104 protein-coding genes, 1 tRNA gene and 1 pseudogene (2 of these 106 cut by a window edge) are annotated in these 112,987 nt (G+C 71.2%); 61 read left to right on the top strand and 45 right to left on the bottom strand.

Going from position 1 to position 112,987, the window contains the following annotated elements; genetic code table 11:
• Window positions 1–213: the 3' end of a RecB family exonuclease gene (locus tag RCR19_RS29690; RefSeq protein WP_331267919.1), read on the top strand. 753 nt of this gene lie to the left of the window's left edge; 213 of the gene's 966 nt are visible here — the last part of the coding sequence; its start codon lies off the left edge, out of view; the stop codon is at window positions 211–213.
• Window positions 214–227: 14 nt separating this feature from the next.
• Complete coding sequence (locus RCR19_RS29685; protein ID WP_220294710.1) at window positions 228–899, top strand: response regulator transcription factor; 672 nt, start codon at window positions 228–230, stop codon at window positions 897–899.
• A gap of 224 nt (window positions 900–1,123) precedes the next feature.
• Here RCR19_RS29685 and RCR19_RS29680 read toward each other — a convergent pair whose 3' ends face one another.
• From RCR19_RS29680 to metH, 3 genes are all read right to left on the bottom strand, one after another.
• Window positions 1,124–2,728: an ABC transporter substrate-binding protein gene (locus RCR19_RS29680; RefSeq protein ID WP_331267918.1), complete on the bottom strand. Its 1,605-nt coding sequence runs from the start codon at window positions 2,726–2,728 to the stop codon at window positions 1,124–1,126.
• 421 nt (window positions 2,729–3,149) lie between these two features.
• Window positions 3,150–3,851 (bottom strand): HAD family phosphatase, encoded by a 702-nt coding sequence (locus tag RCR19_RS29675; RefSeq protein WP_059125697.1) that lies wholly within the window; start codon window positions 3,849–3,851, stop codon window positions 3,150–3,152.
• A 474-nt stretch (window positions 3,852–4,325) separates the two neighbouring features.
• Window positions 4,326–7,850: a methionine synthase gene (gene metH, locus RCR19_RS29670; RefSeq protein WP_331267917.1), complete on the bottom strand. Its 3,525-nt coding sequence runs from the start codon at window positions 7,848–7,850 to the stop codon at window positions 4,326–4,328.
• A 269-nt stretch (window positions 7,851–8,119) separates the two neighbouring features.
• Here metH and RCR19_RS29665 point away from each other — a divergent pair, with 269 nt between their 5' ends.
• The 8 genes from RCR19_RS29665 (at window position 8,120) to RCR19_RS29630 (ending at window position 17,480) form a co-directional block, all read left to right on the top strand.
• Window positions 8,120–8,884, top strand: a complete 765-nt coding sequence (locus tag RCR19_RS29665; protein WP_331267916.1) for an IclR family transcriptional regulator — start codon at window positions 8,120–8,122, stop codon at window positions 8,882–8,884.
• Window positions 8,885–9,280: 396 nt separating this feature from the next.
• Entirely contained in the window at window positions 9,281–10,069 is a 789-nt protein-coding gene (locus tag RCR19_RS29660) for an MIP/aquaporin family protein (RefSeq protein WP_331267915.1), read from the top strand.
• 88 nt (window positions 10,070–10,157) lie between these two features.
• A complete protein-coding gene (glpK, locus tag RCR19_RS29655; protein ID WP_331267914.1) occupies window positions 10,158–11,696 on the top strand; it encodes a glycerol kinase GlpK in 1,539 nt (512 codons plus the stop codon).
• A 6-nt stretch (window positions 11,697–11,702) separates the two neighbouring features.
• Window positions 11,703–13,310 (top strand): glycerol-3-phosphate dehydrogenase/oxidase, encoded by a 1,608-nt coding sequence (locus RCR19_RS29650; protein ID WP_331267913.1) that lies wholly within the window; start codon window positions 11,703–11,705, stop codon window positions 13,308–13,310.
• A gap of 142 nt (window positions 13,311–13,452) precedes the next feature.
• Window positions 13,453–14,214: a nucleoside phosphorylase gene (locus tag RCR19_RS29645; protein WP_331267912.1), complete on the top strand. Its 762-nt coding sequence runs from the start codon at window positions 13,453–13,455 to the stop codon at window positions 14,212–14,214.
• Entirely contained in the window at window positions 14,211–15,512 is a 1,302-nt protein-coding gene (locus RCR19_RS29640) for an amidohydrolase (RefSeq protein WP_331267911.1), read from the top strand. Before RCR19_RS29645 ends, RCR19_RS29640 begins: the two co-directional genes overlap by 4 nt.
• Window positions 15,513–15,652: 140 nt before the next feature.
• On the top strand, window positions 15,653–16,324 hold the full coding sequence (locus RCR19_RS29635) for a FadR/GntR family transcriptional regulator (RefSeq protein ID WP_331267910.1): 672 nt from the start codon (window positions 15,653–15,655) through the stop codon (window positions 16,322–16,324).
• A 184-nt stretch (window positions 16,325–16,508) separates the two neighbouring features.
• The gene (locus tag RCR19_RS29630) at window positions 16,509–17,480 is read left to right on the top strand and encodes a PAC2 family protein (RefSeq protein WP_059125706.1); all 972 of its coding nucleotides are present in this window, start codon (window positions 16,509–16,511) and stop codon (window positions 17,478–17,480) included.
• A 338-nt stretch (window positions 17,481–17,818) separates the two neighbouring features.
• Here RCR19_RS29630 and mshC read toward each other — a convergent pair whose 3' ends face one another.
• The 4 genes from mshC to RCR19_RS29610 all read right to left on the bottom strand — a co-directional run bounded on the left by mshC (window position 17,819) and on the right by RCR19_RS29610 (window position 21,349).
• Window positions 17,819–19,048: a cysteine--1-D-myo-inosityl 2-amino-2-deoxy-alpha-D-glucopyranoside ligase gene (mshC, locus tag RCR19_RS29625; RefSeq protein ID WP_331267909.1), complete on the bottom strand. Its 1,230-nt coding sequence runs from the start codon at window positions 19,046–19,048 to the stop codon at window positions 17,819–17,821.
• A gap of 119 nt (window positions 19,049–19,167) precedes the next feature.
• A complete protein-coding gene (locus tag RCR19_RS29620) occupies window positions 19,168–19,986 on the bottom strand; it encodes an SCO1664 family protein (RefSeq protein WP_331267908.1) in 819 nt (272 codons plus the stop codon).
• Window positions 19,950–20,540, bottom strand: coding sequence for a DUF3090 domain-containing protein (locus tag RCR19_RS29615; protein ID WP_331267907.1), 591 nt, complete (start codon window positions 20,538–20,540; stop codon window positions 19,950–19,952). The genes RCR19_RS29620 and RCR19_RS29615 overlap by 37 nt, the downstream gene beginning before the upstream one ends.
• 122 nt (window positions 20,541–20,662) lie before the next feature.
• Window positions 20,663–21,349, bottom strand: coding sequence for a histidine phosphatase family protein (locus RCR19_RS29610; RefSeq protein WP_331267906.1), 687 nt, complete (start codon window positions 21,347–21,349; stop codon window positions 20,663–20,665).
• Window positions 21,350–21,522: 173 nt separating this feature from the next.
• On the opposite strand from RCR19_RS29610, the gene corA reads away from it, so the two are divergent.
• Window positions 21,523–22,521 carry a magnesium/cobalt transporter CorA gene (gene corA / locus RCR19_RS29605; RefSeq protein WP_331267905.1) on the top strand — a complete coding sequence of 333 codons (999 nt, stop codon included), beginning with the start codon at window positions 21,523–21,525 and terminating at the stop codon, window positions 22,519–22,521.
• 38 nt (window positions 22,522–22,559) lie between these two features.
• Here the strand turns inward: corA and RCR19_RS29600 are convergent, their stop codons facing one another.
• Both RCR19_RS29600 and RCR19_RS29595 read right to left on the bottom strand, forming a co-directional pair.
• Entirely contained in the window at window positions 22,560–23,348 is a 789-nt protein-coding gene (locus RCR19_RS29600; protein WP_331267904.1) for a ferritin-like domain-containing protein, read from the bottom strand.
• A gap of 215 nt (window positions 23,349–23,563) precedes the next feature.
• The gene (locus RCR19_RS29595; protein ID WP_331267903.1) at window positions 23,564–24,619 is read right to left on the bottom strand and encodes an LLM class F420-dependent oxidoreductase; all 1,056 of its coding nucleotides are present in this window, start codon (window positions 24,617–24,619) and stop codon (window positions 23,564–23,566) included.
• 160 nt (window positions 24,620–24,779) lie between these two features.
• Here RCR19_RS29595 and RCR19_RS29590 point away from each other — a divergent pair, with 160 nt between their 5' ends.
• Entirely contained in the window at window positions 24,780–25,763 is a 984-nt protein-coding gene (locus RCR19_RS29590; RefSeq protein WP_331267902.1) for an aldo/keto reductase, read from the top strand.
• Window positions 25,760–27,961 carry a helix-hairpin-helix domain-containing protein gene (locus RCR19_RS29585; protein WP_331267901.1) on the top strand — a complete coding sequence of 734 codons (2,202 nt, stop codon included), beginning with the start codon at window positions 25,760–25,762 and terminating at the stop codon, window positions 27,959–27,961. Before RCR19_RS29590 ends, RCR19_RS29585 begins: the two co-directional genes overlap by 4 nt.
• Before the next feature lie 116 nt (window positions 27,962–28,077).
• On the opposite strand, the gene RCR19_RS29580 is transcribed toward RCR19_RS29585, so the two are convergent.
• Window positions 28,078–28,767 (bottom strand): hypothetical protein, encoded by a 690-nt coding sequence (locus RCR19_RS29580; RefSeq protein ID WP_331267900.1) that lies wholly within the window; start codon window positions 28,765–28,767, stop codon window positions 28,078–28,080.
• Between the two features lie 47 nt (window positions 28,768–28,814).
• Here RCR19_RS29580 and RCR19_RS29575 point away from each other — a divergent pair, with 47 nt between their 5' ends.
• Window positions 28,815–29,003, top strand: a complete 189-nt coding sequence (locus RCR19_RS29575) for a DUF5703 family protein (protein ID WP_005485166.1) — start codon at window positions 28,815–28,817, stop codon at window positions 29,001–29,003.
• A gap of 233 nt (window positions 29,004–29,236) precedes the next feature.
• Here RCR19_RS29575 and RCR19_RS29570 read toward each other — a convergent pair whose 3' ends face one another.
• From RCR19_RS29570 to RCR19_RS29560, 3 genes are all read right to left on the bottom strand, one after another.
• Complete coding sequence (locus tag RCR19_RS29570; RefSeq protein WP_331267899.1) at window positions 29,237–29,965, bottom strand: chaplin; 729 nt, start codon at window positions 29,963–29,965, stop codon at window positions 29,237–29,239.
• 169 nt (window positions 29,966–30,134) lie between these two features.
• Window positions 30,135–30,368 (bottom strand): chaplin ChpH, encoded by a 234-nt coding sequence (gene chpH, locus RCR19_RS29565; protein WP_059125718.1) that lies wholly within the window; start codon window positions 30,366–30,368, stop codon window positions 30,135–30,137.
• Window positions 30,369–30,555: 187 nt separating this feature from the next.
• Window positions 30,556–31,881, bottom strand: coding sequence for a M20/M25/M40 family metallo-hydrolase (locus tag RCR19_RS29560; protein ID WP_059125719.1), 1,326 nt, complete (start codon window positions 31,879–31,881; stop codon window positions 30,556–30,558).
• Between the two features lie 186 nt (window positions 31,882–32,067).
• On the opposite strand from RCR19_RS29560, the gene RCR19_RS29555 reads away from it, so the two are divergent.
• Together RCR19_RS29555 and polX are read left to right on the top strand one after the other, a co-directional pair.
• A tRNA-Leu gene (locus RCR19_RS29555) sits at window positions 32,068–32,152 on the top strand.
• 115 nt (window positions 32,153–32,267) lie between these two features.
• The gene (polX, locus tag RCR19_RS29550; RefSeq protein WP_331267898.1) at window positions 32,268–33,995 is read left to right on the top strand and encodes a DNA polymerase/3'-5' exonuclease PolX; all 1,728 of its coding nucleotides are present in this window, start codon (window positions 32,268–32,270) and stop codon (window positions 33,993–33,995) included.
• Between the two features lie 63 nt (window positions 33,996–34,058).
• On the opposite strand, the gene RCR19_RS29545 is transcribed toward polX, so the two are convergent.
• Genes RCR19_RS29545 through RCR19_RS29535 form a run of 3 tightly spaced genes read right to left on the bottom strand, consistent with a single transcriptional unit; the run spans window position 34,059 to window position 36,877 of the window.
• On the bottom strand, window positions 34,059–35,189 hold the full coding sequence (locus RCR19_RS29545) for a CapA family protein (RefSeq protein WP_331267897.1): 1,131 nt from the start codon (window positions 35,187–35,189) through the stop codon (window positions 34,059–34,061).
• 52 nt (window positions 35,190–35,241) lie between these two features.
• Window positions 35,242–36,552 carry a phosphoribosyltransferase family protein gene (locus tag RCR19_RS29540; RefSeq protein WP_331267896.1) on the bottom strand — a complete coding sequence of 437 codons (1,311 nt, stop codon included), beginning with the start codon at window positions 36,550–36,552 and terminating at the stop codon, window positions 35,242–35,244.
• Window positions 36,553–36,565: 13 nt separating this feature from the next.
• Window positions 36,566–36,877, bottom strand: a complete 312-nt coding sequence (locus tag RCR19_RS29535) for a dsRBD fold-containing protein (protein ID WP_331267895.1) — start codon at window positions 36,875–36,877, stop codon at window positions 36,566–36,568.
• 142 nt (window positions 36,878–37,019) lie between these two features.
• On the opposite strand from RCR19_RS29535, the gene RCR19_RS29530 reads away from it, so the two are divergent.
• Window positions 37,020–37,394: a YchJ family metal-binding protein gene (locus tag RCR19_RS29530; protein WP_331267894.1), complete on the top strand. Its 375-nt coding sequence runs from the start codon at window positions 37,020–37,022 to the stop codon at window positions 37,392–37,394.
• A gap of 51 nt (window positions 37,395–37,445) precedes the next feature.
• Here RCR19_RS29530 and RCR19_RS29525 read toward each other — a convergent pair whose 3' ends face one another.
• Complete coding sequence (locus RCR19_RS29525; protein WP_331267893.1) at window positions 37,446–38,147, bottom strand: FadR/GntR family transcriptional regulator; 702 nt, start codon at window positions 38,145–38,147, stop codon at window positions 37,446–37,448.
• A 127-nt stretch (window positions 38,148–38,274) separates the two neighbouring features.
• Here RCR19_RS29525 and RCR19_RS29520 point away from each other — a divergent pair, with 127 nt between their 5' ends.
• The 4 genes from RCR19_RS29520 to RCR19_RS29505 all read left to right on the top strand — a co-directional run bounded on the left by RCR19_RS29520 (window position 38,275) and on the right by RCR19_RS29505 (window position 42,129).
• Window positions 38,275–38,799, top strand: coding sequence for a gluconokinase (locus tag RCR19_RS29520; RefSeq protein WP_059125725.1), 525 nt, complete (start codon window positions 38,275–38,277; stop codon window positions 38,797–38,799).
• Between the two features lie 120 nt (window positions 38,800–38,919).
• On the top strand, window positions 38,920–40,317 hold the full coding sequence (locus RCR19_RS29515; protein WP_331267892.1) for a gluconate:H+ symporter: 1,398 nt from the start codon (window positions 38,920–38,922) through the stop codon (window positions 40,315–40,317).
• Between the two features lie 10 nt (window positions 40,318–40,327).
• The gene (locus RCR19_RS29510) at window positions 40,328–41,089 is read left to right on the top strand and encodes an SDR family oxidoreductase (RefSeq protein WP_331267891.1); all 762 of its coding nucleotides are present in this window, start codon (window positions 40,328–40,330) and stop codon (window positions 41,087–41,089) included.
• Window positions 41,090–41,103: 14 nt separating this feature from the next.
• Window positions 41,104–42,129: an L-idonate 5-dehydrogenase gene (locus tag RCR19_RS29505; RefSeq protein WP_331267890.1), complete on the top strand. Its 1,026-nt coding sequence runs from the start codon at window positions 41,104–41,106 to the stop codon at window positions 42,127–42,129.
• 18 nt (window positions 42,130–42,147) lie between these two features.
• Here RCR19_RS29505 and RCR19_RS29500 read toward each other — a convergent pair whose 3' ends face one another.
• From RCR19_RS29500 to RCR19_RS29480, 5 genes are all read right to left on the bottom strand, one after another.
• The gene (locus RCR19_RS29500; protein ID WP_331267889.1) at window positions 42,148–42,771 is read right to left on the bottom strand and encodes a cytochrome b/b6 domain-containing protein; all 624 of its coding nucleotides are present in this window, start codon (window positions 42,769–42,771) and stop codon (window positions 42,148–42,150) included.
• A complete protein-coding gene (locus RCR19_RS29495) occupies window positions 42,755–43,528 on the bottom strand; it encodes a molybdopterin-dependent oxidoreductase (RefSeq protein ID WP_331267888.1) in 774 nt (257 codons plus the stop codon). The genes RCR19_RS29500 and RCR19_RS29495 overlap by 17 nt, the downstream gene beginning before the upstream one ends.
• 115 nt (window positions 43,529–43,643) lie before the next feature.
• Window positions 43,644–45,194, bottom strand: coding sequence for an APC family permease (locus RCR19_RS29490; protein ID WP_331267887.1), 1,551 nt, complete (start codon window positions 45,192–45,194; stop codon window positions 43,644–43,646).
• A 60-nt stretch (window positions 45,195–45,254) separates the two neighbouring features.
• Window positions 45,255–46,208, bottom strand: a complete 954-nt coding sequence (locus RCR19_RS29485; RefSeq protein WP_331267886.1) for a hypothetical protein — start codon at window positions 46,206–46,208, stop codon at window positions 45,255–45,257.
• Window positions 46,209–46,408: 200 nt separating this feature from the next.
• On the bottom strand, window positions 46,409–48,064 hold the full coding sequence (locus RCR19_RS29480; protein WP_331267885.1) for an FAD-binding dehydrogenase: 1,656 nt from the start codon (window positions 48,062–48,064) through the stop codon (window positions 46,409–46,411).
• A 239-nt stretch (window positions 48,065–48,303) separates the two neighbouring features.
• On the opposite strand from RCR19_RS29480, the gene RCR19_RS29475 reads away from it, so the two are divergent.
• The 7 genes from RCR19_RS29475 to RCR19_RS29445 all read left to right on the top strand — a co-directional run bounded on the left by RCR19_RS29475 (window position 48,304) and on the right by RCR19_RS29445 (window position 53,392).
• A complete protein-coding gene (locus RCR19_RS29475; RefSeq protein WP_331267884.1) occupies window positions 48,304–49,197 on the top strand; it encodes a DMT family transporter in 894 nt (297 codons plus the stop codon).
• A 78-nt stretch (window positions 49,198–49,275) separates the two neighbouring features.
• Window positions 49,276–49,794: an NUDIX domain-containing protein gene (locus RCR19_RS29470; protein ID WP_331267883.1), complete on the top strand. Its 519-nt coding sequence runs from the start codon at window positions 49,276–49,278 to the stop codon at window positions 49,792–49,794.
• Between the two features lie 61 nt (window positions 49,795–49,855).
• Window positions 49,856–50,248, top strand: a complete 393-nt coding sequence (locus RCR19_RS29465; RefSeq protein ID WP_331267882.1) for a DUF202 domain-containing protein — start codon at window positions 49,856–49,858, stop codon at window positions 50,246–50,248.
• Window positions 50,245–50,568: a DUF202 domain-containing protein gene (locus RCR19_RS29460; protein WP_331267881.1), complete on the top strand. Its 324-nt coding sequence runs from the start codon at window positions 50,245–50,247 to the stop codon at window positions 50,566–50,568. Before RCR19_RS29465 ends, RCR19_RS29460 begins: the two co-directional genes overlap by 4 nt.
• 107 nt (window positions 50,569–50,675) lie before the next feature.
• Entirely contained in the window at window positions 50,676–50,975 is a 300-nt protein-coding gene (locus RCR19_RS29455) for a hypothetical protein (protein ID WP_331267880.1), read from the top strand.
• Between the two features lie 173 nt (window positions 50,976–51,148).
• Window positions 51,149–52,171, top strand: a complete 1,023-nt coding sequence (locus RCR19_RS29450; protein WP_331267879.1) for a phosphotransferase family protein — start codon at window positions 51,149–51,151, stop codon at window positions 52,169–52,171.
• 6 nt (window positions 52,172–52,177) lie between these two features.
• Complete coding sequence (locus RCR19_RS29445) at window positions 52,178–53,392, top strand: acyl-CoA dehydrogenase family protein (protein WP_331267878.1); 1,215 nt, start codon at window positions 52,178–52,180, stop codon at window positions 53,390–53,392.
• A 55-nt stretch (window positions 53,393–53,447) separates the two neighbouring features.
• On the opposite strand, the gene RCR19_RS29440 is transcribed toward RCR19_RS29445, so the two are convergent.
• From RCR19_RS29440 to RCR19_RS29430, 3 genes are read right to left on the bottom strand one after another with little or no spacing between them, the layout of a single operon-like run.
• Window positions 53,448–54,041, bottom strand: coding sequence for a TetR/AcrR family transcriptional regulator (locus RCR19_RS29440; protein WP_220294685.1), 594 nt, complete (start codon window positions 54,039–54,041; stop codon window positions 53,448–53,450).
• Window positions 54,042–54,079: 38 nt separating this feature from the next.
• Window positions 54,080–55,726, bottom strand: coding sequence for an AMP-binding protein (locus RCR19_RS29435; protein WP_331267877.1), 1,647 nt, complete (start codon window positions 55,724–55,726; stop codon window positions 54,080–54,082).
• The gene (locus tag RCR19_RS29430; RefSeq protein WP_331267876.1) at window positions 55,723–56,487 is read right to left on the bottom strand and encodes an SDR family oxidoreductase; all 765 of its coding nucleotides are present in this window, start codon (window positions 56,485–56,487) and stop codon (window positions 55,723–55,725) included. Before RCR19_RS29430 ends, RCR19_RS29435 begins: the two co-directional genes overlap by 4 nt.
• A 187-nt stretch (window positions 56,488–56,674) precedes the next feature.
• Here RCR19_RS29430 and RCR19_RS29425 point away from each other — a divergent pair, with 187 nt between their 5' ends.
• Both RCR19_RS29425 and RCR19_RS29420 read left to right on the top strand, forming a co-directional pair.
• The gene (locus tag RCR19_RS29425; protein WP_331267875.1) at window positions 56,675–57,919 is read left to right on the top strand and encodes a DUF1343 domain-containing protein; all 1,245 of its coding nucleotides are present in this window, start codon (window positions 56,675–56,677) and stop codon (window positions 57,917–57,919) included.
• An 81-nt stretch (window positions 57,920–58,000) separates the two neighbouring features.
• Window positions 58,001–59,365, top strand: a complete 1,365-nt coding sequence (locus RCR19_RS29420) for a serine-threonine protein kinase (protein WP_331267874.1) — start codon at window positions 58,001–58,003, stop codon at window positions 59,363–59,365.
• Between the two features lie 21 nt (window positions 59,366–59,386).
• Here the strand turns inward: RCR19_RS29420 and RCR19_RS29415 are convergent, their stop codons facing one another.
• Window positions 59,387–62,188 carry a penicillin acylase family protein gene (locus tag RCR19_RS29415; protein ID WP_331267873.1) on the bottom strand — a complete coding sequence of 934 codons (2,802 nt, stop codon included), beginning with the start codon at window positions 62,186–62,188 and terminating at the stop codon, window positions 59,387–59,389.
• A 262-nt stretch (window positions 62,189–62,450) separates the two neighbouring features.
• Here RCR19_RS29415 and RCR19_RS29410 point away from each other — a divergent pair, with 262 nt between their 5' ends.
• Both RCR19_RS29410 and RCR19_RS29405 read left to right on the top strand, forming a co-directional pair.
• Window positions 62,451–63,053, top strand: coding sequence for a hypothetical protein (locus RCR19_RS29410; protein ID WP_220294679.1), 603 nt, complete (start codon window positions 62,451–62,453; stop codon window positions 63,051–63,053).
• 76 nt (window positions 63,054–63,129) lie between these two features.
• Entirely contained in the window at window positions 63,130–63,858 is a 729-nt protein-coding gene (locus RCR19_RS29405; protein WP_331267872.1) for a 3-keto-5-aminohexanoate cleavage protein, read from the top strand.
• A 44-nt stretch (window positions 63,859–63,902) separates the two neighbouring features.
• Here the strand turns inward: RCR19_RS29405 and soxR are convergent, their stop codons facing one another.
• Window positions 63,903–64,409 carry a redox-sensitive transcriptional activator SoxR gene (gene soxR, locus RCR19_RS29400; protein WP_331267871.1) on the bottom strand — a complete coding sequence of 169 codons (507 nt, stop codon included), beginning with the start codon at window positions 64,407–64,409 and terminating at the stop codon, window positions 63,903–63,905.
• Between the two features lie 110 nt (window positions 64,410–64,519).
• Between soxR and RCR19_RS29395 the strand changes: the two genes are divergently transcribed.
• Window positions 64,520–64,981, top strand: a complete 462-nt coding sequence (locus RCR19_RS29395) for a MaoC family dehydratase (protein ID WP_331267870.1) — start codon at window positions 64,520–64,522, stop codon at window positions 64,979–64,981.
• Here the strand turns inward: RCR19_RS29395 and RCR19_RS29390 are convergent.
• From RCR19_RS29390 to RCR19_RS29380, 3 genes are all read right to left on the bottom strand, one after another.
• Window positions 64,972–65,619, bottom strand: a complete 648-nt coding sequence (locus RCR19_RS29390) for a TetR/AcrR family transcriptional regulator (protein ID WP_331267869.1) — start codon at window positions 65,617–65,619, stop codon at window positions 64,972–64,974. The two genes, RCR19_RS29395 and RCR19_RS29390, sit on opposite strands and share 10 nt — an antisense overlap.
• Before the next feature lie 89 nt (window positions 65,620–65,708).
• Complete coding sequence (locus RCR19_RS29385) at window positions 65,709–65,996, bottom strand: YiaA/YiaB family inner membrane protein (protein ID WP_331267868.1); 288 nt, start codon at window positions 65,994–65,996, stop codon at window positions 65,709–65,711.
• Between the two features lie 60 nt (window positions 65,997–66,056).
• Entirely contained in the window at window positions 66,057–67,208 is a 1,152-nt protein-coding gene (locus tag RCR19_RS29380; protein ID WP_331267867.1) for an acyl-CoA dehydrogenase family protein, read from the bottom strand.
• 87 nt (window positions 67,209–67,295) lie between these two features.
• Between RCR19_RS29380 and RCR19_RS29375 the strand changes: the two genes are divergently transcribed.
• From RCR19_RS29375 to RCR19_RS29365, 3 genes are all read left to right on the top strand, one after another.
• Window positions 67,296–67,946 carry a TetR/AcrR family transcriptional regulator gene (locus tag RCR19_RS29375; protein ID WP_181923015.1) on the top strand — a complete coding sequence of 217 codons (651 nt, stop codon included), beginning with the start codon at window positions 67,296–67,298 and terminating at the stop codon, window positions 67,944–67,946.
• 56 nt (window positions 67,947–68,002) lie between these two features.
• Window positions 68,003–68,719, top strand: coding sequence for a winged helix-turn-helix domain-containing protein (locus tag RCR19_RS29370; RefSeq protein ID WP_331267866.1), 717 nt, complete (start codon window positions 68,003–68,005; stop codon window positions 68,717–68,719).
• A gap of 66 nt (window positions 68,720–68,785) precedes the next feature.
• Window positions 68,786–69,718: a DMT family transporter gene (locus RCR19_RS29365; RefSeq protein ID WP_331269588.1), complete on the top strand. Its 933-nt coding sequence runs from the start codon at window positions 68,786–68,788 to the stop codon at window positions 69,716–69,718.
• Here RCR19_RS29365 and RCR19_RS29360 read toward each other — a convergent pair.
• The 3 genes from RCR19_RS29360 to RCR19_RS29350 form a co-directional block, all read right to left on the bottom strand.
• Complete coding sequence (locus RCR19_RS29360; protein ID WP_331267865.1) at window positions 69,715–70,797, bottom strand: Zn-dependent alcohol dehydrogenase; 1,083 nt, start codon at window positions 70,795–70,797, stop codon at window positions 69,715–69,717. The genes RCR19_RS29365 and RCR19_RS29360 overlap by 4 nt on opposite strands.
• 5 nt (window positions 70,798–70,802) lie before the next feature.
• Window positions 70,803–72,200, bottom strand: coding sequence for an aldehyde dehydrogenase family protein (locus RCR19_RS29355; RefSeq protein WP_331267864.1), 1,398 nt, complete (start codon window positions 72,198–72,200; stop codon window positions 70,803–70,805).
• Window positions 72,201–72,473: 273 nt separating this feature from the next.
• Window positions 72,474–74,714, bottom strand: coding sequence for a molybdopterin oxidoreductase family protein (locus RCR19_RS29350; protein WP_331267863.1), 2,241 nt, complete (start codon window positions 74,712–74,714; stop codon window positions 72,474–72,476).
• A 295-nt stretch (window positions 74,715–75,009) separates the two neighbouring features.
• Here RCR19_RS29350 and RCR19_RS29345 point away from each other — a divergent pair, with 295 nt between their 5' ends.
• Both RCR19_RS29345 and RCR19_RS29340 read left to right on the top strand, forming a co-directional pair.
• Window positions 75,010–76,590, top strand: a complete 1,581-nt coding sequence (locus RCR19_RS29345; RefSeq protein WP_331269501.1) for an IS1182 family transposase — start codon at window positions 75,010–75,012, stop codon at window positions 76,588–76,590.
• 314 nt (window positions 76,591–76,904) lie between these two features.
• Window positions 76,905–78,095, top strand: coding sequence for an IS110 family transposase (locus RCR19_RS29340; protein ID WP_331267862.1), 1,191 nt, complete (start codon window positions 76,905–76,907; stop codon window positions 78,093–78,095).
• A 5-nt stretch (window positions 78,096–78,100) separates the two neighbouring features.
• Here RCR19_RS29340 and RCR19_RS29335 read toward each other — a convergent pair whose 3' ends face one another.
• The 3 genes from RCR19_RS29335 to RCR19_RS29325 all read right to left on the bottom strand — a co-directional run bounded on the left by RCR19_RS29335 (window position 78,101) and on the right by RCR19_RS29325 (window position 80,291).
• Entirely contained in the window at window positions 78,101–78,997 is an 897-nt protein-coding gene (locus RCR19_RS29335) for an IS982 family transposase (protein WP_331267861.1), read from the bottom strand.
• Between the two features lie 64 nt (window positions 78,998–79,061).
• On the bottom strand, window positions 79,062–79,682 hold the full coding sequence (locus RCR19_RS29330; RefSeq protein ID WP_331267860.1) for a TetR/AcrR family transcriptional regulator: 621 nt from the start codon (window positions 79,680–79,682) through the stop codon (window positions 79,062–79,064).
• Between the two features lie 81 nt (window positions 79,683–79,763).
• Window positions 79,764–80,291: a hypothetical protein gene (locus RCR19_RS29325; RefSeq protein ID WP_331267859.1), complete on the bottom strand. Its 528-nt coding sequence runs from the start codon at window positions 80,289–80,291 to the stop codon at window positions 79,764–79,766.
• A 225-nt stretch (window positions 80,292–80,516) separates the two neighbouring features.
• On the opposite strand from RCR19_RS29325, the gene hmgA reads away from it, so the two are divergent.
• The 3 genes from hmgA to RCR19_RS29310 are packed head-to-tail and all read left to right on the top strand — an operon-like array spanning window position 80,517 to window position 83,797.
• Complete coding sequence (hmgA, locus tag RCR19_RS29320) at window positions 80,517–81,833, top strand: homogentisate 1,2-dioxygenase (protein ID WP_331267858.1); 1,317 nt, start codon at window positions 80,517–80,519, stop codon at window positions 81,831–81,833.
• Between the two features lie 26 nt (window positions 81,834–81,859).
• Window positions 81,860–82,609, top strand: a complete 750-nt coding sequence (locus RCR19_RS29315; protein WP_331267857.1) for a GntR family transcriptional regulator — start codon at window positions 81,860–81,862, stop codon at window positions 82,607–82,609.
• 12 nt (window positions 82,610–82,621) lie between these two features.
• On the top strand, window positions 82,622–83,797 hold the full coding sequence (locus RCR19_RS29310; protein ID WP_331267856.1) for a type ISP restriction/modification enzyme: 1,176 nt from the start codon (window positions 82,622–82,624) through the stop codon (window positions 83,795–83,797).
• A 74-nt stretch (window positions 83,798–83,871) separates the two neighbouring features.
• On the opposite strand, the gene RCR19_RS29305 is transcribed toward RCR19_RS29310, so the two are convergent.
• Window positions 83,872–84,585, bottom strand: coding sequence for a TetR/AcrR family transcriptional regulator (locus tag RCR19_RS29305; RefSeq protein WP_331267855.1), 714 nt, complete (start codon window positions 84,583–84,585; stop codon window positions 83,872–83,874).
• A gap of 64 nt (window positions 84,586–84,649) precedes the next feature.
• On the opposite strand from RCR19_RS29305, the gene RCR19_RS29300 reads away from it, so the two are divergent.
• The 3 genes and pseudogenes from RCR19_RS29300 to RCR19_RS29290 form a co-directional block, all read left to right on the top strand.
• Entirely contained in the window at window positions 84,650–85,618 is a 969-nt protein-coding gene (locus tag RCR19_RS29300) for an ATP-binding cassette domain-containing protein (RefSeq protein ID WP_331267854.1), read from the top strand.
• On the top strand, window positions 85,615–86,397 hold the full coding sequence (locus RCR19_RS29295) for an ABC transporter permease (RefSeq protein WP_331267853.1): 783 nt from the start codon (window positions 85,615–85,617) through the stop codon (window positions 86,395–86,397). Before RCR19_RS29300 ends, RCR19_RS29295 begins: the two co-directional genes overlap by 4 nt.
• Before the next feature lie 313 nt (window positions 86,398–86,710).
• Window positions 86,711–86,858: pseudogene (locus tag RCR19_RS29290) on the top strand (CoA transferase); the annotation flags it as partial.
• Window positions 86,859–86,912: 54 nt separating this feature from the next.
• On the opposite strand, the gene RCR19_RS29285 reads toward RCR19_RS29290, so the two are convergent.
• The 3 genes from RCR19_RS29285 to RCR19_RS29275 form a co-directional block, all read right to left on the bottom strand.
• Window positions 86,913–87,179, bottom strand: coding sequence for a hypothetical protein (locus RCR19_RS29285; RefSeq protein ID WP_329505418.1), 267 nt, complete (start codon window positions 87,177–87,179; stop codon window positions 86,913–86,915).
• Between the two features lie 115 nt (window positions 87,180–87,294).
• The gene (locus tag RCR19_RS29280) at window positions 87,295–88,116 is read right to left on the bottom strand and encodes an anti-sigma factor (RefSeq protein ID WP_331267852.1); all 822 of its coding nucleotides are present in this window, start codon (window positions 88,114–88,116) and stop codon (window positions 87,295–87,297) included.
• An 88-nt stretch (window positions 88,117–88,204) separates the two neighbouring features.
• The gene (locus RCR19_RS29275; RefSeq protein ID WP_331269587.1) at window positions 88,205–88,747 is read right to left on the bottom strand and encodes a sigma-70 family RNA polymerase sigma factor; all 543 of its coding nucleotides are present in this window, start codon (window positions 88,745–88,747) and stop codon (window positions 88,205–88,207) included.
• Between the two features lie 207 nt (window positions 88,748–88,954).
• Between RCR19_RS29275 and RCR19_RS29270 the strand changes: the two genes are divergently transcribed.
• The 4 genes from RCR19_RS29270 to RCR19_RS29255 all read left to right on the top strand — a co-directional run bounded on the left by RCR19_RS29270 (window position 88,955) and on the right by RCR19_RS29255 (window position 95,520).
• The gene (locus tag RCR19_RS29270; protein ID WP_331267851.1) at window positions 88,955–90,484 is read left to right on the top strand and encodes a DUF4331 domain-containing protein; all 1,530 of its coding nucleotides are present in this window, start codon (window positions 88,955–88,957) and stop codon (window positions 90,482–90,484) included.
• 144 nt (window positions 90,485–90,628) lie between these two features.
• Window positions 90,629–92,311 (top strand): tetratricopeptide repeat protein, encoded by a 1,683-nt coding sequence (locus RCR19_RS29265; RefSeq protein ID WP_331267850.1) that lies wholly within the window; start codon window positions 90,629–90,631, stop codon window positions 92,309–92,311.
• Window positions 92,308–93,855, top strand: coding sequence for a nickel transporter (locus tag RCR19_RS29260; RefSeq protein WP_331267849.1), 1,548 nt, complete (start codon window positions 92,308–92,310; stop codon window positions 93,853–93,855). The genes RCR19_RS29265 and RCR19_RS29260 overlap by 4 nt, the downstream gene beginning before the upstream one ends.
• A 63-nt stretch (window positions 93,856–93,918) precedes the next feature.
• Window positions 93,919–95,520, top strand: a complete 1,602-nt coding sequence (locus tag RCR19_RS29255; protein WP_331267848.1) for a protein kinase — start codon at window positions 93,919–93,921, stop codon at window positions 95,518–95,520.
• Between the two features lie 3 nt (window positions 95,521–95,523).
• On the opposite strand, the gene RCR19_RS29250 is transcribed toward RCR19_RS29255, so the two are convergent.
• Window positions 95,524–96,330 (bottom strand): SGNH/GDSL hydrolase family protein, encoded by an 807-nt coding sequence (locus RCR19_RS29250; protein ID WP_331267847.1) that lies wholly within the window; start codon window positions 96,328–96,330, stop codon window positions 95,524–95,526.
• 372 nt (window positions 96,331–96,702) lie between these two features.
• Here RCR19_RS29250 and RCR19_RS29245 point away from each other — a divergent pair, with 372 nt between their 5' ends.
• From RCR19_RS29245 to RCR19_RS29220, 6 genes are all read left to right on the top strand, one after another.
• Entirely contained in the window at window positions 96,703–97,125 is a 423-nt protein-coding gene (locus tag RCR19_RS29245; protein ID WP_331267846.1) for a hypothetical protein, read from the top strand.
• Between the two features lie 4 nt (window positions 97,126–97,129).
• The gene (locus RCR19_RS29240; protein ID WP_331267845.1) at window positions 97,130–98,224 is read left to right on the top strand and encodes a GNAT family N-acetyltransferase; all 1,095 of its coding nucleotides are present in this window, start codon (window positions 97,130–97,132) and stop codon (window positions 98,222–98,224) included.
• A 367-nt stretch (window positions 98,225–98,591) separates the two neighbouring features.
• Entirely contained in the window at window positions 98,592–99,410 is an 819-nt protein-coding gene (locus tag RCR19_RS29235; protein ID WP_331267844.1) for a glycosyltransferase family 2 protein, read from the top strand.
• The gene (locus tag RCR19_RS29230; RefSeq protein WP_331267843.1) at window positions 99,407–100,402 is read left to right on the top strand and encodes a glycosyltransferase family 2 protein; all 996 of its coding nucleotides are present in this window, start codon (window positions 99,407–99,409) and stop codon (window positions 100,400–100,402) included. Before RCR19_RS29235 ends, RCR19_RS29230 begins: the two co-directional genes overlap by 4 nt.
• The gene (locus RCR19_RS29225; RefSeq protein ID WP_331267842.1) at window positions 100,399–101,199 is read left to right on the top strand and encodes a polysaccharide deacetylase family protein; all 801 of its coding nucleotides are present in this window, start codon (window positions 100,399–100,401) and stop codon (window positions 101,197–101,199) included. Before RCR19_RS29230 ends, RCR19_RS29225 begins: the two co-directional genes overlap by 4 nt.
• Window positions 101,192–104,959 (top strand): lipopolysaccharide biosynthesis protein, encoded by a 3,768-nt coding sequence (locus RCR19_RS29220; RefSeq protein ID WP_331267841.1) that lies wholly within the window; start codon window positions 101,192–101,194, stop codon window positions 104,957–104,959. The genes RCR19_RS29225 and RCR19_RS29220 overlap by 8 nt, the downstream gene beginning before the upstream one ends.
• A gap of 29 nt (window positions 104,960–104,988) precedes the next feature.
• Here RCR19_RS29220 and RCR19_RS29215 read toward each other — a convergent pair whose 3' ends face one another.
• On the bottom strand, window positions 104,989–106,410 hold the full coding sequence (locus RCR19_RS29215) for a xylan 1,4-beta-xylosidase (RefSeq protein WP_331267840.1): 1,422 nt from the start codon (window positions 106,408–106,410) through the stop codon (window positions 104,989–104,991).
• Between the two features lie 167 nt (window positions 106,411–106,577).
• Between RCR19_RS29215 and RCR19_RS29210 the strand changes: the two genes are divergently transcribed.
• Both RCR19_RS29210 and RCR19_RS29205 read left to right on the top strand, forming a co-directional pair.
• The gene (locus tag RCR19_RS29210) at window positions 106,578–107,672 is read left to right on the top strand and encodes a DUF5925 domain-containing protein (RefSeq protein WP_331267839.1); all 1,095 of its coding nucleotides are present in this window, start codon (window positions 106,578–106,580) and stop codon (window positions 107,670–107,672) included.
• A 41-nt stretch (window positions 107,673–107,713) separates the two neighbouring features.
• Window positions 107,714–108,505 carry a DUF72 domain-containing protein gene (locus RCR19_RS29205; protein ID WP_331267838.1) on the top strand — a complete coding sequence of 264 codons (792 nt, stop codon included), beginning with the start codon at window positions 107,714–107,716 and terminating at the stop codon, window positions 108,503–108,505.
• A gap of 91 nt (window positions 108,506–108,596) precedes the next feature.
• Here the strand turns inward: RCR19_RS29205 and RCR19_RS29200 are convergent, their stop codons facing one another.
• Window positions 108,597–108,965, bottom strand: coding sequence for a GntR family transcriptional regulator (locus RCR19_RS29200; protein WP_331267837.1), 369 nt, complete (start codon window positions 108,963–108,965; stop codon window positions 108,597–108,599).
• Window positions 108,966–109,035: 70 nt separating this feature from the next.
• On the opposite strand from RCR19_RS29200, the gene RCR19_RS29195 reads away from it, so the two are divergent.
• Window positions 109,036–109,962 carry a GNAT family N-acetyltransferase gene (locus RCR19_RS29195; protein ID WP_331267836.1) on the top strand — a complete coding sequence of 309 codons (927 nt, stop codon included), beginning with the start codon at window positions 109,036–109,038 and terminating at the stop codon, window positions 109,960–109,962.
• Window positions 109,943–110,443: a DUF402 domain-containing protein gene (locus tag RCR19_RS29190; protein ID WP_331267835.1), complete on the top strand. Its 501-nt coding sequence runs from the start codon at window positions 109,943–109,945 to the stop codon at window positions 110,441–110,443. Before RCR19_RS29195 ends, RCR19_RS29190 begins: the two co-directional genes overlap by 20 nt.
• Window positions 110,444–110,453: 10 nt before the next feature.
• Here RCR19_RS29190 and RCR19_RS29185 read toward each other — a convergent pair whose 3' ends face one another.
• Window positions 110,454–111,095, bottom strand: a complete 642-nt coding sequence (locus RCR19_RS29185; RefSeq protein WP_331269586.1) for a class I SAM-dependent methyltransferase — start codon at window positions 111,093–111,095, stop codon at window positions 110,454–110,456.
• Window positions 111,096–111,255: 160 nt separating this feature from the next.
• On the opposite strand from RCR19_RS29185, the gene RCR19_RS29180 reads away from it, so the two are divergent.
• Complete coding sequence (locus RCR19_RS29180) at window positions 111,256–111,390, top strand: hypothetical protein (RefSeq protein ID WP_331267834.1); 135 nt, start codon at window positions 111,256–111,258, stop codon at window positions 111,388–111,390.
• Window positions 111,391–111,413: 23 nt separating this feature from the next.
• Here RCR19_RS29180 and RCR19_RS29175 read toward each other — a convergent pair whose 3' ends face one another.
• On the bottom strand, window positions 111,414–111,902 hold the full coding sequence (locus tag RCR19_RS29175; protein ID WP_331267833.1) for a GNAT family N-acetyltransferase: 489 nt from the start codon (window positions 111,900–111,902) through the stop codon (window positions 111,414–111,416).
• Window positions 111,903–112,101: 199 nt separating this feature from the next.
• Here RCR19_RS29175 and cseB point away from each other — a divergent pair, with 199 nt between their 5' ends.
• A complete protein-coding gene (cseB, locus tag RCR19_RS29170; RefSeq protein ID WP_331267832.1) occupies window positions 112,102–112,866 on the top strand; it encodes a two-component system response regulator CseB in 765 nt (254 codons plus the stop codon).
• 1 nt (window position 112,867) lies between these two features.
• A protein-coding gene (locus RCR19_RS29165) for a HAMP domain-containing sensor histidine kinase (RefSeq protein ID WP_331267831.1) crosses the window boundary here: on the top strand, window positions 112,868–112,987 show its 5' portion. It continues 1,134 nt past the right edge of the window; 120 of the gene's 1,254 nt are visible here — the first part of the coding sequence; its start codon is at window positions 112,868–112,870; the stop codon falls past the right edge of the window.

Here is a 112,987-nt window from a genome sequence, read left to right as displayed (position 1 = left end):
CGGCCGAGGCCCACCAAGTTGTGCGGCTGGTGCGACCACCAGGCCCTGTGCCCCGAGTTCGGTGGCACTCCCCCGCCCTATCCGCTGCCGGTGCGGGCAGCCGGCGAACGCCTGCCGGAGGCTGAGCGGGGCGACTCCGGGCAGACGCCCACGGCACCGGTCGGGGTGCCCGAATCGGGTGACGCCGAGCAGGGCAGAATGGGCCCGGACTAGCGAAGGAGACTCACGTGGCCATCCGCGTCCTACTGGTCGACGACCAGCCGCTGCTGCGCACTGGCTTCCGGATGATTCTGGAGGCCGAGCAGGACATCGCGGTCGTCGGCGAGGCCGGAGACGGCCTCCAGGCGCTCGACCAGGTGCGTGCCCTGCAGCCCGATGTGGTGCTGATGGACATCCGCATGCCTCGGATGGACGGGGTGGAGGCGACCCGGCAGATCACCGGCCCCGGGCGGGACGGCCCGGCGAAGGTGCTGGTACTGACCACCTTCGACCTCGACGAGTACGTGGTGGAGGCGCTGCGCGCCGGTGCCAGCGGCTTCCTCCTCAAGGACGCTCCCGCCCATGAGCTGGTGCAGGCGATCCGGGTGGTCGCGGCGGGCGAGGCGATGCTCGCGCCGAGCATCACACGCCGGCTGCTGGACAAGTACGCCGGTCATCTGCCGTCCGGGGACGAGCCCGTCCCGGACACCCTGCACACCCTCACCGAGCGCGAGGTGGAGGTGCTGAAGCTGGTGGCGCGCGGGTTGTCCAACGCCGAGATCGCCGCCGACCTGTTCGTCAGCGAGACGACGGTGAAGACGCACGTCGGCCATGTGCTCACCAAGCTGGGGCTGCGGGACCGGGTGCAGGCCGCGGTGTACGCGTACGAGAGCGGGTTGGTGCGTCCGGGCGCCCAGTAGGGCGACGGCTCACGGGTTTCCCGGCGGCGCGGAGGGCGCCCCCTTCCTTGTGATGGGGGCGCCCTCCCGTGTCGGTACCGCCGTCTCGGCCCCCGCGGGTCCCCGGAACCGAACACCGTCGGGGCCCGGTCCACGGGCCGGCCGGAGTTCCGGAGTTCCGAAAGCGTGCGGACGCAGCTGAAGGCCCCCCGGGGTGATCCCCGGGGGGCCTTCCAGGCATGAGGTCAGCCGCTCACGCCGCGGCCGAGCTCCCACAGCTGCAACGTGGAGGAGGAGTTCATCGCGTACTCGCTGCCCGTGATGTCGTCACGGGTGGCGACGTACTGCTTGCCCTGCCACAGCGGGAGGATCGGCACCTCCTCGGCGACGATGTCCTGGATGTCGGTGAGGCTCTTCGACGCGGTCAGGCGGTCGGCCTCGCGCCGGGACGCGGGGATCAGGCTGTTGCGGATCTCACTGTTGTTGTACGGCGAGCCGAGGGTGTTGTCCTTGTCGAGGAACGGCGCGAGGTAGTTGTCCGCGTCCGGGAAGTCGGGGAACCAGCCCATGCCGTAGACGTCGTACTGGCCCTTGATCTCGGCCGGGCGGAACTTGTCCCAGGTGGTGCCCTCGACGCTGATGTCGAACAGACCGCTCGCGTTGAGCTGCTGCTTGAGGACGTCGAACTCCTTGGCGGTGGCCGGACCGTAGTGGTCGGTCGTGTAGTGCAGCGTCAGCTTCACCGGGGTGCTGATGTTCGCCTTGTCCAGCGTCGCGCGGGCCTTGGCCACGCTCGGGTCGCCGTACTTGTTCAGGAAGGAGTTGGAGTGGCCGGTGATGGTGGCCGGGACGAGCGAGTACAGCGGCTGCGCCTCGGTGCCGTACACCTTGGACACCAGCGCGCCGCGGTCGATGACCTCGGCCATGGCCTGGCGGACGGCCACGCTCTTCACCGAGTCGGCACCGGTGTTGAAGCCCAGGTAGCGGATCTCCAGACCCGGCATCTCGACCAGGTTGACGTTGCCGTCCGTGTCGTCCTGCAGCTTGCGGATCTGGTCCGGCGCCATGGTGCGGGTCATGACGTCGATGGCGCCCTTGTCCAGGGCGGTACCCATGCCGTCGGCGTCCTTGAAGGACTCCAGCACGACCTTGTCGTTCTTCGGGCTGAGCAGACCCTGGTAGTTCGGGTTCTTGGTGAAGGTGGCCTTCACCATCTCGTTGTTCTTGATCTCGGCCTGCAGCGTGTACGGCCCGGAACCGTCGACCGAGAAGCCGTCGCGCAGCTTGCCCTTGTCGTAGTCCTTGGGGTTCACGATGCCCGCGACCGGCGTCGACAGCTTGAACGGGAAGGTGGCGTCCGCGGTCTTCAGGTGGAAGATGACCTCGTCCTTGCCCTGCGTCTCGACGGTGTCCACGGTGGACAGCAGGGCGAAGACGCCGCTGTCGGCCTTGATGGCAAGGGCACGGTCGATGGAGAACTTCACATCGGCAGCGGTCACCGGGTCGCCGTTGGCGAACTTCAGGTCCTTGCGCAGCTTGCACGCGTAGCGCTCGTTGCCGCTGTCGGTGAAACCGCAGCTCTCGGCGGCCTCGGGCTCGGGGTCGCCGTCACCGCGGGGCTGGACCATCAGCGTCTGCACGGTCTGCCGCAGGACGTTCCAGGTGCCCACGTCGTACGCGTACGCCGGGTCGAGGGGCGCGGGTGCGTCGCTGGAGGCGGTGAACCGGTCGGTGGTACCGACGACGATGGCGTCACCGCTGCTGCCCCCGCTGTCGGACCCACCGCAGGCGGCGAGAACGGGGGTGAGCAGACCAACGACGGCCGGCAGCACCAAAGTCTTACGGTTCATGCTCGAGTTTCTCCAGAGCTGTCAAGTCCGTGTACCCGGCAAGCAAGGGTGGTGCGGCGGATCACGGGGAGTTGTGGCGATGTTCTCGCGATGAGATTAGTGCGCACCCGCACGAAGGCTGACAGCTACCGGAGTTGAGCGCCCATCACGCTGCGGAACCGATCGGGGACGCATCGGAAAACCTGACGGGGAAGGATTCGTGCAGCGTTTCATCAATCAGGACACAAGGGCACGCCCCGGCCGCCCGAAAGGGGCGGAACAGCACACCCCGGGCCCACTGTCGACCCTCTGGAACGTGGTAAACGTCACACCATCAACTGGACGGACCGGCACCGGAATTCGGCCGCGTCTCGCCGAATTAATTCATGCCACTGGACACCCGGAGGTAATCCGTCCATTCGAGAGCACGCTGGGTGAACGCTCAGCGCATTTCCGTCATCAAACCGCGGAGGAATGCCAGGTCGACCTCTTCGAGCGAGGTCACGACGGTGCGGCCCGCGGCGGGGGCGATGGGGGCCACCGACGGGACGGCCACCACCCGGCAGCCGGCGGCCTCCGCGGCGGCGACCCCGGTCGCCGTGTCCTCGATCACCGCGCACCGGGCCGGGTCCGCGTCGAGCCCCTTCGCCGCCATCAGATACGGGTCGGGGAACGGCTTGGTGCGCTCGACCTCGTCGCCCGCGACGGTCAGTGCGAAGTACTGCGGGCCGACGGAGGCCAGGATGCGGTCGATGATGCGCCGGTGGGACGCGGAGACCAGCGCGGTCGGGATCTCGTGCGCCGCCAGTTCGGCCAGCAGCCGCGCGGCACCCGGCATCAGGGGCAGTCTGCGGTCGATACGCGTCTCGAACCCGTCGTTGAGCAGCACGGAGAGCTCGTCGAGGGTGATGTCGGCACCTGTGGCCTCGATCAGGAAGCCCGCGCTGCGTGTCATGGGGCCGCCGACGACGACATGGCGCCATGAATCGTCGAGCGTGTGTCCGAGGGCGGCGAAGACCTCGACCTCGACGTCCCACCAGAATCCCTCGGTGTCCACCAGGGTGCCGTCCATGTCGAGGAGTACGGCCTGCAGCGCTGAGTCTTCGCCCGTACGGGTGCCGAGGGCAGGAACCGTGGTGGTCATCCGGCGTACCTCCTTGAGGGGACGACCAGGCCGGTTCCCACGGAGGGAACCGGCCTGCGGTGGACCGACCAGTGTACGTCGCCCGTGAGCGAAGTGCTTTTCGGCACGGCAGCACCACGCCACGCAATCGCACATATGGGCGAACGGCGGGTGCACGCGGGCGTGTGCAGGCGGGCCGGGACGGGGAGGGCCCGCAGGCCCCGGCCGGACGGGACGGGGACACAGGCGGCGTGCTTCATCCCGGCCGGACGGGGCGTGGCCCGTCCAGGGCGGGCGGGACGCTCCCCGGACGTACGGCGCGCGGGCCTTCCCCGGCCCCGGTCGCGCCGGCACGGCCCGCGCCGCCGGAACCGCTGGCGGCGACGTCCGGCCGTGCCGGCGCACACCGGACCCCGGCCTCGGCGGCCGGGGGCCCGCACGGTTGCCGCGCCGGGGTTCACCGGACACCGCGGGCACCGTGCGGGCGTGGACGCCCTACCGCGCGTTGAAGTACTTCGCCTCGGGGTGGTGGATCACGATGGCGTCCGTGGACTGCTCCGGGTGAAGCTGGAACTCCTCGGACAGATGGACGCCGATCCGCTCGGGCTCGAGCAGCTGGGCGATCTTGGCACGGTCCTCGAGGTCGGGACAGGCTCCGTAGCCGAGCGAGAAGCGGGCTCCCCGGTACTTGAGGGCGAACATGTCCTCCATGTCGTCCGGGTCCTCGCCCGCGAAACCGAGCTCCGAGCGCACCCGCGCATGCCAGTACTCGGCCAGCGCCTCCGCCAACTGCACGGACAGGCCGTGCAGTTCGAGGTAGTCGCGGTAGGAGTTCGACTCGAAGAGCCGCGCGGTCTCCTCGCCGATCCGGGAGCCGACGGTGACGACCTGGAAACCGACGACATCCCTCTCACCGGACTCCTCGGGCCGGAAGAAGTCGGACAGACAGAGCCGCCGGCCGCGCCGCTGGCGCGGGAAGGTGAACCGGGTGCGCTCGTTGCCCTGTTCGTCGAGGACGATCAGGTCGTCGTCCTTGGACACACAGGGGAAGTAGCCGTGGACGACGGCCGCTTCGAGGAGGTTGTCCGTCTGGAGCCGGTCGAGCAGCCCGCGCAGCCGCGGCCTGCCCTCGGTCTCGACGAGCTCCTCGTAGGTCGGCCCCTCCCCCGTACGCGTCTGCTTCAGACCCCACTGGCCCTTGAACAGCGCACCCTCGTCCAGCCAGGCCGCGTACTCCTTGAGCGCGATGCCCTTCACGACGCGGGTGCCCCAGAAGGGCGGTGTGGGCACGGGGTTGTCCGTGGCGACGTCGGAGCGGACGTGGCCCTCCTCGGGCCGCTCCTCGATCTCGACGGTCGCGGCCCGCACCCGGCGCTGCCGCAGTTCGGGCAGCTTCGCACCGGGCACCCCGCGCTTGACCCCGATCAGCGCGTCCATCAGGCGCAGGCCCTCGAACGCGTCGCGGGCGTAGCGCACCTCGCCCTCGTACAGCTCGTGCAGGTCCTGTTCGACATACGCCCGGGTCAGCGCCGCGCCGCCGAGGATGACGGGGTAGTCGGTGGCGAGCCCGCGCTGGTTGAGCTCCTCCAGGTTCTCCTTCATGATCACCGTGGACTTGACCAGGAGCCCCGACATGCCGATGACATCGGCCCTGTGCTCCTCGGCGGCCTCCAGGATCGCGGAGACCGGCTGCTTGATGCCGAGGTTGACCACGTTGTAGCCGTTGTTGGACAGGATGATGTCGACGAGGTTCTTGCCGATGTCGTGGACGTCGCCACGCACGGTCGCCAGGACGATGGTGCCCTTGCCGGCCTCGTCGGTCTTCTCCATATGGGGTTCGAGGTAGGCGACCGCGGTCTTCATCACCTCGGCGGACTGGAGCACGAACGGCAGCTGCATCTGGCCTGAGCCGAACAGCTCGCCGACGACCTTCATGCCGTCCAGCAGTGTGTCGTTGACGATGTCGAGGGCGGAGCGGGAGTTCAGGGCCGCGTCGAGGTCGGCCTCCATGCCGTTCTTCTCGCCGTCGATGATCCGCCGCTTGAGGCGCTCCTCCAGCGGCAGCGCGGCCAGTTCCTCCGCCTTGCCTGCCTTCAGCGACTTGGCGGTGGCGCCCTCGAACAGCGCCATGAGCTTCTGCAGCGGGTCGTAGCCTTCGGCGCGCCGGTCGTAAATCAGGTCGAGGGCGGTGGTCACCTGCTCCTCGTCGAAGCGCGCGATCGGCAGGATCTTCGAGGCGTGCACGATGGCCGAGTCGAGCCCCGCCTTGACGCATTCGTCGAGGAAGACGGAGTTGAGCAGGATGCGCGCAGCCGGGTTGAGGCCGAAGGAGATGTTCGACAGACCGAGGGTGGTCTGCACGTCGGGGTGGCGCCTCTTCAGCTCGCGGATGGCCTCGATGGTCGCGATGCCGTCCTTGCGGGACTCCTCCTGGCCGGTGCAGATGGTGAAGGTCAGGGTGTCGACGAGGATGTCCTCCTCACGGATGCCCCAGTTCCCGGTGAGGTCGGCGATCAGCCGCTCCGCGATCTCGACCTTCTTCTCGGGGGTGCGGGCCTGGCCCTCCTCGTCGATGGTCAGCGCGATGAGCGCCGCGCCGTGCTCCCCCGCGAGCCGGGTGACCTTCGCGAAGCGCGACTCCGGGCCGTCGCCGTCCTCGTAGTTGACCGAGTTGATCACGGCGCGGCCGCCGAGCTTCTCCAGTCCGGCCTCGATGACGTCCACTTCGGTGGAGTCGAGCACGATCGGCAGGGTGGAGGCGGTGGCGAAGCGGCCCGCCAGCTCCTCCATGTCGGCGACGCCGTCGCGGCCCACGTAGTCGACGCAGAGGTCGAGCATGTGCGCGCCCTCGCGGATCTGCTCCCGGGCAATCTCCACGCAGTCGTCCCAGCGGCCGTCCAGCATGGCCTCGCGGAATTTCTTGGAGCCGTTGGCGTTGGTGCGCTCACCGATGGCCAGGTACGAGGTGTCCTGACGGAACGGCACGGTCTGGTAGAGGGAGGCGGCCCCCGGTTCGGGGCGGGGGTGGCGCTCGGCGGGGGCGAGGGCCCGGACGCGCTCGACCACCTGGCGCAGGTGCTCGGGGGTGGTGCCGCAGCAGCCGCCGACCAGCGACAGGCCGTACTCGCGGACGAAGGTCTCCTGGGCGTCGGCCAGTTCGGGGGCGGTGAGCGGGTACTGGGCGCCGTCCTTGCCGAGCACGGGCAGACCGGCGTTGGGCATGCAGGACAGCGGGATGCGGGAGTGCCGGGCGAGGTAGCGCAGGTGCTCGCTCATCTCGGCCGGCCCCGTGGCGCAGTTCAGGCCGATCATGTCGATGCCGAGCGGCTCCAGTGCGGTGAGGGCGGCGCCGATCTCCGAGCCGAGCAGCATGGTGCCGGTGGTCTCGACGGTCACGGACACGATCAGCGGCAGATCGAGGCCGAGGGCGTCCAGTGCCCGGCGGGAGCCGAGGACGGCGGCCTTCGTCTGGAGCAGGTCCTGGGTGGTCTCGACGAGCAGCGCGTCGGCGCCGCCGGTGACCAGCCCCTCGGCGTTGCGCTGGTAGGCGTCGCGCAGGGTGGTGTACGGGGCGTGGCCCAGGGTGGGCAGCTTGGTGCCGGGACCCATGGAGCCGAGGACCCAGCGCTGCCGGCCGTCGCGGCCGGTGAACTCGTCGGCGACCTCACGGGCGACCCGGGCGCCCGCCTCGGACAGCTCGTACACGCGCTCGGCGATGTCGTACTCGGCCATGGCCGCGTGGTTGGCCCCGAAGGTGTTGGTCTCGACGCAGTCGACGCCCACCGCGAAGTACGCCTCATGGACGGAGCGGACGATGTCGGGGCGGGTGACGTTCAGGATCTCGTTGCAGCCCTCGAGGTCCTGGAAGTCCTCGAGCGTGGGGTCCTGGGCCTGGAGCATCGTGCCCATCGCGCCGTCGGCCACCACGACACGGGTGGCGAGGGCTTCCCGGAGCGCTGCGGATCGGGATCGGCTGTCGGTGGAGACGGAGGTGGGGGACGGGTTCGGCAACGAGGCCATGGAAGATGCTCCCTGGAGTGCGACGGCTGTCGGCTTTGCGCTTCCCGTGGAAGGCGCACGCGGCCAGGGTAGCCCGCGGCAGGCCGTACGGTCAGAGGCGTCCAGGGGGCGGACGGGCGTGGCTCGACACGATCCCTGCGGAGATTCCGCCCGAACGGATGGCGTCCTGCCATTAGCGGGAGGTCGGCATCGACCGGTAGTGTTCGGCATTGCCGAACGGCAGCACACGAATGACGCCGGCGGTTGATCGGACGGAGGGCAGGACGGCGATGGCACGGAACATCCAGTCGCTCGAACGGGCGGCCGCGATGCTGCGGCTCCTCGCGGGCGGCGAGCGACGGCTCGGCCTGTCGGACATCGCCTCGTCGCTGGGTCTGGCCAAGGGCACGGCCCACGGCATACTCCGCACGCTCCAGCAGGAGGGGTTCGTCGAGCAGGACACGGCCTCGGGCCGCTACCAGCTGGGCGCCGAGCTGCTGCGCCTCGGCACGACCTACCTGGACGTCCACGAGCTGCGGGCGCGCGCCCTGGTGTGGACGGACGACCTGGCCCGCTCGAGCGGGGAGAGCGTCTATCTGGGCGTGCTGCACCAGCAGGGCGTGCTGATCGTGCACCACGTGTTCCGGCCCGACGACAGCCGGCAGGTGCTGGAGATCGGGGCGATGCAGCCGCTGCACTCCACCGCCCTCGGCAAGGTCCTCTCGGCGTACGACCCGGTGGCCCACAGCGAGGTGCTGGAGGCGGACCGCAAGCCCTTCACCGACCGCACCGTCTGCGAACCGGAGGACTTCGAGCAGCTGCTCGACCTGACCCGGGCGCGCGGATACGCGGCCGACGTCGAGGAGACGTGGACCGGGGTCGCCTCGGTCGCCGCGCCCATCCACGACCGGCGGCGGATGCCGGTGGGCGCGGTGGGCATCACGGGCGCGGTGGAGCGCGTGTGCCGGGACGGGGAGCTGCGTCCCGAGCTGGTCGCGGCGGTCCGGGACTGCGCCCGCGCCGTTTCCCGGGACCTGGGCGCCGGAAGGTTCTGACCCGCGCACGCCCGGCCGGTACGGCGATGCCGTACCGGCCCCTCGGCATGTCCGGACACCCCCGCGGCACCCCCGGCGCCGGCATCACCGACGGACCTGGCGACGGCGCTCGTACGGCCACGGATGGTGCACGCCCGTACGCGGTTCGCGCCCGCACAAGATCGATAACCCCAGGCGATCAATAACGATCCTGCTTTCGATTACCGAACTCTTGACGCGTTGCCGAACCTGAAGCGAGACTCCCGTCCAACGGTCGGCATTGTCGAACACCTACCGGCAATAAGCGCTAGAGTGTGACAACGCCAAGGGCCGGCATCGCTCTCACCCCTGAGGGCGCGGACCACCGGAGGGACCCGGGGTTCGCCTTCCCCTGGACGAAGGACAAAGGAGTCGCGGGTGTCCAGCTCCGACATCTTCATCGGCGAGACCATCGGTACCGCCATACTCATCCTGCTCGGCGGCGGCGTCTGCGCCGCAGTGACGCTGAAGGCCTCCAAGGCCCGTAACGCCGGCTGGCTCGCCATCGCTTTCGGGTGGGGCTTCGCCGTTCTGACGGCGGTCTACACCTCGGCACCTCTCTCCGGTGCCCACCTCAACCCGGCGGTGACACTCGCTCTCGCCATCAAGGACGGCGACTGGAGCAACGTCCCGGTCTACTGGGCCGGACAGCTGCTCGGCGCGATGATCGGCGCGGCCCTGGTCTGGGTCGTCTACTACGGCCAGTTCCAGGCCCACCTCACCGACAGAGAGGTCGTCGGGGGCCCGGGCGCTCAGGACACCAAGGCCGTCGAGGCCCAGGAGGCCCAGGCCGGTCCGGTGCTCGGCGTCTTCTCCACCGGTCCCGAGATCCGCAACGCGGTGATGAACCTCGCCACGGAGATCATCGGCACCGTCGTGCTGGTCCTCGCGGTGCTCACGCAGGGCCTCAACGACAAGGGCAACGGTCTCGGCAACCTGGGTGCCTTGATCACCGCACTGGTGGTCGTCTCCATCGGTCTCTCGCTCGGCGGCCCGACCGGCTACGCGATCAACCCGGCCCGCGACCTGGGCCCGCGCATCGTCCACGCTCTCCTTCCCCTGCCCAACAAGGGCGGCTCCGACTGGGGCTACGCCTGGATCCCGGTCGTCGGCCCGCTGGTCGGCGGCGCGATCGCCGCAGGCATATACAACGTCGCCTTCGCCTGAGAGAACTGACCTTCTCCGGACATCGCCTCTCAGCACCACGCGCCGTAAAGACAGCCCCTCTTATCCACGGACATCCCAGGAGCACACCGTGACCGACGCACACACCGCCGGCCCCTTCATCGCCGCCATCGACCAGGGCACCACGTCCTCGCGCTGCATCGTCTTCGACCGGGACGGCCGCATCGTCTCCGTCGACCAGAAGGAGCACGAGCAGATCTTCCCCAAGCCGGGCTGGGTCGAGCACAACGCCACCGAGATCTGGACCAACGTCCAGGAGGTCGTGGCCGGAGCCATCGAGAAGGCCGGCATCACCCGGGACGACATCAAGGCCATCGGCATCACCAACCAGCGCGAGACCACCGTGCTGTGGGACAAGAACACCGGTGAGCCCGTCCACAACGCCATCGTCTGGCAGGACACCCGCACGGACGCGCTCTGCAAGGAGCTCGGCCGCAACGTCGGCCAGGACCGCTTCCGCCGCGAGACCGGTCTGCCGCTGGCCTCCTACTTCGCCGGCCCCAAGGCCCGCTGGCTGCTCGACAACGTCGAGGGCCTGCGCGAGCGCGCCGCGGCGGGCGACATCCTCTTCGGCACGATGGACACCTGGGTCATCTGGAACCTGACGGGCGGTGTCGACGGCGGCCGCCACGTCACCGACGTGACCAACGCCTCCCGCACGCTGCTGATGAACCTGCACACCATGCAGTGGGACGAGAAGATCGCCGAGTCCATCGGCGTCCCGCTGACGATGCTGCCCGAGATCCGCTCGTCCGCCGAGGTGTACGGCGAGATCACCGGCGGACGCCTCGGCGAGCTGCTCGGCGGCATCCCGGTCGCCTCCGCGCTCGGCGACCAGCAGGCCGCCCTGTTCGGCCAGACCTGCTTCTCCGAGGGCGAGACCAAGTCCACCTACGGCACCGGCACCTTCATGGTGATGAACACCGGTGACAAGCTCATCAACTCCTACTCGGGCCTGCTGACCACGGTCGGCTACCAGATCGGCGACCAGAAGCCGGTCTACGCCCTGGAGGGCTCGATCGCGGTCACCGGCTCCCTGGTGCAGTGGATGCGCGACCAGATGGGCCTGGTCAAGACCGCCGCCGAGATCGAGACCCTCGCGCTCACGGTCGAGGACAACGGCGGCGCCTACTTCGTGCCGGCCTTCTCCGGCCTGTTCGCCCCGTACTGGCGCTCCGACGCCCGCGGTGTGATCGCCGGCCTGACCCGTTACGTCACCAAGGCGCACCTCGCGCGCGCCGTCCTGGAGGCGACCGCCTGGCAGACCCGCGAGATCGCGGACGCCATGACCAAGGACTCGGGCGTGGAGCTGTCGACCCTGAAGGTCGACGGCGGCATGACCTCCAACAACCTGCTGATGCAGACGCTCGCGGACGTCCTGGACGCGCCGGTGGTGCGCCCGATGGTCGCCGAGACCACCTGCCTCGGCGCCGCCTACGCCGCCGGTCTCGCCGTCGGCTTCTGGAACAGCACCGACGACCTGCGCGCCAACTGGCGCCGCGCCGCCGAGTGGACGCCCCACATGGACGCGGATACCCGCGACCGTGAGTACAAGAACTGGCTCAAGGCCGTCGAGCGGACCATGGGCTGGATCGAACACGAGGAGTAGACAGCGATGACCACCCTGCAGAGTGTCCCGGCTCTGGGGACACACCCGGCCTTCGGCTCCAACCCGAGCCGCGCCGAGACCAGGGAACAACTGTCCAGGGCGACATTCGACCTCCTGGTGATCGGCGGCGGAATCCTGGGCATCTCCACTGCCTGGCATGCCGCGCAGTCGGGCCTGCGGGTGGCGCTGGTGGACGCCGGCGACTTCGCCGGCGCCACCTCGTCCGCCTCCTCCAAGCTTCTCCACGGCGGACTGCGCTATCTGCAGACCGGCGCGGTGAAGCTCGTGGCGGAGAACCACTTCGAGCGCCGTGCGGTCTCCCGTCAGGTGGCCCCCCATCTGGCGAATCCGCTCACGTTCTACCTCCCCGTGTACAAGGGCGGGCCGCACGGCGCGGCGAAGCTCGGGGCGGGCGTCTTCGCCTACTCCGCGCTGTCGGCGTTCGGTGACGGCGTCGGCCACCTGCTGTCGCCGGCCAGGGCGCAGCAGGACGTGCCGGAGCTGCGCACCGAGAACCTCAAGGCCGTCGCCGTCTACGGCGACGACCAGATGAACGACGCGCGCATGGCGCTGATGACCGTCCGTGCGGCCGTCGAGGCGGGTGCCGTCGTCCTCAACCACGCCGAGGTCACCGGACTGCGCTTCACCAAGGGACGGGTCACCGGCGCCGATCTGAGGGACGGCCAGTCCGGCGACGAGTTCGGGGTCGACGCGCGGCTGGTGCTCAACGCGACCGGCCCCTGGGTCGACCACCTGCGCAGGATGGAGGACCCGAAGGCGGCGCCCTCCATACGCCTGTCCAAGGGGGTGCACCTGGTGCTCAAGCGCACCTCCCCCTGGAAGGCGGCACTGGCCACGCCGATCGACAAGTACCGCATCACCTTCGCCCTCCCCTGGGAGGACATGCTGCTGCTCGGCACCACCGACGAGCAGTACGAGGGCGATCCGGCCGAGGTCTCGGTGGGCGAGAAGGACATCGCGCAGATCCTCGACGAGGCGGCCTTCTCGGTCCGCGACCAGCAGCTCCAGCGCGATCTGATCACCTACTCCTTCGCCGGTCTTCGGGTGCTTCCCGGCGGCCCCGGCGACACCGCCAAGGCCAAGCGCGAGACCGTCGTCACCGAGGGCAGGGGCGGCATGCTGTCCGTCGCAGGCGGCAAGTGGACCACGTTCCGGCACATCGGCCGCACGGTCATGAAGAAGCTGGAGGCGCTGCCGGGCCGCCCGCTCGGCGACGACTTCGAGCCGATCTCCACGCTGCCGAAGCGGCTGCCGCTGCCGGGCATCGCCAACCCGCGCGCGGTCGCCCACCGGCTGGTCGTCGACGGTCCCGCGCCCGGTCCGCGCATGGCACCCGACACGGCCAAGCACCTTGCGACCCACTACGGTTCGCTGGCCTTCGACATCGCCCGGCTGGCCAACGAGAACCCGGAGCTGGGCGAGCGCGTGCACCCGGACGCCCCCGAGATCTGGGCGCAGGTCGTCTACGCCCGCGATCACGAGTGGGCCGAGACGGTGGACGATGTGCTGCGCCGGCGCACCACGCTGACGATCCGCGGCCTGGCCACGGACGAGGTGCGCGGGCAGGTCCAGAACCTGCTCGACAAGCGGTAGGCGACCCGAGCCGAGGGGCGGCCCCCGGGGGCCGCCCCTCGCTCATGTCCCGGCATCCCGCTTGCGTACGGTGTCCGGGTGCGCGGTGCGCGCCCGCCGTGCACCGCTCCCCCCGCACCCGCCGATCCGCTGGAGTCGCCTCATGACGCAGACCCTGTCGCCCGTCACCCGCATCCCCAACACCGGGCTGCCGCCGTACGCCGTTCTCGTGGGCGACCCGGCGCGTGCGGCGACGGTCGCCGCGCTGCTCGAGGACGCCGCGGAGGTCTCCCACCACCGTGAGTACCGGGTGTTCACGGGCAGCTGGAAGGGACTTCCGGTGACGGTGGCCTCGCACGGGGTGGGCGCGCCGGGCGCGATCCTGCTCTTCCAGGAACTGACGGACGCCGGGGTCCACACCCTCGTCCGGCTCGGCACGGCGGGCGCGATGAAGGCGGGGATCGCCGACGGGGATCTGGTGATCGCGGAGGCGGCCGTGCGCGACGACGGGGTGACCGGCCAGCTGCTGCCCCCCGAATACCCGGCGGTCGCGGCGCCCGAGGCGGTTCTCGCCCTGCAGCGCGCGGCCCGGGAGGCGGGTGCGCCGCACCACCGCGGGATCGTGTGGACCCGGGCGGCCTTCCAGCCGGGGCTGATCCCCCTGGACGCGTACGAACGGGCCGGTCTCGCGGCGATCGAGATGGAGCTGTCCGCGCTGCTGGTCACCGCCTCCCTGCGTGGGCGGGTCGCGGGTGGCGTGCTGGTCGTGGACGGCGTCAACGCCGATGAACTGACCGACGAGAAGGCTGCTTTCTCCACGGGCGGCTACGACCCGCACCGCGATGTGGTCGCGCGGGGTGTGGAACGCGGGGCGGTCGTGGCGCTGGAGGCGCTGCGGCTGCTCGAGGAGGGGAACGCGCGATGAGCGAGCGCATCGATCTGCTGGTGCACGGCGGCGACGTCCTGACCGTCGACGCCACCGGAACCGTCGTACCCCAGGGCGCCGTCGCCGTGCGCGACGGCGCGATCCTCGAGGTCGGCCCGGCCGAACGGCTGCGGGAGCGCTACAGCGCGGACGAGGACGTCGACTCCGTGGGCTGCCTGGTCCTGCCGGGCCTGGTCAACGCGCACACCCATCTGGCGATGACGCTGCTGCGGGGCCGCGCCGACGACGTCACCCTCCAGGGCTTCCTGGAGCGTGTGCTGCGCTGGGAGGCGGAGCTGCTGTCGCCGGGGAACATCGCGGTGGCGGTGCGCGCGGCGATCGCCGAGAGCGTGCGCGCCGGGGTGACTTCGGCCCTCGACATGTACTGGTTCCACGAGGCGGCGGAGCGGGTGGCGCGGGAGGCGGGCTGGCGGCTGCTGACCGGGCCGACCTTCATGGACGTCCCCGGCTCCCCCGACGGCCGGCCGTACGGGGAGCGCCTGGAGTGGGCGCGCCGTGACCTGGCCGCACGGACAGCGGACCGGCCGGGGACGCGGCCCGTGCTCTTCGCCCACTCGGCGTACACCCTCGGGCCCGAGCAGCTCGTCGAGATCGCCGCGCTCGCGCGTGAGTTCGGGGCGCTGCTGCACATCCATGCGGCGGAGAACGCGGCCGAGGTCGAGACCGTCGAGCAGCGCTACGGCAAGCGCCCGGTGGAACTGCTCGACTCGCTCGGTCTGCTCGGCCCCGATCTGCTGCTGGCCCACGCCGTCGACCTGACCGGTCCGGAGATCACGGCGCTGGGCCGCACGGGTACCTCGGTGGCGCACTGCCCGGTGTCCAACCTCAAGCTGGGCTGCGGGATCGCACCCGTGCCGCGGCTGCTGGACGCGGGGGTGACCGTGGGTCTCGGCACGGACGGGGCGGTGAGCTCGAACACGCTGGACGTGCTCGGCGCGGTACGGCAGGCGGCCCTGGTGCACAAGGCGGCCGGGGACCCGACCGCGGTCGGGGCCGAGCAGGCGGTGCGGATGGCGACCGCCGACGGCGCCCGTGCGCTGGGTCTCGGCGACCTGCTGGGGTCCCTGGAGGCGGGCAAACGGGCCGATCTGATCGTCCTCGACCTCGGCGGACCGCATCTGCGGCCACGGCACGACCCGTGGTCGGCGCTCGCTTACGCGGCGCAGTCCGCCGACGTACGGGACACGGTCGTCGACGGCCGGATCCTCATGCGGAACCGGGTGCTGACGACGCTCGACGAGAAGGCGGCGCTGGCGGAGTTCGAGGCGCTGGACTGAGCCGGGCCCGTCGTGTCGGCACAGGGTCTCCCGCGGTGCCGGGCCCCCTCGACGACATCGGGATTCCTTGCCCCGTTCAGCCTACTGAACCCCCATAATGACCGAGACATCGGATGTCTGAGCGTACAGGGAGGGCCGCCATGGCAGTCACCGATGAGGCGATCGAAAAGATCAAGGGGATGATCGTCTCCGGCGCCCTGCGACCGGGCGACCGCCTGCCGAAGGAGAGCGAGCTCGCCGCCGAGCTCGGTCTCTCCCGCAACTCCCTGCGCGAGGCCGTACGCGCCCTGTCGCTGATCCGGATCCTGGACGTGCGGCAGGGCGACGGCACCTATGTGACGAGCCTCGACCCCCAGCTCCTGCTGGAGGCCCTGAGCTTTGTCGTGGACTTCCACCGCGACGACACCGTGCTGGAGTTCCTCGCGGTGCGCCGCATCCTGGAGCCGGCCGCGACCGCCATGGCGGCGGCCCGTATCAGCGAGCAGCAACTGGACGCGTTGACGGCGCAGTTGGACAAGCTGGGCCCCGAGCCGTCGGTGGAGGAACTGGTCGCCTGCGACCTGGAGTTCCACCGGGGCATCGTGCAGACCTCCGGCAACTCGGTGCTGTGCTCCCTGCTGGACGGGCTCTCCGGACCCACCACCAGGGCCCGGATCTGGCGCGGTCTGACGCAGGAGGACGCGGTCAGCCGCACTCTGCACGAGCACCGGGCGATCCTCGGTGCCCTGCGTGACCGCGACGCGGAGGCGGCCCGCTCATGGGCGACCGTGCACATCGCGTCCGTCGAACAGTGGCTGCGCTCGACGCTGTGACCGTCCGCGGCCCGGACCGGGGACGGGCCGGTCGGAGAGGGCATCCTCCGACGATCATGGGTGTTCGACGACGCCGTAGTGGGCAGTGATCCGTTCACTCCCCTGTGCAAGGGGGCTGCGGGCGTCCCCGCCGCACACCGTAAGGTTGGGACGTACGCGAGGGCACGTTGGAAGGAGGCACTGGGTGATCGAGCTCGAGGGGGTTCCCGAGCTGATCGACCCGGTCATGGTGGCCGCGTTCGAGGGCTGGAACGATGCCGGCGACGCCGCCTCCACCGCGGTCGCGCATCTGGACAGGGAGTGGAAGGGCGATGTGTTCGCGGCGCTGGACGCCGAGGACTACTACGACTTCCAGGTGAACCGCCCCACTGTGTTCATGGAGGCCGGGGTCCGCAAGATCACCTGGCCCACGACCCGGCTCTCCGTCGTCCGTGTGGGCGGCGAGAAGCCCCGCGACCTGGTACTGGTCCGCGGTATAGAACCGTCGATGCGCTGGCGCTCGTTCTGCAACGAGCTGCTGGGCTTCGCCCACGAACTGGGCGTGGAGCTGGTGGTGATCCTGGGCGCCCTGCTCGGGGACACCCCGCACACGCGTCCGGTCCCGATCAGCGGAACCACGTCCGACGCGGACCTGGCCCGCCGGATGGACCTGGAGGAGACCAAGTACGAGGGTCCCACCGGCATCGTCGGCGTGCTGCAGGAGGCCTGTGCGCACGCGGGAGTCCCGGCCGTGTCCCTGTGGGCGGCGGTGCCGCACTACGTGTCGCAGCCGCCGAACCCGAAGGCGACGCTGGCCCTGCTCAACCGCCTGGAGGACCTGCTGGACCTGCGCATCCCGCTCGGTGAACTGCCGGAGGACGCGCGCGCCTGGCAACTGGGCGTGGACCAGCTCGCCGCCGAGGACAGCGAAGTCGCCGAGTACGTGCAGACGCTGGAGGAGGCCCGGGACACCGCCGAGCTGCCGGAGGCGTCGGGCGAGGCCATCGCCCGCGAGTTCGAGCGCTATCTGCGCCGGCGCGACGTGAGCCCGCCCGGCGGGCACGCCACGGCGGAGGGCGACACCGGCCCGTTCCGCCTCGACAACCCGGGCGGGCGCCAGCGTCCGCCGAAGCCGCCGCGGTCCGGCGGCGAGGACGAGGACTCCTCGGAGGACTAGAGGACGAGAAGGGGGCGGTGCGCCGATGCGCACCGCCCCCTTCTCGTCCTTCGTACCGGAATTCCCGGGCCGCCCCGGTCGACGCGGCACAGGAGAAGGCCGATCGCGGTCCACCCGGCCGGTCCGTCTCCGGCGCCGAGCCGTGAGGGCGTGTGTGCCGGCCGTCGCGGTGCTGCGCGAGCCTCCCCGACTTCCGCCGCGGCTACGGCCGTTGGACCGGCCCCTCGCGGCGCGGACCCCGCGGTGAACAGGGAGCGGGCCCCCTGCCGAAACCGCCGAGCGGCGCCGGGCGGGGTGATGCCCCGCCCGGCGCCGCTCGCACGGACGCGGGGGACGATTCAGAGCGCCACGCCGAGCAGCGCGTCCACAGCGCGCGAGACGACACCGGGCGCACCGGTGTCCGTGCCCCCGCTCTGCTGCTGGAGCGCCGCCCAGCGGTCGACCGCGGCGAGTGCGGCCGGGGCGTCCAGGTCGCTCGCGAGGGCTTCGCGGATCTCCTCCACCAGCGTCTCGGCGGGCGGCCCGTCGGGCCGCGAGACGGCGGAGCGCCAGCGCTCGAGCCGTGCCTCGGCGTCCCGCAGGACCTGGTCGGTCCACTCCCAGTCGGAGCGGTAGTGGTGGGCGAGCAGCGCCAGCCGGATCGCCGCCGGGTCGACGCCGTCGCGCCGCAGCTGGGACACGAAGACCAGGTTGCCCCTGGACTTCGACATCTTCTCGCCGTCCAGCGCGACCATGCCCGCGTGGACGTACGCCTTGGCCATCGGGTATTCGCCGGTCAGCACCTGGGCGTGCGAGGCGCCCATCTCGTGGTGCGGGAAGGCGAGGTCGGAGCCGCCGCCCTGTACGTCGAAGCCCATGCCCAGGTGGTCCAGGGCGATGGCGACGCACTCGATGTGCCAGCCGGGGCGGCCGTTGCCCAGTGAGCCCCCGTCCCAGCTCGGCTCTCCCGGGCGGGCGGCCATCCAGAGCATCGGGTCGAGCGGGTTCTTCTTGCCCGGGCGGTCCGGGTCCCCGCCGCGTTCGGCGGACAGCAGCCGCATGGCGGCGGCGTCCAGGTTGGACACCTCGCCGAAGTGCGGGTCCGACTCCACGGAGAAGTAGATGTCGCCGTCGAGTTCGTACGCGGCTCCGGCGTCCCGGAGCCGTTCGACGAGCGGCACGATGCCGGGTATCGCCTCCACCGCCCCGATGTAGTGGCGGGGCGGCAGCATCCGCAGGGCGGTCATGTCCTCGCGGAAGAGCGCCGTCTCCTTCTCGGCGAGAGCGACCCAGTCGACGCCGTCGCGCTCCGCCCGCTCCAGCAGCGGGTCGTCGACGTCGGTCACGTTCTGGACGTAGTGAACCTGCCGCTTGGTGTCGAGCCACACGCGCTGAACGAGGTCGAACGCGTTGTAGGTCGCCGCATGACCCATGTGGGTCGCGTCATAGGGGGTGATGCCGCAGACGTAGATGCGGGCGACGGGACCGGGGTCGAGGGTGACGGGACCACCGGTCGCGGTGTCGTGGATCCTCAGGTCGCGGCCCTGACCAGGCAGGGCGGGGACCTCGGAAGCGGGCCAGGCATACATGCCTTGAGCGTAACCGGCCGGAACTTCCCCCTACGAACCGGACCGGGCCGGATGGCCGGGAAGGCGTTCTTGCGCGTCGCCGCCCCGTGTGCCTGCCGTGCGGACGCACCGGCCGCTCCTCACACCGGCGGCCAGGGAATCGCGGGCCACTCCCCGCTGGGTTCCGGATGTCTTCCCGACTCCAGCAGCGCCGCCACCCGCGCACGAGTGGCCTGCACCTCCGCCGGGGTCAGCAGCTCGCCCAGCCGCAGGGCCAGCGCCGCACCCTCCTCCAGGGACTCCTTGAGGCCCTTGAGGACCTCGACGGCCTCCCCGGTCAGCGGCTCGCCCGCCCAGCCCCACAGCAGCGTGCGCAGCTTGTTCTCGGCGTTGAAGGTGACCCCGTGGTCGATGCCGTACAGGCGTCCCTCGCCGCCGGGCAGCAGATGCCCGCCCTTGCGGTCGGCGTTGTTGATGACGGCGTCCAGGACGGCCAGTCGCCGCAGCCGCTCGTCGTCGGCGTGCACGAGCAGGGCTGTCCTGCCCTCGCCCACGTCGGCGAGGCCGATTGCCTTCCAGCCCTCCTCCGCCTCCTCGCCCTCCACCAGGGCGAGCAGCTCGGCATCCGGCTGCCCCTCGATCCACAGCTGGCACATGCCCTGGCCGTAGGGCCCCTCGCGCAGCACGGTGGGCGGGACGAGCCCCCAGCCGGTCGCCTCGGACACCTCGTAGGCCGCGACCTCGCGCTGCGCCAGTGTGCCGTCCGGGAAGTCCCACAGGGGCCGCTCGCCCGCGACGGGCTTGTAGATGCAGGCGGCTTCCCGCCCGTCGTAGGAGACCGTGCAGTACAGCGCCGCGTTGGAGGCGTCACGGATGCGTCCGACCACGGCGAGCTCGCCCTCGGCGAGCAGCTCTGCCGTGGTCACGCTCCGCGGCGGTATCCGTTCTGGCGCGGACATACGTGTCCTTCCGGGTCGAGCGGGAGACTGCACAGCGGGCACGGCGGGCGGCCGGCGTTGACGACGTCGAGGGCGCGTTTGGCGAAGGCCCTGGCCTGGGCGCCGGTGAGCCGGACGCGAAGCATCGGCGGCCCGTTCTCCTCGTCCTGGAGCAGCCGCTCCTCGGCCTCGGCCAGGTCCTCCTCGGAATCGGCGTCGAGCTCGACGAGTGCCTGGGCCTCGACGACCATGCGCTGTTCCTCGCCGTCCCAGGCCAGTGCCATGGTGCCGACGCGGAACTCCTCGTCGATCGGGGTGTCGAGCGGAGCCGTGTCCGAGATCTCCGTGGGGGCCACGGCCGGTACGGACGCGCTGCCGCCGCTACGGCGCACGACTTCGTCGAGAAGCTCGTCCATGCGCTCGGCGAGCGCCGCGACCTGGGTCTTCTCCAGGGCCACGCTGGTCACCCGGGGTCCGGACGTGGCCTGCAGGAAGAAGGTACGGCGCCCGGGCAACCCGACCGTACCGGCCACGAAGCGGTCCGGGGGGTCGTAGAGGAACACCTGACGGGACACGTCCTGTCTCCATTGGATCGGGATCGGGGCCGGCTGACCGCGCCGGTCCGCTTCGGTTGCTGACTACTGCTGCTGACAACTACTGCGCTGGTGCGCCCGCTTCACCCTACTGCGGCCGACGATCACGGGGCGCCCGCGCCGCCCCCGACCGCGGCATCCGAACCGGAGGGTTCCTCACGCGGCACGAGAGAGGTGAAATCGCCGGTGTCCCCGAGACGAACGAGAAATGGCCTCAACCGGGTGTAGCGGATCGCGGTGATGGAACACGGTTCGACGGAGATCCGCTGGAAGAGGTCGAGATGAAGGCCGAGTGCGTCCGCGACGAGGGACTTGATGATGTCACCGTGCGAGCACATGACATACACGGCGTCGGGACCGTGGTCGCGCTCGATGCGCTCGTTCCACTCGCGCACCGCCTCCGCGGCCCGGGTCTGCATGGCCCGCATCGACTCACCGCCCGGGAAGGCGGCCACCGACGGATGGGCCTGGACGACCTCCATCAGCGGCTCGTCCTTCAGCTCGGCGAGCTTGCGTCCGGACCAGTCGCCGTAGTGGCACTCGCCGATGCGGTCGTCGGCGTGCACGGGCAGCCCCGGACGGGCGTCGAGCAGCGGCTGGACGGTCTCCCGGCAGCGTTGCAGAGGGCTGGTGACCACCTCCGCGAGCGGCAGTGCGGCGAGTCGCCCGGGCAGGGCGGCGGCCTGTTCTGTGCCGCGCTCGTCGAGGGCGACGCCGGGCGTCCAGCCGGCGAGGAGTCCCGCGGTGTTGGCGGTGGAGCGTCCGTGCCGGACGAGGATCAACGTGGGCATGACGTCCAGCCTAAAGGGACGCCTCCGAAAGCCGGGCCGGTGGTGGGAGCGGCGGCGGTCGAGGGGAGGCGGGCCCGATGGGGTCCGCCGGGTCGGCGACGGCGCCGGGCGGCGGGAGCCCTCGAAGAGTCCTCGGCATGCGCCGGTGCCCGGCCGACAGGAGAATACGCTCCGTGATCATCGACTGCGCCATCTACCGGGACGGGCGCCGCACAGAGAGCCCCGAGGACCTCTCCGACGCCCTGAACGAGGCGCGTGCCGCTTCCGACACATTCTTGTGGATCGGCCTGCACGAGCCGACGGAGAACGAGTTCGACCTGGTCACCCAGGAGTTCGGGCTGCATCCGCTGGCGGTCGAGGACGCACTGAAGGCGCACCAGCGCCCCAAGCTGGAGGTGTACGACGACTCGCTGTTCGTGGTGCTCAAGCCGGTGTCCTACGAGCCGCGCAGCGACACCGTGTCCACCGGCGAGCTGATGCTCTTCCTCGGCGACTCCTTCGTGGTGACCGTGCGCCATGGCGAGCACATGCCGCTCGCCCGCCTCCGGCGCCATCTCGAGGAGCAGCCGGAGATGCTGCGGCACGGCCCCACGGGGGTGCTCTACTCGATCGCGGACTCGATCGTCGACCACTACCTGGACGTGGCGACCGAGCTGCAGACCGACCTGGAGGAGCTGGAGGCGGAGGTCTTCTCACCCTCCGGTGGCGGCTCCCACCACACGGCCTCGCGGATCTACACCTTCAAGCGGCAGATCCTCGAGTTCCGGCGGGCCACGGTCCCGCTGGCCCCGCCCCTGTCCCGGCTGGCGGGCCAGGGGACGTACGGGACGACGGTGCCCTTCGTGCAGGAGAAGTCACGGCCCTTCTTCCGCGACGTCTCCGACCACCTGGCCCGGGTGAACGAGTCCGTGGAGGCCCTGGACCGGCTGGTGTCCGACATCCTCTCGGCCCATCTCGCGCAGGCGAGCGTGCGGCAGAACGACGATGTGCGGAAGATCTCGGCGTGGGCGGCGATGGCCGCGGTCCCCACGATGATCGCGGGCATCTACGGAATGAACTTCGACCACATGCCCGAGTTGCACTGGCTCTGGTCGTACCCGGCGCTGATCCTGGCGATGGCGGCCGTCGAAGTGCTGCTCTACCGGACGTTCAAGCGGCGCGGCTGGCTGTGAGGCCGTCCTTCCGTTCCGCACGCGCGGCGACGGGCGGCTCAGGCGAACTCGTGCGCCTGCGCGGCGGGACCGCCGAGCGCGTCGCGCCGCTCCGGCATCCTCAAGGTCACCATCCGCCGCCATCCGGCGATGCGCTCGTAGAGGTACACGGCGCGGATCCCCGCCGCGAGCATCGCCGACCTGGCCGCGGGCCAGCCGAGGATGCGCCCCATGTGGGCCATGACGGCGAGACTGACGTCCCGGTGGACGCGGATCTCCGCGAACGCGCACGCGCGCAGCGTCCGCCGGATGAACCGGCTGTGTCCGGCGGCCGCGAAGCGCAGCAGTTCCTCGTTGGAGTACGCCAGGTGGTTGTCCTCGTCCTGGGAGATCATGCGTACGGCCCGGCCGATCTCGGGATGGTCCGTGAAGTACGTGCGCAGCATCGCCATCTGCTCCGCGGCGCGCTGTTCGGTGACCCTGCTGTGTGCCAGATAGGTGATGACGTCCTGCACCGACAGCGGGCGGTCGGCCTTGAGCTTCTCGTGCGCGAGACCGATGCCCCGCTTCTCGAGGAGCATCGTGTAGTCGGTCTCGGGCGGTACGGGAACGGGGGCCAGGCCGCGCTTCCTCATCAGCGCGTTGAAGATGCGTCCGTGCTTGTCCTCGTCCGCGCCGTGACGCACGATCCGTGGAACGAGCGCCCGCTCGCTCTCCGGCACGAGTGCGGCGATCCGGCCGTTCTCCCAGCCGCCCTGCGACTCCCCGCTGGCCGCGATCGAGCAGAACAGGCGGAAGGATTCGTCGTTCTCGAGGATCTCCTCGAACAGACTCTTCGCCGAAAGCATGGTGGGCACCTCTCTGCAGGACTCCGCAAAGAGAGAGTCAAATGCCGTCGTGGAGGTGGTGCAACAGCTGTGCGGGGAGGCTGCGCCGAACGGAGGAGCGTCCCGGTCCTGTCGATGCCGTAACCGCTCGGAGCCCGGCGCGTTGTTCCCCGTGACGGCCGTGGCGGGGTGGACCCCCGAGCCCCCACCACGGCCGTGGAGACCATTCGCCCCCGTCAGGCGAGTCCGGCCCGCTCCAGGGCCTCGGACCCGGCACGCAGAGAGGCGATCCGCTCGTCGAGGGTGAAGCCCGCGGGAGCCAGGGTGAGGGTGGTGACGCCGACTTCGGCGTAGGCCTTCATCCGGTCGGCGATGCGGTCCACCGAGCCCAGCAGGGTGGTCCGGTCGATCAGCTCGTGCGGCACGGCGGCGGCGGCGCCCTGCTTGTCCCCCGACAGGTACTTGTCCTGGATCTCGGCGGCCGCCTGCTCGTAGCCCATGCGCCTGGCGAGCTGGTTGTAGAAGTTCTGCTTGCGGCTGCCCATGCCGCCGACGTACAGAGCGGTGTACGGGCGGAAGGTGTCGGCCAGGGCCGTCACGTCCTTGTCGTCGCCCACCGCGAGGGGGAGCGTGGGGCAGACGTCGAAGCCCTCTAGGGTCTTGCCCGCCTTCTCGCGCCCCGCGCGCAGGTAGCTGATCGCCGTCTCCTCGAGGTGGTCCGCCGAGGGGAAGATGAGCAGCGCCCCGTCGGCGATCTCGCCGGTCTGCTCCAGGTTCTTGGGGCCGATCGCGGCGATGTAGAGGGGGATGTGCTCGCGCTGGGGGTGCACGGTCAGCTTGATCGGCTTGCCGGGACCCCCGGGCAGCGGGAGGGTCCAGTGCTCGCCCTCGTACGACAGCCGCTCGCGCGTCATCGCCTTCCGCACGATCTCCACGTACTCGCGGGTGCGGGACAGCGGCTTGTCGAACTTGACGCCGTACCAGCCCTCGGATACCTGGGGCCCCGAGACCCCGAGACCGAGGCGGAAGCGGCCACCGGAGAGCGAGTCGAGAGTGGCGGCGGTCATCGCGGTCATCGCGGGCTGGCGGGCCGGGATCTGGAAGATGGCCGAGCCGACGTCGATGCGCTCGGTCTGGGCGGCGACCCAGGTGAGCACGGTGGCCGCGTCGGAGCCGTAGGCCTCGGCGGCCCAGCACACCGCATAGCCGAGCCGGTCGGCCTCCTGGGCCACGGCGAGATTGTCGCCGTCCATTCCGGCACCCCAGTAGCCGAGGTTGATCCCGAGCTGCATGGCCGATTCCCCTTACCGATCAGTAACGTCCGTTGTCGGCAGACCATAGCGCGGTGTCCTCCACGGTAGGGAGAGCGACGCATCTCTCGCCCCGCGGCAGGGCAACTCGGTTGTCCACAGGCCCCCCACGGGCCGAGCTCAGGCCGTAATCTCGGCGTTCATGGAGCAGAGGCATCTCGGCCGTACCGGCCTTCGCGTGTCCCGGATCGGACTCGGCACCCTGACGTGGGGGCGTGACACGGACGAGCACGACGCCGCGGAGCAGTTGAAGGTGTTCTGGGAGGCGGGCGGGACCCTCGTCGACACGGCCGACGTGTACGGGGACGGGGAGGCCGAGTATCTGCTCGGGCAGCTGATGGACGGCCTCGTGCCGCGCCGGGACCTGGTCATCTCGACGAAGGCGGGGAGCGTGCCCGACCCCGACCGCCGGTTCGACGGCTCGCGCGGCCATCTGCTCGCCGCGCTGGACGCCTCGCTCGCCCGTCTCGGCACGGACTACGTCGACGTGTGGCACATCCACGCCTTCGACCCCTCCACCCCGATGGAGGAGACCCTGCACGCGCTCGACCTCGCCGTGGCCAGCGGCCGGGCCAGATACGCGGGTGTGTCCAACTTCTGCGGCTGGCAGCTCGCCAAGGCGGCGACATGGCAGCTCGCCGCCCCGGGCATACGGACCCGCCTCGCCAGTACGCAGATGGAGTACTCGCTGCTGCAGCGCGGTGTGGAGCGCGAGGTGCTGCCCGCCGCACTGGACCTGGGGGTCGGGCTGCTGCCGTCCTCCCCGCTCGGCCGCGGCGTGCTGACCGGCAAGTACCGGCAGTCGACGCCCGCCGACTCACGCGGCGCCTCCGAGCACATGGCCCCGTTCGTGGAGCCCTACCTCGACGACACGGCGAGCAGCATCGTGGACGCGGTGCAGACGGCCGCCGACGGGCTGTCCGCCACGCCGCTCCAGGTGGCGCTGGCATGGGTTCGCGACCGGCCTGGCGTGGTCGCGCCGATCGTCGGCGCGCGCAACGCACAGCAGCTGTCGGCGGCACTGTCAGTGGAGGCACTTAGTCTTCCTGACGAGATCTGCCGGGCGCTGGACGACGTGTCCGCCCCGGTGCACCGCTATCCCGATCACGACTGGAGCACGCTGTGAGCACGGACCCGGAGACCAGGGAGACGTCCCCCCAGCCGGAGGACGGGACCGGGCAGGACACGGGCCGGACCGAGGCGGAGACGGCTCCCGGGGGCGAGGACAGGGACGGCGCGGTCGCGGCGCCCGCCGGCGAGGGCGCCGCCGCGCCCCAGCGGTCCGAGGCGGAGGCCGAGCTGGCCGCCCAGCGCATCGAGCGGGAGCGGATCGAGCAGCGGAAGGCCCACAAGCAGGGGCCGGTCGAGGCCGGCACGAAGCTCAGCGGGAAGGCGGCCGACCTGCTGGCGGCGGTAAGGGCCGTGGAGAGCGGTGAGAAGCCGGTCCCGAGCGCGTTCCGGGAGCCGGCCCCCGCGCCACGCCGTGCCGCCCCCGAGCCCGAGCGGCCCGCACGGCCCGTCGCACCGCCGCAGCCGCCCACCGCCCCGGGCACAGAACTCGTCGCGGCCGTGCGTGCCCTGCTGACCGGGGCAGGAGCGCCCGACACGCTCGCGCCCCAGGTCGCCGCGGTCCTCGGCGAGACGGCGGACGCGCGCCTGCAAGCGGATCCCTGGCAGTTGCTGCGCGTCACGGGGGTCAGGCCGGAGCAGGCCGACGGCTTCGCCCGGGCCCTGCTCGGCGCCGAGTGCCGTCCGGACGACGACCGACGGGCCCGCGCGATGACGGTCTGGCTGCTGGAGCAGGCCGCTCTCGCCGGACACACCGCCCTTGAGGTCCCGGCTCTCGAGGCAGCGCTCGACCGGTGCTCGGTGCCGGACCCGGACGCGGCCGTGCAGAGCGGCATCGCGGAGGGCGAGGTCCTGGTCTTCCAGGACGCCCTGGAGACGACCGGACCGGGCACCGCACCGGTCGAGGGGGCTGCCGGGGAGGGCGAGGAGGAGGACGAGGAGCGTCCGGTCCGGGTCCTGATCGGCCTGGAGATGTACGCGCTCGCGGAGGAGAGCCTCGCCGACGGACTGGCCCGGTTGATCAACTCCGTGCCGAAGGAGAACGGTTCGGCCGACGCCTGGGAGCGGGCGGCCCGCTCGGCGACCGGCGCCGCAGGGGAGCTGATCCGCGCGGTCGCGGGCCATGGCCTTGTGCTCCACACCGGCGGGGAGGCCTCGCGCATCGAGCCGGCCACGCTGCTGTACGCGGCGCATGACCTCGGAGTGCGCGCCTGGGCGGCCACGCACAGCCCTGCCGGGCGCGACGCGTTCGCCGAGCTGCGGGACCGGCTCGACCTGCCCGACACCGCGACGACGCACCCGGCGCTCACCACGGTCGCGGGGCTCCTGTCCGGCGCCGAGGGCCCGGGGCGGGACGCGGACGGTGCGCTGGACCTCGACCTGCTCGTCGTGCTTGACGCCCCTCAGCTGGACGTCGAGTCGGCCGCGCTGCTCACCGAGTCGCTGCCGGACGGCGTGCGCCTGGTGCTGAGCGGTGACCCGGGAGTGCTGTGGTCGGCCGGCCCCGGGCGGGTGTTCGCCGATCTGCTCACCGCCCGTGCGTGCCCGCAGATCTCCTCGAGGACCCCCGACCCCGGCCCGATCGGGGAACTCGTCTCCTCGGTCGGCATCGGTGAGCTCCCACAGGTCGACGCGCCCGGCAAGGAGGTCGTGATCGTGCCGGTGCGGGACGCCGGGGAGGCGGTGCACCGGACCGTTCAGCTGGTCGTGGACTCCGTGCCGCGCGCGATCGGGATCCCCGCGCAGGAGACACAGGTCATCACGCCCGGCCATGGCGGAGCGGCGGGGACCCGTGTCCTGAACGCGGCGCTCAAGGAGCGGCTCAACCCGGGCCCCGGCCGTTTCGGGGGCTTCGACGCCGGCGATCGGATCGCCTACTCCCCCGCCCCGGGCCGTACGGTCCAGGGGCATGTGGTGACAGCGGACGCGGAGGGGCTGCACCTGGAGTGCTCGGGCGAGCCCGTCGTCGTACCGAAGGAGCGGGTGGACCAGACCGTGCGGCACGGCTGGGCGCTCACCGCGCACCAGGCGGTGGGGCAGCGGTGGCCCGCGGTGGTCGTGGTGCTGCCCGGTGATGCCGCCCAGGCGCTGAGCAGACCCTGGGTGTACACGGCCTTCGGCAGGGCGGACCGCCATCTGTCAGTCGTCCATGGAGTGGAGCAGGCGCTGCCGCGCGCCGTGGCCGAGACCCCGGCCAAGCCACGGACCACCCGCCTGCCCCTGCTGCTGCGGGGCCAGTTCCCGACGACGGGCTGATCCGAGCGCCCGGCTCCCCGCCTGCGAGGTCTTGATGCGGTAAGGGGAGGTGCTGCTCGGCACCTCCCCGGCCGGGCAGCGCGGTGCCCGGAAACTCCCCGCCCGGCCCGGGCGGGCTAGCGGTCGACCTCCAGCGGTTCCAGGTCCTCGTCGTCCTCCAGCTCCGATACGGGCCCGAAGTCGTCCTCGAGGTCGTCGTCAGGTTCGTCGTCGAAGACCGTGCTCACATCGAAGCGGCAGACCACACGCTGCGGATCGACCTGCTCGAAGGGTGCCTCCAGCCAGTCACCCGGTTCCGCGGGTTCGTCCGCGGCCGTCACCCACAGCGTGGAGTCGCCCTCCTCCAGCCCGAACTCCTTGTGCCGGGAGGCGATCTCGTCGGGTTCGAACTCTCCGAAGAGGACACCCACCGCGCCGTGGACGCTGCCGGCCGATGATCCGCGCACACCGTCCTCGTCCGCGGCCTCCACACGCCGTGCCTGCGCCAGCAGCCGCTCGGGCTCCGCCACGGCGTAGTCGCGGCGGATCAGCACACTGAGCGCGTTCGGTTCCTCGGGGCCGGTGTACGGAGGCAGCGCGTCCTCCACACCGGGGATCTCGAAGGGTGTGACCTCGTCATACCGGTCGTACAACAGTTCGTCGTACTCCTCGGCCGCCGCGGCCAGCTCGTTGAACGCCTCGTAGACGGCCGGGTCGTCGTCACCCGTCCTGCGCTCGATCGCCGCCAGGTGGCGGTCGAGCGCGGTCTTGACCGCCTCTACGGCGGCGCGTACCTCGGCAGCTGTGGGCTGCGCAGCATCAGACATAGAGCAGACGCTATCCGTACCGGGCCCCAGCCCGCACAATAGATGCGATGCCGGAATACGAATTTGTCGACGTGTACGTACCGCGCGGGGTGTCCCGCAAGGACGCCACACGCCTTCTCACGGATCATGCCGAGTACGGACACTGGGAGTTGGACCGCCTGAGCCTGCTGCGTGACGGTAGCCGCAGGGTGCGGCTGCGCCGGCGGATCATCCGCCAGGTGCGCGCCACGTGGTGAGCGAAGACGGCTGAAACGGATCGGGCCCCGCCAGAGCGGGGCCCGATCCGTTTCAGCAGGCCACCGGGGAAGGATGTGGCACTGCTGTCCATATTGTCCGGTTCGGAGCTATGTGCCCCCGACCGCGCTCACCGAGGGTGTCGATCAGCCGACGGGCCCCGCGTCCGCCACCGCGCGAGGCCCGCCCCGAAGGGCGACGCGTCGCGCGGTGGACATGGCGGCGGGCCAACGGCTCACCTGCTCGTGCGCGCCCGGCGGTAGAGCAGCACGCCACCGAGCAGCGCCGCAGCACTCGCCGGCACCATGACGCCGACCGGGAGGTCGCTACCGGTCTCGGCGAGCTGCGAGCCGCCGGTGGGGGTGAGGGACTGCGTACCGGGCTGGTTGACCTGGGTCGACCCACCACCACCGGGAGGCGTGACACTGCCGCCACCACCGGGAGGCGTCGTACCGCCACCGCCGGGAGGCGTGGTCCCGCCGCCGCCACCACCGGGAGGCGTGGTGCCGCCACCGCCACCGGGCGGGTTGGTCGAGTGACCGCCGCCCGGGATGTTGCCGCAGTGGTTGCCGGTGGCCGGGTTGCCGACACCGACCACGTTCACGCTGTTGCCGCAGGCGTTCACCGGGATGTCCACCGGGACCTGCACATGGTTGCCGGAGCCGACGCCGGGCGAGCCGCCGGTGTGCCCGCTCGCGTGGGAGCCGCCGGTTCGGCTGCCGCCCGCGTTGGCGCACATGTTGCCCGCCGCCGGGTTGAGCAGCCCGATCACGTTCACGGTGTTGCCGCAGACGTTCACCGGGATGTGTACGGGTACTTGCACCGAGTTGCCCGACAGCACGCCGGGCGAGTTGGTGGCCGATCCGTGCGCACCCGAGTCCGCGTGCGCATAGCCGCCGGTGACGGCGAGAACGCCGGTCGCCGCCGCCACCGTCATCAGGCCCTTACGGGTGACCTGTCGCATTGCTGATTCCCTGTCTTCGACCTTGCGTGGACCTTCTGGAACGCGGCCGCGCGCCGAAGGCGCGGCCGCGAGGGCAACCGGTCGGGCCCCGGAGCGCATGGCACACACTCCGGGGCCGACTCACTCAGCCCCTCACGGGGTGAGGCCCCTCATGGGATGGGGCACAACGTCAGTTGTTGATGCACGTGTTGCCGAAGGCGGGGTTCAGCAGCCCGATCACCGAGATCGTGTTGCCGCAGACGTTCACCGGGACGTGCACCGGGACCTGGACGACATTGCCGGACACGACACCCGGGGAGTTCAAGGCGGCACCCTGGGCACCCGAATCGGCGACGGCCAGACCCGCACCCGCGAGAACCAGACCACCGGTGGCAGCCGCAGCAGCGACGACCTTCTTGATCATTCTTCCTCCTTGTTGGCAAAAGCGATCCAAGCCTCGGACCACATCACCTGTAACGAGGAGGGAGTAATGGAGCTACGAGCTTATGGTCGCATTCACTCGTCCTGGTCGATCTCCGTACGTGCTGGCGAATACTGCGGCCTCGTTTCGGCGTGCAAACCGGGACGGAACCCAGGGAGTCGGCCGGGCATCAGGCGGAGTCGAGGAATCGGTCGAGGACCCGCACGCCGAACTTGAGCGCGTCCACCGGGACCCGCTCGTCGACACCGTGGAACATGCCCGCGAAGTCGAGCTCCGGCGGCAGCTTCAGCGGCGCGAAACCGAAGCCGCGGATGCCGAGGTCGTCGAAGGACTTGGCGTCCGTCCCGCCGGAGAGCATGTACGGGATGGCCTTCGCGGCGGGGTCCTCGGCGAGCAGGGCCGACTGCATCGCCTCGACGAGCGCCCCGTCGAAGGTCGTCTCGACGGCCTTGTCGGAGTGCAGGTCCTCACGCCTGACCGTGGGCCCGAGGATGGTGTCGAGGTCCGCGAGGAACTCCTCCTCGAACCCGGGCAGGAATCGGCCGTCGACATGGGCGGTGGCCTCGCCCGGGATGACGTTGACCTTGTATCCGGCGCCCAGCTGCGTGGGGTTGGCCGTGTTGCGCAGGGTCGCGCCGATGAGCTTGGCGATGCCTCCGAGCCTGGCGAGGGTCGCCTCCATGTCGTCCGCTTCGAGCTCGATGCCGAGCGCGTCGCCGAGTTCGTCGAGGAAGGCCCGGGTGGTCTTGGTGACCCGCACCGGGAACTCGTGCCGCCCGAGCCGCGCGACCGCCTCGGAGAGCTCGGTGATCGCGTTGTCCCGGTGGATCATGGATCCGTGCCCCGCCGTGCCGGCCACGGTCAGCTTCATCCAGTGCATGCCCTTCTCGGCCGTCTGGATCAGATACAGCCGCCGCTGCTCGTTCACGGTGAACGAGAACCCGCCCACCTCGCTGATCGCCTCGGTCACGCCCTCGAAGAGATGGGGGTGCTTGTCGACGAGATACCGGGCGCCGTAGGTGCCGCCCGCCTCCTCGTCCGCGAGGAACGCGAGGACGATGTCCCGCGGCGGCCTGCGTCCGCTGCGCAGCCGGTCGCGGACGACCGCCAGCGTCATGGCGTCCATGTCCTTCATGTCGACCGCGCCGCGGCCCCACACGCACCCGTCGGCGATCTCGCCGGAGAAGGGGTGGTGCGTCCAGTCGTCGGCGTTGGCCGGTACGACGTCGGTGTGGCCGTGGATCAGCAGGGCGGGGCGCGAGGGATCCTCGCCCTCGATGCGGGCGACCGTGGAGGCGCGCCCCTGGTGGGACTCGAAGATCTGCGGTTCGAGCCCGACTTCCGCAAGCTTCTCGGCGACGTACTCGGCGGCCCCGCGCTCGCCGGGTCCCGAGTGGTCGCCGTAGTTGCTGGTGTCGATCCGGATAAGCTCGCGGCAGAGGTCCACGACCTCGTCCTCGCCGGTGACGCTCCTGGCCGTGTCCTTGTCGGTCACGCTGCTTCCTCCCGGTGTCACTGCTGGTGGTACCCCACATCCTCTCTCCGACCCCCGCCCCGCCCCAAGACCGTGCCGGCTCCGTCACGCGGCGTTCACGCCGGAACAGGGCGTGATCGAACGCCCCCGAAAGCCTGGTAATGTTTCCTTCGTCGCCGCGGGGGAAGCCCGCACGACAGACACCTTGTCCGGGTGGCGGAATGGCAGACGCGCTAGCTTGAGGTGCTAGTGCCCTTTATCGGGCGTGGGGGTTCAAGTCCCCCCTCGGACACTCTCAGCATTCATGGTGCCGACCGATTCCGGTCGGCACCATGTGCGTTTTCCGGTCGTCGGTGGACGCCGTCTCCGCTGGCCCGCCGAGCACGCCCCTTCCTAGACTCGGAGGTGTGGCCCGGCCCAACGAAGAGGTCGAAGCGCTCCTCCAGGAGTACGCGGACCTCGTCGCGATCACGGGAGGCGACGCGTTCAAGGTGCGCGCCTACGAGAAGGCCGCACGCGCGATCGGCGGCCATCCCGCCGACGTCTCGCGTCTGGACGCCGACGGGCTGCGGGACATACCGAACGTGGGCAGGTCGATCGCCGAGAAGGTGCTGGAGTACCTGCGCACCGGCAGGGTCTCGGCGGTCGAGGAGCGCCGGGCGAAGATCCCCGCCGGGGTACGGGAGCTCATCACCATCCCCACCCTGGGTCCGAAGAAGGCCATGAGGCTCTACGAGGACCTGCACATCTCGTCGGTGGGCGAACTGGCGGCGGCCATCGAGGCGGACGCACTGCACGATCTCAAGGGCTTCGGCGACAAGACGCAGGAGAACATCCGGCACGGCATCGCACTGATGCAACAGGCGGGCGGGCGCATCCCGTTGCACCTCGCGCTCGAGACCGCCGAGGAGATCGTCGCCGAACTCTCGGCAGGAAGCGGCTGCAGGCGCTGCGCCTACGCCGGGTCCCTGCGCCGGATGAAGGAGACCGTCGGCGACATCGACGTCCTTGTCGCCGCGCAGCGGTCGGGGCCCTTCATGGACGCTCTCACCGCGCTCCCGTCCACCGCGGAGGTGATCGCGCACGGCAGGAAGAAGACGTCCGTCCGCACCACCAAGGGCGTCCAGGTGGATCTGCGGGTCCTGCCGCCCGACTCGTGGGGTGCCGGACTTCAGTACTTCACCGGGTCCAGGGCCCACAACATCCGCACCCGCACCCTCGCCGTCCGTCAAGGGCTGAAGCTCTCGGAGTACGGCCTGTTCGACGTGGACAGCGGGGAGTCGCTCGCCTCCCGGTCCGAGGAGGAGGTGTACGCCAGGCTCGGACTGCCCTGGATACCGCCCACGCTGCGGGAGGACCGGGGGGAGATCGAGGCCGCGCTGCGCGGGGAGTTGCCGGACGTCGTGACCGAACGCAGCGTCCGCGGTGATCTGCACACCCACACCGACCTCACCGACGGTCTCGCGCCGCTGGAGGAGATGGTGACGGCCGCAGCCGAACGCGGCTATGCGTACTACGCGGTCACGGACCACGCACCCAACCTGTACATGCAGCGCATGACCGACGAGAAGATCCTCGCCCAGCGCGAGCGGGTACGGGCGCTGGACGGCTCCCGGCACCGGATGCGGCTGCTGCACGGTACCGAGCTCAACATCGGCCCCGACGGCGGCGTGGACTGGCCGGAGGAGTTCCTCGCCGGCTTCGACCTCTGCGTCGCCTCCGTGCACTCGCACTTCGATCTGGGCCGCCGGGAGATGACCGCGCGGCTCGTACGGGCCTGCGAGAACCCCCATGTCAACATCCTCGGCCATCCGACCACGCGGCTGATCGGCAGGCGGAAGGGGCTCGACGCCGACTGGGACGAGGTGTTCGCGGCCTGCGCCCGCAGCGGAACCGCGCTGGAGGTCAACGCCCAGCCCGACCGGCTCGACCTGTGCGACGAGGACATCCTGCGGGCCAAGGAGCACGGCGCGAAGTTCGCCGTGAACACCGACGCCCACTCCGTTCTCCACCTCGCCCACCTGCGCTACGGCATCGGTACCGCGCAACGCGGCGGACTCACCCCCGACGATGTGATCAACACCTGGCCGCTGCGCAGCCTGCGCAGGTTCCTGCGCAAGGGCGCGTCCGCGTGAACGGCCCGGGGTCCGCCGCGGCAGGACGCCGGTCCGGGACACGGGCCGTGCCGCCGTCACGGCTCACACGGGCCACGTCGCGCGCAGGGGGCGGAGCGTGAGCGTGCCGTCGGGCCCGGCGTCGACGCGGGAGCCGAACTGCCTTCCGTGCCGGTCGAGTACGTCGCACAGCCACCGTGTGTCCTCGGGCGTGGCGTGCTCCAGCCGCATCCTGCGCGCCTGGAGGGGCACCATGCGCACTCCGGTGAGCCGGCCCGAGTCCGGCTCCATCGACACCAGGTACAGCAGTCGCAGGTCGTCGCGGTAGCCCTCGTGGCCGCCGATGCCCTCGTAGTCGTCGACCAGGTCGCCGCAGCCGTACAGGACGAGCCGGCCCCGGTACGCCTCCAGCGGACGCGGATGGTGCGAGGAGTGCCCGTGCACGATGTCGACGCCCGCGTCGACGAGCGCATGGGCGAAGGCGATCTCGGCGCGGTCCACGCCGTAGCCCCAGTTGGCGCCCCAGTGCACGGAGACCACCGCGATGTCGCCCGGGCGCTTCGACTGCCGCAGGCGGCCGGCGAACGCCGCCGCGGCCCCCGCCGACGGCCCCTCGACGAAGGCGACGCCGGAGCGGTCCTCGCCGGCGGCCCAGTCGTCCGGGATCCCGCTGGACGCCGTCCCCAGGGAGAACACCAGCAACCGGCCGCCCGTCGCCAGGGGAACGACCGCCGGGCGCCCCGCAGCGACGGCGTCCCGGCCCGCCCCCGCGGTCCGCAGTGCCGCTCCCGCCAGACAGTCGAGCGTCTCCTCGAGTCCACGCCGGCCGAAGTCGAGGACATGGTTGTTGGCGAGGGCGCAGACGTCCGGTCGCACGGCGGCAAGGCACGGCAGGTTGCCCGGGCTCATCCGGTAGTGGACGCCCTTGTCGGGCGCGAAGTCCCCGTCCCGGGTGACGGAGGTCTCCAGGTTGATCACCCGCACGTCGGGGGCGGCGGCGTCCAGTTCGGGCAGCGCCACGCCCCAGGGCCATCGGAAGGGGACCGGCCGGGGAATGAGCCCGTTCGCCTCCTCGGCCAGGCCGACATAGGCCCGGGCGTCGCGCACGTACGACTCCCGCAGCGCCGGATCTCCGGGGTGCGGAAGGATCTGGTCGACGCCCCGGCCGAGCATCACGTCACCGCCGAGGAACACGGTGACGGTGTCACCGGGCACCCTCCCAAGCTAAGTCGGCCGGGGGCGCGGTGCGAGCGAGCGGCGTCGTGGCTCAGGGACGCCCGGCGTGGGCGGGAGCCATGTGGTCGGTGAACCAGTCGCGGGCCAGCTCGGTCACCGCCTCCAGAGCGCCGGGCTCCTCGAACAGGTGGGTGGCGCCGGGCACGATCGCGAGGTGGTTCTCGCAGCGCAGCCGGGCCTGCGCCTGCCGGTTGAGGTCGAGCACCGTCAGATCGGCGCTGCCGACGATGAGCAGCGTGGGTGCGCCGACGACGGAAAGCCGCGGCCCCGCGAGGTCGGGCCTGCCGCCTCGGGAGACGACGGCCGCGATGCCCGCCCGGGGCTCGGCGGCGGCCCACAGGGCGGCGGCCGCGCCGGTGCTGGCGCCGAAGTACCCGAGGGCGAGCCCCTCGGCCTCCGGCTGTCCGCGCAGCCAGTCGGTGGTGGCGGTCAGCCGTTCCGCCAGCAGGCCGGTGTCGAACACGTTCGCCCGGTCCCGCTCCTCCTCCTCGGTGAGCAGGTCGAACAGGAGTGTGCCGAGCCCGGCCCGGTTCAGCCCCGTGGCGACGAACTGGTTGCGCGGGCTGTGCCGGCTGCTGCCGCTGCCGTGTGCGAACAGCACGATCCCGTTCGCGCCCTCCGGCACGGTCATCCGGCCGCGCAGCCGGACGGTACCGGCCGCCGCCTCGACGTCCCGGTCCGCGGGCCCGGCCGCGAGACCGCGGGGGCGGGCCGCCATCCGCTCCAGGCAGGCGGCCACCTCCTCGTCGCCGATCTGGCCGAAGTCGATGTAGAACTGGCCTACCGCGAAGAAGTCCACCGGCGTGTCAAGGGCGACCAGTTCGTCGGCCTCCCCACCGAGTCGCGCGGTCCAGTCCTGCGGTGCGACGGGCACCGCGAGCACGATCCGCGCCGCTCTTCGGGCGCGGGCGATCCGGCAGGCGGCCCGGGCGGTCGATCCGGTGGCCACGCCGTCGTCGACGATCACGGCGGTCCGTCCCTCGACGCCGACGGGTGGGCGTCCGCCCCGGTAGCGCAGGCCGCGCCGTTCCAGCACCTCGCGTTCGTGCTCCTCGACCTGCGCCAGTTCGAACGGTGTGACGCGCGCCTCGCGGACCACCGCGTCGTTGATCACGCGTACGCCGTCCTCACCGATCGCCCCCATACCGAGCTCCGGCTGGAAGGGCACACCGAGCTTCCGGACCAGGCACACGTCGAGCGGGCCGTCGAGCACGCGGGCGACCTCCGCCGCGACCGGCACGCCTCCCCTGGGCAGCCCCAGCACCACGACGTCCTCCCCCCTGAGGTGCCGGAGGCGTTCGCCCAGCTGCCGACCGGCCTCGAGACGATCCGTGAAGACCACGACGACCGCCTCCTCACTCCTCGGGTGACCACAGTGGAGTGGGCGGGGCCTCCTCCGGGGCCCCGGCCTCCGTGATGTCCCCCGCGGCCGCGCGCAGCAACTGCCGGCCCATCGAGATCAGCGCCCGTCCGGCGGCAAGTTCGTCGCCGATCTCGGGCACCGCCATGTCGTACGGGTTGCGGTGGGCCTCGGCGCAGCTCTCCATGACGTTTTCACCGGTGTCCAGGACGACCCGGGCCCTGGTGGCGGGGTCGCGTTCGGACAGGTACAGGTTGAGCCTCCACTCCTTGGCGGACGGAGGCCGGTTGCCTGTGGCTCGATTCATCTTCCGTCCTCCTCACGCCTGCTCATACCCGTACGAGGCAGCAGGGCACCCGGGTGAGCGGCTTTCTTCCACTGTGACCCCGATGGGCGCGTGCCGCATGGTGCCCGCGGGCCGCCGCGCCGGAGCGGGCAGAATGGCGGTCATGACCACGCGTTCCTGCCCCTGCGGACTGCCCGGATCGTACGAGGGGTGCTGCGGCCGTTTCCATGCGGGCGCCGGCGCCGCGCCGACCGCCGAGGCGCTCATGCGGTCGCGGTACAGCGCGTTCGTGAAGGGCGACGCCGGCTATCTGCTGCGGACCTGGCATCCGCGCACCCGGCCCGAGCGCCTCGACCTCGACCCGGGGACGCGCTGGACGGGTCTGGAGGTCCTGGAGAGGACCGCCGGGTCCGCCTTCCACACCACGGGCACCGTGACCTTCCGTGCCTCCTACCGGGGCGGCAGCCTGCAGGAGCGCAGCCGGTTCGAACGGCTCGACGGCGCCTGGGTGTACGTCGACGGGGATCTCCTCGACTGACGGCACGGTCGAGGGGCCGCGCGGACGGCCGCCGCGGGACCGGAGCTCCGGCTACGGCGCGAGGATGTCCAGTTCGTGGAGCGCGCCGACCGTGATCTCACGGGTCAGTTGCTCCGCACGCACCGGGTCGCCCTCCCGCACCGCCTCGGCGAGCTGCACATGGAGGGTGACCGCGGCCGGATCGGGGTCCTCGAACATGACGTCGTGATGGGTCCGGCCCGACAGGACCTCGGCGACGACGTCGCCGAGGCGCGCGAACATCTCGTTGCCCGACGCCTCGAGGACCACCCGGTGGAAGGCCACGTCGTGCACCAGATAGCCCTCCAGCTGATGACCGCGTGAGGTGGCGACCATGCCCAGGGCGCACTGGGTGAGCTCGGCGCACTGCTCGGCCGTGGCGTACCGGGCGGCCAGTCCCGCCGCGACCGGTTCGATCGCCGAGCGCAGCACGGTCAGCGAGCGCAGTTGCCGGGCGCGGTCGGCGCCGGTCAGCCGCCATCGGATGACCTGGGGGTCGTAGACGTTCCACTCGGACTCCGGGCGGACCGTCACACCGACCCGGCGCCGGGATTCCACCAGGTGCATCGACTCCAGGACACGGACGGCCTCGCGCATCACGGAACGCGACACCTCGAAGTGCTGGGCGAGTTCGTCGGTGCGCAGAACACTGCCCGGCGGGTACTCGCCCGCGGTGATCGCGGGCCCGAGGGTGTCCAGTACTCGGCCGTGCAGCCCCCGGCCCGGTGTGCTCATGCACTCAGAGTACGAGGCAGGTCACGAGAAGAAAAAGTCAGACTTAAATGTCACAGACTCTTGAATTCGTCGTACCTAATCGGTTTCAGTGACGTCGACAGCAGTCGACGAAGACAGCGAGGAAGCGATGAGTACCCCCCACGTCGTCGTGGTCATGGGTGTCGCGGGCACGGGCAAGACCACGATCGGTCCCCTGCTCGCCTCCCGGCTCGGCGTTCCGTACGCCGAGGGCGACGACTTCCACCCCCCGGCCAACATCGCCAAGATGTCGGCCGGAGTCCCGCTCGAGGACGAGGACCGCTGGCCCTGGCTGGACGCCATCGGTGCCTGGGCCCACGAGCGGGCGGGGCTCGGCGGCGTGGTCAGCAGCTCGGCGCTGAAGCGGGCGTACCGCGACCGGCTGCGGGCCGCGGCTCCCGGCATCGTCTTCGTGCACCTCACGGGCGACCGCTCGCTCATCGAGGACCGGATGGCGCACCGGCAGGGGCACTTCATGCCCACAGCACTGCTGGACTCCCAGTTCGCCACGCTCCAGCCGCTGGAGCCGGACGAGCCGGGAGTGGCGGTGGACGTCTCGGGCAGCCCCGAGGAGATCACCGACCGTGCCGTCGACGCACTGCGCGACCGGGAGCGGTCCTCCGCCGCGCAGTAGCTCCTCCTCCCCGCAGTACCCCTCGGCCCCACCTGCCGCGGTCCTCTCCCCCGGGCCGCCCTGCCGAGGGTCCCCCTCACCCGAAACCGAGAGTTCCTCTCCTCACCCAAGGGACCCCCCGTGACCAGACTCAGCGTCGAGATGCTGGCAGCGGACACCGTCGAGCCGATCACATCGGCGGGCCACGCTCAGCTGGGCATCGCGGTACTGGCGGGCATCGCCGTCATCGTGCTGCTCATCACCAAGTTCAAACTCCACGCCTTCCTCGCCCTGACCATCGGCTCGCTCGCGCTCGGCGCGGCCGCCGGAGCCCCGCTCGACAAGGTGATCACCAGTTTCACCACCGGGCTCGGCTCGACCGTCGCCAGCGTGGGCGTCTTGATCGCGCTGGGCGCGACGCTCGGCAAACTGCTCGCCGACTCCGGCGGGGCGGACCAGATCGTCGACACGATCCTCGCCAGGGCGAAGGGCCGCGCGATGCCCTGGGCGATGGTCCTGATCGCCTCGGTGATCGGTCTGCCGCTGTTCTTCGAGGTCGGCATCGTGCTGCTGATCCCGGTCGTGCTGATGGTGGCCAAGCGCGGCAACTACTCGCTGATGCGCATCGGCATCCCGGCGCTCGCGGGCCTGTCCGTGATGCACGGACTGATCCCCCCGCACCCCGGCCCGCTGGTCGCCATCGACGCCGTCAAGGCGAACCTCGGTGTCACGCTGGCGCTCGGCGTTCTGGTAGCCGTCCCCACGGTGGTCATCGCGGGCCCGCTGTTCTCGAAGGTCGCCGCCCGGTGGGTGGACGTCCCGGTCCCGGACCGCATGATCCAGCCGCGTCCCTCCGAGGAACTCCAGCGGCGCCCCGGCTTCGGCCCCACGCTCGCCACCGTGCTGCTGCCGGTGGTCCTGATGCTGTCCAAGGCCCTGGTCGACATCGTCGTGGACGACCCGGCGAAGACCGTGCAGCGCGTCTTCGACGTGATCGGATCCCCGCTGATCGCGCTGCTCGCCGCGGTCCTCGTCGGCATCTTCACGCTGGGCCGCCCGGCCGGATTCAGCAAGCAGCGGATCTCGCAGACCGTCGAGAAGGGGCTCATGCCCATCGCGGGCATCCTGCTCATCGTCGGTGCCGGCGGCGGCTTCAAGCAGACGCTGATCGACTGCGGCGTGGGTCAGATGATCCTCGACATATCCAAGGACTGGTCGATTCCGGCGCTGCTGCTGGCCTGGCTGATCGCGGTGGCCATCCGGCTCGCGACGGGTTCGGCAACCGTCGCGACCGTCTCTGCCGCCGGTCTGGTCGCACCGCTGGCGGCCGACATGTCGACCACCCACGCGGCCCTGCTCGTGCTGGCGATCGGTGCCGGCTCGCTGTTCTTCAGCCATGTGAACGACGCCGGGTTCTGGCTGGTCAAGGAGTACTTCGGGCTGAGCGTCGGACAGACGGTCAAGACCTGGTCCGTGATGGAGACGATCATCTCGGTGGTCGCGGGCGGTCTGGTCCTGCTGTTGTCCCTGGTGATCTAGGAGCAGGGCGATGACGGCTCACCCCCTCTTCGACATCGGCGGCCGTACGGCGCTGGTGACCGGCTCCGGCCGCGGCATCGGGCTCGCCCTGGCCCGCGGCCTCGCCGAGGCGGGCTGCACGGTCGTCCTGAACGGACGGGACGCCGCACGGCTCGACGAGGCGGCGGCAGCACTGCCCGGTGACGTCCACACGGCCGTGTTCGACGTCACCGACGGCGCCTCGGTGGCCGCCGGCATCGCGGACGTCGAGGAGCGGGTGGGCCCGCTCGACATCCTGGTCAACAACGCGGGCATGCAACTGCGCGCGCCCCTGCTGGAGTTCACGGACTCCGACTGGCACCGGATCCTGGACACCAACCTCACCAGCGCGTTCCTGGTCGGCCGTGAAGCCGCCCGGCGGATGACACGACGCGGCCACGGCAAGATCATCAATATCTGCTCGTTGCAGAGCGAGGTGGTCCGCCCCGGCATCGCTCCGTACGCGGCGACCAAGGGCGCGCTGAAGATGCTCACCAAGGGCATGTGCGCGGACTGGGGACCGCACGGCGTGCAGGTCAACGGACTCGGCCCCGGGTACATCGAGACCGAGCTGACCCGGCCGCTGGTCGAGGACGAGGAGTTCAGCGCCTGGGTGCGCCGGCGTACCCCGGCCGGCCGCTGGGGGCGTACGGAGGACCTGGTGGGCGGGTTGCTGTTCCTCGCCTCCGCGGCGGCGGACTTCATCGGCGGACAGGTGCTGTACGTCGACGGCGGTATGACGAGCGTGTTGTGAAGGAGGGCCGGGAGATGCTCGGTTGTGTGATCCACGGTCGGGGCGACCTGCGCGTGGACGAGCTGCCCGTCCCGGAACCCGGCCCCGGGCAGGCGCTGGTCGCCGTCCGCTTCGGCGGTGTGTGCGGCTCGGACCTCCACTACTGGCGGCACGGCGGGGTCGGGGACTTCCGGCTCAGGGAGCCGATGCTGCTCGGGCACGAGGTGGTGGGCACGGTCGTCTCCTACGGCCCGCAGGCGTCGGGCCCGGCCGTCGGGAGCGCCGTCGCGGTGCATCCGGCCACGCCCTGCGGAGTGTGTCCGGAGTGCGCGGACGGCCGCGGGAACGTGTGCCGGGACACCCGCCATCTCGGCAGCGCGGCCCGATTCCCGCACGTCCAGGGCGGGTTCGCGGCCCGGGTGGCCGTGCCCGCCGCCCAGTTGAGAAAGGTTCCGGCGGGCCTCGGACTGCGCCGGGCGGCACTCGCCGAACCGCTGGCCGTGGCGATGCACGCGGTACGGCGGGCCGGTCCGGTGGCGGGACGGCATGTGCTGGTGACGGGCGCCGGACCGATCGGCTGCCTGGTGGTGGCCGCCGCGAAGGCGGCGGGCGCGGCGGAGGTCACGGTCACCGATCTGCTGCCCCGGGCACTGCGGTACGCCTCGGCGGCGGGCGCCGGAACGCTCGTACGGGCCGACGACCCCGGCGACTCCGGGTGGCCGGCCGAAGTCGACGTGGCCGTCGAGGCCTCAGGGGTCGCCGCCGGACTCGACACCTGTCTGCGGCTGGTGCGGCGGGGCGGGGTCGTGGTGCAGCTCGGCATGCTGCCGTCCGGCCGGAGTCCGTTCGCGGGGAACCTGGTGGTGAGCCGGGAGCTCGAACTGCGCGGGGCGTTCCGCTTCGACACGGAATTCGACCGCGCGCTCGAGCTGCTGGCGGCGGAACCGGCCTTCGACGCCCTGGTCAGCGCGGTGGTGCCGGTCGCCGAGGCCGAGTCGGCGTTCTCCCTGGCGGCCGACCGGAGCCGGTCCTGCAAGGTGCTGCTGGACTTCGGCTCCTGATCCCGGCCGCCGTGCCGGTCACGGCCGCCACAGGGGGTGCTCCCGCTCCGCCCACTCCCTGCTGACCTCTCCAGTTCTCAGGCCCCTGCGCGCCTCCGGGTCGCCGAGGGCCATGCCGATGTGCCCGGCGAGGACCACGCCGATGGTCAGGGCGAGCCAGTCGTGGACGAAGGTCGCGGAGGTGCGCCACATCAGCGGGGTGAGGCGTGTGAACCACATGAGCAGGCCCGTGCCGAGCATCACCAGTGTGGCGCCCGCGATCCAGGCCGCGTACGTCTTCTGCCCCGCGTTGAACTTGGCCGCGGGACGCGATGCACGGCGGTGGTCCCGGCGCAGCACCGCGCGCAGCCAGATCCGGTCGTGCGGACCCCAGCGGTTGAGGTGGCCTAGGTCCTTGCGGAAGGCCCGGGAGACCGAACCCGCCAGGACCGGGACCGGCAGCAGCAGGCCCGCCCACTCGTGGATCCTCACCACCAGTTCGCGGCGGCCCACCAGTTCCGCGAGCGCCGGGATGTACAGGCAGGCCGCAGTCGCCACACACACGCCCATCAGCGCCGCCGCCGCGCGGTGCACCCACTTCTCGCCGCGGCTGAAGCGGCGCACCCGCGTGGACCGGGCCGGAGCCTCAACCGGTGGGTGCATCGTCCCGCCCGTTCGACCGGCCGACCCACGCGTCCACGTCGTACCCGCGCTCCTCCCAGTAACCGGGGCGCACTGCGCGGGTCACGGTGATGCCGGAGAGCCACTTGGCCGATTTGTAGAAGTACATGGGCGCGACATACAGGCGCACGGGGCCTCCGTGGTTGTGGCCGACCGGCTTGTCCTGCATCTTCAGGGCGACCAGGACATCGCTGCGGCGTGCCTGGTCGAGGGTCAGGCTCTCGGTGTACGCCCCGTCGAAGCAGGTGAAGCGGACCGCGCCGGCGGACGGATCGACGCCCGCGGCGTCCAGCAGCGTGGACAGCCGTACCCCCTCGAAGGGTGTCTTCGGCACCCGCCAGCCCGTGACGCACTGGATGTCGTGCACGAGCCTGGTCTGCGGCAGGGCACGCAGGTCGGCGAGCGTGTAGGACGCCGGACGGTCGACCATGCCGTCGACGGTGAGCCGGTAGTTCGTGTCGTCCTTGCGGGGGACGGAGGCCGTCACCGAGTAGTAGCGGAAGCCGCCGCCGTTGGGCAGCAGTCCGGTCAGGCCCGTCGGGTCCTTTCCGGAGACGCCGCCGAGGAACGCCTCCAGGCCTCGCTGGAGCGTGGGTGCGGCGACCACACCGAGCGCGCCGAGCCCCAGGGTGCCCAGCAGGACCCGGCGGCCGATGGGACTGCCGTCCGCACGGTCGTCCGGCGCCGTCGGCTCGGCGGGCTCCGGGGCGTCCCTCTCTTCGGGTCGTTCAGAGTTCACACAACGATTCGAACACCCGGCACCCCCTTCAGGCCAGGGGGGCCGGGTGCACGTCAGAATTCCGTCATCTCTTCTTACCCGCTTCTCATGAACCGGGTTGTCGCCCGTGTCCGGGTCAGTTCGCCGACTCCGCCGCCTTGTCCAGCTGGAACGCCTCGTTGCCGAGGCCGATGCGGGCGTGCGCCTGCGGTCTGCGGGAGCGCATGAGCAGGCCCTGGACGAGGCCGACCACCAGGGCCACGCCGATGATCGACGGGAGCAGCCAGGCGAGCACGGAGTCCGGACCGCTGCCGACCAGGACGTCGAAGTCCTTGACCGTGTAGCCGACGATCACCAGCAGCGCCAGACCGGCCACCGCCGAGGTGACGAGCCGCCAGGCCTGGGCGCTCGCGGATCCGCGGCGCGCGAAGAAGACGATCACCGAGGCGGAGGCTCCCACCATCAGCAGGGTGACACCGAGCGCGCCGACACTGCCGAACCAGGTGAACAGGCGCAGCACCGGCGCGGTCGGATCGCCGGTCGGCTTGTCGTCGGCCACGGCGAAGGCGATCACGGCCACCGCGGACACCACGCTCTGCAGCAGAGACCCTGTGCCCGGGGCCCCGCTCGTGCCCGTCGTACGCCCGAAGACGGCCGGCAGCAGGCTCTCGCGGCCCATGGCGAAGGCGTACCGGGCGACGACGTTGTGGAAGCTGAGCAGCGCGGCGAACATGCCGGTCACGAACAGCACGTGCAGCACATCGGTGAAGGAGTGGCCGAGGCGGGACTCGGTCAGCCAGAACAGCAGTCCGGCGCTCTGCTTCTGTGCGGCCGGGACGATCGCGGAGGGCCCCGCGGCGATCGTCAGCGCCCAGGAGCTGACGGCGAAGAAGACGGAGACGAAGCCGATCGCGAGGAACATCACTCGGGGCACCAGGACGTGCGGGCGGCTGGTCTCCTCGGCGTAGACGGGCGCCTGCTCGAAGCCGGTGAAGGCGGCGATGCAGAAACACAGCGCGGTACCGACGCCGGCGCCGGTGAGCGTGTCCGGGTTGAAGGCATGCAGCGACAGGCCTTCCTTGGCGGGGTCGCCCACGGCCGCCACGTCGAAGATGACGACGAGTGCGACCTCGATCAGCAGCAGCACGCCGAGCACACGCGCGTTGACGTCGATCTTCAGCAGGCCCAGCGCACCGACGACGAGAACGGCGGCCAGCGCCGGTATCCACCAGGCGACCTGGACATCCAGATAGGTGCCGAACAGCCCGGAGACCTCGAAGCCGAAGATGCCGTAGATCCCGAACTGCAGGGTGCTGTAGGCGACGAGGGCGACCGCCGCCGCGGCCGCGCCGGCCGTGCCGCCGAGACCGCGGGAGATGTAGGCGTAGAAGGCGCCCGCGTTGTGGACGTGACGGCTCATCTCCGCGTAGCCGAAGGAGAACAGTGCCAGCACCACTCCGAGGATCACGAAGAGCAGCGGCAGGCCGACGATGCCCATCACGCCGAATGTGGTGGGCATGACACCCGCGACCACCATGAGGGGCGCGGTCGCCGCCAGCACCGACAGCAGCAGTCCCGCCGTGCCGAGCCGGTCGGCACGCAGCGCGCGCTCCTGCCCCTTGAAGGTGCTGATGGCGCCGCCGTCGGCGGCGGCCGGTCTGCTCGTGCTCGAACTGCCGGTCGTCATCTCGCGGTTGTCCTTTCGGGTCGGGTGAGCGGGACTTTCGGATCGTTCCGGCGGGGGCCGTCACACCGCACCGAGCGCCCATGCGCATGCGGTACGGAAGGCCGGGTACGGGTCGCGGTCCGGGTACGACCACGGCGCGGGGGTCGCATACGGTCCGATGCGGTGGAAGAGGGCCGCGGCCTCGGCGCCCCGTCCCTCGCAGTACTTGGCGTGGGCCAGGAAGTTGAGGTCGACATGGCGACGCGGGTGATCCTCGCGCTCCCACTCCAGCCACCAGTCGAACGCGGCCTTCATCACCTGCCGGGCCCGCCGCCCCACCCAGTGCCCCGAGGCGGCGGGATCGGCGGACTCGATGCCTGCGGCGGCGAGCACGCGGTACCGCTCGGCGTGCGCGACGACCGGGAGGATGGCGAGCGGCGAGTCGGCGGGGGCCTGTTCGGCGGCCCAGTTGGCGAAGTCGTACACCTCGTGCAGCGGGTCCTGACCGGCGTCGGCCCGGCGCTCGGCGAGCCGGGCGATCATCAGATGGTGCGCGTGATGATGGTCCGGGTAGCGCGCGCGGACCTCGTCGAAGAGGCGGACCACCTCGTCCTCGGTGCCGAGCGAACGCTCGAGGATCAGCCGTCCGAGCCAGGGCGTGGGGTCCTCCGGGGCCAGCGCGACCGCCGCCAGACAGGCCTCGCGTGCGGCGTCGGGGCGTTCCCTGCCGTCCAGCGCCCGGTACACCAGGGCATGGGCGGCGAGGGCGGACGCGCAGGACGAGTCCGGTTCGGCGAGTTGCCACTCGCGCGCCCAGCCGAGGGCCGTGGGCTCCTGGGCGAGCACGGTGACGCGATGGCCGCGGCGGTCCCAGTCGTCGCCGGTGACGGCGAGCAGGGAGCGGACCGCGGCCCATCGCCCCCGCGCGAGGGAGGCCCGCGCGGTGACGAGCTCGGTGTCGTCGAGCGCGGCGTCGAAGGCATGGGCGGCGCGCTTCCGGCCGCGGCCGAACGACGGTGGAGGTGGGGGTGGCACCGCGGGAATTCCTCACAGAACGCGGCTCGTCAAGGCTCAATCACGCGCAGTAAACCCCGCGTCAATGGTTTGCGTCAAGGGCGAACCGGCACCGATCCCGACACCAACTGACCGAAAGGTTACGCGGGTTGACGGCCCGGCAAGTGCGGGGGCGGCACCACGCCGGGCGCCGCCTCCGGTCTCGCCGCGAAGGCCGCCCGCTATCCGACCGCCTTGGCCGCCGCCCGGCCTGCGGTACGGCCCGAGAACAGGCAGCCGCCGAGGAACGTGCCCTCGAGGGAGCGGTAACCGTGCACCCCGCCGCCACCGAAGCCCGCCGCCTCCCCGGCCGCGTACACACCCGCCAGCGGATCACCGCCCTCGGTCAGCACCCGCGAGGAGAGGTCGGTCTCCAGCCCGCCGAGCGTCTTGCGGGTCAGGATGTTCAGACGCACCGCGATCAGCGGGCCGGCCTTGGGATCGAGGATGCGGTGCGGCGCGGCCGTACGGATCAGCCGGTCGCCGATGAACCTGCGGGCGCCGCGTATCGCCGTCACCTGGAGGTCCTTGGTGAAGGGGTTCACGATCTCCCGGTCGCGCGCGACGATCTCGCGGCGCAGTGCGTTCTCGTCGATGAGCGGCTCCCCGGAGAGCGCGTTCATGCCGCGCACCAGTGCCCCCAGGTCCTTCTCGACGACGAAGTCGGCGCCGTTGTCCATGAACGCCTTGACCGGCCCCGGCACGTCCGCGCGGGCCCGCCCGATCACGTCCCTGACCGACTTGCCGGTGAGGTCGGGGTTCTGCTCGGAGCCGGAGAGCGCGAACTCCTTGCCGATGATCTTCTGGTCGAGCACGAACCACGTGTAGTCGTACCCGGTCGTCATGATGTGCTCGAGCGTGCCGAGGGTGTCGAAACCGGGGAAGAGCGGTACCGGCAGACGCCGGCCGCGGGCGTCGAGCCAGAGGGAGGAGGGACCCGGCAGGATGCGGATCCCGTGGTTCTCCCAGACGGGACTCCAGTTGTGCAGGCCCTCGGTGTAGTGCCACATGCGGTCGCGGTTGATCAGCCGGGCACCGGCCTTCTCGGCGATCCCGAGCAGCTTCCCGTCGACATGTGCGGGCACACCGGAGACCATGCGCTCCGGCGGGGTGCCGAGACGCTCCGGCCAGTTGGCGCGCACCAGCTCGTGATTGCCGCCGATGCCGCCACTGGTGACGATCACCGCCTGGGCGCGGTACTCGAAGGCGCCGGTGACGGTGCGGCTGCTGGCCTTGCCCCGCTCCACCCCCGACGGCTCCAGGACCTCGCCGGTGACGGTGTCGACGTCACCGGCACTGCGCGCGAGGCCGGTGACCCGGTGCCGGAACTTCAGTTCGACCAGTCCGCGCGCGACCCCCGCCCGTACCCGCCGCACGAAGGGTTCGATCACACCCGGTCCGGTCCCCCAGGTGATGTGGAAGCGGGGCACGGAGTTGCCGTGCCCGGTGGCGTCGTAGCCGCCGCGTTCGGCCCAGCCGACGACCGGGAAGAAGCGCATGCCCTGGCCGTGCAGCCAGGCCCGCTTCTCACCGGCCGCGAAGTCGACGTACGCCTCCGCCCACTTGCGCGGCCAGTGGTCCTCGGGGCGGTCGAAGGCGGCCGTGCCCATCCAGTCCTGGAGGGCGAGGGCGTGGCTGTCCCTGATCCTCAGGCGGCGCTGCTCCGGGGAGTCGACGAAGAAGAGACCGCCGAACGACCAGAACGCCTGGCCGCCCATCGACTGCTCCGGCTCCTGGTCGAGGAGGATCACCTTCCGGCCGGCGTCCACCAGTTCCGCGGTGGCCGCGAACCCGGCGAGGCCTGCCCCGATCACGATGACATCAGCGTCGTAGGCCATGCGCCCGTCCTCTCACGGTGACTACCGGTCGGTACGTTGTTGCTGACGGGCCAGATCCTTGGCCAGATGGGTGAGCGAGTCAACCGGCTGACGACGGGTACCCGGTGCCGCCCCGACCGGCGGCTTCGCGGACGGGGCCCGACGAGGAGAAGTGGCCAAGCGCGGGCAGGGCACAGCGACGAGCGCTACAGTCGGCGTGATACGCCTCCCGTGACTCCGCCGAATCATCGAGGTAAAGCGTGTCGGTACTGGTTCTGGCTCTCGCCGTGAGCGCCGCATTCTGCCTGGGCACCGGGTTCGTGCTGCAGCAGAGCGCCGCCCAGCAGGCGCCGTTGAGCGACTTCCTCTCGCCGCGGCTGCTGCTGGACCTGATGAAGATGCCGCGCTGGCTCGGCGGCATCGGCCTGATGGTGGCCGGCATGATCCTCAGCGCCGTCGCACTGGCCCACGGGGAGATCTCCCTGGTCGAGCCGCTGGTGGCCACGAACCTGCTGTTCGCCCTCGCGGAGTCCCGACGGCAGACCAAGCAGCCCCTCGGCCGCCAGGGCTGGTCCGGCCTTCTGCTGCTGGCCGGCGGTGTCTCCGCGTTCATCGTGGCCGGTCAGCCCCAGGCCGGCAACGCGGTCACGGATCCTGTGCGGCACTGGCTGATCATCGGTGTGGTGGTGGGCGTCGCGCTCGTCCTGACGACGTATGCGAAGAAGTCGCGGCTGATCATCGGGCCCGTACTGCTGGGACTCGCGGCCGGACTGCTCTACGGGGTGCAGGACGCGCTCACCCGGGTCAGCGGGCAGCGGCTCACCGAGGGCGGCTGGACCGAGTTCATCACGGGCTGGCAGCCCTACGGCGTGCTGGTGCTCGGGGTGACGGGGCTGATCCTGGTGCAGAGCGCGTTCGAGACGGCGCCGCTGCGGATGTCGCTGCCGGCGCTCACCGCCGCTCAGCCGCTGGCCGGGATCCTGTGCGGGGTGGGCTTCCTCGGGGACCGGCTGCACACCGACACGGGGGCACTGGCCTGGGAGGCGGCCGGACTCGGGGCGATCGTCTTCGGCATCGTGCTGCTCGGCCTTCACCCGGCCCTGCCGCGGGGTCTCGGAGAGCCGGAGCGGGAGAAGGACCTGCAGCCGCGGTGAACGGGCGGGCACAGGTCCCGCGACCCGCGGCCGGCGGCCGACGGCCCCCGACAGGACGCGGGCTGCTTGGATGGGCCCATGAGTGCCGCTGACGAACTCCTCGACATCGTGGACGAGAACGACCGGGTCATCGGGCAGTCGCCGCGCGGGGAGGCGTATGCGCGCGGACTGCGTCATCGGTGCGTGTTCATCCAGGCCCGGGACGTCGAGGGCCGCCTGTTCGTGCACCGCCGCACCCCCACCAAGCTGGTCTTCCCGTCCCTGTACGACATGTTCGTCGGCGGGGTCGTCGGCGCCGGGGAGAGCTACGACGACGCCGCCCTGCGCGAGGCGGAGGAGGAACTCGGCGTCAGCGGTCTGCCCCGGCCCGAACCGGTCCTGAAGTTCCTGTACGACGGCGGCGCCGGCCGGTCCTGGTGGTCGTCGGTCTACCGGGTCCGCTGCGACCTGCCCGTCAGCCCGCAGGCCGAGGAGGTCGCCTGGCACGCCTTCCTCCCCGAGGACGAGGTGGAGCGCCGCCTGTCCGACTGGGAGTGGGTCCCGGACGGGCTCGCCGCCTACCGACGGCTCAAGGCGCACCGGAGCACCGGGGACTGATCCGCCGTCCCGCCTCCGGGCCCCGCGCGAGGTCCGCGCACGGCCCGGTAGGGTCCTCCACGTGAGCGAATTCGTACGGAACGTCCGGCTGTGGTTCGCACCTCAGGAGGTCCGGGAGGAAGGCCGTACGCCCGACTATCGATTCTCGCTGGCCAACGAGCGCACCTTTCTCGCCTGGTTGCGCACCGCCCTGGCGCTCATCGGCGGCGGCTTCGCCGTGGACCAGTTCCTGCCGGATCTGCGCTGGGCCTGGCGCGTCGGGCTCGCCCTCGCGCTGCTGGGCGCGGGGGTCCTGTGCTCACTGCGCGCCATCAACCACTGGGTGCGCTGTGAGCGGGCGATGCGGCGTGGCGAGGACCTTCCCACGTCCCGTTTCCCGGCGCTGCTGAGCATCGTGATCGCCGTGGTCGCCGTGGTGATGGTCGTGGTCGTCCTCGTCGGCTGGGAAGGATGAGTGCCCCGGCCGGGGACCGCGACCCGGGCCTCCAGCCGGAGCGGACCCGGCTCGCCTGGCGGCGCACCACCCTGTCGGGCACCGTGGCCGCCGTGCTGGCCGCGAAGGCGGCACTGCACACCGGAAAGGGGGTCGGCCTCACCGCCGTCGCCGTCAGCAGTCTGCTCTGGCTCGGTTTTCTGGCCCTCGCCCACCTGCGCATTCACGCCCTGGCGACGGCCGCCCCGGGTCGGCCGCCCCGTCTCACGGCGCGCCACGCCGCCGGCGCGACCCTCTGCACGATCGCCCTCGCCGTGTGCGCACTGGCACTGCTGTTCTGACGCGCTCGGGGCACCTGGACGCACACGCCTCGAATGAGACGGAAATGCACCACTTTGTACCGTTAGCCTGAGCCGTCACCGCACAACACCCTGCGAAGGCGAGCATCATGAACACCCTCCACCGGGAACACTCCGGACACGATCACAGCCACGGCCCGGCCTGCGGCCACGAGGCCGTACCGCACGGGGACCACGTCGACTACGCGCACGACGGCCATCTGCACCGCGAGCACGGCGGCCACTGGGACGAGTGCGAGCCGGGCGGCCATGTCACCCACGCCGGCGACCACGAGCACCGGCACGGCGAGGGCTGCGGCCATCGCCCGGTCCAGCACGGCGACCACGTCGACTACCTGCACGACGGACACCGGCACGCCGGGCACGAGGGGCACTGGGACGACCACTGACCCCGGCCCGCCGCGCACCCGCCGCGGCAGCGGTGGGCGGCCGTGACAGCGGGAACCCTCCGGCGCCACCATGACACCGTGGCGCCGATCACGTTCGCTCCGCGCACTGGACGACATACCGACCGGTCGGCATCATGATTCAGGTCCTGTTCACCGCGCATGGAGGAGCAACGATGAGCCCAGACCACCCGCCGGGTCTCGATCTCGACCGGTTGAGCGGCCTGCTCGACGCCGAGCGGCCGGGACTGGTCACCGGCCCGCTGACGGGGCGGCTGATCGAGGGCGGGCGGTCGAACCTCACCTATGCCGTCTCGGACGGTACCTCCCGGTGGGTCGTACGGCGCCCCCCGCTCGGGCACGTCCTGGCCACGGCGCACGACATGAAGCGCGAGCACCGGGTGATCAGCGCCCTGCACCCGACCGCCGTGCCGGTGCCCCGCACCGTCCTGCTGTGCGAGGACGAGTCGGTACTGGGCGCCCCCTTCTACGTGATGGACTTCGTCGAGGGCACCCCGTACCGCACCGCGGGGCAACTGGAGCCGATCGGCCCGCAGCGCACCCGGGAGGCGGTGCTGGGCCTGGTGGACACGCTCGTCGAGCTGCACGCCGTGGACCCGGCCGGGGTGGGCCTCGCGGACTTCGGCCGCCCGGAGGGGTTCCTGGACCGTCAGCTGCGGCGCTGGGGGAAGCAGCTGGACGCCTCCCGCAACCGCGAGCTGCCGGGCATCGACGAGCTGCACGCGGCACTCGGCCGCGAACTGCCCGACTCCCCCGCGGCCACGGTGATCCACGGCGACTACCGCCTGGACAACGTGCTGCTCGGCGACGACGACCGGATCACCGCCATCCTGGACTGGGAGATGTCCACGCTCGGCGACCCGCTGACCGACGTGGGCCTGCTGGTGATGTACAGCGTGCCGCTCGGCACGCCCCACTCCCCCGTCTCCACCACCGCCGAGGCCGCCGGCCATCCCGAGCCGGCGGAGCTGATCGAGCGGTACGCCCGGCTCTCGGGGCGGGACCTGGCCGCCGTCTCCTGGTACACCGCGTTCGCCTGGTTCAAGCTCGCCGTGATCCTCGAGGGCATCCACTACCGCTACACCCTCGGCCGGACGGTCGGGCCGGGCTTCGACCGCATCGGCGCCCTGGTGCCCGTCTTCATCGAGCACGGCCTGACCACCCTTCAGGAAGGCTGATACGCCATGGACTTCGCATTCGACGCCCGCACCGAGGAGCTGAGGGCCAAACTGCTCGCCTTCATGGACGAGTACGTCTACCCGGCGGAGACCGTCGCCCACGAGCAGCGCGAGCGGCTGGCCTCGCCGTGGGACACCCCCGCGATCGTGGAGGAGCTCAAGGCGGAGGCCCGCAGGCAGGGGCTGTGGAACCTGTTCCTGCCCGACTCCGAGTACGGTGCCGGGCTCACCAACCTCCAGTACGCGCCGCTCGCCGAGATCACCGGCCGCTCCCCGCAGCTGGCGCCGACCGCGCTGAACTGCGCGGCGCCCGACACGGGCAACATGGAGGTGCTCGCGCAGTTCGCCGACGAGCGGCAGAAGAAGCAGTGGCTCGAGCCGCTCCTCGCCGGTGAGATCCGCTCGGCGTTCGCGATGACCGAGCCCGAGGTGGCCTCCTCGGACGCCACCAACATCACCACCCACATCGAGCGGGACGGCGACGAGTACGTCATCACGGGCCGCAAGTGGTACATCTCCGGGGCGATGAACCCGGACTGCAGGATCTTCATCGTGATGGGCAAGACGAACCCCGACGGACCCGACATCCGCCGTCAGCAGTCCATGGTGCTGGTCCCGCGCGACACCCCGGGCGTCACGGTCAAGCGGGCGATGCAGGTCTTCGGCTACGAGGACCATTACCACGGCGGGCACGCAGAAGTCGTCTTCGACCACGCGCGTGTGCCGGTGTCGAACCTGATCGGCGAGGAGGGCGGCGGCTTCGCCATCGCCCAGGCCCGCCTCGGTCCGGGCCGTATCCACCACTGCATGCGGCTGATCGGCATGGCCGAGCGGGCGATCGAGCTGATGTGCAGGCGTGCCGTCTCCCGCGCGGCGTTCGGCAAGGCGCTGGCCCAGCAGGGCGTGGTGCACAACTGGATCGCGGACGCGCGCGTGGCCGTCGAGCAGATGCGGCTGCTCGTCCTGAAGACGGCCTGGATGATGGACACGGTCGGCAACAGGGGCGCCCACACCGAGATCCAGGCCATCAAGATCGCCACCCCGCGCACCGTCGTCGGCATCATCGACAAGGCGATACAGCTGCACGGCGCGGGCGGCGTGAGCCAGGACTTCCCGCTGGCCGAGCTGTACGCGGGCGCGCGCACCCTGATGATCGCGGACGGCCCGGACGAGGTGCACCAGCGATCGCTGGCGCGCCGGGAGCTGAAGAAGTACCTGTGACACACGGGTGAGGGCGGACGCCGCGCGTCCGCCCTCAGCCATGTGCGCCCGTCGGCTACGGCCGCAGCGCCCTCAGCAGCAGATCCGCCAGATGGTCGGCGACCTGCTGGGGGCTGAGCGGGCCGTTCGGCCGGTACCACGTCGACAGATGGTGCACCGAGCCGAAGTGGTAGTCGACGACCAGGTCGGCGGGCGTGGCGTCGGAGAACACGCCCTCTTTCTGGCCCTCCTCGATCAGCGCACGGAAGCGCTCGTGGTAGCGCCGCCGCTCGGCGCGCACCTGCTTGTTCTTCTCCGGGCTCAGATGGTGCATGGACCGGAAGAAGATCATCGCGTCGTCGAGGTTCTCGATCGTGGTGACGACGACGTCGGCGGCGGCGTCCCGAAGGCGCTTCTCGACCGGCTCGTCGGCGTCCGCGAAGGCGTCCAGGCGCTCCTGCTGGACGCGCAGCACACGTGCGTACACCTCGTGCAGCAGATCGTCCTTGGACCCGAAGTAGTGGTACAGGGCCCCCTTGGTGACACCGGCCGCCTCGACGATCTCCTGCACGGACGTGCGGTCGTACCCCTGGCCGGCGAAAAGCCGGGTGGCGGCGGCCAGGAGCCGCTGTGGGACGGGGGTGCCGTCGCCGTCCGTCGTTCTGGGCACTGCGGCCACCTGCCTTTCCGTGATGTCCGCCGGTTCGTTCACTGGCGGGAACGAAGTTCCCGACGGAGGATCTTCCCGGTCGCCGTCTTCGGCAGCTCGGGCAGGATCTCGACCTGACGCGGATATTTGTAAGCGGCCAGTCTCTCCTTGCAGTACGCCGCGAGCGCATCCGGGTCCGCCTCGGAGCCCGGCCTGAGGCTGATGTAAGCCTTGACGGTCTCGCCGCGGTACCCGTCCGGCACCCCGACGACGGCCGCCTCGCGCACCGCCGGATGCGTGTAGAGGACGTCCTCCACCTCGCGCGGCCACACCTTGAAGCCGGAGGCGTTGATCATGTCCTTCTTGCGGTCGACGACGTACAGCCAGCCCTGCTCGTCCATGAATCCGATGTCGCCGGTGCGCAGCTCGCCCTCCGGGAACGTCTCGGCGGTGGCTTCGGCGCGCCGCCAGTAACCGGGCACGACCTGCGGCCCTCGTACGACGATCTCGCCCTGCTCGCCGAACGGCAACTCCGCTCCCCGGTCGTCGAGGATGCGCACGACCGTGTCGGGACCGGGCACGCCCACGGCCAGCGTCCCGGAGACCGGGTCCACGGGTGCCTCCCGGCCGGGCGGTACGGAGGCGCAGGGGGCCGTGCACTCGGTGAGGCCGTAGCCGTTGCGGATGTACGGCCCGAAGCCGGCGCGGAACTTCTCCACCAGCGCCGGCGGCAGCGGGGCCCCGCCCGAGGAGATGACCTGGAAGGAGGAGAAGTGGTCCGGCGTCACGGCCGGGTGGGCGGCCAGTGCCATGAAGGCGGTCGAGGGGCCGACGGTGTACTGGGGCCGGTGCTCCGCGAACGCGTCCAGGACGACGCCCGGATCGAACCGGTAGGCGAGTACGAGCGTGCCCCCGCTGGTGAGACAGGCGACCAGTTCGCAGACCATGCCGGTGATGTGGAACAAGGGTGCCAGCGCGAAGTAGACCGGCGCCTCGGGCAGCCCCAGGCCCGTCCGCTGCCGCTCGGCGTTGTACATGATGTTGCCGTGCGTGTTGGTGGCGCCCTTGGGGGTGCCGCTGGTGCCCGAGGTGTAGCTGATCAGTGCGATGTCGGACGGACCCGGGGCGCGGTCCTGCGGAGCCTTCGCGCCCTGCCTCGCGACGGTGACCAGGTCGTCGGCGTCGGCGGCCGGCTCCAGCCGCTCGAAGGTCAGCACACGCGCGTCGCCGCGGGTCTGCAGATCCAGCTCGCAGGCGGTGAGCACGATCCGGACGGACGAGCCGACGGCCGTCTCGCGCAGATACGACTCCCAGGCGCGGTCCGAGCACACCAGGGCGACCGCCTCGGAGTCCTTCAGGACATGGGTGACCTCGCCCGACTTGTACATCGGATTGACGGGCACGACGATCGCGCCCGCCTTCCAGGCGCCGAGGAGGGCGAGCACGAAGTGCGGGGAGTTCTGCAGCAGGATCGCGACCCGGTCACCGCGCTCCAGGCCCCGGGCGGCGAGGTGCCCGGCGACGGAGTCGGTGAGCGCGTCCAGTTCGGCGTAGGTGATGCGTCCGTCGAAGTAGGACAGGGCGGTGCGGTCGGCGGGAGCGCCGCGCAGCGCGTGCAGCAGGGAGTCGGCGGGGCGCACCGGTGCCCGCTGGGCCTCGTCGAGCAGGTCGAGCCAGGGCTTGGCGGCGTATCGGGACGTGCTCATCGGGCGGCCTCCCACTTCTGCTGGATGTGGTTCATACCGGCCAGCCAACGGTCCGGCTCGGCTGCGCGTGCCCGGTAGTACCCGGCGACCTCGGGGTGCGGGAGGATCAGGAACCGGTTGTTCTCGATGCCCTCGAAGAGTGCGTCGGCGACGTCATCGGGGTCGATCGCGGTCGGGGCGAGCACCAGCTCACCGGCGCTGCCCGAGGCGGTCAGCATGTCGGTGCGGACACCCTGGGGACAGATCGCGTGGACCTTGAGGCCGCGGTGCCGGTAGGTCAGCGAGAGCCACTCGGCGAACGCGAACGCACCGTGCTTGGTGACGCTGTACGGCGCGGCGCCGATCATGGTGAGCAGTCCCGCGGCCGAGACGGTGGAGACGAACCGGCCCTCGCCCCGCTCCAGCCAGTCGGGCAGCAGGGCGCGGGCCGCGCGGACATGGGCCATGACATTGAGGTCCCAGGCCTGCGCCCACACCTCCTCCTCCGCGGCCTCGGTGCCGCCGGAGCCGAGCCCCGCGTTGGCGCAGTAGACGTCCACCGTGCCGCCGAGGGCGTCCCGCGCCTCGGCCACGATCGCGGATGCGTCGCCCGGGACCGCGATGCCGCCGATCTCACCGGCGACGGCCTTCGCCCGGTCGGCGTCCAGGTCGTTGACGACGACGCGGGCGCCCTCGGCGGCGAACCGGCGGGCCAGCGCCGCCCCGATGCCACCTCCCGCTCCGGTGACGACCACTCCCGCATCCTGCACGGCTTCCACCATCGGTCTCCTTCGACACGACGCGAATCGGCTCTGCGCACATCAGACTAACCAGTCGGTATGTAATGCGGGAAGAGGCGCCGACTATGCCCCCGGTCACGGATCCGGCCGGTCCGTTTCCTTCCGCGGCCCCGGATGGAGCATTAGCTTGTGTGACCATGGGAATTCCGTCGATCACGGAGGTCACCGCATGAGGCTGTCCAGACGAGGACTGCTGGCCGCGACCGCGGCGGCCGTGGCGCTCCCCGCGCCCGCCGCGTCCGCCGCGCTCGCCACCGGAGGCGGGCGGCACATCCGTACCGGCTTCGAACGGCTCGAGGCGGACGGCTACGCGTCGCTGGACGGCCGGCGGGTCGGTGTCGTCACCAACCCCACCGGGGTGACCAGAGACGTGCGTCACATCGTCGACGTGATGCACGCCGACCCCCGGGTGAACCTGGTGGCGGTCTTCGGACCCGAACACGGTTTCCGCGGCACCGCGCAGGCGGGTGGCTCGGAGGGACGCTACGACGACCCGGCGACCGGACTGCCCGTCTACGACACGTACCTCAAGAGCGGCAAGGCGCTGGCGGACATCTTCACCGCGTCCGGAGTGGACACGATCGTCTTCGACATCCAGGACGCGGGTGCCCGCTTCTACACCTACATCTGGACGCTGTACGACTGCATGGAGGCGGCGCAGCTCGCCGGCAAGCGGTTCGTGGTCCTGGACCGGCCGAACCCGGTGACGGGGCGGTCCGCCGAGGGGCCGGTCCTGCACAAGGAGTTCGCCACGTTCGTCGGCCGGCAGCCGATCTCCCAGGCGCACGGCATGACGGTGGCGGAGCTGGCGCGGCTGTTCAACGGTGAGTTCCTCGCCGCCCCGGTCGCGCTGGAGACCGTCCTGATGACGGGCTGGAAGCGGTCGGACTTCTTCGACGCCTCCGGCCTGCCCTGGGTGCCGCCGAGCCCGAACATGCCGACCCCCGACACCGCGCTGGTCTACTCGGGGACCTGCCTCTTCGAGGGCACGAACCTGTCCGAGGGGCGCGGCAGCACCCGTCCCTTCGAACTCCTCGGCGCCGAGGGGATCGACGGGCGGTGGGCGGCCGAGGCGGAGGGACTCGATCTGCCCGGCGTGCACTTCCGGGAGGCGTACTTCGCCCCCACCTTCTCCAAGTTCCAGGGGAAGACCGTGGGAGGGCTGCAGATCCATGTCCACGACCGGACCGCGTACGACCCCGTCCGCACCGGCGTCGCACTGCTCGTGACCGCGAAGAAGGTGTGGAGCGGATTCGCCTGGCGGCCCGACAACTGGATCGACACGCTCACCGGATCCACCCGGGTGCGCACGATGATTGACGCGGGAGCGACGGCCGACGAGGTGGTGGCCGCCTGGCAGGACGAGCTGGCCGCGTTCCGGCGGGTCCGCAAGGGGTATCTCTTGTACCGGTGAGGCGCGGCCTCTGGCCAACCTCCCCCGCCGGCAGGACGATGCGCCCACAGCGCACTCGACCTCGGGGCAAGGGGGCCCGTCATGGCGGCACCGGTGATCGGCGTGAGCCCCTACTGGGAACTGACCTTCGACGCGGACGGGGACGTGGACGAGCCGGAGCAGAACCGGCTGCTCGCGGACGTGACCCGGGGCAAGGTGCGGGACCTGCTGGTCTTCGCGCACGGCTGGAACAACGAGCGCTCCGGCGCGACGCGGCTGTACGGCCGCTTCTTCGCGCCGGTGCCCTCGCTCGCGCCGAAGGCACGTCTCGGATACGTGGGCGTGATCTGGCCGTCGATGATGTTCGCGGACGAACCCGTCCCGGACTTCCCGCCGTCGGCGGCCGCCGCCGTGCCGGTTCCCCCGCGGCCCCAGCTGGACAAGAACAGCAGGCACGCACTGCTGGAGGTGTTCCCCGGCCGCGCGACCGTGGTCGAGCAGATCGCGCGGCTGCTGGAACAGCACCCGGACGACGGTCCCGCGCTCGAGGAGTTCGGGCGACTGGTGCGGCTGCTGGTGGAGGTGCGGGCGCAGGGCCCTCAGGCGTCGTGCGCCGCGGACCTGCTGGTGGCGCGGGCGTCCGATGCCGAACCGGGAATGCTGACCCGGGACACGGCGCAGGTGTGCGGGGACTTCGCGCGGGCGCTGGAGCGCGTGGAGTCGGGCGAGGGGGAGGCTCCGGGGACCGCGGCGTTCTCGTTCACGCCGAAGGGCCTGTGGGACGGGGCGCACGAACTGCTGCGGCAGGCAACGTACTACGCGATGAAACGGCGCGCGGGAGCGGTCGGGGAGCACGGCCTCGGACCGGTGCTCGGACGGCTGGCCCTGATCGCGCCGGATGTGCGAGTGCATCTGGTCGGGCACAGCTTCGGCGGACGACTGGTGTCCTTCGCCCTGCGCGGACTGCCGGAGGGTGTGCGCACGGTGAAATCCGTGACACTCCTCCAAGGGGCCTTCTCCCACTACGCCTTCGCGGCCCGGCTGCCCGACGCCCCGCACACCGAGGGCGCCCTCAGCGGGCGGCAGCACCGCATCGACGGTCCCCTGGTGTGCTGTCACTCCCGCTTCGACTCGGCGCTCGGCACGCTGTATCCGCTGGCGTCGCGTATGGCCGGCGACGACCGCTCGCTGACCGGCGGCGCTCCGGGGGCCGCCGAGGGGTTCGGCATCGGCCGCGTACTGGGGCCGAGATGGGGGGCGATGGGGCACGACGGGGTGCAGGCGGTGGACGGGACCCCGCGGTTCACGCTCGCCGAGGCCCTGAACGGGAGGCTGCCGGCCTCCGGCTGTGTGAGCGTCGACGTGTCCGCGGTGGTCTGCCACGGTGGCCCGCCCTCCGGTGCCCACAGCGACATCGTCCACCGGGAACTGGCCCGGGTGGTGCTGGCGGCGGGCCGGGTGAGCTGACCCGCCGCCGCCCTGGCTCACCTACCGGTGCGACGTGAACTCCACCACCTGCTGGTACGTCGGCCGGTTCTGCCAGCTGATCCTGCCGTGCTTGATACCGCCGAGGGCGCGCTGGACGATCGAGTCGGCGCACCACTGGTCACCCGCCGAGCACTGGTCGTCACCGGGGTACACCTGGGACGCGGTCATCCCGGCTGCCTGCTTCAGCGTGCCGGTCAGGACGTCCCGGCAGGCGCCGAGGTCACCACCGCCGCAGTACTTCTGCGCCAACGGCCCCTGGACCGGCTCACCGAGCACCGCCCGGATGTCCTTGTCGACATAACTCCACCAGCCGTACTGGAAGGAGCTTCCGGCGTGCGATCCGGTCGGGCCGTGCGCTGCCGACGGCGACTCGTCGACCGGCAGGTTGGCGGTCAAGGCCGTGTACAGATCGCTGCCCAGTCCCGGCTCGAACTCGGCCTTCACCAGCAGCGGCCACCAGGCGTCCAGGATGCGGACCGCGTCGGCGTCCGCGTACTTCTTCGAACCGGCCGAGGTCTCGGTGCGCCTCGCGCCCGCCGACACCCAGGCGGACAGCTTGCCCACCGCCGCCGCGGTCGCGGGGTCGGTCACCGTCGAACTGTTCACGACCTTCAGCAGATCGGGCAGCACGTCCTCGGCGCGCAGATCCGCGAGAGCGGCGTCCGCCATCGCCTTCACCAGGGACGACCGGGTCACGCCGCCCGCCGCGACGAGCTTCTTCACCCGGTCCTGAAGCAGATTGCCGCGATGGACCGAGCCGTCGCCCCAGGGAGCCGTCGTGTAGTCCTTGGCCTGCTTGTTGTTCCAGGAGATGTAGTAGTCCTGGTCGACGGAGCCGGGGTGCTGGGCGGGCGGCGTGTAATCGGCTGTGTTCGTCGCCGGATCCCAGTTGCGCCACTCGTACGCCGGCTGCGCCCACACCGGGAACTCGGCGTCGACGCCGCCCGCCCGCACCGGGTTGTCACCGCTGTTGTAGTACGCGGTGTGCCGGGAGTCGGCGTAGAACCAGTTGAAGGTGAAGTTGATGTGCTGTGCCGCGCTCCGGAAGTCCTCCGGTCCCTTGACGTAGTCGGGGTCGTTGAGCATCTGGAAGCCGATGATCGAGTCGGCCTCGTGCAGAAAGGACGAGCGCAGGGTGGTGTATGCGACCTTCTTGCCGCCCACGGTGGCCCGGTACTGCACCGGCCCGTACTTCGTGCGCCAGACCCGCATCGTGTAGGAGCCGGCCGCGGTTCCGTCGGCGACGGTCGGGGACCAGGCGTTCTTCTGCTCGACCTTGTCCATGGCGGTGCAGGTGCCGTGGTACAGGTAGTGGTAGTCGTCCTGGCACAGCTCGACCGCGTAGGTGTCGATGATGTCCTGGCCCGAGGTCGTGGCGCTCCACGAGTAGTCCTGGCCGCGGCCCAGTTCGACGTACATGCTCAGGCCCGCGAAGGAGGCGCCGCGGGCGCTGATGCCCGGGCCCTGGATCTCCTGGAGCATGAGCAGCTGCGGCGCGAAGTAGCCGGTCTGCGGCCCGAACACGGCGACGGGATGGCCGCTCGCGGTGTACTTGCCGCTGACCACGAGCGCGTTGGACATGCCGCGTTTGGCGGAGGTCAGTGCGGTGGCGGCAGCCGTCTTCGAGGCTCGGGCGGCACCGGAGGTGGCGGCGCTGCCCGTGCGGTCGTGGACGAGCGCCTCCTCGGTCACCGAACCGGCGTCGGGCAGTGCCTCGCCCTGCGGGTCGTCGGGCTTCGACGCGTAGGGGAAGCTCTCGCCGTTGTGCACGGTGAGGACGGCCTCGGGGTCGTTGCGCTCGCGGAAGGACTCCCAGACCTTGGTGCCCTGCTCCACTCCGTACTTGGACTGGGCGGCCAGCAGGGAGATCGCGTTGCTGACCTCGCCGCCGCCTCCCGAGCCGAAGAGCGAACCGACGACGGAGGCGAGCGCGACCATGTCGGTGACCTTGAAGTGGTCGATGGTGCCGGCGTTGGTGATGGAGTCCTTGTGCCCGGTCAGGACGTACTCGCCGGGGAAGTAGCGGCCGCTGTCGGAGGCGTCGATGTAGGCGTTGATCCCGTCCAGGTAGGCGCCCACGTCGGCGAGGGCCTGCCGGCCGCGGTCGCCGGCGGAGGCCACCGCGTGGTCGATCTGGGCCTGCAGGTCCGCCTCGGTGTAGGGCGCGTTGCGCCAGAACTCCTGCTCCAGGCCCTGGTTGGCGGCGGCGCCGCCCGCGAACGAGGTCAGCTGCCCGCGTCCGACGTGCCGGAAGACGTCCATCAGCCACAGCCGGTCCTCGGCGGCGGCATAACCGGCGCCGAACTCGGTGCCGTATCGAGTGGTACCGGTGATGTGCGGCACACCCGTCTTCTTGTCACGGACGATCGTCACGTCGCCGCGGCCCGCGGGCTTCTCGCTGGAGGCGACCTGATCGGAGGGCACGCCGAACGACGCGTCGTTGAAGAACGAGTTGATCTTCGCATCGGTCAGCGTGGAACGGCCGGTGGCCAGATTCGCATAGGGGCCGAGTTGGTCCTCGGCGTGACCGGGCTGGATGCCGAAGGCCTGGTTGAGCAGGATCTGGGCGAGCGTCGCGTTGCCGTTCTCACCCGGCGGGAGGATGTCCGAGCACTGACCGCCGCAGTGGTCGGCGACGGCCGCCGTGTCGGCCGCCGCCGCGCTGTCGGCCGCGGCCGCCTCGGAGATCGGCGTGAAAAGACCGCCCACGAGGATGCATATCGCGGCGGTCTTGAGGAACTTCGGAAATCTGCGAGGAGTTCTCAGTCTGTCGAGGGCGTTGCGTGGGGTGCGCCGTGGCATGGCAGCTCCTCCCGACGATGGGGTCCTCCCTCTGCTCGAGCGGAACATGAGCGCGGGAGGGGGTGGGCAGACGTTACCGCCGGTACCCCCGCGATTGAAGGTGAACATGCGTCACTTTTCAACTGGTCGTCAGGTGTTTTTTGGAGGGCGTGGAAAATCGGATGGAGCCGAATCGCCTGTCGACACGTCTATTCGGCGACGTCCGTACAACGACGCCGAAGTGACCGGAGTACAGGTGCAGGTGTGACGGAGGTGCAGGGCGATGGCCGGTTTCAGGAGTCTGGCGAGACAGGTTCGCGATCCGAGGTGCGATCTGGCACTACGCCGCTACTCACTGCGCAAGTGCCTTGAGAAGTTCGCCCCCTACGGGCATCGGGCGACCTGGGACCATCTCTGCTCCCGGGCCGGGTTCGGCCCCGAGGACCGTTCTCCCGACCCGGCGCGGCTCGTGGCCGCACTGGAGGAACTGGAGGAGGCCCGCTCCGTCTGGCTCGCCTACGAGGCCGAGTTCACGGAACGCCGTAGGAGGGAGAAGCACGACGGACTGCGCAGGCCCGGCAGTGTGGACGACTGGCACCGGCTGACCTGGGGCGGGTTCGGCGTCGCCTGGTGCGACGATCCGCGGGTCCACCCCCATGAACCACTGGCCGAGGTACTGCGCCGGCTCATCGCCGCGCTGGAGCGTGAACCGGGCTCGGCCTGCCCGGTCTGCGCCGGCGAGCAACTCGTATGGACCTACGACCTGGCCCACGAGCCTTCGTCGGGTCCGGTCTGCACGAACTGCGGTGTCGTCGTGCCGAGGCCTTTGCTGACCACCGAAGCCCTGGCCGAGTCCAGGCGCGCGCGGCTGCTCGTGTCGGCGTGACGCGTGAGCGTGGGGGCGCGGGGGTGCGCCGAAGTCGCACCCCCCGCTGTCAGCGGCATACGGCACCATCGACGACATGGTGCAGGTCTGTCTGAACGGAGTCCGGGGAGCGGGCGACGGCTCGGCCGTCCCCTTGTCGCCGGCGGCGCTGGCCGATGCGGCGGCGGCCGCCGTGGCGGCCGGGGCCTCGGACATCCATGTCCATCCCAGGACGCCCTGCGGACAGGACACGTTGTCGGCGTGGGTGGTCGCGGCGACGCTCGAGGCGATACGGGCACGCGTCGCCGTCCCCGTGGGCGTGACCACCGGCGCATGGACCGAGCCCGACCCGGACGCGCGTGTGGGGCGCATCCGCTCGTGGACGGTGCTGCCCGACCACGCCTCGGTCAACTGGCACGAACCGGGTGCCGAGGAGGTCGCGGCGGCGCTGATCGAGCGAGGCGTCGGGGTGGAGGCGGGCCTCTGGTCCGGTACCGACGGCGCGGCCCGCTTCGCCGTGTCCCGGCTGGGTCCGAGCGTGCTGCGGGTGCTCGCCGAGGTCACGGACCCCTCCCCGGACACGGCGGAGGACACCGCCCATGCCCTCCTCCTGGACCTCGGGCCGGCCCACGGCCGCCCCGTGCTGCTGCACGGCGAGGACGGCGGAGCCTGGCCGGTGCTGCGTCTCGCCGCACGTCTCGGCCTCGCGACCCGTATCGGGCTCGAGGACACACTGGTCCTGCCGGACGGCCGACCCGCACGGTCCAACGCCGAGTTGGTCACGGAGGGACTGGCCCAGTACGGGCGGCACCGGCGCGGCTTCTGAGAAGCGGCCGTACGGTCCGGCACCCACCGGACGCGGCCCGCAGGTCAGCGGCAGGGCTCCGGCTCGTCCCCCTGCCTGCGCTGCTGCCCGGCGGTCGCGCGTTCGACCATCAGACGCGAGCCGGAGTGCCGTTCGCCGAAGACGTCGTCCGGGTTGGACAGGACGCAGGTCTCCAGGGACAGGCAGCCGCAGCCGATGCAGTCGGTGAGATGGTCGCGGAGCCGGCTCAGCTGGCTGATGCGCTCGTCGAGTTCGGAGCGCCAGGCCCGGGAGAGCCTGGCCCAGTCCTCGCGGGTGGGAGTGCGCTCCTCGGGCAGTTCGGCGAGGGCGTCGCGGATGGTGGCCAGCGGGATGCCGACGCGTTGGGCGGCGCGCACGAAGGCGACCCGGCGCAACGCGTCGCGCTGATAGCGCCGCTGGTTGCCCGCTGTGCGCCGGCTGCTGATCAGGCCCTTGGACTCGTAGAAGTGCAGGGCGGAGACGGCGGCGCCGCTGCGCGCGGCCAGCTGGCCGACCGTCAGCTCGTGGATCTTCTCGGGGATCTGGGGCACCCCTCAGACCCTACCCACGGTCGCGCAGCCGGGTCCGTTGACATGACTGTGGGAGCCGACCATGCTAAGCAGTTGCTTAGAGTGACTTCGTGAGGCGAGAGGCCGGGAACATGGCAGAACCGAGGACCTTCACGTCCGCCGACGAGCTGAAGGCGGCGGTGGGCGAGCAACTGGGGTACACCGACTGGCTGGAGATCGACCAGAAGCGGATCGATCTGTTCGCGGACGCCACGGGCGACCACCAGTGGATCCACGTCGACCCCGAGAAGGCGGCCGCGGGCCCCTTCGGGACGACCATCGCGCACGGCTATCTCACGCTGTCGCTGCTCCCCCTCTTCGGGCCCCAGCTGATCAGCGTCGAGGGCGTGAAGATGGGTGTGAACTACGGGACCAACAAGGTCCGCTTCCCCGCCCCCGTCCCGGTCGGGTCGCGGCTGCGCGCCACCGCGACGATCAGCGGTGTGGAGGACGTGCCCGGCGGGATCCAGGTGGCGATCGCCTTCACCGTGGAGCGCGAGGGCGGCGACAAGCCGGTGTGCGTGGCGGAGTCCGTGTCGCGCTACTACCTCTGAGCCCGGGGGGACCGAGACCCCGCCCCCACCATCCTCAGGACGAGGTCGGCGTAGCGCGCGCCGACCTCGTCGGGCGTGCGCGGCCCCTCGATGTTGAACCAGCGGGCGACGTCGATGCAGAGCGAGAGCACGGCCAGCGTGGTGGCCCAGACGTCCAGCACGTCGAACTCGCCGGAGGCCACACCCTCTTCGATGATGCCGCGCACCTCTGCGTCGCACTGGCGGCGCAGCGCGACGATCTCCGCGCGGGCCTCCGGGCCGAGCGCGTCGAGTTCGTACTGCACCACCCGGGCGGTGGTGCGCCGCCCGGCGTGCCACCGGACGAAGGAGCTCACGGCGTCGGCGAGCCGGTCCGCCGCGCCGCCCTCGCGCCGGGCCGCCGTGCGCAGGATCTCGAGGGCCTTCTCGTGCCCGATCCGGCTGATGCGGTGAAGCAGCTCTTCCTTGGTCTTGTAGTGGATGTAGAGCGCGGCGGGGCTCATGCCGGCGCGTCCCGCGATGTCACGTGTCGTGGTGGCGTGGTAGCCGCGCTCGGCGAAGGCCTCGACCGCGGCGACCAGCAGTCGCCGGGCCGCGTCCGGCGTCACCTCGACCCACGGCTCGGCCTCGCCGCCGGCCGTCTCCTCCGCCGCACTCATCGCTCGCCCCTTCCGATGGCAGGACGAACACCATACCCCCGAAGCTGAGCGGGCGCTTAGTCTCCCCGCTCAGCGGCGTGCTCCCCGGCTCAGAGCTTCTCGAAGGGGTCGTGCTCGGCGAGCAGCTTCTCCAGCCGCGCCTGGTCGACACGACTGACGAGCTGACCCGCCTCCTGCCGGTCCCGGATCACCTTGGCCAGGGTGAAGGCGGAGGTGACCAGATACAGGACGGCGATGCCCAGGAAGGCCCGCACCCAGGCATCGGCGTTCAGCCTGGCGATGCCGATGGCCGTCGCCGCCATGGCGACGGCGAAGGACGCGACGGCCTGACCGTAGAAGGCGGCCGTGTTCTGCTGCTTGACCGGAGTCTCACTCATGCCGACCAGGATCGGCGGACGTGGCACGCGTCACATCCGCCGAAGTACTCAAAGGGGTACTCAGAACGCCGAAACGCCCGTCAGCGCCCGCCCGATGACCAGCTTCTGGATCTGGCTGGTGCCCTCGTAGAGGGTCATCACCCGGGCGTCGCGCAGGAGCTTGCCCGCCGGGTACTCGTCGATGTAGCCGTACCCGCCGAAGACCTGGAGCGCGTTGTTGGCGGCGCGCACGGCCGCCTCGGAGGCGAAGAGCTTGGCCTTGGAGGACTCCACGGCGAAGGGCAGGCCCCGGTCGATCAGATCGGCGACCCGCCAGGTCAGCAGCCGCGCCGCGTCCACGTCGACGGCGATGTCGCTGATGAGCTCCTGGACGAGCTGGTGGTGGGCGATGGTCCTGCCGAACTGCTCCCGCTCGGTGGAGTAGCGCACGGCGGCGTCCAGGGCCGCCCTGGCTATGCCGACACAGCCCGCCGCGACCGACATGCGCCCCTTGGCGAGCGCGGACATGGCGACGGAGAAGCCCTTGCCCTCGGGCGCCAGCATCGCGGAGGCGGGCACCCGCACGTCCTCCAGAACCAGCTCGGCCGTGGCCTGGCCGCGCAGCCCGAGCTTGCCGTGGATGGTGCGGCGGGTCAGCCCCGGCGTCGTGGTCGGCACGAGGAAGGCGGACACGCCCTTGTGGCCGGGGGCGTCCGTGGAGCGGGCGAACAGCAGCACGACGTCGGCCCAGGTGCCGTTCGTGATGAACATCTTGCTGCCGTTGATCACGTAGTCGTCGCCGTCGCGCACCGCTCTCGTGGCGAGGTTGCCCGCGTCCGAACCGGTGCCCGGCTCGGTGAGCCCGAAGCAGCCGACGTACTCGCCGGAGGTGAGGCCCGGCAGCCACCGCCGCTTCTGCTCCTCGCTCCCCCACGCGGCGATCGTCTTGGCGACGAGCCCCAGCGAGACGGACACGATCCCGCGCACGGAGGAGTCGCCACGGCCCAGTTCCTCGGTCACCAGGCAGTACGCGAGATGGTCACCGCCGGACCCGCCGTACTCCTCGTCGACGGTGAGGCCGAGGAACCCCACCTCGCCCAGCTTCCTCACGATCGACCGGTCGACCTCCTCGGCCCGGTCCCAGACGACCACATGGGGAGCGATCTCACGCTCCACGAAGTCCTCTGCCAGCCGCCGGACGGCGACCTGCTCCTCGCTGAGCTCCAGGTTCACGGCGCGTCACTCCAAGGGAAGGTCCGGAAGATCATTGAATGCCACACATTTAAATTAGCACTGCTAGTTTCAAGTCGCAGCCCTACTATGTGCGCCATGGCCCGACCCCACAAGCCTCTCCTCAGCACCGAACGCATCGTCGCCACGGCGCGGGCGCTGGTGGACTCGGAAGGCCTCGCGGCCGTCTCCACACGACGGCTCGCCGCGGAACTCGGGGTCAGCGGGCCCTCGCTGTACAACCACTTCCGCACGAAGGACCAGATCCTGGAGGCGGTCGCGGACTCGGTCAGCGCCCAGGTCGACCTGTCGATGTTCGAGGACGGCCGGGACTGGCGGACGGCGCTGCACGACTGGGCGGTCTCCTACCGGGCGGCGCTGCGCGACCATCCCAACATCGTGCCGGTCCTCGCGCACGGCCCCGGCCGCCGGCCGGCCGCGCTGCGCCTCGCGGACGCCGTCTACGGCGCGATGGTGGACGCCGGCTGGCCGCCCGCGCAGGCGACCTCCATCGGGGCCCTGATGCGCTATTTCGTCATGGGCTCCGCACTCGGCTCGTTCGCCGGCGGATTCGTCGACGACCGGGCGGCGTACGACCCGGCCGACTACCCCCACCTCGGACAGGCCCACCTCCTGGCCGAACAGCAGGGGAGGATCGACGAACGGGCCTTCGAGACGGGCCTGACGGCGCTGCTGGACGGACTGGAGCAGCAGTACGAGCGGTCCACACGTCAAGCATGACCGGGCCTGCCACCCTTCGGCAGGCGCCGAAGTGTCCATGTCCCATGCTGGAGGACATGGAGCGTGGCAAGGACGCGAGGGCGGCCGGTCTCGCCGGGTTCGCCGCCCTGATCGCCGACGAGACGCGGGCCGCATGCCTGCTGGCGCTGCTCGACGGTCGGGCCTGGACCGCCGGTGAGCTCGCGCGGCATGCGGGGGTCGCCCCGTCGACACTGAGCGAGCACCTGGGCAAGCTCGTCGCGGGCGGGCTGCTGGCAGTGGAACGACAGGGCCGGCACCGCTATGTGCGGCTGGCCGACGCACGCCTCGCCCAGCTGGTGGAGGATCTGGCCGCGCAGGTCGCGCCGGACGCCGTCGCCGGACGCCCGCGCGGCCTGCGGGAGGTGAGCGCCGGTTCCGCGATGGCACGCGGCCGCACCTGCTACGACCATCTCGCCGGCCGGCTGGGGATCACCGTGACCGATGCGCTGACGGCACGGGGGCTGCTGCGCCAGGACACCGGGTTCGCGCTCACGGACGCCGGCTTGGCGTGGTTCGACACCGCCGGTATCGGTCTCGACCGCCGGGGCCGACGGCCACTGGCCCGCGCCTGCCTCGACTGGACCGAGCGCCGTCCCCACCTCGCGGGCGTGGCGGGCGCCGCCCTGTGCCGGCACGCCCTGGACGCCGGCTGGTGTGTGCGCATCGGCTCCGAGCGGGCGGTGGAGGTCACGACCGCGGGCGAGCGTGCGCTGTCCCAACTGCTGGGCATCGAGGCCGAGTCACTGCGCTGAGCCCCGGTGTCCCGTCCGAAATCCGCGAGCGCCCGTATTGCGCCCCCACTTAGCCTCTGGAGCATGATGAACGCCTCCCCGTCCCGCCTCGCCGCAGGCGCCGCCACCGTCACCGTCGTGCTGTGGGCCTCCGCCTTCGTCTCGATCCGCAGTGCGGGAGCCGCGTACGCGCCCGGTGCGCTGGCGCTCGGGCGACTGCTGGCCGGAGCCCTGACACTGGGAGCGATCTGTCTCGTACGACGTGAGGGACTTCCGCCGCGCTCCGCCTGGCGCGGCACGGCGATATCCGGCGTGCTGTGGTTCGGGGTGTACATGGTCGTCCTCAACTGGGGCGAACGGCAGGTGGACGCCGGCACCGCCGCACTGGTCGTCAACATCGGACCCGTCCTGATCGCGCTGCTCGGGTCACGGCTGCTGGGCGACGCCATGCCCCCGCGGCTGCTCGCGGGCATGGCGGTGTCGTTCGCCGGTGCCGTGACCGTGGGGCTCTCGATGTCGGGGGACGGCGGCTCCTCGGTGCTCGGGGTGGTGCTGTGCCTGCTCGCGGCCATGGCATACGCGGCCGGTGTCGTCGCGCAGAAGCCCGCGCTGGGCTCGGCGAGCCCGCTCCAGGTGACCACGTGGGGGTGCCTGATGGGTGCGCTGACGTGTCTGCCGTTCGCCGGGCAACTGGTGCGCGACGCGGCCCACGCCCCGGTCTCCGCGACGCTCAACATGCTCTACCTGGGCGTCTTCCCGACGGCGCTCGCCTTCACGACCTGGGCCTATGCCCTGGCCCGTACGACCGCGAGCCGTATGGGTGCGACGACGTACGCCGTGCCCGCGCTGGTCGTCCTGATGTCCTGGCTCTTCCTCGGCGAGGTGCCGGGGCTGCTGACGCTCGCAGGCGGGGTGCTGTGCCTGGCCGGCGTGGCGGTCTCCCGGTCGCGCTCTCGCCGGACGGCACCGGTCACGGCCGCGACCACCACGCCCGAGCAGGTCCCGGCCGCCGAGTCCTAGAACACCACCAGCGCGCGGCCACCCTTGCCCGCCAGCATGTTCCCGAATGCCGCCGGGATCTCCTCGAGCGCGATCCGCTCGGTCACCAGCGCGCCCAGGTCGAGGCGCCCGGCCCGTACGTGCTCCGCCAGGACCGGCAGGTCGGCAGCCGGGTCGCAGTTGCCGTAGACGCAGCCCGACAGGGTGCGGCCCCAGTGGAAGATCTCCAGGGCGTTGAACGTGACCTGCTGGTCCTTGCCCCCGATGCCGACGACCGTGGTGCGGCCGCCGCGGCGCGTGGAGTCCCAGGCCGCGCGGATGGTGGCCGCGCGCCCCACGCACTCCACCGCCACGTCCACGCCCTGCTTGTCCGTGAGCCCGCGGATCTCGCGGTGAGTGGTGTCGGAGGCGAGCACGAAGTCGGTGGCGCCCGCGTGCCGGGCCAGTTCCTCCTTCGCGGGGGACACGTCCACCGCGACGATCCGCTCCGCCCCCGCGATCCGTGCCGACTGCAGCGCCGCGAGGCCCACGCCTCCCACGCCGAAGACCGCCACCGTCTCCCCGGGCCGCACCTTCGCCGCGTGGTGCACGGCGCCGTACCCCGTGAGCACGGCGCAGCCCAGCAGGGCGGCATCCGCGAGCGGCACCCCGTCGGGTGCCGGCAGCACACAGGACGCCGCCACCACCGTCTCCTCCGCGAACGCGGCCACGTTGAGGCCCGGATGCAGATCCGTGCCGTCGTCGCCACGGCGGGCGTGGACGTCGCCGGAGCCGTTCAGCGCGTTCACGCAGAGCCACACCTCTCCGAGCGCGCAGGCATGGCAGGTCCCGCAGGAGGGGGCCCAGTTGAGGACGACGCCGTCGCCCGGGACGACATGGGTGACCCCCTCTCCCACGGACACCACGGTCCCCGCGCCCTCGTGTCCGAGCACCGCGGGCACCGGAACCCGCATGGTGCCGTTGGACAGGGACAGATCGGAGTGGCAGACCCCGGCGGCGGCCAGCCGGACCCGGACCCGGCCTGGCCCCGGCTCGGGCAGCTCGATGCCGGTGACCTCCAGTGGGGCACCGACGGCGGGCAGGACAGCGGCACGGACCATCTGGCTCAGCGCTCCTGGAACTGGAGGGACTTGGTCTGGAGGTATTCGGCGAGCCCGTGCGCGCCCAGTTCGCGGCCCACCCCGGACTGCTTGTAACCGCCGAAGGGCGCAAGGGGGTTGAAGCGTCCGCCGTTGATGTCGACCTGACCGGTCTCCAGCCGCCGGGCGAACGCGGCGGCCTCGGCGTCGTCGCCCGCCCAGACGGCACCGGCGAGTCCGTACACGGTGCCGTTCGCGATGCGCAGGGCGTCCTCCTCGTCCTCGTAGCGCAGGACGCAGAGCACGGGACCGAAGATCTCCTCCTGGGCGATCGTCATCTCGGGAGCGACGTCGGCGAAGACCGTGGGGCGGACGAAGAAGCCGCGCTCGCGCGGGGATCCGGGGCCGCCCGCGATCAGGCGCGCGCCCTCCTCGACGCCCTTGTGGATGTAACTCCGCACCCGTCCCTGCTGCCTGGCGTTCACCACCGGACCGATGCGGTCGCCGTACTTCGCCGCGGCCGCGGCGGCGAGCTCCAGCGCCTCCTCGTACTGCTCCCGGTGCACCAGCATCCTCGTCCAGGCGCTGCACGTCTGGCCGGAGTTGGACATCACGTTGGCCACGCCGACGTTCACGGCCCTGGCGAGGTCCGCGCTCGGCAGGATGACGTTCGCGGACTTGCCGCCCAGTTCCAGCGCGACCTTCTTGACCGCCGCCCCCGCCGTCGCGCCGATCTGCCGGCCGACCGCGGTGGAGCCGGTGAAGGAGACCAGGTCGACGCCCTCGTGCGCGGCGAGCGCCTGGCCCGCGACCGGGCCCCGGCCGGTGACGAGGTTGAACACCCCGGCCGGCACGCCCGCCTCATGGACGGCCTCGGCGAAGATCTGGGCGGTCAGCGGGGTGTCCTCGGCGGGCTTGAGGACGACCGTGCAGCCCGCGGCCAGGGCGGGAGCGACCTTGGCGACGATCTGGTGGAGGGGGTAGTTCCAGGGCGTGATGGCACCCACGACCCCGATCGGCTCCTGGTGGACGACGGAGTTGCCGATACGCTCCTCGAAGACGTGCGTCGCGGCGAGTTCGGCGTACGAGCCGGCGACCAGGATCGGCATGCCCACATGGACGCTCTGCGAGAACGGCAGCGGTGCGCCGAGCTCGGCGGTGACGGTCTCGGCGATCTCGTCCTTGCGGGCCACGAGGACGTCGCGGAGGGCGCGGAGCCGGGCGGCGCGCTCGGCCGGCGAGGTCGCCGCCCAGGACGGGAAGGCGGCGCGGGCGGCGCGCACGGCGGCGTCGACGTCGTCGGCGGTCCCGGCCGGCACCTGGCCGACGACCTGCTCGTCGAGCGGGTTCACCACCACGATGACGTCCGGTCCGGCGGCGGGACGCCAGGCGCCGTCGATGTACATGCCGTCATGTGCCTTCATCGTCTTTCCTCCCGGGCCGCGCAGCCTCGTCCGGCCCCAAACTAGCGCCGTTAGTTTTGGTGCGCCAGAGGCCTCCTGACACATGGGCACGGAGCCCGGGGGGCGACGATCTCACGCCCGGGCCAGGAGCTGCCGGACGTGGCGCCGCCGGTCCGGGGCCGCCTCGGGACACGGACCGCCCGTCGGGCCCGTCCCGCGGTAACGGCATCGTGCCGGGCGGAGTACGGGGCGGCCGGGACGCGCGAGGTGCCGGCCACCGCGTGAACACCCCGGTCAGCTCGGTGTGTCGAGCGGCGCGAGCTCCACGGGAACGCCGTTGAGCACCGCGTTGCCCGACAGCGGGTCGAGCAGACTGCCGTCGAGGAGCTGGTTGACGTTGACGCCCGGGTCGAGGGAGGCGTGGCTCATCCGGGTGCCGGGCCGGTCGTGGCCCCAGCCGTGCGGCAGGCTGACCACCCCGGGCCGGATGCCCTCGGTGAACTCGACGGGTACGGTGACGGCGCCACCCGCCCCCTTCACCCGCACCCGGGCCCCGTCGACGAGCCCGAGCCGCTCGGCGTCCGAGGGGTGGATGTGCAGGGTGCACCGGTTGGACCCGCCGGTGAGCGCGGGCACGTTGTGCAGCCAGCTGTTGTTGGACCGCAGATGCCGTCGCCCCACGAGCACCAGCCCGTCGGCGCGCTCCCCCAGCGCCCGTTTCAGGCGCGGAAGGTCGTCCGCTATCGGCCGTGGCAGCAGTTCGACCTTGCCGCTCACCGTCTTCAACGGCTGCGGCAGACGCGATCGGAGCGGTCGGAGATCGATGCCGTGCGGGTGGGCGAGCAGCCTCTCCAGGCTGAGCCCGTCGGTCCGGGCGCCGAATCCGTCGCCGTAGGGGCCGAGGCGCAGCATCATGTCGAGCCGGCGCTCGGGCCCGTTGTCACCGGTGAGCAGACCCGCGAGCTCGCGCGGGTCGCGGCCGTGGACCGGCGAGTGGGCCTCGGTGACCGCTTTGCCGAGGGTCTGGTCGACGACCATGGCGTCGACGGCTTCCGGGTCGGCGCCGTGCATTCCGGTGGCGGCCAGCACCAGCCGCGCGAGGATCTCGGTCTCCGCCATGCGCCCCGGTTCCAGGGGGACGGCGGCGCGTGTGTAGCGGACCTGGTTGCGCACGGCGAGGGTGTTGAACGCGAAGTCGAAGTGCGGCGCCCGGGAGGGCGGGGGCGGCGGCAGGAGCACATGCGCGTGGCGCGAGGTCTCGTTGAGATACGGGTCGACCACGACCATGAAGTCGAGTGAGCCGAGCGCCTTGTCGAGGCGATCGCCGTCCGGCGCGGAGAGCACGGGGTTGGCGGCGACGGCGATGACGGCGCGGATGGGGCTGCCGTCGTCGGTGGCTGTGTCGATCTCCTCGGCGAGTGCGGAGATCGGCAACTCCCCCTTGGCCTCCGGATGCCGGCTCACCCTCGAGTTCCAGCGCCCGAGCGCGAACCCGCGGCCGGGCCCGGCGGGCCGGGGCGTCCTGTCGGTGGCCGACAGCGGGAAGAGCGCGCCGCCGGGACGGTCGAGATTGCCGGTGAGCACGTTGAGCACGTCGACCAGCCAGCTGGCCAGGGTCCCGTGCGGAACGGTGCAGCTGCCGATGCGTCCGTAGACGGCGGCGGTGGGCGCGGCGGCCAGTTCGCGGGCGAGCGTACGGATGGTGTCCGCGCCGACGTCGCACGCCCCGGCGGCGGCCTCGGGCGTGAAGTCCCGTACGGCGGCGGCGACGTCGTCGACACCCTGCACATACGGGGCGAGGTGCCCCAGGTCGACGAGGTCCTCCTCGAAGAGGACGTGGGTCATCGCGGCGAGGAGCAGCGCGTCGGTGCCGGGGCGGACGGCGACGTGCCGGTCGGCGAGCCGCGCGGTCCGGGTGCGGCGGGGGTCGATCACGGTGAGCGTGCCGCCTCGCGCCCTGAGCCCTTTCAGCTTGCCGGGGAAATCGGGGGCGGTGCACAGACTCCCGTTGGATTCCAGGGGGTTGGCGCCGATCAGCAGCAGGTGGTCCGTGCGGTCGAGATCGGGCACGGGGACGGCGTTCGCGTCCCCGTAGAGCAGCCCGCTGGACACGTGCTTGGGCATCTGGTCCAGCGTGGAGGCGGTGAAGAGGCTGCGGGTGCGCAGACCGGCGAGCAGGACGGTCGGGTAGAGGGCGCCCGCCACGGTGTGCACGTTCGGGTTGCCGAGGACCACACCGACGGCGTGCGGCCCGTACCGCTCGACGACCGGCCGCAGCCCCGCGGCCACGGCGTCGAAGGCCTCGTCCCAGGTCGCCTCGCGCAACTCCCCGCCGCGCCGCACCAGGGGGGTGCGCAGCCGGTCCGGATCGGAGTCCGCGGCCCCGAAGGAGGCGCCCTTCGGGCAGATGAACCCCCGGCTGAACACATCGTCGCGGTCACCCCGGGCACCGGTGACACGGTCGTCCTCGACGGTGAGCGTCAGTCCGCAGGTGGCCTCGCAGAGGGGACAGATGCGCAGGGCGGTGCGGGACACGGTTCCTCCCGGAGGGGTGGCGGCGGTGGCGCACGAACGGGGCCGAGCATACCGACCGGTATGGATGAACGGGAGAGGCGGACCGGGCAGGGGTCGGCGCCTTCGCGAGAGCCCGGTGGCCGACCCGCTCCCGTGGACCGCCGGGGGTCTGTCGTCCGGACCAGGTCGGCCGGGACGGACCGCGCCAGGCGATCGACGCCGACACGATCCGAACAACAGGCCCTAGAAGACTCATGAAGATCTTGGGGTTCTGGCCCCACCGTGTGAGCGGTGGGGCCAGACTCGTTGTGTGGTGATGGGGGAATGGGTCGGGGAGACGGTCGGGCCGGATGTGTGGGAGACCTGCCGGGAGTTGATCCCGGTAGGGAGTGTGTTCGCGTTCCTGGCCGAGGACCGCGGTGCGCTGTTCCCGGCGGAGATGTTCGCGGACATGTACCCCTCGGGGAACGGACGGCCCAGCATGCCGCCGCAGATCCTGGCCTCGGCGGTCACGCTGCAGGCCCTGCACGGGCTGTCGGACTTCGAGACGGTCCAGGAACTGCGGTGCGACCTGCGGTGGAAGGCCGCCTGCGGACTCGGCCTGCACGACATGGCGTTCGATCCGTCGCTGCTGGCCTACTTCCGCCGCCGCCTTTCCCGGTCGGCCCGGCCGAACCGGGTCTTCGAGGCGGTGCGGGAGGTGGTGAAGGCGACCGGTGTCCTCAAGGGCAAGCACCGGCGGGCTTTGGACTCCACCGTGCTGGACGACGCGGTCGCCACCCAGGACACCGTCACCCAGATCATCGCCGCCATCCGCGCGGTGATCCGCGAGGTTCCCGGCGCCGACCAGATCGCGGCCGTGCAGTGCACCGCGCACGACTACACCGATCCCGGCAAACCCCGCATCGCCTGGAACGATGAGCAGGCCCGCGCCGACCTCGTCGACTCCCTCGTCGGTGACGCGCTCAGGCTGCTGGGCCACCTGCCTGACCAGCAGCTCGGTGAGAAGGCTGCGAACGCGGTGGGCCTGCTGGCCCTGGTCGCCGGACAGGACGTCGAACCCGCCGAGGACTCCGACGGCCGTGACGGGCGCTGGCGCATCACTCGGGGCACCGCCTACGACCGGATGGTCTCCACCGTCGATGGCGAAGCCCGGCACATCCACAAGACACGCACCCACCAGCAGGACGGATACAAAGCCCACCTGGCCATCGAGCCGGAGACCGCGTTATACACCGCTGTGACCCTCACCCCCGGTGTCGGGCCCGAGCACCACGAGGCCACCATCGGCGTGGACCTGCTCGCCGAGGAAGACGGGCCGGTGGACGCCTTCGGCGACACCGCCTACTCCACCGGCGAGGCCCGCCAGGCCCTCGAAGCAGCAGGCCACCGGCTGTTTTTCAAACCCGCCCCGCTACGGCCTGCCGTCCCCGGCGGTTTCACCCTGGACGACTTCCGTATCGACACCGCCGCCGCCACGGTGAGCTGCCCCGCTGGACACACCGTCCCCCTGTCGGACCCCGGCGGGCAGAACAACCAGCGCAAGGCTGCCTTCGGGAACCTGTGCACCGGATGCCCCCTACGTGAGCGGTGCACCAAAGCCAAGGCCGGCCGCATCCTGACCATCCGTCCCCACCACGACCTGCTCGCGGCCGCCCGCCGCCAGGCCACCGCCGACCCTGACTGGCAAGCCGACTACCGCCGCTGGAGACCACCGGTCGAACGCGCCGTCGCCTGGCTCGTCCACCACGGCAACCGCAGACTCCGCTACCGCGGCACCATCGCCAACGACACCTGGCTCCACACCCGAGCCGCCGCCCTCAACCTCCGCCGACTGATCAACCTCGGACTCACCCGCACAGGCAACACCTGGACGATCAACCCCGCCACCGCATAGACCAAGGGGCCACCCGGCCCAGAAACCAGACAGCCCCACCAAGATCTTCATGAGTCTTCTAGACGAGTAAGTCCGATCTCCGGTCAGTGGTCCTTACCTTGGTCATCGGTTTGGTCCAGCCATTCGTAGGGTTGGGGCATCCGGGGGTGTGAGGTGTGGCTTTCAGTGGTCTGCCGACCGTGGCTTCGTACGACTGGCCGCCTCACGCCCCGCGACGACTCGGCCGCTGATTGGGATTTGCGAACAGATCGCTATGTAAGGACCTGCCGGCGAGGTCGTCTGCGGACACGACGAGCACGAGCGCCGGAGGGGTAATGGGCCGCATATGGGCCGGGGTGGACATCGGCAAGACCCACCACCACTGCGTGGTGGTCGACGCGGAGGGCAGGCATCTGCTGTCCCGCCGGGTGGCCAACGACGAGTCGGAGCTGCTTGCCCTGATCGCGGCCGTCCTGGACCTCGGCCATGAGACGACCTGGGCCGTGGACGTCACACATGGTGGTGCTGTCCTGCTGTTGGGGCTCTTGGCCAACCATGGCCAGCCCGTCTTCTACCTGCCCGGACTGGCGGTCAACCGGGCAACAGCCGGCTACCGCGGCCAGGGAAAGACCGATGCCCGCGACGCGGCGATCATCGCCGACCAGACCCGTATGCGCCGCGACCTGGAGCCGGTGCGGCCCGATGCGCAAGCCATCGCAGAGCTGAAGATCCTCACCGCCCGCCGGGCTGATCTGGTCGCTGACCGGACCCGCACGGTCAACCGGTTGCGTGACCAACTCCTGGGCATATTCCCGGCTTTGGAGCGTGCGCTCGACATGGGCAACCGCGGCCCGCTGCTGTTGCTGACTGGCTACCAGACCCCGGCCGCTCTGCGCCGCATCGGCATCAAACGACTGGAGACCTGGCTGCGCAACCGCAAGGTCCGCAGCTCCGCCGACCTGGCCGCTGCCGCCGTGGAGGCTGCCGAGCGACAGCACACGGCGCTGCCCGGCGAAACGATGGCCGCGCAGATGGTGCACAGCTTGGCGAAGGAGGTGATCGCCCTCAACGAGAAGGTCGACGAGATCGACAAGCTCATCGAGGGACGGTTTCGCAGCCATGCCCAGGCCGAGGTGATCGCCAGCCTGCCCGGGATCGGCCCCTTGCTCGGCGCTGAGTTCCTGGCTGCCACGAGCGGGGACATGACCCGCTTCGGTACTCCTGACCGCCTCGCGGGCTTCGCCGGCCTGGCCCCGGCTCCCCGCGATTCCGGGCGCATCAGCGGCAACCTGAAGCGCCCGGCCCGTTACCACCGCGGGCTTCAACGCGTCTTCTACACGTCGGCCCTGATCAGCATCCGCTGCTGTGAGGAGTCCCGTCGCTTCTACGACCGCAAACGCGCCGAAGGCAAGCGGCACGTCCAGGCCGTACTGGCCCTGGCGCGTCGGCGGGTCAATGTCCTGTGGGCGCTGCTGCGTGACGGACGGTGCTACCAACTCACACCACCCCTGGCTGAGGCGGCTTGACATCTTCATTGGGAGTCGTAGGCGATCAGTGACCGGGTGATTGGGGCGTTGGTTGCGTTGTTGTGCCAGATGGCGGCGGACATCGCGAGGATGCGCTGGGCGACGCGGACAGCGACGCCTTCGAAGGAACGGCCGCCGTGGTCTTCCAGGTCGAGCTGGCCCTTGAGGGTGTCGTTGACCGACTCGATCAGCTGCCGGACCTTCTTGAGCATCGGCTCGCCGTAGCGGGCCTTCTCATCCTTGCGCGACGGCCGCAGCATCGTGATGCCGTACTCGCCCAGCAGCGTTTCGAAGTCCCGGCCCGCGAACCCCTTGTCGCAGATCAGGAGGATGCCGTCGTGCTCGGCCGCCACGCCCGCGTCGACTTCGAGCATCGCGCCCAGTACTTCTCGTTCGCCGATCTTCGGGTCGGCCAGGGCCCACAGGATCGGCATCCCCGCGGGCGTGCACACCAGGTACAGCTTCAACCCCCAGTAGAACCGCGAGTGGCTGGCGCAGTAGCCGTAGCCCACCCATCCCGCCAGGTCCGAGCGCTTCACCGTGGGCCGGGACATGCCACAGGGCACCGGGGTGGAGTCCACGATCCAGCAGTCGTCGAGCCAGAAGTCGCTCGACTTGGCGAGCATCCGGATGACCCGTTTGACCAGGCCGAGCGCGGCCCGCAGCCGCTTGTTGTAGCCGGACTGCTGCGGCAGGTACGGAAACAGGCCCCGCAAGTGCTTGCGGGCATAGCGCAGCCAGTGAGCCTCGGAGGTGAAGCCAAGCATCGCCTGGGCGACCGCGACACAGACCAGTTCGGAGTCGGTCAGCACGGGCGGTCTGCCCATCCATCGCGGTCCTCCCAGCTCGTCGTCGATCTTCACGTACAGTGCGGTCAGGAGGGTGTTCAGGTCTTGCGTCACAACATGATCTTGAACACCCTCTCTTCATGCCTGATCGTCGGCCCGGGACATAGGACTTACTCGTCTAGTCGAGCACCCTGCCGAGATAGGCCAGCAGCAACCGCCGTGTCTCCTCGATGATCTTCTCGTCGCCCGCCGGGTCCACCCGGAAGGCGAGATGGACCAGGGTGTCGGCGGTTTCCACGGCTATCAGGACCGTGCGCCGAAGGTCCTCGTCCGGTTCGCGGCCGAGGTACGCCGAGAGCAGGTCCGCCAACCGGTCGGCGACACGGTGGTTGGGCTCGGCGTACCTCGAACCGACCGGGATCTGGTTGCCGAAGTCGACGAGCGAGAACCCCGGGGCCGTCCGCTTCATGTCCAGGTACTCGTCGAGCACCGCGTCCATCGCCGAGCGCCAGTCCCCTTCGCCCTCGGCACCCGCGAGGCGGCCGGTGACGCGCTCGGTGTAGCGCTCGAGATTGCGTTCCGCGAGGGCGTCGGCCATCGCCCGCTTGTTGCCGAAGAAGCGGTAGACGGAGCCGATGGGCACACCGGCGCGCAGCGCCACGGCCCGGGTGCTCAGATCGTCGTAGCCCACCTCGTCGAGGAGTTCGGCGCAGGCGTCGAGGATTCTGGTCAGTCGTTCGGCGCTGCGGCGTTGGACGGGCGCGCGGCGCAGCGATGTCGCTCGGGGCACGGGCTTCATAATGCCTCTCCGCCAGGGGCCGGTGAACCTCGCCCGTCCTTACGGAAATCGGTGGGTCCAGCACTCATCGATCCCCCGCCGTCACTCCTCCCGGGGGCCCGCCGTTGTCGTCCCGGACCCGGAGGCGGTGATGTCCGCCGTGCTCTCAACGGGCTTGCCGTGCACCGCCCACACGGTCTGGTCGTCCGCGTACAGCCGCGCGGTCACCTGGTGGGTGCCGCGCGGCACGAGCCGGGCGGAGAGGTGGTAGTCGGCGGCCCTCAGCCGAGTGAGAGGGTGCCCGTCCAGGTAGAGCCGGACCAGACCGCGGCCGGCCACGGCCACCGGACGCGTACCGTCCGGCGAGAAGCGGAAGTTGCGGACGGTCAGCCGTACGTCCCAGTCGTCGCCCGGGTCGGGCCGGACCTGGATCCCCACCTGGGGCGCGCTCTTCGCGCCGACCTCACGGTAGTGCCGCCCCTCCTCGTCCGTGTCGTCCAGCACCTTGCCCACCGGCGAGATGGTCACCCCGTTCCCCCGCTCGTGCGCGTCGCCCGATCCACAGCCGGCCGAGCCGCCGAGCAGGGCACCCACCGCGAGCGCTGCGAGCAGTCCGCGCGTCCACGACATGGCCGGGAGCGTATTGCACACGCCCGGCGGTGGAATCCCCCTCAAGGCTGGTTCTTCCACCCCGGCGACCGGCCCGCCCCGCCCCGCGCCGGTCCGGCCGGCCCGCGGTCCGCCTGTCCGGCGCCGCGAGGATCCGCATCCCTGTGCGCACCCGGGCGTTCCCCTTGCGCGACCGACCCCTGAATCCTACGGTGATACATAGGAATCAGCGACGAGGGAGCGGTGATGAGCGGGGACGCGAGGAAAACCGCGGAGGGGTTGTCGTATCTCTCCGGTTTCGGCAACGAGCACAGCTCGGAGGCGGTCCCGGGCGCGTTGCCCGAAGGCCGCAACTCGCCACAGCGTGCACCGCTCGGGCTCTACGCGGAGCAGCTCAGCGGCACGGCGTTCACCGAGCCGAGGGCGCACAACCGGCGCTCGTGGCTGTACCGCATCCGCCCGTCGGCCGCCCATCCGGCGTTCAGCCGCGCGGACAACGGACTGATGCGTTCGGCGCCCTTCACGGAGACGGTGCCCGACCCCAATCGGCTGCGCTGGAACCCGCTGCCCGAGCCCGCTCCCGGGACGGACTTCCTCACCGGCCTGTGGACGCTCGGCGGCAACGGCGACGCCACTCAGCGCACCGGCATGGCCGTGCACGTGTACCACGCCAACGCCTCCATGCACCGCGTCTTCAGCGACGCCGACGGCGAGCTGCTGATCGTGCCGGAGCGCGGCGGGCTGCTGCTGCGCACGGAGTTCGGGCTGCTGCATGTGGAACCCGCCGAGGTGGCGCTGATTCCGCGTGGTGTCCGCTTCCGCGTGGAACTGCTCGACGACTCCGCCCGCGGTTACGTCTGCGAGAACTACGGGGCGCCCTTCCGCCTTCCCGATCTCGGGCCCATCGGCGCCAACGGCCTTGCCAACGCCCGTGACTTCCGGGCGCCGGTAGCCGCGTACGAGGACGTCGAGGGCCCGGTCGAGGTCGTCAACAAGTTCTGCGGCAACCTGTGGTCGACGATGTACGACCACTCGCCGCTGGACGTCGTCGCCTGGCACGGGAACCATGTGCCGTACGTCTACGACCTGCGCCGATTCAATGTGATCGGCACCATCAGCTACGACCACCCGGATCCGTCGATCTTCACCGTGCTGACCTCGCCGAGCGACACCCCGGGTCTGGCCGGCGTCGACTTCGTGGTGTTCGCGCCGCGCTGGCTGGTGGGCGAGGACACCTTCCGGCCCCCCTACTTCCACCGGAACGTGATGAGCGAGTACATGGGTCTCGTCGAGGGCGCCTACGACGCCAAGGCGGAGGGTTTTGTCCCCGGCGGGGGCTCGCTGCACAACATGATGTCGGCGCACGGTCCGGACCGGGACACGTTCGACGGGGCGAGTACCGCCGAGCTCGCGCCCAGGAAGATCGACGACGGGCTGGCGTTCATGTTCGAGACCCGCTGGCCGGTGACCCTCACTGCGCACGCGGCCCGCGCCGACCACCTGCAAAGCGGGTACGACGAGGTCTGGCAGGCCCTCGAACGTCACTTCCGCCCGTTGCACTGAGCGCCCACGACCGGTACGGATAGCCCGTGACCTCCTTCGCTCCGGATTCGATCGTCCTGAACCGCAAGCTTCCGCTGTGGTATCAGGTGTCGCAGTCGCTGCGCGCCTCGATACTCGGCCGTTCGCCGCGGGACCCGTTGCGCCTGCCCACAGAGGAACAGTTGGCGGGGCACTACGGGGTGAGCGTGCTGACCATGCGGCAGGCGCTGAAGGAGCTGGAGGACGAGGGGCTGATCACACGCCACCGCCGGCGGGGCACGTTCATCGAACCCAGCGCGAGAAGGGGTACGCCGGTGCGGCTGCTGGGTTCGGTGGACGCGATCGTGGCCCAGCAGTCCGGGATGACGACCGAACTGCTCGACCACGGCAGGACCCCCGTGCCCGCGGAGATCGCCGACCACTTCCCGGATCTCGGCGAGGTGGCGACGTACCACCGGCTGCGCAGTGACGAGAAGACCGGCGAGCCGACCAACCACGCCCGCAACTACGTCCGCCCCGAACTGGCCGAGCGCATCGACCGCGAGGCCCTGGTGCGGTGGCCGATGACCAAGGTGCTGCGGGACGTGGTGGGTGCGGACATCAGCCGCATCACGGACACCGTGGAGGCCCGGCTCGCCGATCCGGAGACGGCCCGGCTGCTCGAAGTCCCCCTGCTCAGCCCCATCCTGCACTACACGGGCATCACATTCGACGCCGCCGGACGGGCACTCGACGTGGCGGTGATCCACTACCGCGGGGACCGGTTCTCCTTCACGGTCACCCTCGAGGCCACCTGACCACGTCGTACGATGCCCAGCGTGACGCACGACGACGCTCCGCTGCTCGCGGACCTCATGCCGTGGTCCGTCGCACCCCTGCGGCAGGGCCGCGCCTGGCCGTCGGCACCCGACGCGGCCTCGCTGAAGGCACGGTGGGAGGCCTTCGTGAAGGCCGAAGGACCCGACCGGGAGGCGCTGTTCGAGCCGACGCGCTCGCGCACGCTGCACTCGGCGGTCGGCCAACTGCCGGGCCGGGCCGGCGGCACCGAGAAGCTGGTGCGCGCCTCGGGCCCCTGCCCGGAGCCGGTCCGGGTACTGCTTGCGCCGTTCGACGAGCAATGGCTCATCCCCGACCACCGGCTGATCGACGTGGCCCGCCCGGAGTTGTGGCGGGTCGCGGACGAGCACCAGATCTTCGCCGTGGAGACGGCGGCCGCGCCCGACTCCCCCGGCCCGCTCCTGCTCGCGACCGCACTGCCGCCCGTACTCCGGGCCGGCCGTGTCCGACCGCTGTACCGACGCCCGGGCGGGGCCGAACCCAACCTGGCTCCCGGTCTGCTGGAGCATCTCGGCGCCCGTCTGGGCCTGTCCCCGACCCCGGTGGACGTCCTCGCCTGGATCATGGCGTCGGCACGTCCCGGGCCCGAGGGGCCGGCCGTCCCCCTCACCGAGGACCCCGAACTCTGGTCCCGCGGCCTCGAGCTGGGCCACCGCGCCCTGTGGCTGATGCGCCGCGACGGCGAGCGCCCGAAGCTCCCCGGCGGCCGCCGGCCCTATGTCCGCGCACCCCTGCCCACTCGCCCCCTGACCCTGCACTACGACCGCGACGAGGAGAGCCTGCACCTCGACGACGGGCGCGTCTCTCCGGTACCGCCGGAGGCGTGGGACTTCGAGGTGGGCGGGGTCCGTGTCCTCGAACAGTGGTTCACGGTCCGGACCGCGGAGGCCCGGCCGGGCACACTGGAGGCGATCCGCCCCGCCACCTGGCCGCAGGGCTGGACGTCCGAACTGCTGGAACTCGTCACGATCCTCACCCTCCTCGCGGAACTGCGACCGCGGCAGGCCGCATCGGAGGTGGCCGCGCCGCTCACGGCCACCTCGCTGCGCAAGTCGGGGGTGCTGCCGGTGCCGGCTGCGGCGCGGCGGCCCGCATCGGTGCTCGACCACCACGAAGAGGGACCCGAGGGCCAGTTCGCGCTGCTTTAGGGTCTGTCGTTCGGATCATGCCGGCGTCACGGGGCGCGGTACCTCCCAGCCCACCTGATCCGAACGACAGGACCCTAGGCCTGGGGATCGAAGCCGTCGAGCACCCGCTCCAGCGCCCGTTCGAAGACCGCCTCCAGATCGATCGGCCCGGCGTCCTCCGCGAAGGCCGCCGCCATCCGCGGATACGCGCCCGTGGCGATCCGCCCGCCGAGATAGGCGATGCGCACCGCGTTCTCCTCCGCCTCCGACCAGGGCAGGGAGCGGGCGCGTTCGGCGGCGGCGAGTTCGTTCGCCACATACATGGTCACCACGCTGTTGAGCATCGCGACCAGTTCCATCTTGGTGCCGTAGGACGCCTCCAGCGGGTCGAGACAGGCCAGACAGTGCTCGAGGTACCGCAGCGCGTTGGGACTGAAGCCGTAGATGCTCGACATCAGGCGGGGCAGCCAGGGGTGACGGCGCATGAGGCCGCGTGTCCGGTGGGCCGCACGCACCATGTCGGCCCGCCAGTCGCCCGACGGCTCCCACAGTTCGTGCTCGCCGCTGACGGCGTCCACCATCAGCTCGTACAGGTCCTCCTTGCGGGGGACGTAGTTGTACAGCGACATGGTGCCGCAGCCGAGCTCGGCCGCCACCCGTCGCATCGAGACCGCGTCGAGCCCTTCGGCGTCGGCGAGCCGCACCGCGGCATCCGCGATGTCGGCCCGGCTGTAGGCCGGCTTCGGCCCCCTGCCCGCCCGTTCGGGACGGGCCCAGATCACTTCGGGTACGGCCACTCGGCCAGCCATCGATCATCACCTCGCTCCACCATCGTAGTTACGTACACCGTACGTAATGCGCTATGGTCGCCCCATGACTACTACGTACGCTGTACTTAGTGAAGGTCTGGAGAGGCGATTCGGGGACGTCCACGCGGTGCGCGGACTGGATCTGGCCGTCGCGGAGGGCACTGTCTGCGGTCTGCTCGGGCCCAACGGGGCGGGCAAGACCACGGCGCTGCGGCTGCTGACCACACTGCTGCGACCGGACGCGGGATCGGCGCGCATCGCCGGGCACGACCTCGTACGGGAGGCGGCCGCGGTGCGCCGCAGGATCGCCGTCACGGGGCAGTACGCGTCGGTCGACGGGGACCTCACCGGACGGCAGAACCTGCGGCTGTTCGCTCGGCTGTACCGGATCAAGTCCGCGGCCGCGCGGGTGGACGACCTGCTGGACCGGTTCGGCCTCGCCGAGGCCGCCGACCGGACCGCATCCACCTACTCCGGCGGTATGCGGCGCCGCCTCGATCTGGCGGCCGGTCTGATCCGCCGTCCGGACGTGCTGTTCCTGGACGAACCGACCACCGGACTGGACCCCGCCGGTCGCAGCCTCGTCCGGGACGCCGTGCACGACCTCAGGCAGCAGGGGACGACGGTGCTGCTGACCACCCAGTACCTGGAGGAGGCCGACCAACTCGCCGACGAGATCGCCCTGGTGGACCGGGGCCGGGTCGCCCACACCGGTTCACCCGCCCAGTTCAAGTCGCTCATCGGTTCCTACGCCGAAGCCGTGGTCGCGCAGGCGGACGCCATGGTGCGGGCCGCCGGTGTCCTCGACCGGCTCACCGGGTCCGAGCCGGCGTTCGATCACGGGCGGCACAGCGTCGGCGCGCTCACCACGGACCCGACCCTCACCCTTCCCCGCCTGGTGCGCGAACTCGACGCGGCCGGCGTGCCGTTGCTCGACGCGACTCTGAGACCGCCGACCCTCGACGACGTCTTCCTGCGGCTGACGGGGCAGTACCCCGGCCTCTCTCCCGACACCGAGGAGCTCGTGACATGACCGCGTTGGTGTACGACGGTACGGCGATGGTGGGCCGTCAGCTGCGCCGGGTCCGCAACAACCCGGGACTGGCGATCCTGACGCAGCTCATGCCGATCAACATGCTGCTGTTCTTCGGCTACGTCTTCGGCAGCGCGCTCGCGATGCCCGGCCGGGAGTACCGCTCCTTCCTGGTGCCGGGACTGCTGGTGGCGACCGCCGCGGGCGGGATCATGACCGGGATGTTCCAGGCGGCCCAGGACTCCCATCGGGGTATCATGGACCGCTTCCGCACGATGCCCGTGAGCCGGACGGCGGTTCCGGTCGGGCAGGCCGCGGCGGATCTTGTCGTCACGGCCGCCGGGACCGTACCGCTGCTGCTGGTCGGACTCGCGGTGGGCTGGCGGGTCCAGGGATCGGTGCCGGAGGTCCTGGGCGCCGTGGGCCTGCTGCTCCTGTTCCGGCTCGCGTGCACCTGGATCGGAATCTTCCTCGGGCTGCTGACCCGCAGCGAGGACGCCGCGGGTCAGCTCGGTGCCGCCACCTTCGTGCTGCCTCTGTTGTCCAACGCGTACATTCCGACCGACAACCTGGCCGGCTGGTTGCGCACGGTCGCCGAATGGAACCCCATCAGCGCGGTGACCACCGCCCTGAGGGTCCTCTTCGGCAACGCGCCCCTCCCCCATGGCGCCGCCTGGCCGGTGGCCCATCCCGTGGCCGGGTCACTGGCCTGGTGCGCGGCGCTGATCGCGGTGTTCGCCCCCCTGGCCGTACGCCACTGTGCCCGCGGGGAGCGGTGAAGGGCCGGACAGACGGCGACGACCGGCCGCCGACGAGGTGCGCGCCTCCCGAGCGTGATCGCCGCCGCCGTCGATGCACGGCGGCACTGCCCGGCGCGCACCCGGAAGGCGCACGCCCTCATCGCCCCGATGCGGGGGCGTGCACGCACTGCTCGGCGCGGGGCCGGACACGCCGCCGTGTGTGAGGCCGCGCAGGCGGACTCCAGGGAGCACGGGACCGCGTGGGCATGTCTCAAGGATGGCGCGGGCGGTGGCGGCCCGGCGGCCGGCGAGCGGTGGACGGTGGGGAGGCCGGCCGAACGCTCAGGTCGAGCTGCCGTCGATCACGCTGCCGGGCGGGAACGAGGCACGGATGAGGAGTGTGCCCGCGCTCGGGGAGCACACCGGGGGCGCTGCCGCGTGCCGTGGGGATGGCGGACTACGATGTCGCGGTGCGGCGCCGGGACGGTGCGACGGCCTGAGCGCGGGCCCTTGCCGGGCGCCCGCATCGCGGGCGCCGTGAAGAACGCCGGAGTTCAGCGCCCGCCGAACAGCGAACGACGCAGTCGGCGCAGCGGCGCGAACAGGGAGACCTTGCTCACTCGCTTCCCCCTGGCACTCCGCTCGTGCGTGGAGTCGTGTGCGGTCAGCTCGCGCATCAGTGAGGTGGCCTCGGCCGTCTCACGCTGCGGAACGGCAGGTCCCGCCAGCACCGAGAGATGGCGGTCGAGACGCGAACTGGTCGCACTGCTCCCGCAGGTGATCGCAGGGACCCTGGCCCTGCGCACTGTTATCTGTTCCATGTCACTCCCCACCCGTACGAGTCCACCCGGCCCGGGCAGACTAACCCTATCGCTCCCAGGCGGCACTCGTGTATCGCGGGCAAAGGATTCACCTTCCCTACAAGGGGGTTGACGACTACTGTCCGAAACCGACTGATTGCAGGGCGAGTTGGACAACTGGCTGGCTGGTGGGCTGCGGTGAGCCCCCGTCCGGTTCGACGGTCACGGCGAGTGACGTCGCCTTCCTGTCGAGACCGCTGGCGACCAAGGGCGTGTCGCCGTCGAAGAGCCCGAGGGAGCGCGGATGCGCATGGGGGCGCATCAGCCAGAGTTGATGCACACGCCCACCGGGCAACGCGTCGAGTCCGCTGAGAGTCACGACCGCGCGCCCCTCGGATGCGGAGGCGATCACTCCGATGCCCCGCCCCCTGGTGTCCGCGTCACTGCTCGCACGGGCGTCCGGGGCGGCCAGGACGTGGGCGATCTCACGCGCCTGGGCCCGCTCTGCGTCGAGCTTGTCCTGCGTCTGCGCGGCCTGCACACCGAAGAGCGCCGCGACGACGAGGGCCGCCGCGGCCGTGGCGGTGGCCAGGGGGGCGAACAAGGGGCGCAGCCGGGGCGCACGCGGGCGCGCGGGCGGCGGTTCCGTGCCCCACACGTGCGGCGGCAGATGCGGAGCCCGTGACCGCGCCGCGTCCTGGCCGGGCGCCGGGTCCTGAGGGGTGTTCCGCACGGCGGTGAGAACGCGGTCGCGCAGTGCGGGCGGGGCGACGGACGTTGTGGTCCAGGCGAGGCGGACGGCGTCCTGGGACAGTGCCCGCACTTCCGCGGCGCACCGGTCGCAGCCGGCGAGGTGCCGCTCGAACCGCCGCCGCTCGTCGGGGTCGAGGGCGTCGAGCGCGTAAGGGGCGGCGAGCGAGTGCAGATCACCCTGGCGCAGACGGGAGAAGACGCTCATGCGGCACCTCCTCCGACACCGCGGAGCGCTCGGTCCGACGGCGGCACCGCACGGATGGGCCGAGCCCCGGGCGGGCGGTACAGGACACTCATGCGACTCCTCCCAGACATTCGCGCAGCCGCGTGAGTCCGTCGCGCATCCGCGTCTTGACCGTGCCGAGCGGGAGTGCGAGCCGCTCGGCCACCTCACGGTATGTGTAACCGTCGTAGTAGGCGAGCGTGACGGACTGGCGTTGCAGGGCGGTGAGCCGGTCCAGACAGCGGCGCACCCACTCGCGCTCGAGACCCGCCTCCACCTCCTCGGCGACCTGGTCGAAGGCAGGGTGGTGGGCGCGCCGCGCCTCGCGCTGCTCGCGTTCGCCGGCGGCACGGGCGCTGCGCACCCGGTCGACGGCACGGCGGTGTGCGAGGGTGAGGATCCACGACAGGGCGCTGCCGCGTCCGGGGTCGAACCGCGGTGCGGAACGCCACAGTTCGAGCAGCACCTCCTGGGCCACCTCCTCCGACTGCGCCGGGTCCCGCACCACCCGGCGCACCAGACCGAACACCGGCCCCGACACCAGTGCGTACAGATCCTCGAAGGCCTTCTGATCACCCCCGGCCACGAGCACCAGAAGTTCGTCCGCCTCCACCCGCAACCCCCCTCCCCGCCGGCGTCCACGGCCGGCTCGCTCCACTGTGGCATTCGCTGCGCTCACGCCTTCGGATGGGATACGGATCAGCGGGCCCGAAACGCGGGTCGAGCAGGGGCGAAAACATTTTTCGCCTTCGACCAATCCGCCTCGGCGGCAGTTCCGAATCCCGGTGCGTCAGGCAAGTTGGCACTGAGGACGGACGGCATGACAGCTAACGCGAGGAGCGGCTCGGGGCGCAGGAGTATCGCGACCCTCATCTGTGGTGCGCTGGCCGCCGGGGGGCTCGCAGCCGCCGGCGCGACCGCGCTGCAACCGGGGGCGGCCTCCGCCTCCTCCCACCGGGAGGCCCCGCTGATCTCGGGGCAGCCGCAGTACGACAACACGGACCTGTACGCGTTCGTGAGCCCCGACAAGCCGGACACGACGACGGTCATCGCGAACTTCGTCCCGTTCGAGGAACCGGCCGGCGGGCCCAACTTCTACACGTTCGCGGACGACGCCCAGTACGACATCCACGTCGACAACAACGGTGACGCACAGGGCGAACTGCTCTTCCGCTACACCTTCAGGACGCACACGAGGAACAAGAACACCTTCCTGTACAACACGGGTCCCGTCACCGCTCTCGACGACCCGGATCTGAACATCACCCAGACCTACGACATCGACCTGCTCAAGCTGCACAACCAGAAACTGCTCTCCCGGACGAAGATCGCGGACGATGTCCCGGTGGCCCCGTCGAACGTCGGCAGGGCGTCGATGCCCGACTACGGCACACTGCGCGATCAGGCCGTCCACAAGCTCGCGAGCGGCGCGACCACGTTCGCCGGCCAGGCCGACGACCCGTTCTTCGCCGATCTGCGCGTCTTCGACCTGCTGTACGGCGGCAACCTCTCGGAGGTCGGCAACGACACCCTCAAGGGGTACAACGTCAACTCCCTCGCGCTGCAGGTGCCGAACGACTACATCCGTGCCTCGGCGCAGCAGCCGGTCGTCGGCATCTGGTCGACGGTCCAGCGCAAGGACGCCCACGGCGACTGGACGCAGGTCTCACGGCTCGGCAACCCGCTCGTCAACGAGGTCGTCAACCCGCAGAAGGACAAGGACACGTTCAACGCGTCCGCCCCATGGAACGACGGGCAGTTCCTGAAGAACGTGACCAACCCGGAACTCCCCGGGCTCATCGAGGGGATCTACAAGATCAAGGCCCCGGCCGAGCCGCGCACCGACCTGGTGGACGTCTTCCTCAAGGGTGTGAAGGGCCTCAACCAGCCGCCGCACGTGCGTCCGGCGGAGGAGCTGAGGCTCAACACCGCGATCAAGCCGGCCGCCGCCCCGAAACGGCTCGGCGTGCTCGACGGCGACAACGCCGGATTCCCGAACGGGCGCCGGCTCACCGACGACGTGATCGACGAGGCGCTCCAGGTCGTCGAGGGTGAACTGGTCGGCTCCAAGAACGACCTGGGTGACGCGGTCGACGCCAATGACAAGGAGTTCGGCCACTCCTTCCCGTACCTGGCCGAGCCCACCTCGGGTTCACGCGGCCCGCTGGCCAAGGGGAGCGGCACCGACGTGCGCAACCAACTGGGCGGCGGACTCCAGCCGGCCGGTGCGAGCGGCACCGACACCACGCTGATCGCGAGTTCGGCTGCGGCGGGCGTCGCCGGGGTGCTGCTGATCGGCACCGCGGTCTTCTGGTGGCGTCGGCGCGCCTCCCGCTACCGGGCGTACTGAAGCCCGACCCACCCGGCGGAGCCGTCCCGACGGCTCCGCCCCTCGACCGGCGCGGCCCGTACCCCGTCCATCCCCCCACGGCGCGGGCCGCGTCGCCCACCCCCGACAGCGACCGTTTCCACTCGGCAGATTGAGGAGAAGGGCATGTCCCCGCGTACGAAAGAGAGCGCGCCGGAGAACGGGCCCGGCGACCGGCGGGAGGCCGGTCCCGCGGGCCCGGCGAACGGCGCGGCGCAGACCACGCCGGAGCCGGGCTCCCCGGGCGCCGGTTGGCGCGGTGGGAGCGTTGCCGTAAGGAGCGTGAAGGACGGCATGAACGCGGAGACGTCCGGCGAGAAGAAGACGACGAGGGTCCCGGTGGCCGGGGAGGACGCCGGGTCGGCGGCATCGGCTCCCGGACCGGCGGGCGGCGCCGTGGACGGCGGGGACGAGGTCCGCGAACCGGCCGGGGACACCGACGAGCGGATCGTCGCGCTACGGCGGTTCTCGGCGCTGGGACGGCGGTGGCGGGCCCCACAACTGGGGCTCTGCGCCGCATCGCTGGCCGTCGCCCTCACCGCGGGCGCGGTGGCCGTCGGCGCCGCACGCGACGGCGGCGGCCCGGTTCCGGTCGCCTCCTCCCCCGGTGGTGTCTCCCCCGAGCTGCTCGCCGGTGGTGATCTCGACGCCGGCATCCGCGCCCTGCAGGCCCATCTGCGCGTACAGCCGCGGGATCACGGCAGTTGGGCGACGCTGGGCCTCGCGTACGTCGAGCAAGCCCGCACCCACGGCGACCCGTCCCGCTATCCGCAGGCGCAGCGCGCCCTGGACCGGTCGCTGAGGCTGCGTCCCGGCAACGACGCCGCGCTCGCCGGCCGGGCCGCCCTGGCCGCGGCCCGCCACGACTTCACCGGCGCCCTCAGGTACGCGGACCTGGCACTCACCGAGAACCCGTACAGCGAGCGCGCCCTGTCCTCCCGGGTCGACGCGCTGGTCGAACTCGGCCGCTACACCGACGCGTCACGGGCCGCGGACGTCGCCGACTCCCGGCGCCCCGGCATCCCCGTCTTCACCCGCTACGCCTACGTCCACGAACTGCGGGGCGACGTCGGGGCAGCCCGCCGCGCCCTCGAGCAGGCCCTCGCCACGGCCACCTCCCGCGGCGACATCGCCTACGTGGCCACAGCGCTGGGACAACTGGCGTGGAACCAGGGCGACCACAAGAGTGCCCTCGCCCACTACGCCCGCGCCCTCGCCGCCGACGACACCTACCTCCCGGCACTCGAGGGCCGTGCCCGTGCCCAGTCCGCCCAGGGTGACACCGAGGGCGCGATCCGCGGTATGGAACTGGTCGTCGACCGCTATCCGCTTCCCCAACCGCTCGTGGAACTCGGCGAGTTGTACGAAGCCCGCGGCAAGCCGGGCGACCGGGACAAGGCCCGCGCCCAGTACGCCCTGATCGACGCGTGGGTGTCGCTGGCCCGCGCCAACGGCGTCGACGCCGACCTCGACACCGCTCTCGCCGCCGCCGACCACGGCGACCGCGGGGCCGCGCTGACGGCGGCGCGCGCCGAGTGGGCGCGCCGCCACACCGTGCACACGGCGGACGCCCTCGCCTGGGCGCTGCACGTCAACGGGCGTGACGCGGAGGCCCTCCCCTATGCGAGGCGTGCCACGGCCACCGGCTACCGCAACGCGGCCTTCCTCTACCACCGCGGCATGATCGAGCGCGCCACCGGTCATCCGGACCGGGCACGCGCCACGCTCACCGCGGCCCTGAAGCTCAACGCCGGTTTCTCACCGCTGGGCGCGCGCGAGGCCCGCAAGGCACTGGAGGCGGCGAAGTGAGCCTCCGTCGTCTCGTCGCCTCCGGCGTGGCGGCCCTGACTGCCGCCTGCGCCCTCGTCCTGTTCCCCTCCGGCCCGGCGAGCGCCCACCCGCTCGGCAACTTCACCGTCAACCGCTACGACGGCCTGGTCGCCGCCCCGGGACAACTGCGCGTCGACCATGTCGAGGACCTGGCGGAGATACCGGCCACGCAGGCCGAGTCCGACATCGCCGGGACAGGGCTGACCGGCTGGGCCCGGAAGCGGTGCGCGGCGGCCGCCGAGGGCAGCAGGCTCACCGTCGGCGGGCGCCCGGTGGCGCTGACCGTCGGCACCAGCAGCGCCCGGTCACGGCCGGGACAGGCCGGTCTCAACACCCTGCGCGTGGAGTGCCGGCTGACGGCACCGCTGCCCGGGACGGGCACCGCCGGCATCGCCTTCCGGAGCGCGGGGGCCGCAACCGGTCCCGGCTGGCGGGAGATCACCGCGCGCGGGGACCGCACGACGCTCACCGCGTCGAACGTGCCGAGGTCCTCCGTCTCCCACGAACTGACCGCGTATCCGGCGGAGTTGCTGTCCTCACCGGCCGACACGGTCACGGCCTCCCTGCGGGTGCGTCCCGGTGGCCCCGCCCTGGCCGGCGAGCAGGGCGACGCCCCGGCCGCCTCCGTGCTTTCCCGCGGTGCCGACCGCTGGACCCGGGCCCTGGACGACCTGGTCGCCCGGCACGACCTCACCGTCGGCTTCGCCGCGCTCGCCCTCGTCATCGCGATCGGTCTCGGCGCCATGCACGCGCTCGCACCCGGCCACGGCAAGACCCTGATGGCCGCGACGGCGGCGGCCCGCGGCAGCCGGGCGAGGCCCAAGGACGTACTGCCCCTGGCGGCCTCGGTGACGATCACCCACACCCTGGGCGTCGTCGCGCTGGGGCTGCTGGTCACGGCGGGTTCCGCGGCGACGCCGTCGGTGATCGCCTGGCTGGGCCTGGCCAGCGGGATCCTGGTCACCCTGGCGGGCGCGTCGCTCGTCCGCCGGGCGTGGCTCAGCCGCCGGCACGGCAGCCTCGGCACGGACCGGCCCGGACCCGCGCCGGGGCACCTCGGCCGCATCCACCATGCGCACGGCCACGGTGAAGGACACCAGCACGGCGACCACGGTCACCACGACGACCCCGGCGTCCCCCACACCCATGGCGGGGTCACGCACACCCACCCCACCGTGCCCACGCTCCGCGGCACGATCCTCCTCGGTTTCGCCGGCGGGATGGTGCCCAGCCCCTCGGCGGTGGTGGTCCTGGTCGGCGCGGCCGCGCTCGGCCAGGCCTGGTTCGGGCTGCTGCTCGTCGTCGCGTACGGCATCGGCCTCGCCCTGACACTGACCGCCGCCGGGGTCGCCGTGGTCAGGCTGGGCAGCGGGATGAACCGCGTACTGGAACGCCGTCCGCGTTGGACCGCCGGTCCGGCGGCTGCGCTGGTGCGCAGGACCGCACCGCTGGGATCGGCCTTCGTCGTCGTGGCCCTCGGGGCCGGACTGGTGTTCAAGGGGGCGGCATCCGCACTCGGTTGAGCTACTTTTGGGGAGAAAAAGCGCGGAGTGGATACATCACGCGGATGCGAATGGGGGACGCCCGTGTCCGAAGATCCGGGCCATGAACGTGTGATCGCGGGTCGTTACCGTCTGTTGTCCCCCCTCGGCCAGGGCGGCATGGGGACGGTGTGGCGGGCCCGTGACGAGGTGCTGCACCGCGAGGTGGCCGTGAAGGAGGTGCGCGCCCCGGCCGGCCTTCCGGCGGCCGAGGTCCAGCGCATGTACACCCGGCTGGAACGCGAGGCCTGGGCGGCGGCCCGGGTGGCCGACCGCCATGTCGTGACGGTCTACGACGTGGCCCACGAGGACGGACGCCCCTGGATCGTCATGGAGTTGATCCGCGGCATCGCCCTGTCGGACCTGCTGGACGCCGAGGGGCCGGTCCCCCCGCAGCGTGCCGCGCACATAGGCGCGGAGGTCCTGGCCGCCCTGCGCGCCGCGCACGCGGCCGGAGTCCTGCACCGCGACGTCAAACCCGGCAACGTGCTGCTGTCGAACGACGGCCGGGTGGTCCTCACCGACTTCGGCATCGCCATGGTCGAGGGCAGCTCGGCACTGACCATGACCGGCGAGGTCATCGGCTCGCCCGAGTTCCTCGCGCCCGAGCGAGCGCTCGGACGCACCCCGGGCCCCGAGTCCGATCTGTGGTCGCTCGGCGTACTGCTGTACGCGGCGGTCGAGGGCAACTCGCCGTTCCGGCAGAGCACCCCGCTCAACACGCTGCGGGCGGTCGTCGACGAGGAACTGCCTCCGCCGCGGCGGGCGGGTCCGCTGACCCCGGTGATCGAGGGACTGTTGCGCAAGGATCCGGCGGAGCGCATTCCTGCGGCACAGGCCGAGCGGGATCTGCGGCTCATCGGGGCGGGCGGCACCCCGCGCACCGGCGCCTCCCCGGCGTACGCACCGACGGTCGCCGCGTTCCCGGGTGAGGCGCCCACGCTCCCGCAGCCGGCCCCCGTCCCCACCACCGTCTCCCGGTCCGGATACGGAAGTCCCGCCGAGCCGCCGGGGCGTGACCGCCGTGCCGTGGTGGTCCTGATCGCGGGTCTGACCGCCCTGGTGCTGGCCGTGGCGGGGCTGACGTACGCGCTGGTCCACCGGGATGACGGCCGGGGCGGCGATGCCGCGGGCAGCGGGGCCTCACACAGCGACGGCACGGGCAGTGCGGATGCCGGCGGGCCCGGTACCGACACGGGCTCGAGCCCCGCTCCGAGTGGCGGATCCACCTCGGACGGCAACGGCGGCGGTCGTACGACCGAACCGCCCGCGCAGTCGGTCCGGGTGACGGTCACCGGCGTGCACACCGACTACTCCGGTGCCTGCCCGCCACCGGACACACAGGCCCCGACGTTCACGGCCACGTTCACCGTGGGCCGGGTGCCGGTCGATGTGAGCTATCGCTGGGTGACCAGTACGGGGCACGTCTCCGACCCCGGCTGGAAGACGCTGTCGTTCCCCGCGGACGGGGGGCGGACCCAGCAGCGCCAGGTGGTCGTGACCACGTACGAAGAAGGGGGTTCGGTCCGGAACGAGATCGGTGTGGAGGTGCGTGATCCGGTGCGGGTCACGTCCGACTCCGTGCCGTTCTCGGTGACCTGCGAGACGGAGACCCCGACGGGCGGGGCCTCCCCCTCGAGTTCGTGACCGTCAGGCCGCGCCGTTCAGTACCGGCAGATAGCCGCCGGACTGACCGGCCGCGGTCGGGTGGTAGGACTCGCCTATGTTCAGCCAGTTGACGCTGTGCAGCCAGGCGGAGCCGGAGCAGATCTCGTGGCCGGTGAAGGTGGTGCGCACATCACCGAAGGTGAAGCCGTGGTCGGCGGCGCGCTTGGCGATGGCCGCGTTGATGTAGTCCGCTGCGCCGTTTATCGCGGACCGCTTGGTCTCGGACAGTCCGAGGCAGGTCGTGCCGAGCTTGTAGAAACGGGGGTAGCCCAGCACGACCACATGGGCCGCCGGGGCCTTGGCACTGATCGCCGAGTACACGCTGTCCAGCCGGCCGGGCAGCGTCGAGTCCACGTACGCCTTGGCCGTCGCGATCCGTGACAGACAGGAGCTGTCCGACTGGAGCACGCATGTCGTCATGACGTCGGCGAAGCCGGCGTCGTTGCCGCCGATGGTGAGGGAGACGAGGCCGGTCGACGCGCTCAACGGGCCCAGCTGGTTGTTGAGCACGTCGGTCGTCCGGGCGCCCGAGCACGCCATGAAGCTGAACGACGCGGGGGCGTGGGCGGCCTGCCACAGATACGGGAAGGCCTTGGTGCTGCGGTCGCAGTCGCCGCTGGAGCCGATGTAGCTTCCGGCGCCGACACCCGAGGAGTAGGAGTCGCCGAGGGCCACATAACCGTTGGCCGCCGCCTGAGTTGACGCCTGCGCCGCGGCCGCCCCGCTGAGGGTGAAGCCGACGGCCAGGAGGAGTGACGTCACGTACGCCGCACATCGGGAACGTCTCATGGAACCTCCCTTTAGCAGGATCTCTGCCACAACTGTGGTAGCAGCTACGCATGTTGACAGGAAGTGTCCATGCCAAGACTTTCGGCGCAGGACGTCGTGGCACACGTCCGTTCACCGACCTGTCCGACCACGTGCGTCCGGCGACCACACGCCGGGGCGCCGGACCGGGCCGCCCCGGCGGCGGTTCACGGATCACCACGCAACGCCGCACGAGGCTCGAACTCCGGTTTGACCGGAGCCCTGCATTTCCGGGCAACACGTGTTTGAACCGCGCCAATAACCTGTGGGTGGCGCCTCCGCGTCTTGACGGCCCCCTCACGGCTGCGCGACATTGAAGCCCGGCATCCGGCGCTTCGGGGGGCAAAGTCGCCAATGCAGACCTTACGCATCAAGCCACCGTCATCAGACAGGGACGCAAGGTCGGGGCAGGATCCGGGGAGGGGCCTGTCCCCCCTGCTCGCCGGCGCGGCGTTCGTCGTCGCCGGGGTCGGGGCGATCCTCGCGCTCAGTGGCGCGGACTCGCCGCTGCGCGGCCCGTTCACGCTGTTCTTCCTGCTCGCCGCGCCGGCATCGGCCGTCGGCGCCGCCTTGCGGGGACTGGAACCCTTCCCCCGCACGGTGGTGTCCGTGGCAGGAGCGATCGCGATCGATCTGCTGATCGCCCAGGGCATGCTGGCGGTGCACCGCTGGTCGGTGACCGGCGGCGTCATCGCGGTGGCCGTGGTCAGCGCCCTCGTTCTCCTGCTGGTTCTGGTACGGCGGCAGCGCCGCCGCACGGCGAGAAGACGGGCCTGAAGACGTGGACATCAACGTGTACCGCCCGGGCGAGCTCAGGGCGGTCGACCGGGCGGCCTGGACGGCCCTGCAGTCCAAGGCCCATCTCAACGGCTCACCCGCACTGGCGAACCCCTTCCTGTCACCCGAGTTCGCGCTCGCCGTGGGCCGGACGAGACGCGGCGTGCGTATCGCGGTCGTTCGCGAGGACGCCGAACCGACCGCGTTCCTCCCGTTCCAGAGAACGGCCGCCGGCGTCGGCCGCGCCGTCGGCCTCGGGGTCTCGGACTGCCAGGGCATGGTGCACCGGCCGGGGTTCGTCTGGGACGCCCAGGAACTCCTGCGGGCCTGCGGGCTCGCCCTCTGGGAGTTCGACCATCTGGTCGAGGGCCAGGCGCCGTTCGAGGCGGGAGCCTCCGGCACCTTCGCCTCCCCGGTCATGGACGTCGACCAGGGCTACGAGGCGTATCTGAGCCGACTGCGCGACCGGTCACCGAAGTTCACCCGCACCACACTGGCCAAGGAGCGCAAGCTCGGGCGGGACGCCGGCGAGCTGCGTTACGTCCACGACGAGCGTGATCCGGCCGCCCTTCGGACGCTGATGGGCTGGAAGTCGGCGCAGTACCGCAGGACCGGGCGCAGCGACCGTTTCGCGCACGACTGGATCACCCAGCTGGTGCAGCAGCTCTTCCACACCCGCGCTGAACCGTTCACCGGCATCCTGTCGGTCCTCTACGCGGGCGAACGGCCGATCGCCGCCCACTTCGGGCTGCGCACCGATCGAGTGCTGGCCTGCTGGTTCCCGGCCTACGACCCGGAGTTCGCCAAGTACTCGCCCGGCCTGGTGCTGCATCTGCGGATGGCCGAGGCGGCCGCCGCCGACGGCATCGCCCATCTGGATCTCGGCCGGGGCCGCAAGGAATACAAGGACTCCCTGAAGACACGCGATCTCTACGTGTCCGAGGGGTGGGTGACACGACGTCACCCCGTTGCGTTCGGGCACAGGGCGCGCCGCGCCCCGGTCCGGGCACTGCGCAATGCGGTGCTGTCTCGGCCGGAGTTCTTCGAGCCGGCCGACCGCGTCCTCAAACGGATGGGGAAAATCCGTTCGAGGGGTTGATTTTCGCCCATTTACCGGTCAAAACCAGGGACACGTCCCAGGTCTTGCCATAAAGTCGCAATCGTCAATACCGTCATACATCAACCCGCATCGGTCCATCATCACGCGGCTCCAGGGGAGGGCTCAGGTACCGCGATGGTTCCGGCGCGGGGCGCGGTAGGGGGGTGCCGTGCTCGGCGACCACAGTCGTTCGAGTCGTGCCGCGCGGTCGGCTGCCGTTTTCGGCAGACGGCCAGCTTTGCCAGCTCACCCGACATGCACGGAGATCCATATCGGCATGCCGTAAGTGAGTACCCCCCTTTCGAACCGGACACAATGCCGGACCGTCCAGGGGCGGACGGTCCACCGGACGAGAGGGACCAGACCCATGAGTTCTGTTCTGCGCTCTGCAATTTCGGATCAAGGTCCGTTACATCAGGGCAGGTACCGACCCATCTCCTCTCACCTGGCCATCGCGCCACCGGTGAGCGTGGTGATTCCCGCCATGAACGAGGCGGAGAATCTCCCGTACGTCTTCAAGACACTTCCCGAGTGGATTCACGAAGTGATCCTTGTGGACGGCAATTCCACCGACGACACCGTCCAGGTCGCGCGCGATCTGTGGCCGGGCGTGAAGGTCGTCGGCCAGCAGGGCAAGGGCAAGGGGGATGCCCTGATCACCGGCTTCGAGGCCTGCACGGGCGACATCATCGTGATGGTCGACGCCGACGGCTCCGCGGACGGTCAGGAGATCGTCAGCTATGTCTCCGCGCTGGTGTCCGGCGCCGACTTCGCGAAGGGCTCGCGGTTCGCGAACGGCGGCGGCACCTCCGACATGACGCCGATCCGCAAACTGGGCAACCGGGTGCTGTGCGCGATCGTCAACGCCAAGTTCGGCGCCCGCTACACCGACCTCTGCTACGGGTACAACGCGTTCTGGCGGCACTGCCTCGACAAGATCGAGCTGGACTGCACGGGCTTCGAGGTGGAGACCCTGATGAACATCCGGGTCGTCAAGGCCGGGCTCAAGGTCCAGGAGATCCCGAGCCACGAGTACCTCCGCATCCACGGTGCGAGCAACCTGCGCGCGGTGCGTGACGGTCTGCGGGTGCTGAAGGTCATCCTCCAGGAACGCTCCAACCGGCGTGCGCTGCGCAGCCGCCCTCGCGCGGTGGCGCTCAACTCGGGTCAGGGAGAGCTGTCTTGAGCGCTCCGGACATCTCCGTGGTGATCTGCGTCTACACCGAGGACCGCTGGGAGGACATCCTCGCGGCGGTCTCCTCGGTGCGGGCGCAGTCCCGTCCGGCGCGCGAGACGCTGCTGGTCGTGGACCACAACCAGACCCTGCTCGAACGGCTGAGCGGGGAGTACAAGGAGGTCGAGGAGGTCCGCGTGCTCGCCAACGCGGGCCCCCGCGGCCTGTCCGCGGGACGCAACACCGGGATCGCCGCCTCCCACGGGGAGGTCATCGCGTTCCTCGACGACGACGCCGTGGCCGAGCGGGACTGGCTGAGGCACTTCGCCGAGGGCTATGCGGACCCGCGCGTCATGGCCGTCGGCGGCCGTACGATGCCGATCTGGGCCTCGGGCCGCCGCCCGGCGTGGTTCCCGGAGGAGTTCGACTGGGTGGTGGGCTGCACCTACAAGGGGCTGCCGCCCGGCCGGGCGCGGGTGCGCAACGTCCTCGGGGGCAACGCCTCCTTCCGCCGCACGGCGTTCGCGGCGGCGGGCGGCTTCGCCACGGGCATCGGACGCGACGGCGACAAGCGCCCGCTCGGCTGTGAGGAGACGGAGCTGTGCATCCGGCTCAGCCGGGCCAGACCGGATGCGATCCTGCTGATGGACGACCGTGCGGTGATCCACCACCGGGTACCGGCGCCACGCGAGCACTTCGCGTACTTCCGCACCCGTACCTACGCCGAAGGCCTCTCCAAGGCCCTGGTGGCCCGGAGTGTCGGCTCCGACAAGGGACTGGAGTCGGAGCGCCGCTACACCACCCGGGTACTGCCCGCCGGTGTCGCCCGCGGACTGCGTGACGCTCTGCTGGCCCGCCCCGGAGGCGCGGGCCGGGCCGGGGCCATCGTCGCCGGGGTACTGACGGCCGCCGGTGGGTACGTCCTCGGGAGCGTCCGGGCGCGCAGGGGCGGCGCCACCTTCTCCGTGGTGCGGATACCGGACGGCGAGGGGGACATCGCATGAGCGGACAGGCCGTGCCGATCCTCATGTACCACTCGGTGGCGACGGCGCCCAACGAGGCGACCCGTGCCCTGTCGGTGGCACCCGAGGCCTTCACCGAGCAGATGGCACAGCTGGCGGACCTGGGACGCACACCCGTCACCACCGCCGAGCTGGCCCGCTGCTGGCGGCGGGGGGACCCGCTGCCCGAGCGGCCCGTCCTCATCACCTTCGACGACGGATACGAAGGCGTGCACCGCCACGCCCTGCCCGTGCTCGCCAAGCACGGCTTCGTCTCCACCCTGTTCGTCTCGACCGGCTGGCTGCGGGGCGCCCACGACACCGGGGGCGGCCTCGACACCATGCTCGACTGGGACCAGGTGCGCGACCTCGCCGGCGGTGGGGTCGAGATCGGCGGGCACAGCCACACCCATCCGCAGCTGGACCAACTGGACGACGACACCCTGCGGTTCGAACTCCTGCGCTGCAAGGAGATCGTCACCGACGAACTGGGCGCCGCCCCGGTCTCGTTCGCCTACCCGTACGGCTACTCCAGTCGCCGGGTGCGCCGTACCGTGCGCGAGACGGGGTACCGCCAGTCGCTCGCCGTCGGCAACGGTCTCGCCCGCCCAGGTCAGGGGCCGTACGCGCTGCAACGTGTCACCGTGCGCCGCAACACGGGCGCGGAGGAGTTCGAGCGGCTCGTCCAGGGCCGTGCGATCGCTCGCAATTTCGCCAGGGACCGCGCCCTCACCAAGGGATACGCCGTGGTCCGAAGAGCACGACAGGTTCGCCGGAAGGCCATCGGTTCCCGTGTCTGACACGACCACCACAGCCCAGGCCCAACAGACCTCGACCGCGGCGCCCGAGCAGTCCGGGCGCCGCCTTCGCCTGCCCGGGAGCAACGGGGGCGGCGGCAGCCAGCTGTTCCGCAACGCCTATGCGCTGATGCTCAACACCGGTATCTCCGCGGTGCTGGGCCTTGGCTATTGGCTGGTCGCCGCCCGCTACTACTCGGACGCCGCGGTCGGTCAGGGTTCCGCCGCGATCGCCGCGATGAAGCTCCTCGCCGGCCTGACCGCGGTGACCCTGACCGGCGCCCTGGCCCGTTTCATCCCGATCTCGGGCCGGACCACCGGCCGCCTGATCTTCCGTACCTACGCGGGCAGTTGCGTCGTCGTGGCACTCGCCGCCGGCGTCTTCCTGCTGACGCTGCACGTGTGGGGCCCCTCGTACCGCTTCCTGCACGGACCCGCCCCGGCGCTCGTCTTCGTGGTGGCCGTCATCGCCTGGAACCTGCTCACCCTGCAGGACGGTGTGCTGACGGGGCTGCGCAGCGCGCTGTGGGTCCCGGTGGGCAACACCGTGTTCTCCGCGGTGAAGCTGGTGCTGCTGATCGGGCTGGCCGCCGCGATCCCCATGATGGGCGTCTTCGTCTCCTGGGTCGCGGCCATCGCCACGTCCGTGCTGCCGCTCGGCTGGCTGGTGTTCCGGCGCCTGGTGCCCCGGCACGTCAAGGCAACGGAGGACCAGGCCGCCCCGCCCTCGGTGAAGGAGATCGGGCGCTTCCTGGCGGGCGACTACACCGGTTCGCTGTTCTCCCTCGCCGTGGTCTACCTCGTACCGGTGATCGTGGCCTCGCAGGTCAGCGCCGCTGACAACGCGTACTTCTACATCACCACCACGATCGGCGGCACGACCAATCTGCTCGCCATCAACATGGGGGCCTCGCTCACCGTCGAGGGCTCGCACGATCCGGCGCGCCTCGCCGCCAACACCCGGGCAGCGCTCAAGCGCATGGCCCGGATCATGCTGCCGGTGTGCGCGCTGCTGTTCCTCGGCGCTCCCTTCATCCTGCACGTCTTCGGCGAGGGCTACGCCCATGCGGCGACCCCGCTGCTGCGCTGGTTCGCGGTCGGGGCGGCGCTGCGGGTCGTCATGGAGACGTACTTCGCGGTGCTGCGCGCCCAGAGCCGTACCTCCGGACTCGCCTATCTCCAGGGCCTGTTGTGCGTCCTGGTGCTCGGGCTCACCGTGCTGCTGCTCCCCCGGATGGGGCTGACCGGCGCGGGTGTCGCGGAGATCTCCAGCCTCGCGGTGATCGTGGCGATCGCCGCACCCAAGCTGTTCAAGATCGTGCGTACCGCCCCGGCGGACGCCGTGCCGGAGGAAGCGGCACCGGACGGGGACCTCGCCGACCTGGGGGCGCGCGAGGTCCCCGCGCCGAAGGGCGGTCCGTCCTGGGCGAAGAAGCTCGACGCCGACACGCTCGCGCTCGGCATACACGTCGACTTCGACCATGTGGAGCGCCGGCCCGACGTTCGCCCGGGTCCCGGCACCCCACCCACCGGAACGCCCGTGGTGTCCGTCGAGGGCGACCGCCCGACACGGCCGCTCGGGCTGCCGGTAGCGGACGGTCCGGTGGGTCTGCCGGTGGAGGAACGGGACCCGGCCGCGAAGGACGGAGCCCTGTCCGGGGCCCGGGACATGGCATCGGGCGGTTCCACCGAGCGGTCGCGCCCCGCCACCGCGGAGCCGCCCTCCGAGGAGCGTCCGAAGGCCCTCGGACCGCTCGGCGGTGTGCTCCTCGGCTGTCTGCTGGTCTCGGCGCTGCTGCTCTACTGGGTCCCGGTGCTGGGCCTCGACGACGGCTCCCTGGAGCGGATGGGCGGCCTGGGACTCATCTCGGTCCTGCCGCTGCCGACCCTGGTCGGGGCCGCGCTGCTGGTCGTGGTGTTCGCCGCGCTGCTGTGGCGTGGCCGCGAGTCCAAGGTCCTGCTCCTGGTCACACTCCTCGCCACGGTCGTGTCGCTGCACGCCCTGCCCGCCGTGATCGAGACCGAACCCCGGTTCGCGACGGCCTGGCAGCACCTGGGGTTCCTCGACTACATCGACCGGACCGGTTCGGCCGTGCCCGACCTGGACGCCCGCTGGAGCTGGCCGGGCTTCTTCGCGGTGGCCGCGTTCGTCGCGAAGGCGTGCGGGGTCACCGATCTGACCGAGGTCATCCGCTGGTGGCCCCTGGCCATCCAGCTCCTGTATCTGGCACCGATGTTCCTGTTGCTGCGCTCCCTGCGTGCGAGCTGGCGCGCCAAGTGGACCGGCCTGTGGATCTTCGTGCTCAGCGGCTGGGTCGGCCAGGACTACTTCTCGCCGCAGGGCTTCACCTATCTGCTCTACTTGGCCTTCGTGGCCGTCCTGCTGGTGTGGTTCCGCGCGCCGCGCGTGATCTGGACCAAGGCACGCCCCGGCGAGGCCGAGGTCGAGCCGGCCGGGCGCGGGCAGCGGGCCGTGCTGCTGATGGTGCTGATCGGCCTGTACGCGGCAAGCGTCCCGGCCCACCAGCTCACCCCGTTCGTGATGCTGGGCGTGCTCGCGGCGCTCGTCCTGATCGGCCGCTCCGAACTGCGCGGGCTGCCCATCCTGTTCGCGGTGCTGGTGGCCTTCTGGGTCGGCTTCATGGCCGAGCCCTACTGGTCCGGGCACTTCAACGAGCTCTTCGGCGGGGTCGGCGGCGTCGGCAGCAATGTGTCGACATCCGTCTCCGGGCGTATCCAGGGCGGCGACTCGACGCACAAACTGGTCCTCTACACGAGAGTGGCGCTCGCGGGCGCCGTGATGGCGTTCGCCTGCTGGGGCTGGTGGCGGCGCCGCGAGAACAAGTACCGCGAGCGGTCGCTGCTCGTATTGACCTTCGTGCCGTTCCTGGGCTTCGGCATGCAGTCGTACGGCGGCGAAATGGCGCTGCGCGTCTTCATGTTCGCCCTGCCGGGTGCGGCCCTGCTCGCCGGGCTCGCGCTCTTCCCGCGCACCGGCGTGACGGCCGAGGAACGGGACAAGGACCGGATGAGCCTCGCACCGCTCGCGGCGCTCGTGGCCGGGCTGCTGCTGATGGGTGGCTTCCTGGTGGCCCGATGGGGCAACGAGCCCTTCGAGCGGATCCGCCCCGGCGAGGTCGCGGCCATGGACTACGTGTACGCCCACGACGACCCGACGGTACGGCTGCTGTGGCTGAGCAACGACACGGTCGACAACGTCACGCCGGCGATGCCGTGGGGCGCCAGGGACATGGAGAAGGTGCAGTACGTGCCGACGCTCGCTCCCACGGATCCGGTGCTGGTGTCGGGCCTGGTCAAGTCGCTCAAGGACGCGGGTCCGAACTCCTACCTCATGATCAACGTGAGCCAGGTGACCTATCTGCGGATGGACGTGGGCTACTCGGCGACGTGGGAGTCCCGGCTCGTCAAGAGCCTGGACGACCGCCAGGAACTGACGAAGGTCCTGGTCAACGACGACGTGACGATGTACGCGCTGCGCGAGCGACCGGCGGGCGGCGTCGCGAAACCGGCTCCGGGTCCGATCGGACCGCGGGTGACCTGGACGCCGTGGTCGGTCGTCGGAGGGCTCGCGGCCGTCGCCCTGGTCCTGCTGCTCACGGCCCGCGAGATCGTACGCGTCGCGGTCCGGCCGAGCGTGCGCAAACTGCGCTGGCTGCAGTCGGGCTTCTGGTTCTCGCTCCCGCTGCTGGCCGTGCTGCTGGCCTCGCTCGTGCAGCGGTTCCTGACCATGGGGAAGGGCTGAGCGTCATCCGGCGTACGGGGTGAAGGGGCTCATCGCTCGAGCCACTTCACCTCGTACGCCTTCATGTCGAACCGCTTGCCGTCCACCTGGGCGCTGATCGCCCGGTCGAGGGTGTTGACCACCAGGACGACCCTGTCGGTGGCGAGGACGCGCACGTTCGGAACGTCGTCCTTGGCGACCGGCACCGTCCGGTACCTCGTGCCCGGCGGGAACTCCTTGCCGAAGCGGGAGACCAGGCCGTACATGGGCAGCGCCCGGCCGCCGTTCGCGGTGTCGGTCGGTGTCCACAGGCAGCCCGCGCAGTCGGTGCCCTTCTCCTTCTCCGGGTTCCAGTAGAAGCCCGAGGAGGCCCCGCCCTTGACCATGGCGATCATCCCGGCGGCCTGCACGGCGACACGGTGGCCCTCCGTCCAGCCCTTGCGGTCGTCGTTGCCGTCGGCGGGTTCGACGTAGTACTCCGCCCACCACAACGGCAGGTCGTGGGTCTGCCGCCGCACCCAGGCGCCGACGGCGGTGAGCTTGTCGGTGGCGGCGAACTCGTCGGGCAGCAGGTCGTCGTCCTTGGTGTAGCTGGAGCCGTCCACCACGACGAAATCGGCGCCCACCTTGTTCTTGTTCCAGTAGTCGAAGGCGTCGAGGACCCGCTGGTCCATCGCGCCCCAGGGACCACGCAGGTCCGTGGAGGCGTTCTCCTTCTGCCGCGGGTCGACGCTGTCCATGACCAGGTACGGCCCGCCCACCATGATCTTCGGGTCGACCTGTTTGAGCGCCTTGTAGACCAGGTTGTACAGCCGGGTGTAGCCCTCGTAGTCCCAGCGGGCCTCGGAGTTGTTCCAGAAGCCCTTGAACTCGTTCCAGACGACGAAGTGGCGCACGTCCGGATAGCGCCTGGCGACGGTCGCAGCGAGCGCGGCGAAGTCCTTGTAGTGATCGGGCGTCGGCGCGGTCTCCAGGGCGGTCTGGCTCCAGTCGGTGCTGTCCGCGCCCGCCTTGCCGCCCTTCATCCAGTCCGGGGCGCAGCACAGGGTGACGACCGGGGTGCCGCCCGCCTTGCGGGCGAAGTCGATACGGCGGTCCATCGCCCCGAAGTCGTAATGTCCCTCGACCGGCTCGGGATTGTCCGCGCCCCAGCCCATGATGTGCTGGTTCTCCGGCAGCCCGGTGCCGGAGAGCAGGTCCTCGACACGCGCGGTGGCGCTGCCGCTGCCCTCGTCCGCGCTGTACTGCGTATGCGTGAAACCCCAGCCGACGTCCGGCTTCGCGTCCTTCGGCACCTCGGCCGGCGTGCCGTGCACCTTGTCGCCGTCCGGCGACGTACCACCGGTGCTCCCACCGTTCCCCGGCAGTGTGTTGATCAGCGTCACCACCAGGGCCAGAGCGGCCACCCCCACGCCGAGCAGCGCGGTGAGCCGCCACCGCCATGCCCCCGTATCCCACTCATGACGTCCCATCATGGGCCACACTAACGGCGGGGTTCGGCCCAGGAACAGATTTCGTCGTGCGACAGCCCTGTAACAGGACGTAGGGGGGCGGACCGGAAGCACCGGGCACTGCCGACACACCCGGCGCACCTCGGAAAGCGGGTGCACGGGACGCCTGTGTGACAGATCATGGCGACATGTCCGCGAACCCACACGACGCTCTGCCGATCCGGCTCAACGTCGACGACAGCGACTCGCCGTCCGACGTCGTCGACGCGCTGTTCCTCGGCCGCTTCGCGACGGGCGAGCAGCCGTACTCGCATGCATCGAACATCGACCGCGTACGCTCCGGGGCCACGCTGCTGCCTCCGGGCGCCCGGGTGCTGCGCATCGCCCGTGACGACGACCGCAGCGCGACCCTCGCGGAGGGCGACGGCTGGACCCTGCTGGTCTCCCGGTGGAACCGCGGCGCGGACGTCACCGTGACCGCGACCAGCGCCGAGCTCGCCGAAAAGGTGCTCACCCAGGCCACGGACGGCGCGGCGGACGAGCCGGAACCCCAGCCGGAGAACGTCACCATGGGCTTTTGGTACGTGTCGCCGAGGCGCGGCCCGCACCGCACGACACGGCAGATCGCGGCCGGCACCTGGGAGGAGGTCCGCCCCAACTACACGGCGCCGGTGGCGGACGCGATGGACCGCCTGATGAAGACGACACCGGAGGACATCGCGGGCCGTCTGCTGCTGCTCCACGGCCCGCCGGGCACGGGCAAGACGTCCGCCCTGCGCACTCTCGCCCGCTCATGGCGCGACTGGTGCCAGGTGGACTGCGTCCTCGACCCCGAACGCCTGTTCTCCGACATCGGGTATCTCATGGACATCGCCATCGGCGAGGAGGACGGGGCGGGCAAGGGGCGCTGGCGTCTGCTCCTGCTGGAGGACTGCGACGAACTGATCCGCGGGGAGGCGAAGCACACCGCGGGCCAGGCGCTGTCGCGGCTGCTGAATCTCACCGACGGACTGCTGGGGCAGGGCAGGAACGTTCTGGTGGGTGTCACCACGAACGAGGACCTGGAGCGGCTCCACCCGGCCGTCGTCCGGCCCGGCCGCTGTCTCGCCCGGATCGAGGTGGGCCGTCTGACCCGCCCCGAGGCGGTGAGCTGGCTCGGCCGGGAGGACGGAGTGGGCCGCGAAGGCGCGACCCTGGCGGAGCTGTACGCGCTGCGGCGGGGCACGTCCCCGACATCGGTTCCGGATCAGCGGGCGGGAGCGGATTCGGGGCTGTACCTGTAGCGGAAGGGTGAGAAGGCCGCCGCCGGTGCTTTGATGGTCGTATGACCGTGTTCGTCGGCACGTCGGGATGGCAGTACAAGGACTGGCGCGACGTCCTGTACCCGTCCGGCGTGCCCGTGCGGCTGTGGCTGGAGGAGTACGCGACCCGATTCGCCACGGTCGAGATCAACAACGCGTTCTACCGACTGCCGTCCGAGGAGACCTTCGAGGACTGGCGCGAACGGGTTCCGCGGGACTTCGTGGTCGCGGTGAAGGCGAGCCGCTATCTGACGCACATCAAACGGCTGCGGGACCCGCAGGAGCCGGTGCACCGCCTGATGAGCCACGCGGCGGGCCTCGGCGACCGGCTCGGCCCCGTGCTGCTCCAGCTCCCGCCCACCCTGCGTGCCGACCCGGCCCTGCTCGACGACTGCCTCGCCTGCTTCCCCTCCGGCACCCGTATCGCGGTCGAGCCGCGCCACGACTCGTGGTGGACGCCGGAGGTCCGCGCGGTGCTCGAGGCCCGGGGGGCGGCGCTGTGCTGGGCCGACGTCCTCTCCCGCCCGGTCACCCCGCTGTGGCGCACCACCGACTGGGGCTACGTCCGATTCCACGCCGGTCGCGCCCGGCCTTGGCCGCACTACGGACGCCGGTCCCTGACCTCCTGGGTCCAGCGCATCGACGCCGTCTGGCCGGACGGACGGGACGTCTACGCCTACTTCAACAACGATCCGCACGCGGCGGCGGTCCTGGACGCGATGACCTTCGCCCGCGCGGCGACGGCGGCCGGCCTGAAGGTGACACGCACGCCCCAGCACCTCCCGGCGGCGGCCGGGGACACGGCCCGGCGCTAGAGCCGGCCGTCCGGATCACCCCGGCGTCGCGGGACGCGGCGCACCGTGACGGCCTTCACCCGGCCGTCATCACCCATCGCGGCCGCTGCGCCTACTTCGCGAACGCCGCCCGCAGTGCCTCCCGCACCGCGGCCAGCGCCTCGGCCTCCGTGAGGCCGAGGCGGTGCACGCGCTCGGCGTACCCGGCGGCGGCGCCCGCCGCCTCACGCTCCGCGGCCGAACCCGCGGCGGCCACGAACGTCCCGTTGCGGCCGCGGGTCTCGATCACCCCGTCCGTCTCCAGCGCCCGGTAGGCCTTGGCCACCGTGTTCGGCGCCAGGCCGAGGGACTCGGCCAGCCCGCGCACGGTCGGCAGCCGGTATCCCACCGGCAGCGCACCCGACCGGGCCTGTTCGGCGATCTGGGCGCGCACCTGCTCGTACGGGGCGCCCCCCTCCATGATGTGGATCTTCAAGGTCACAGGCCGATTGTCCCCCAGCGGCGGGATATTCGGAGGCACCCGACCACAACCTCCGCGTAGCGTGCGAGCCATGACCGTGACCGTGCGCGACGTCCGTCCCGAGGCACCCGAGGACACCGCCGCCTTCGCCCGCATCCGCCGCCGCACGCTGCCGTACATGATCTCCACCGGCGCGTCCCTCGCCTACGACCTGCGGCACACACACCCGGACGCCCACTACCGGCCCCTCCTCGCGGAGGAGGACGGCGAGCCCGTCGGAACCGCCCAGGTCGGCCTGGTGTACGACAGCCCGGAACCAGGACACGCCTACGTCAACGTCTACGTCGACCCGGACCGGCAGGGCCGCGGCGCGGGCTCGCTGCTGGCGGCCACCGCCGAGGAGCGGCTGCGGGCCCTGGGCGCGACCCGGCTGTACACCTGGGTGTCGGACGCGCCCGCGCCCCGCGGCTTCGCCGAGAGGCGCGGTTGCCGCGCGGGCCGCTCCGCCCACTTCCTCCGCCTCGACCTGGCGCACGGCGCACTGCCCCCACTGCGGACCCCTCCGCCGGGCGTGGAGCTGGTCACCGGCACGGCCTTCGCCGACGACCCGCGCCCCCTGTTCGCGCTGGACGCGGAGACGGTCGTGGACGAACCGAGCGATGTGGAACGCGAGTTCACCGACTACGAGGCCTGGCTCGAGGAGACCTGGAACCATCCCCTCCTGTCCCGGGAACTGACGTCGGTGACGGTCGTGGAAGGCCGCCCGGTCGCCTTCACCGCGGCCCGCACCGACGGCACCCGCTACGGCACCGTCATGACGGGCACCCTTCGCGCCTTCCGGGGCCGCGGCCTCGCCAAGCTCGCCAAGAACCACTCACTGCACCGTGCCCGCGAGGCCGGGCTGAGGGAGGCGTTCACGGGCAACGACGCCGGCAACGAACCGATGCTCGCGATCAACAAGTGGTTCGGCTACGAGGTCTGCGCGACGGAGGTGCAGTATGTCCGCGAACTCGGCTGACACAGCGGGCCCGGTGGAGGTCGTCCTGGTCAAGGTGGGCCGCACGAAGATCCGTTACCCCGCCGAACCGCTCCACGACGACGGGACCAGGATCGCCGTGCGCGCACCCTGGGCGGCCGCGGTCGTCCGCGACTTCGGATTCGTACGGCTCGAACCCGGAGACGTCCTCACGGAGTACTACTGGCGCGACCGCTGGTACGCGGTGAAGGAGGTCCGCGACGGACAGGGCATGCTGAAGGGCTGGTACTGCGACATCACCCGACCGGCCACCGTCTCGGCCGGCGAAGTGACCGTCGAGGACCTCGACCTGGACCTGTGGCGCTCCGCCGACGGCCGGACCGTGGTCCGCCTGGACGAGGACGAGTTCGCGGCGAGCGGGCTCGCGGTGACGGACCCGCAGGCGGCCGCGGCCGCCGTGCGAGCCCTGGACGAACTCGAACTCCTCGCCCGTGGTGGCGGTTTCGAGAGCTTGCTGGCCTGAGCCCGGCCGGTCAGGACACCGCCACCACCGCATACCGCTCGTCGTCGACCTCCTTGCCCCACAGCCGGGCGTCGTCCGACAACCGCTCGACCCGTACGTCGAGACCGAGGGGCGTGAGAAGCCCGGTGAGGCGGTCGGCGGGGATGCCGGCCGGGTTCGTGGCGCCCCACACACCCTCGACCAGCACCAGCCGTCCCCCTTCCGCGCCCCGGACGCGCCCCGGACGCAGCAGTCCCCGCCAGTTCCGCAGGACCCGGCCCGGATCGGGCAGGGCCCACAGCACATGCCGGACGAGGATCACGTCGAAAAGTTGTTCGCCGACCGGCGGGGCGGCGGCGTCACCGACGAGGAACACGGCGTCACGGCCGGCGAGCTTGGCGCGGGCCTGCGCCACCATCGCCGGTGACATGTCCACACCGGTGACGCGGTGCCCGCGCTCGGCGGCGAGGAGTGACAGGCTGCCCGTGCCGCAGCCCAGATCCAGCACATCGGCGGGCTGGGACGGCAGCCACTCCCCCAGCCGGGCGGCCCAGGCCTCGCGCACCGCGGGATCCCGTAGACCGTGGTCCGGCTCCTCGTCGAAGGTGGCGGCCGCGGCGTCCCAGTCCACGCCCCCGCCCGCCGAGGTTTCGGAGTTCCCGTTCTTGGCCATGTTCCTGGTCATGTACCTGGTCATGAGGCCAGGGTGACAGCCACCACTGACAGCGACATGGTGACAGCCGCCACAGACAGACCGCGATCGATGAGGAACCCTCGCCCAAAGGGTCTACCTCAGGACAAACGAGGAACCCGATAGGCACAAGGAGGCAGTCATGCGCCGAGTGACCCTGCACAAGCCCCTGAAGCGGACCGACTCGCGCCGACTGCGCGAGGAAACCGAAGAGCGCCCCGTCGAGCGGCCCGAGGTGCGCAAGGACATCGCGCGCATCTGGTGGCCGGACGGCTGAGGCCGCCCCTCGCCTCCGGCACGTCAGGCAGGACGGTCCGAGTCCAGCCGCTTGCGATAGTGCACCCGGTCGTACGGCCCGTCGGCGCGGCGCTCCACGACCTCGTATCCGTACTTCGGGTAGATCCTCCGGTTCTCCCACATCATCGCGTTCGTGTACAGCCTGATCTCGTTCCGTCCGAGCGCACGCGCGTGCGCGTCGACGAAGGCGAGCAGCCGCCGTCCCACTCCCTGCCCCTGGGCGTCGGGGTGCACGGCGAGGCTGTCCAGGAACAGATGGTCCCCGCGCGCCTCCACGACCACGAGGCCCGCCACGGGCTTCCCCGTCACGAACACCCGCCCTGCGGCCACGTCCGCCGCGTGGTCCGCCTCCATGGGCTGCGGCACCACCCCAATGCGCGCGATGTAGGGGCGGTACGCCGCATCCGTCAGGGCACGCACCGCCGGCACATCGGCGGCGACCGCCGGCCTGACCCCTTCGCCCGCCCTGTCGTCCGCGATGCCCTCTGCCATGGGACGCACGCTACCCGCCCGGGCAGCGCACCCGGCACCGTGTGGGCGGCCGCGCGGCCCGTACGGCAGGCCGATACGCAGTTGATGCCCGGCCGAGCTGCGACGGATGCCCGGCGGGGGTGCGGTGACGGCAGAATTCGGGCAGGACGCGATCCCCGTCGCATGATGGAGATCCAGCACCTACGTCCGATGGGGAGAGATGTCGGTTCCAGTGGCTGGGGGCAGTACCCCGGCACCCGTGACGATCCTGCTCGTCGAGGACGACGAGGTGATCCGCAGATCGGTCACGATGGCGCTGGAACGCTACGGCTACCGTGTCACGTCCGCGGGTGACGGCCTGACCGGACTCGAACTGTTCCGGGAGGGCCGACACGACCTGCTGCTGCTCGACCTCATGCTGCCCGGGCTCGACGGGATCGGGCTGTGCCGCAGGATCAGGGAGACCAGCACGGACCCGGTACTGATGATGTCCGCACGCGGCGACGCCCTGGACGTGGTCTCCGGTCTGGAGGCGGGTGCCGACGACTACGTCGTCAAACCCGTCGACACCGCGGTGCTGGTGGCCCGGATCCGCTCGCTGCTGCGGCGGGCGACCTTCGCCCCCGCCGCGTCCCGGACCCCGGCCGGCATGGCCGACGGAAGGGGCCGGCCGGACGAAGGCGGTCACCCCGGCGGACACGCCCCGCTGGTCTTCGGTGATCTGACCGTCGACACCGAGGGGCTCGAGGTCTTCGTGGCGGGCCGGCCGGTCGCGCTGGCCCCCACCGAACTGCGGCTGTTGCTCGAGTTCGCCGCGAACCCCGGCGTCGTGCTGGACCGGCAGCTGCTGCTGCGCAACGTGTGGGACTACGGCTGGGACGGCGACAGCCGCGTGGTCGACCTGTGCGTGCAACGGCTGCGGAAGAAGATCGGAGCCGAACGGATCCAGACCGTGCGCGGGTTCGGCTACAAGTTGCGGCGCTGACGTGGACACCCTGCGCGACCTGGTCAACTGGCGTTCGCTGCGCTGGCGGATCGCCCTGCTCGTAGCCGTGGCCTGCTGCGCCATCGCGCTGACGGTCGGTGTGCTGGTCCATCGCAGCACC

The sequence above is a fragment of the Streptomyces sp. WAC07094 genome (assembly GCF_036320405.1).
Classification (GTDB): domain Bacteria; phylum Actinomycetota; class Actinomycetes; order Streptomycetales; family Streptomycetaceae; genus Streptomyces; species Streptomyces lannensis.
The sequence above is the reverse complement of the archived record's forward strand: the minus strand, read 5'-3'. Positions and strand labels throughout refer to the sequence as shown.

Bases quoted from the DNA above. Each gene is read 5' to 3' on its own strand.
- RCR19_RS29680 (WP_331267918.1), bottom strand. From the start codon at position 2,728: ATGAACCGTAAGACTTTGGTGCTGCCGGCCGTCGTTGGTCTGCTCACC.
- RCR19_RS29675 (WP_059125697.1), bottom strand. From the start codon at position 3,851: ATGACCACCACGGTTCCTGCCCTCGGCACCCGTACGGGCGAAGACTCA.
- metH (WP_331267917.1), bottom strand. From the start codon at position 7,850: ATGGCCTCGTTGCCGAACCCGTCCCCCACCTCCGTCTCCACCGACAGC.
- RCR19_RS29665 (WP_331267916.1), top strand. From the start codon at position 8,120: ATGGCACGGAACATCCAGTCGCTCGAACGGGCGGCCGCGATGCTGCGG.
- RCR19_RS29650 (WP_331267913.1), top strand. From the start codon at position 11,703: ATGACCACCCTGCAGAGTGTCCCGGCTCTGGGGACACACCCGGCCTTC.
- RCR19_RS29645 (WP_331267912.1), top strand. From the start codon at position 13,453: ATGACGCAGACCCTGTCGCCCGTCACCCGCATCCCCAACACCGGGCTG.
- RCR19_RS29640 (WP_331267911.1), top strand. From the start codon at position 14,211: ATGAGCGAGCGCATCGATCTGCTGGTGCACGGCGGCGACGTCCTGACC.
- RCR19_RS29635 (WP_331267910.1), top strand. From the start codon at position 15,653: ATGGCAGTCACCGATGAGGCGATCGAAAAGATCAAGGGGATGATCGTC.
- mshC (WP_331267909.1), bottom strand. From the start codon at position 19,048: ATGTATGCCTGGCCCGCTTCCGAGGTCCCCGCCCTGCCTGGTCAGGGC.
- RCR19_RS29620 (WP_331267908.1), bottom strand. From the start codon at position 19,986: ATGTCCGCGCCAGAACGGATACCGCCGCGGAGCGTGACCACGGCAGAG.
- RCR19_RS29610 (WP_331267906.1), bottom strand. From the start codon at position 21,349: ATGCCCACGTTGATCCTCGTCCGGCACGGACGCTCCACCGCCAACACC.
- RCR19_RS29600 (WP_331267904.1), bottom strand. From the start codon at position 23,348: ATGCTTTCGGCGAAGAGTCTGTTCGAGGAGATCCTCGAGAACGACGAA.
- RCR19_RS29595 (WP_331267903.1), bottom strand. From the start codon at position 24,619: ATGCAGCTCGGGATCAACCTCGGCTACTGGGGTGCCGGAATGGACGGC.
- RCR19_RS29590 (WP_331267902.1), top strand. From the start codon at position 24,780: ATGGAGCAGAGGCATCTCGGCCGTACCGGCCTTCGCGTGTCCCGGATC.
- RCR19_RS29580 (WP_331267900.1), bottom strand. From the start codon at position 28,767: ATGTCTGATGCTGCGCAGCCCACAGCTGCCGAGGTACGCGCCGCCGTA.
- RCR19_RS29575 (WP_005485166.1), top strand. From the start codon at position 28,815: ATGCCGGAATACGAATTTGTCGACGTGTACGTACCGCGCGGGGTGTCC.
- RCR19_RS29570 (WP_331267899.1), bottom strand. From the start codon at position 29,965: ATGCGACAGGTCACCCGTAAGGGCCTGATGACGGTGGCGGCGGCGACC.
- chpH (WP_059125718.1), bottom strand. From the start codon at position 30,368: ATGATCAAGAAGGTCGTCGCTGCTGCGGCTGCCACCGGTGGTCTGGTT.
- RCR19_RS29535 (WP_331267895.1), bottom strand. From the start codon at position 36,877: ATGAATCGAGCCACAGGCAACCGGCCTCCGTCCGCCAAGGAGTGGAGG.
- RCR19_RS29530 (WP_331267894.1), top strand. From the start codon at position 37,020: ATGACCACGCGTTCCTGCCCCTGCGGACTGCCCGGATCGTACGAGGGG.
- RCR19_RS29525 (WP_331267893.1), bottom strand. From the start codon at position 38,147: ATGAGCACACCGGGCCGGGGGCTGCACGGCCGAGTACTGGACACCCTC.
- RCR19_RS29520 (WP_059125725.1), top strand. From the start codon at position 38,275: ATGAGTACCCCCCACGTCGTCGTGGTCATGGGTGTCGCGGGCACGGGC.
- RCR19_RS29510 (WP_331267891.1), top strand. From the start codon at position 40,328: ATGACGGCTCACCCCCTCTTCGACATCGGCGGCCGTACGGCGCTGGTG.
- RCR19_RS29505 (WP_331267890.1), top strand. From the start codon at position 41,104: ATGCTCGGTTGTGTGATCCACGGTCGGGGCGACCTGCGCGTGGACGAG.
- RCR19_RS29500 (WP_331267889.1), bottom strand. From the start codon at position 42,771: ATGCACCCACCGGTTGAGGCTCCGGCCCGGTCCACGCGGGTGCGCCGC.
- RCR19_RS29490 (WP_331267887.1), bottom strand. From the start codon at position 45,194: ATGACGACCGGCAGTTCGAGCACGAGCAGACCGGCCGCCGCCGACGGC.
- RCR19_RS29480 (WP_331267885.1), bottom strand. From the start codon at position 48,064: ATGGCCTACGACGCTGATGTCATCGTGATCGGGGCAGGCCTCGCCGGG.
- RCR19_RS29470 (WP_331267883.1), top strand. From the start codon at position 49,276: ATGAGTGCCGCTGACGAACTCCTCGACATCGTGGACGAGAACGACCGG.
- RCR19_RS29460 (WP_331267881.1), top strand. From the start codon at position 50,245: ATGAGTGCCCCGGCCGGGGACCGCGACCCGGGCCTCCAGCCGGAGCGG.
- RCR19_RS29455 (WP_331267880.1), top strand. From the start codon at position 50,676: ATGAACACCCTCCACCGGGAACACTCCGGACACGATCACAGCCACGGC.
- RCR19_RS29450 (WP_331267879.1), top strand. From the start codon at position 51,149: ATGAGCCCAGACCACCCGCCGGGTCTCGATCTCGACCGGTTGAGCGGC.
- RCR19_RS29445 (WP_331267878.1), top strand. From the start codon at position 52,178: ATGGACTTCGCATTCGACGCCCGCACCGAGGAGCTGAGGGCCAAACTG.
- RCR19_RS29435 (WP_331267877.1), bottom strand. From the start codon at position 55,726: ATGAGCACGTCCCGATACGCCGCCAAGCCCTGGCTCGACCTGCTCGAC.
- RCR19_RS29430 (WP_331267876.1), bottom strand. From the start codon at position 56,487: ATGGTGGAAGCCGTGCAGGATGCGGGAGTGGTCGTCACCGGAGCGGGA.
- RCR19_RS29425 (WP_331267875.1), top strand. From the start codon at position 56,675: ATGAGGCTGTCCAGACGAGGACTGCTGGCCGCGACCGCGGCGGCCGTG.
- RCR19_RS29420 (WP_331267874.1), top strand. From the start codon at position 58,001: ATGGCGGCACCGGTGATCGGCGTGAGCCCCTACTGGGAACTGACCTTC.
- RCR19_RS29415 (WP_331267873.1), bottom strand. From the start codon at position 62,188: ATGCCACGGCGCACCCCACGCAACGCCCTCGACAGACTGAGAACTCCT.
- RCR19_RS29410 (WP_220294679.1), top strand. From the start codon at position 62,451: ATGGCCGGTTTCAGGAGTCTGGCGAGACAGGTTCGCGATCCGAGGTGC.
- RCR19_RS29405 (WP_331267872.1), top strand. From the start codon at position 63,130: ATGGTGCAGGTCTGTCTGAACGGAGTCCGGGGAGCGGGCGACGGCTCG.
- RCR19_RS29395 (WP_331267870.1), top strand. From the start codon at position 64,520: ATGGCAGAACCGAGGACCTTCACGTCCGCCGACGAGCTGAAGGCGGCG.
- RCR19_RS29390 (WP_331267869.1), bottom strand. From the start codon at position 65,619: ATGAGTGCGGCGGAGGAGACGGCCGGCGGCGAGGCCGAGCCGTGGGTC.
- RCR19_RS29385 (WP_331267868.1), bottom strand. From the start codon at position 65,996: ATGAGTGAGACTCCGGTCAAGCAGCAGAACACGGCCGCCTTCTACGGT.
- RCR19_RS29375 (WP_181923015.1), top strand. From the start codon at position 67,296: ATGTGCGCCATGGCCCGACCCCACAAGCCTCTCCTCAGCACCGAACGC.
- RCR19_RS29370 (WP_331267866.1), top strand. From the start codon at position 68,003: ATGGAGCGTGGCAAGGACGCGAGGGCGGCCGGTCTCGCCGGGTTCGCC.
- RCR19_RS29365 (WP_331269588.1), top strand. From the start codon at position 68,786: ATGAACGCCTCCCCGTCCCGCCTCGCCGCAGGCGCCGCCACCGTCACC.
- RCR19_RS29360 (WP_331267865.1), bottom strand. From the start codon at position 70,797: ATGGTCCGTGCCGCTGTCCTGCCCGCCGTCGGTGCCCCACTGGAGGTC.
- RCR19_RS29355 (WP_331267864.1), bottom strand. From the start codon at position 72,200: ATGAAGGCACATGACGGCATGTACATCGACGGCGCCTGGCGTCCCGCC.
- RCR19_RS29345 (WP_331269501.1), top strand. From the start codon at position 75,010: ATGGGGGAATGGGTCGGGGAGACGGTCGGGCCGGATGTGTGGGAGACC.
- RCR19_RS29340 (WP_331267862.1), top strand. From the start codon at position 76,905: ATGGGCCGCATATGGGCCGGGGTGGACATCGGCAAGACCCACCACCAC.
- RCR19_RS29330 (WP_331267860.1), bottom strand. From the start codon at position 79,682: ATGAAGCCCGTGCCCCGAGCGACATCGCTGCGCCGCGCGCCCGTCCAA.
- RCR19_RS29325 (WP_331267859.1), bottom strand. From the start codon at position 80,291: ATGTCGTGGACGCGCGGACTGCTCGCAGCGCTCGCGGTGGGTGCCCTG.
- hmgA (WP_331267858.1), top strand. From the start codon at position 80,517: ATGAGCGGGGACGCGAGGAAAACCGCGGAGGGGTTGTCGTATCTCTCC.
- RCR19_RS29310 (WP_331267856.1), top strand. From the start codon at position 82,622: ATGCCCAGCGTGACGCACGACGACGCTCCGCTGCTCGCGGACCTCATG.
- RCR19_RS29305 (WP_331267855.1), bottom strand. From the start codon at position 84,585: ATGGCTGGCCGAGTGGCCGTACCCGAAGTGATCTGGGCCCGTCCCGAA.
- RCR19_RS29300 (WP_331267854.1), top strand. From the start codon at position 84,650: ATGACTACTACGTACGCTGTACTTAGTGAAGGTCTGGAGAGGCGATTC.
- RCR19_RS29295 (WP_331267853.1), top strand. From the start codon at position 85,615: ATGACCGCGTTGGTGTACGACGGTACGGCGATGGTGGGCCGTCAGCTG.
- RCR19_RS29285 (WP_329505418.1), bottom strand. From the start codon at position 87,179: ATGGAACAGATAACAGTGCGCAGGGCCAGGGTCCCTGCGATCACCTGC.
- RCR19_RS29280 (WP_331267852.1), bottom strand. From the start codon at position 88,116: ATGAGCGTCTTCTCCCGTCTGCGCCAGGGTGATCTGCACTCGCTCGCC.
- RCR19_RS29270 (WP_331267851.1), top strand. From the start codon at position 88,955: ATGACAGCTAACGCGAGGAGCGGCTCGGGGCGCAGGAGTATCGCGACC.
- RCR19_RS29265 (WP_331267850.1), top strand. From the start codon at position 90,629: ATGTCCCCGCGTACGAAAGAGAGCGCGCCGGAGAACGGGCCCGGCGAC.
- RCR19_RS29250 (WP_331267847.1), bottom strand. From the start codon at position 96,330: ATGAGACGTTCCCGATGTGCGGCGTACGTGACGTCACTCCTCCTGGCC.
- RCR19_RS29245 (WP_331267846.1), top strand. From the start codon at position 96,703: ATGCAGACCTTACGCATCAAGCCACCGTCATCAGACAGGGACGCAAGG.
- RCR19_RS29235 (WP_331267844.1), top strand. From the start codon at position 98,592: ATGAGTTCTGTTCTGCGCTCTGCAATTTCGGATCAAGGTCCGTTACAT.
- RCR19_RS29225 (WP_331267842.1), top strand. From the start codon at position 100,399: ATGAGCGGACAGGCCGTGCCGATCCTCATGTACCACTCGGTGGCGACG.
- RCR19_RS29215 (WP_331267840.1), bottom strand. From the start codon at position 106,410: ATGGGACGTCATGAGTGGGATACGGGGGCATGGCGGTGGCGGCTCACC.
- RCR19_RS29210 (WP_331267839.1), top strand. From the start codon at position 106,578: ATGTCCGCGAACCCACACGACGCTCTGCCGATCCGGCTCAACGTCGAC.
- RCR19_RS29205 (WP_331267838.1), top strand. From the start codon at position 107,714: ATGACCGTGTTCGTCGGCACGTCGGGATGGCAGTACAAGGACTGGCGC.
- RCR19_RS29195 (WP_331267836.1), top strand. From the start codon at position 109,036: ATGACCGTGACCGTGCGCGACGTCCGTCCCGAGGCACCCGAGGACACC.
- RCR19_RS29190 (WP_331267835.1), top strand. From the start codon at position 109,943: ATGTCCGCGAACTCGGCTGACACAGCGGGCCCGGTGGAGGTCGTCCTG.
- RCR19_RS29185 (WP_331269586.1), bottom strand. From the start codon at position 111,095: ATGGCCAAGAACGGGAACTCCGAAACCTCGGCGGGCGGGGGCGTGGAC.
- RCR19_RS29180 (WP_331267834.1), top strand. From the start codon at position 111,256: ATGCGCCGAGTGACCCTGCACAAGCCCCTGAAGCGGACCGACTCGCGC.
- RCR19_RS29175 (WP_331267833.1), bottom strand. From the start codon at position 111,902: ATGGCAGAGGGCATCGCGGACGACAGGGCGGGCGAAGGGGTCAGGCCG.
- cseB (WP_331267832.1), top strand. From the start codon at position 112,102: ATGTCGGTTCCAGTGGCTGGGGGCAGTACCCCGGCACCCGTGACGATC.